101 protein-coding genes, 2 tRNA genes and 1 pseudogene (1 of these 104 running past the window's edge) are annotated in these 115,343 nt (G+C 70.2%); 69 read left to right on the top strand and 35 right to left on the bottom strand.

Going from position 1 to position 115,343, the window contains the following annotated elements; all coding sequences use genetic code 11:
• The first annotated feature begins 433 nt into the window (after positions 1–433).
• Both AB0J91_RS09935 and AB0J91_RS09940 read left to right on the top strand, forming a co-directional pair.
• Entirely contained in the window at positions 434–1,180 is a 747-nt protein-coding gene (locus AB0J91_RS09935; RefSeq protein WP_363866140.1) for an oxidoreductase, read from the top strand.
• A 2-nt stretch (positions 1,181–1,182) separates the two neighbouring features.
• A complete protein-coding gene (locus AB0J91_RS09940; RefSeq protein ID WP_363793555.1) occupies positions 1,183–2,112 on the top strand; it encodes a nucleoside hydrolase in 930 nt (309 codons plus the stop codon).
• 58 nt (positions 2,113–2,170) lie between these two features.
• Here AB0J91_RS09940 and AB0J91_RS09945 read toward each other — a convergent pair whose 3' ends face one another.
• Together AB0J91_RS09945 and AB0J91_RS09950 are read right to left on the bottom strand one after the other, a co-directional pair.
• Positions 2,171–3,082: an N-acetylmuramic acid 6-phosphate etherase gene (locus AB0J91_RS09945; RefSeq protein WP_363866143.1), complete on the bottom strand. Its 912-nt coding sequence runs from the start codon at positions 3,080–3,082 to the stop codon at positions 2,171–2,173.
• A gap of 46 nt (positions 3,083–3,128) precedes the next feature.
• Entirely contained in the window at positions 3,129–4,049 is a 921-nt protein-coding gene (locus AB0J91_RS09950; RefSeq protein ID WP_363866146.1) for a MurR/RpiR family transcriptional regulator, read from the bottom strand.
• Between the two features lie 269 nt (positions 4,050–4,318).
• Here AB0J91_RS09950 and AB0J91_RS09955 point away from each other — a divergent pair, with 269 nt between their 5' ends.
• Entirely contained in the window at positions 4,319–5,941 is a 1,623-nt protein-coding gene (locus AB0J91_RS09955) for an allantoin permease (protein ID WP_363866149.1), read from the top strand.
• Position 5,942: 1 nt separating this feature from the next.
• Here the strand turns inward: AB0J91_RS09955 and AB0J91_RS09960 are convergent, their stop codons facing one another.
• From AB0J91_RS09960 to AB0J91_RS09975, 4 genes are all read right to left on the bottom strand, one after another.
• Positions 5,943–7,679, bottom strand: coding sequence for a serine hydrolase domain-containing protein (locus tag AB0J91_RS09960; RefSeq protein ID WP_363866152.1), 1,737 nt, complete (start codon positions 7,677–7,679; stop codon positions 5,943–5,945).
• 12 nt (positions 7,680–7,691) lie between these two features.
• On the bottom strand, positions 7,692–8,942 hold the full coding sequence (locus AB0J91_RS09965; RefSeq protein WP_363866155.1) for a DUF1343 domain-containing protein: 1,251 nt from the start codon (positions 8,940–8,942) through the stop codon (positions 7,692–7,694).
• A gap of 5 nt (positions 8,943–8,947) precedes the next feature.
• The gene (locus AB0J91_RS09970) at positions 8,948–10,726 is read right to left on the bottom strand and encodes a glycoside hydrolase family 3 protein (RefSeq protein ID WP_363866158.1); all 1,779 of its coding nucleotides are present in this window, start codon (positions 10,724–10,726) and stop codon (positions 8,948–8,950) included.
• Positions 10,727–11,254: 528 nt separating this feature from the next.
• Positions 11,255–12,040, bottom strand: a complete 786-nt coding sequence (locus AB0J91_RS09975; RefSeq protein WP_207918709.1) for an HAD-IB family hydrolase — start codon at positions 12,038–12,040, stop codon at positions 11,255–11,257.
• Between the two features lie 680 nt (positions 12,041–12,720).
• Here AB0J91_RS09975 and ssd point away from each other — a divergent pair.
• The 8 genes from ssd (at position 12,721) to AB0J91_RS10015 (ending at position 18,277) form a co-directional block, all read left to right on the top strand.
• On the top strand, positions 12,721–13,839 hold the full coding sequence (gene ssd / locus AB0J91_RS09980) for a septum site-determining protein Ssd (RefSeq protein ID WP_363866161.1): 1,119 nt from the start codon (positions 12,721–12,723) through the stop codon (positions 13,837–13,839).
• A gap of 87 nt (positions 13,840–13,926) precedes the next feature.
• A complete protein-coding gene (locus tag AB0J91_RS09985; protein ID WP_363866502.1) occupies positions 13,927–15,078 on the top strand; it encodes a TadA family conjugal transfer-associated ATPase in 1,152 nt (383 codons plus the stop codon).
• A complete protein-coding gene (locus tag AB0J91_RS09990) occupies positions 15,072–15,845 on the top strand; it encodes a type II secretion system F family protein (RefSeq protein ID WP_363866164.1) in 774 nt (257 codons plus the stop codon). The genes AB0J91_RS09985 and AB0J91_RS09990 overlap by 7 nt, the downstream gene beginning before the upstream one ends.
• On the top strand, positions 15,842–16,417 hold the full coding sequence (locus AB0J91_RS09995; protein WP_363866167.1) for a type II secretion system F family protein: 576 nt from the start codon (positions 15,842–15,844) through the stop codon (positions 16,415–16,417). The genes AB0J91_RS09990 and AB0J91_RS09995 overlap by 4 nt, the downstream gene beginning before the upstream one ends.
• Positions 16,418–16,433: 16 nt before the next feature.
• Positions 16,434–16,625 carry a DUF4244 domain-containing protein gene (locus tag AB0J91_RS10000; protein ID WP_132626413.1) on the top strand — a complete coding sequence of 64 codons (192 nt, stop codon included), beginning with the start codon at positions 16,434–16,436 and terminating at the stop codon, positions 16,623–16,625.
• Complete coding sequence (locus AB0J91_RS10005) at positions 16,622–16,933, top strand: TadE family type IV pilus minor pilin (RefSeq protein WP_363866170.1); 312 nt, start codon at positions 16,622–16,624, stop codon at positions 16,931–16,933. The genes AB0J91_RS10000 and AB0J91_RS10005 overlap by 4 nt, the downstream gene beginning before the upstream one ends.
• A complete protein-coding gene (locus AB0J91_RS10010; RefSeq protein ID WP_363793532.1) occupies positions 16,930–17,274 on the top strand; it encodes an Rv3654c family TadE-like protein in 345 nt (114 codons plus the stop codon). Before AB0J91_RS10005 ends, AB0J91_RS10010 begins: the two co-directional genes overlap by 4 nt.
• A 337-nt stretch (positions 17,275–17,611) precedes the next feature.
• Positions 17,612–18,277, top strand: coding sequence for a bifunctional DNA primase/polymerase (locus AB0J91_RS10015; protein ID WP_363793530.1), 666 nt, complete (start codon positions 17,612–17,614; stop codon positions 18,275–18,277).
• Between the two features lie 145 nt (positions 18,278–18,422).
• Here the strand turns inward: AB0J91_RS10015 and AB0J91_RS10020 are convergent, their stop codons facing one another.
• Positions 18,423–20,816 (bottom strand): DEAD/DEAH box helicase, encoded by a 2,394-nt coding sequence (locus tag AB0J91_RS10020; protein WP_363866173.1) that lies wholly within the window; start codon positions 20,814–20,816, stop codon positions 18,423–18,425.
• Positions 20,817–21,248: 432 nt separating this feature from the next.
• On the opposite strand from AB0J91_RS10020, the gene AB0J91_RS10025 reads away from it, so the two are divergent.
• From AB0J91_RS10025 to AB0J91_RS10045, 5 genes are all read left to right on the top strand, one after another.
• Positions 21,249–23,555 carry a sodium-translocating pyrophosphatase gene (locus AB0J91_RS10025; RefSeq protein WP_363866505.1) on the top strand — a complete coding sequence of 769 codons (2,307 nt, stop codon included), beginning with the start codon at positions 21,249–21,251 and terminating at the stop codon, positions 23,553–23,555.
• 161 nt (positions 23,556–23,716) lie between these two features.
• Positions 23,717–24,346, top strand: a complete 630-nt coding sequence (locus AB0J91_RS10030; protein ID WP_363866176.1) for a hypothetical protein — start codon at positions 23,717–23,719, stop codon at positions 24,344–24,346.
• Positions 24,347–24,514: 168 nt separating this feature from the next.
• Positions 24,515–25,099, top strand: a complete 585-nt coding sequence (locus tag AB0J91_RS10035; RefSeq protein WP_363793522.1) for a hypothetical protein — start codon at positions 24,515–24,517, stop codon at positions 25,097–25,099.
• A 306-nt stretch (positions 25,100–25,405) separates the two neighbouring features.
• On the top strand, positions 25,406–28,210 hold the full coding sequence (gene topA, locus AB0J91_RS10040; protein WP_363866179.1) for a type I DNA topoisomerase: 2,805 nt from the start codon (positions 25,406–25,408) through the stop codon (positions 28,208–28,210).
• A gap of 64 nt (positions 28,211–28,274) precedes the next feature.
• Positions 28,275–29,498, top strand: coding sequence for a DNA polymerase III subunit delta' (locus AB0J91_RS10045; protein WP_363866182.1), 1,224 nt, complete (start codon positions 28,275–28,277; stop codon positions 29,496–29,498).
• 9 nt (positions 29,499–29,507) lie between these two features.
• Here AB0J91_RS10045 and AB0J91_RS10050 read toward each other — a convergent pair whose 3' ends face one another.
• The 6 genes from AB0J91_RS10050 to AB0J91_RS10075 all read right to left on the bottom strand — a co-directional run bounded on the left by AB0J91_RS10050 (position 29,508) and on the right by AB0J91_RS10075 (position 36,269).
• Positions 29,508–30,872, bottom strand: a complete 1,365-nt coding sequence (locus AB0J91_RS10050) for a hypothetical protein (RefSeq protein WP_363866185.1) — start codon at positions 30,870–30,872, stop codon at positions 29,508–29,510.
• A gap of 76 nt (positions 30,873–30,948) precedes the next feature.
• A complete protein-coding gene (locus AB0J91_RS10055) occupies positions 30,949–31,974 on the bottom strand; it encodes a LacI family DNA-binding transcriptional regulator (RefSeq protein WP_363793515.1) in 1,026 nt (341 codons plus the stop codon).
• Positions 31,923–32,510 carry an AAA family ATPase gene (locus tag AB0J91_RS10060; RefSeq protein ID WP_363866189.1) on the bottom strand — a complete coding sequence of 196 codons (588 nt, stop codon included), beginning with the start codon at positions 32,508–32,510 and terminating at the stop codon, positions 31,923–31,925. The genes AB0J91_RS10055 and AB0J91_RS10060 overlap by 52 nt, the downstream gene beginning before the upstream one ends.
• Entirely contained in the window at positions 32,507–33,883 is a 1,377-nt protein-coding gene (locus tag AB0J91_RS10065) for a sugar porter family MFS transporter (RefSeq protein ID WP_363793510.1), read from the bottom strand. Before AB0J91_RS10065 ends, AB0J91_RS10060 begins: the two co-directional genes overlap by 4 nt.
• Positions 33,884–33,951: 68 nt before the next feature.
• Positions 33,952–34,848: a hypothetical protein gene (locus tag AB0J91_RS10070; protein ID WP_363866192.1), complete on the bottom strand. Its 897-nt coding sequence runs from the start codon at positions 34,846–34,848 to the stop codon at positions 33,952–33,954.
• Positions 34,845–36,269: an FGGY family carbohydrate kinase gene (locus tag AB0J91_RS10075; RefSeq protein ID WP_363866195.1), complete on the bottom strand. Its 1,425-nt coding sequence runs from the start codon at positions 36,267–36,269 to the stop codon at positions 34,845–34,847. Before AB0J91_RS10075 ends, AB0J91_RS10070 begins: the two co-directional genes overlap by 4 nt.
• A 173-nt stretch (positions 36,270–36,442) precedes the next feature.
• Between AB0J91_RS10075 and AB0J91_RS10080 the strand changes: the two genes are divergently transcribed.
• From AB0J91_RS10080 to AB0J91_RS10100, 5 genes and pseudogenes are all read left to right on the top strand, one after another.
• Positions 36,443–36,519: transfer RNA gene (locus AB0J91_RS10080), tRNA-Thr, on the top strand.
• 71 nt (positions 36,520–36,590) lie between these two features.
• A complete protein-coding gene (locus tag AB0J91_RS10085) occupies positions 36,591–37,229 on the top strand; it encodes a LysE family translocator (RefSeq protein WP_363793504.1) in 639 nt (212 codons plus the stop codon).
• Positions 37,230–37,601: 372 nt separating this feature from the next.
• The gene (locus AB0J91_RS10090) at positions 37,602–38,558 is read left to right on the top strand and encodes a threo-3-hydroxy-L-aspartate ammonia-lyase (protein ID WP_363866508.1); all 957 of its coding nucleotides are present in this window, start codon (positions 37,602–37,604) and stop codon (positions 38,556–38,558) included.
• A 30-nt stretch (positions 38,559–38,588) separates the two neighbouring features.
• On the top strand, positions 38,589–39,215 hold the full coding sequence (locus tag AB0J91_RS10095; RefSeq protein WP_363866198.1) for a helix-turn-helix domain-containing protein: 627 nt from the start codon (positions 38,589–38,591) through the stop codon (positions 39,213–39,215).
• A 20-nt stretch (positions 39,216–39,235) separates the two neighbouring features.
• A pseudogene (locus tag AB0J91_RS10100) lies at positions 39,236–40,401 on the top strand (FAD-dependent oxidoreductase).
• Between the two features lie 9 nt (positions 40,402–40,410).
• Here the strand turns inward: AB0J91_RS10100 and AB0J91_RS10105 are convergent.
• From AB0J91_RS10105 to AB0J91_RS10115, 3 genes are all read right to left on the bottom strand, one after another.
• Positions 40,411–41,505: a DUF2637 domain-containing protein gene (locus AB0J91_RS10105; protein ID WP_363866201.1), complete on the bottom strand. Its 1,095-nt coding sequence runs from the start codon at positions 41,503–41,505 to the stop codon at positions 40,411–40,413.
• 182 nt (positions 41,506–41,687) lie between these two features.
• The gene (locus AB0J91_RS10110; RefSeq protein ID WP_363866203.1) at positions 41,688–42,980 is read right to left on the bottom strand and encodes a DUF1266 domain-containing protein; all 1,293 of its coding nucleotides are present in this window, start codon (positions 42,978–42,980) and stop codon (positions 41,688–41,690) included.
• Between the two features lie 78 nt (positions 42,981–43,058).
• A complete protein-coding gene (locus AB0J91_RS10115) occupies positions 43,059–44,213 on the bottom strand; it encodes a PLP-dependent transferase (RefSeq protein ID WP_363866206.1) in 1,155 nt (384 codons plus the stop codon).
• A 229-nt stretch (positions 44,214–44,442) separates the two neighbouring features.
• Here AB0J91_RS10115 and AB0J91_RS10120 point away from each other — a divergent pair, with 229 nt between their 5' ends.
• The 3 genes from AB0J91_RS10120 to AB0J91_RS10130 all read left to right on the top strand — a co-directional run bounded on the left by AB0J91_RS10120 (position 44,443) and on the right by AB0J91_RS10130 (position 47,594).
• Entirely contained in the window at positions 44,443–45,264 is an 822-nt protein-coding gene (locus AB0J91_RS10120; RefSeq protein WP_363866209.1) for a M23 family metallopeptidase, read from the top strand.
• 330 nt (positions 45,265–45,594) lie between these two features.
• On the top strand, positions 45,595–46,407 hold the full coding sequence (locus AB0J91_RS10125) for an SLATT domain-containing protein (RefSeq protein WP_363866212.1): 813 nt from the start codon (positions 45,595–45,597) through the stop codon (positions 46,405–46,407).
• A gap of 164 nt (positions 46,408–46,571) precedes the next feature.
• Complete coding sequence (locus tag AB0J91_RS10130; RefSeq protein WP_363866216.1) at positions 46,572–47,594, top strand: hypothetical protein; 1,023 nt, start codon at positions 46,572–46,574, stop codon at positions 47,592–47,594.
• Between the two features lie 193 nt (positions 47,595–47,787).
• Here AB0J91_RS10130 and AB0J91_RS10135 read toward each other — a convergent pair whose 3' ends face one another.
• Entirely contained in the window at positions 47,788–50,322 is a 2,535-nt protein-coding gene (locus AB0J91_RS10135) for a PEP/pyruvate-binding domain-containing protein (protein WP_363866219.1), read from the bottom strand.
• A 15-nt stretch (positions 50,323–50,337) separates the two neighbouring features.
• Between AB0J91_RS10135 and AB0J91_RS10140 the strand changes: the two genes are divergently transcribed.
• A complete protein-coding gene (locus AB0J91_RS10140; protein WP_363866222.1) occupies positions 50,338–50,733 on the top strand; it encodes a hypothetical protein in 396 nt (131 codons plus the stop codon).
• 137 nt (positions 50,734–50,870) lie between these two features.
• Here the strand turns inward: AB0J91_RS10140 and AB0J91_RS10145 are convergent, their stop codons facing one another.
• The gene (locus AB0J91_RS10145; protein WP_363793487.1) at positions 50,871–51,359 is read right to left on the bottom strand and encodes an inorganic diphosphatase; all 489 of its coding nucleotides are present in this window, start codon (positions 51,357–51,359) and stop codon (positions 50,871–50,873) included.
• Between the two features lie 147 nt (positions 51,360–51,506).
• Between AB0J91_RS10145 and dacB the strand changes: the two genes are divergently transcribed.
• The 22 genes from dacB to AB0J91_RS10255 all read left to right on the top strand — a co-directional run bounded on the left by dacB (position 51,507) and on the right by AB0J91_RS10255 (position 77,113).
• A complete protein-coding gene (gene dacB / locus AB0J91_RS10150) occupies positions 51,507–54,476 on the top strand; it encodes a D-alanyl-D-alanine carboxypeptidase/D-alanyl-D-alanine-endopeptidase (protein WP_363866225.1) in 2,970 nt (989 codons plus the stop codon).
• 107 nt (positions 54,477–54,583) lie between these two features.
• Entirely contained in the window at positions 54,584–55,690 is a 1,107-nt protein-coding gene (locus AB0J91_RS10155; RefSeq protein ID WP_363866228.1) for a zinc-dependent metalloprotease, read from the top strand.
• A 44-nt stretch (positions 55,691–55,734) separates the two neighbouring features.
• A complete protein-coding gene (gene tilS / locus AB0J91_RS10160) occupies positions 55,735–56,721 on the top strand; it encodes a tRNA lysidine(34) synthetase TilS (protein ID WP_363866231.1) in 987 nt (328 codons plus the stop codon).
• A 76-nt stretch (positions 56,722–56,797) separates the two neighbouring features.
• Positions 56,798–57,349, top strand: coding sequence for a hypoxanthine phosphoribosyltransferase (gene hpt / locus AB0J91_RS10165; RefSeq protein WP_132684056.1), 552 nt, complete (start codon positions 56,798–56,800; stop codon positions 57,347–57,349).
• A 202-nt stretch (positions 57,350–57,551) separates the two neighbouring features.
• Entirely contained in the window at positions 57,552–59,825 is a 2,274-nt protein-coding gene (gene ftsH / locus AB0J91_RS10170) for an ATP-dependent zinc metalloprotease FtsH (protein WP_363866234.1), read from the top strand.
• A gap of 80 nt (positions 59,826–59,905) precedes the next feature.
• Entirely contained in the window at positions 59,906–60,517 is a 612-nt protein-coding gene (folE, locus tag AB0J91_RS10175; protein WP_235876739.1) for a GTP cyclohydrolase I FolE, read from the top strand.
• On the top strand, positions 60,517–61,362 hold the full coding sequence (folP, locus tag AB0J91_RS10180) for a dihydropteroate synthase (protein WP_363866237.1): 846 nt from the start codon (positions 60,517–60,519) through the stop codon (positions 61,360–61,362). Before folE ends, folP begins: the two co-directional genes overlap by 1 nt.
• Positions 61,355–61,744 (top strand): dihydroneopterin aldolase, encoded by a 390-nt coding sequence (gene folB / locus AB0J91_RS10185; protein WP_363866240.1) that lies wholly within the window; start codon positions 61,355–61,357, stop codon positions 61,742–61,744. The genes folP and folB overlap by 8 nt, the downstream gene beginning before the upstream one ends.
• A complete protein-coding gene (gene folK / locus AB0J91_RS10190; RefSeq protein ID WP_363866243.1) occupies positions 61,741–62,235 on the top strand; it encodes a 2-amino-4-hydroxy-6-hydroxymethyldihydropteridine diphosphokinase in 495 nt (164 codons plus the stop codon). The genes folB and folK overlap by 4 nt, the downstream gene beginning before the upstream one ends.
• A gap of 323 nt (positions 62,236–62,558) precedes the next feature.
• Positions 62,559–63,020: a DUF3180 domain-containing protein gene (locus AB0J91_RS10195; RefSeq protein WP_363866246.1), complete on the top strand. Its 462-nt coding sequence runs from the start codon at positions 62,559–62,561 to the stop codon at positions 63,018–63,020.
• 118 nt (positions 63,021–63,138) lie between these two features.
• On the top strand, positions 63,139–63,972 hold the full coding sequence (locus AB0J91_RS10200) for a DUF6779 domain-containing protein (RefSeq protein WP_363866249.1): 834 nt from the start codon (positions 63,139–63,141) through the stop codon (positions 63,970–63,972).
• A gap of 80 nt (positions 63,973–64,052) precedes the next feature.
• Positions 64,053–65,285, top strand: coding sequence for a PrsW family intramembrane metalloprotease (locus AB0J91_RS10205; protein ID WP_363866252.1), 1,233 nt, complete (start codon positions 64,053–64,055; stop codon positions 65,283–65,285).
• Between the two features lie 198 nt (positions 65,286–65,483).
• Entirely contained in the window at positions 65,484–66,377 is an 894-nt protein-coding gene (locus tag AB0J91_RS10210) for a DUF2520 domain-containing protein (RefSeq protein WP_363866255.1), read from the top strand.
• 35 nt (positions 66,378–66,412) lie between these two features.
• Entirely contained in the window at positions 66,413–67,285 is an 873-nt protein-coding gene (gene panC / locus AB0J91_RS10215; protein WP_363866258.1) for a pantoate--beta-alanine ligase, read from the top strand.
• A 22-nt stretch (positions 67,286–67,307) separates the two neighbouring features.
• Positions 67,308–67,772: an aspartate 1-decarboxylase gene (panD, locus tag AB0J91_RS10220; protein WP_363866261.1), complete on the top strand. Its 465-nt coding sequence runs from the start codon at positions 67,308–67,310 to the stop codon at positions 67,770–67,772.
• 142 nt (positions 67,773–67,914) lie between these two features.
• Positions 67,915–68,712, top strand: coding sequence for a type III pantothenate kinase (locus tag AB0J91_RS10225; protein ID WP_363866264.1), 798 nt, complete (start codon positions 67,915–67,917; stop codon positions 68,710–68,712).
• A gap of 247 nt (positions 68,713–68,959) precedes the next feature.
• Positions 68,960–70,414 (top strand): lysine--tRNA ligase, encoded by a 1,455-nt coding sequence (gene lysS / locus AB0J91_RS10230; RefSeq protein WP_363866511.1) that lies wholly within the window; start codon positions 68,960–68,962, stop codon positions 70,412–70,414.
• A 229-nt stretch (positions 70,415–70,643) separates the two neighbouring features.
• Positions 70,644–70,997: an Lsr2 family protein gene (locus AB0J91_RS10235; RefSeq protein WP_132623387.1), complete on the top strand. Its 354-nt coding sequence runs from the start codon at positions 70,644–70,646 to the stop codon at positions 70,995–70,997.
• 293 nt (positions 70,998–71,290) lie between these two features.
• Positions 71,291–72,364 carry an iron ABC transporter permease gene (locus AB0J91_RS10240; RefSeq protein WP_363866267.1) on the top strand — a complete coding sequence of 358 codons (1,074 nt, stop codon included), beginning with the start codon at positions 71,291–71,293 and terminating at the stop codon, positions 72,362–72,364.
• The gene (locus AB0J91_RS10245; protein ID WP_363866269.1) at positions 72,361–73,455 is read left to right on the top strand and encodes an iron ABC transporter permease; all 1,095 of its coding nucleotides are present in this window, start codon (positions 72,361–72,363) and stop codon (positions 73,453–73,455) included. The genes AB0J91_RS10240 and AB0J91_RS10245 overlap by 4 nt, the downstream gene beginning before the upstream one ends.
• Entirely contained in the window at positions 73,452–74,315 is an 864-nt protein-coding gene (locus AB0J91_RS10250; RefSeq protein WP_363866272.1) for an ABC transporter ATP-binding protein, read from the top strand. The genes AB0J91_RS10245 and AB0J91_RS10250 overlap by 4 nt, the downstream gene beginning before the upstream one ends.
• Before the next feature lie 248 nt (positions 74,316–74,563).
• Positions 74,564–77,113 carry an ATP-dependent Clp protease ATP-binding subunit gene (locus AB0J91_RS10255; RefSeq protein WP_363793451.1) on the top strand — a complete coding sequence of 850 codons (2,550 nt, stop codon included), beginning with the start codon at positions 74,564–74,566 and terminating at the stop codon, positions 77,111–77,113.
• 80 nt (positions 77,114–77,193) lie between these two features.
• On the opposite strand, the gene AB0J91_RS10260 is transcribed toward AB0J91_RS10255, so the two are convergent.
• On the bottom strand, positions 77,194–77,919 hold the full coding sequence (locus tag AB0J91_RS10260; protein ID WP_363866275.1) for a DedA family protein: 726 nt from the start codon (positions 77,917–77,919) through the stop codon (positions 77,194–77,196).
• A 191-nt stretch (positions 77,920–78,110) separates the two neighbouring features.
• Here AB0J91_RS10260 and AB0J91_RS10265 point away from each other — a divergent pair, with 191 nt between their 5' ends.
• Positions 78,111–79,112, top strand: coding sequence for an endonuclease/exonuclease/phosphatase family protein (locus AB0J91_RS10265; RefSeq protein WP_363866278.1), 1,002 nt, complete (start codon positions 78,111–78,113; stop codon positions 79,110–79,112).
• A gap of 1 nt (position 79,113) precedes the next feature.
• On the opposite strand, the gene AB0J91_RS10270 is transcribed toward AB0J91_RS10265, so the two are convergent.
• The 5 genes from AB0J91_RS10270 to AB0J91_RS10290 all read right to left on the bottom strand — a co-directional run bounded on the left by AB0J91_RS10270 (position 79,114) and on the right by AB0J91_RS10290 (position 83,667).
• Complete coding sequence (locus AB0J91_RS10270) at positions 79,114–79,422, bottom strand: antibiotic biosynthesis monooxygenase (RefSeq protein WP_132674481.1); 309 nt, start codon at positions 79,420–79,422, stop codon at positions 79,114–79,116.
• A gap of 61 nt (positions 79,423–79,483) precedes the next feature.
• Positions 79,484–81,424, bottom strand: a complete 1,941-nt coding sequence (locus AB0J91_RS10275; RefSeq protein WP_363866281.1) for a YhgE/Pip domain-containing protein — start codon at positions 81,422–81,424, stop codon at positions 79,484–79,486.
• Positions 81,421–82,101, bottom strand: coding sequence for an ATP-binding cassette domain-containing protein (locus AB0J91_RS10280; protein ID WP_363866284.1), 681 nt, complete (start codon positions 82,099–82,101; stop codon positions 81,421–81,423). Before AB0J91_RS10280 ends, AB0J91_RS10275 begins: the two co-directional genes overlap by 4 nt.
• Before the next feature lie 151 nt (positions 82,102–82,252).
• Positions 82,253–82,765 (bottom strand): 2'-5' RNA ligase family protein, encoded by a 513-nt coding sequence (locus AB0J91_RS10285; protein WP_363866287.1) that lies wholly within the window; start codon positions 82,763–82,765, stop codon positions 82,253–82,255.
• Positions 82,765–83,667 carry an A/G-specific adenine glycosylase gene (locus AB0J91_RS10290; protein ID WP_363866290.1) on the bottom strand — a complete coding sequence of 301 codons (903 nt, stop codon included), beginning with the start codon at positions 83,665–83,667 and terminating at the stop codon, positions 82,765–82,767. Before AB0J91_RS10290 ends, AB0J91_RS10285 begins: the two co-directional genes overlap by 1 nt.
• Before the next feature lie 137 nt (positions 83,668–83,804).
• Between AB0J91_RS10290 and AB0J91_RS10295 the strand changes: the two genes are divergently transcribed.
• A complete protein-coding gene (locus AB0J91_RS10295) occupies positions 83,805–84,404 on the top strand; it encodes a hypothetical protein (protein ID WP_363866293.1) in 600 nt (199 codons plus the stop codon).
• Here the strand turns inward: AB0J91_RS10295 and radA are convergent.
• Together radA and AB0J91_RS10305 are read right to left on the bottom strand one after the other, a co-directional pair.
• Positions 84,401–85,789, bottom strand: coding sequence for a DNA repair protein RadA (radA, locus tag AB0J91_RS10300; RefSeq protein ID WP_363866296.1), 1,389 nt, complete (start codon positions 85,787–85,789; stop codon positions 84,401–84,403). The two genes, AB0J91_RS10295 and radA, sit on opposite strands and share 4 nt — an antisense overlap.
• 213 nt (positions 85,790–86,002) lie before the next feature.
• Positions 86,003–86,584 (bottom strand): hypothetical protein, encoded by a 582-nt coding sequence (locus AB0J91_RS10305; RefSeq protein WP_363793436.1) that lies wholly within the window; start codon positions 86,582–86,584, stop codon positions 86,003–86,005.
• Between the two features lie 299 nt (positions 86,585–86,883).
• Between AB0J91_RS10305 and AB0J91_RS10310 the strand changes: the two genes are divergently transcribed.
• The 9 genes from AB0J91_RS10310 to AB0J91_RS10350 all read left to right on the top strand — a co-directional run bounded on the left by AB0J91_RS10310 (position 86,884) and on the right by AB0J91_RS10350 (position 95,003).
• Positions 86,884–87,372: a CarD family transcriptional regulator gene (locus AB0J91_RS10310; RefSeq protein WP_132623361.1), complete on the top strand. Its 489-nt coding sequence runs from the start codon at positions 86,884–86,886 to the stop codon at positions 87,370–87,372.
• A 19-nt stretch (positions 87,373–87,391) separates the two neighbouring features.
• Positions 87,392–88,084: a 2-C-methyl-D-erythritol 4-phosphate cytidylyltransferase gene (gene ispD / locus AB0J91_RS10315; RefSeq protein ID WP_363866299.1), complete on the top strand. Its 693-nt coding sequence runs from the start codon at positions 87,392–87,394 to the stop codon at positions 88,082–88,084.
• Positions 88,081–88,557, top strand: a complete 477-nt coding sequence (ispF, locus tag AB0J91_RS10320) for a 2-C-methyl-D-erythritol 2,4-cyclodiphosphate synthase (protein ID WP_363866302.1) — start codon at positions 88,081–88,083, stop codon at positions 88,555–88,557. The genes ispD and ispF overlap by 4 nt, the downstream gene beginning before the upstream one ends.
• 100 nt (positions 88,558–88,657) lie before the next feature.
• Positions 88,658–88,894 (top strand): hypothetical protein, encoded by a 237-nt coding sequence (locus tag AB0J91_RS10325; protein ID WP_363793431.1) that lies wholly within the window; start codon positions 88,658–88,660, stop codon positions 88,892–88,894.
• A gap of 141 nt (positions 88,895–89,035) precedes the next feature.
• Entirely contained in the window at positions 89,036–89,716 is a 681-nt protein-coding gene (locus AB0J91_RS10330) for an HAD-IA family hydrolase (RefSeq protein WP_363866305.1), read from the top strand.
• A gap of 82 nt (positions 89,717–89,798) precedes the next feature.
• Positions 89,799–91,187 (top strand): cysteine--tRNA ligase, encoded by a 1,389-nt coding sequence (gene cysS / locus AB0J91_RS10335; protein WP_363866308.1) that lies wholly within the window; start codon positions 89,799–89,801, stop codon positions 91,185–91,187.
• 3 nt (positions 91,188–91,190) lie between these two features.
• Complete coding sequence (gene rlmB / locus AB0J91_RS10340; RefSeq protein ID WP_363866311.1) at positions 91,191–92,147, top strand: 23S rRNA (guanosine(2251)-2'-O)-methyltransferase RlmB; 957 nt, start codon at positions 91,191–91,193, stop codon at positions 92,145–92,147.
• A gap of 107 nt (positions 92,148–92,254) precedes the next feature.
• A complete protein-coding gene (locus AB0J91_RS10345) occupies positions 92,255–93,691 on the top strand; it encodes an MBOAT family protein (RefSeq protein WP_363793422.1) in 1,437 nt (478 codons plus the stop codon).
• 31 nt (positions 93,692–93,722) lie between these two features.
• The gene (locus tag AB0J91_RS10350) at positions 93,723–95,003 is read left to right on the top strand and encodes a hypothetical protein (protein WP_363866314.1); all 1,281 of its coding nucleotides are present in this window, start codon (positions 93,723–93,725) and stop codon (positions 95,001–95,003) included.
• Between the two features lie 98 nt (positions 95,004–95,101).
• Here AB0J91_RS10350 and thpD read toward each other — a convergent pair whose 3' ends face one another.
• From thpD to AB0J91_RS10390, 8 genes are all read right to left on the bottom strand, one after another.
• On the bottom strand, positions 95,102–96,001 hold the full coding sequence (gene thpD / locus AB0J91_RS10355) for an ectoine hydroxylase (RefSeq protein WP_363866316.1): 900 nt from the start codon (positions 95,999–96,001) through the stop codon (positions 95,102–95,104).
• 205 nt (positions 96,002–96,206) lie between these two features.
• Positions 96,207–96,608 carry an ectoine synthase gene (locus tag AB0J91_RS10360; RefSeq protein WP_363866319.1) on the bottom strand — a complete coding sequence of 134 codons (402 nt, stop codon included), beginning with the start codon at positions 96,606–96,608 and terminating at the stop codon, positions 96,207–96,209.
• Positions 96,609–96,754: 146 nt separating this feature from the next.
• A complete protein-coding gene (gene ectB / locus AB0J91_RS10365) occupies positions 96,755–98,002 on the bottom strand; it encodes a diaminobutyrate--2-oxoglutarate transaminase (RefSeq protein WP_363866322.1) in 1,248 nt (415 codons plus the stop codon).
• A 70-nt stretch (positions 98,003–98,072) separates the two neighbouring features.
• On the bottom strand, positions 98,073–98,552 hold the full coding sequence (gene ectA / locus AB0J91_RS10370) for a diaminobutyrate acetyltransferase (RefSeq protein ID WP_363793390.1): 480 nt from the start codon (positions 98,550–98,552) through the stop codon (positions 98,073–98,075).
• Between the two features lie 433 nt (positions 98,553–98,985).
• Positions 98,986–99,726 carry a trypsin-like serine protease gene (locus tag AB0J91_RS10375; RefSeq protein ID WP_363866324.1) on the bottom strand — a complete coding sequence of 247 codons (741 nt, stop codon included), beginning with the start codon at positions 99,724–99,726 and terminating at the stop codon, positions 98,986–98,988.
• A gap of 193 nt (positions 99,727–99,919) precedes the next feature.
• Complete coding sequence (locus AB0J91_RS10380; RefSeq protein WP_363866327.1) at positions 99,920–100,396, bottom strand: DUF2127 domain-containing protein; 477 nt, start codon at positions 100,394–100,396, stop codon at positions 99,920–99,922.
• A gap of 165 nt (positions 100,397–100,561) precedes the next feature.
• Complete coding sequence (locus tag AB0J91_RS10385; RefSeq protein WP_363866330.1) at positions 100,562–101,017, bottom strand: GNAT family N-acetyltransferase; 456 nt, start codon at positions 101,015–101,017, stop codon at positions 100,562–100,564.
• A gap of 241 nt (positions 101,018–101,258) precedes the next feature.
• A tRNA-Thr gene (locus AB0J91_RS10390) sits at positions 101,259–101,331 on the bottom strand.
• Between the two features lie 200 nt (positions 101,332–101,531).
• Here AB0J91_RS10390 and AB0J91_RS10395 point away from each other — a divergent pair.
• From AB0J91_RS10395 to AB0J91_RS10425, 7 genes are all read left to right on the top strand, one after another.
• Positions 101,532–102,980 (top strand): threonine/serine exporter family protein, encoded by a 1,449-nt coding sequence (locus AB0J91_RS10395; RefSeq protein WP_363866333.1) that lies wholly within the window; start codon positions 101,532–101,534, stop codon positions 102,978–102,980.
• A 153-nt stretch (positions 102,981–103,133) separates the two neighbouring features.
• Positions 103,134–104,585: a trehalose-6-phosphate synthase gene (locus AB0J91_RS10400; protein ID WP_363866336.1), complete on the top strand. Its 1,452-nt coding sequence runs from the start codon at positions 103,134–103,136 to the stop codon at positions 104,583–104,585.
• A 130-nt stretch (positions 104,586–104,715) separates the two neighbouring features.
• On the top strand, positions 104,716–107,265 hold the full coding sequence (otsB, locus tag AB0J91_RS10405) for a trehalose-phosphatase (protein ID WP_363866339.1): 2,550 nt from the start codon (positions 104,716–104,718) through the stop codon (positions 107,263–107,265).
• A gap of 149 nt (positions 107,266–107,414) precedes the next feature.
• Complete coding sequence (locus AB0J91_RS10410) at positions 107,415–108,026, top strand: DUF4178 domain-containing protein (protein ID WP_363866342.1); 612 nt, start codon at positions 107,415–107,417, stop codon at positions 108,024–108,026.
• Between the two features lie 3 nt (positions 108,027–108,029).
• Positions 108,030–108,467 carry a DUF4247 domain-containing protein gene (locus tag AB0J91_RS10415; RefSeq protein ID WP_363866345.1) on the top strand — a complete coding sequence of 146 codons (438 nt, stop codon included), beginning with the start codon at positions 108,030–108,032 and terminating at the stop codon, positions 108,465–108,467.
• Positions 108,468–108,559: 92 nt separating this feature from the next.
• Positions 108,560–108,985: a DUF350 domain-containing protein gene (locus AB0J91_RS10420; protein WP_363793371.1), complete on the top strand. Its 426-nt coding sequence runs from the start codon at positions 108,560–108,562 to the stop codon at positions 108,983–108,985.
• The gene (locus AB0J91_RS10425; RefSeq protein WP_363866348.1) at positions 108,982–110,571 is read left to right on the top strand and encodes a polyamine aminopropyltransferase; all 1,590 of its coding nucleotides are present in this window, start codon (positions 108,982–108,984) and stop codon (positions 110,569–110,571) included. The genes AB0J91_RS10420 and AB0J91_RS10425 overlap by 4 nt, the downstream gene beginning before the upstream one ends.
• Before the next feature lie 129 nt (positions 110,572–110,700).
• Here AB0J91_RS10425 and AB0J91_RS10430 read toward each other — a convergent pair whose 3' ends face one another.
• Positions 110,701–111,801, bottom strand: coding sequence for a LacI family DNA-binding transcriptional regulator (locus tag AB0J91_RS10430; RefSeq protein ID WP_363866351.1), 1,101 nt, complete (start codon positions 111,799–111,801; stop codon positions 110,701–110,703).
• Between the two features lie 187 nt (positions 111,802–111,988).
• Here AB0J91_RS10430 and ugpC point away from each other — a divergent pair, with 187 nt between their 5' ends.
• The 4 genes from ugpC to AB0J91_RS10450 all read left to right on the top strand — a co-directional run.
• Entirely contained in the window at positions 111,989–113,086 is a 1,098-nt protein-coding gene (ugpC, locus tag AB0J91_RS10435) for a sn-glycerol-3-phosphate ABC transporter ATP-binding protein UgpC (RefSeq protein ID WP_363866354.1), read from the top strand.
• 242 nt (positions 113,087–113,328) lie between these two features.
• Positions 113,329–114,417 (top strand): zinc ABC transporter substrate-binding protein, encoded by a 1,089-nt coding sequence (locus tag AB0J91_RS10440; protein ID WP_363866357.1) that lies wholly within the window; start codon positions 113,329–113,331, stop codon positions 114,415–114,417.
• On the top strand, positions 114,414–115,274 hold the full coding sequence (locus tag AB0J91_RS10445; protein WP_363866360.1) for an ATP-binding cassette domain-containing protein: 861 nt from the start codon (positions 114,414–114,416) through the stop codon (positions 115,272–115,274). Before AB0J91_RS10440 ends, AB0J91_RS10445 begins: the two co-directional genes overlap by 4 nt.
• 8 nt (positions 115,275–115,282) lie before the next feature.
• Positions 115,283–115,343: the start of a metal ABC transporter permease gene (locus AB0J91_RS10450; RefSeq protein ID WP_363866513.1), read on the top strand. It continues 806 nt past the right edge of the window; only the first 61 of its 867 coding nucleotides appear in the window; its start codon is at positions 115,283–115,285; its stop codon lies beyond the right edge, outside the window.

The following is a 115,343-nucleotide window of genomic DNA, read 5'->3' on the forward strand; positions in this document are numbered from 1 at the left end:
GATGCCTGCTCGGCCCAGAACGCCTCGCGGTCCGCATCGGCCTGGCCGTAGAGCGCCGACGTGGCGTTGGCCTGCGCCGCGAAATCCTCGGACGGCGGGAACGTCCTGCTTTCCGTCAGCAGGTTGTCGAGCGTGTTGCTCTGCCCGTCGGGCTGACTCATTGCCCAGAACCTCCCTGGAGATGTGAATGCAGTGCTAGGGGAACCGTAGTGCGATCTGGTTCACTGCAACAGAGGTTTCGCTTGATTGGTTCAGACCATTCGGTCGCAACGGACCGAATTCCTACCGTCACTCTCCGGTTCCGAAATGCTTCCGCTGCGTTGTCCTGCGGTAACGCAGAGTCGAACACGTGCAACGTGGCTGCAACTGTGGCACAACTCGCACACGGGCCGCTCACCGGGGTTTCCGGTACCGGCCGGTAGCGTCTTGACCCGTGAACGACAAGCCATCGCTGGCACCGCTGCTGGAACTCGACGGGGTCACAGACGCGGTGGCCGCCGCACGCGCCGCCATCGACGAGGTGCACCGGCACCCGGCCAACCGGCGCGGCTGGCCCGCCACCGCCGCCGAAGCCTCCGTGCGCGCGGCCCGCGCGTCGGCCGCGGTCGCGGGCGGTGCCACCGAGATCCCCGAGTCCGGAGAGGTCAGCGACCCGCTGCTGGCCGGATCGCTGCGCGTCGCCGAGGCCATGGGCACCCTGCTGCCCACCTGGCAGCGCGCGCCCCGGCAGGCCCTGGCACGGATGCACGTGCTCGCCGCGAGCGACCTCGTCGACGACCCCGACCAGCTCGGCCGGCCGCACGCCGACCCGGTGATCGCCCAACGGCTCGACCTGCTCAGCGAGATCATCACCGAACCCAAGGCCCACGGCGCCGGGCCGGTGCTGGCCGCGGTGGTGCACGGGGAGCTGCTCGCGCTGACCCCGTTCGGTCACGCCGACGGCGTCATCGCGCGCGCCGCGGCCCGGCTCGCCGTCATCGGCAGCGGTCTGGACCCCAAGGGCCTCGTCGTCCCCGAGGTCGCCTACTTCCGCAGGCAGGAGGACTACACCGAGCGCGCGCTGGGCTTCGCCACCGGTGACCCCGACGCGGTCGCGTCCTGGATCGTCCACTGCTGCTCCGCGCTGGAAGCGGGTGCCCGCGAGGCCGCCTCCATCGCCGACGCCGTTCAGGAGGGCTGACGGTGAAGAAGGTCCTGATCGACTGCGATCCCGGCATCGACGACGCGCTGGCGCTCGCGCTCGCGCACGGCGATCCGCGGCTGGACGTCGTGGGCATCACCGCCGTCGGCGGGAACGTGCCGCTGGAGTTCACCACCGAGAACTCGCTTCGACTGCGCGACTTCTACGGCATGACCGCGCCGGTCGCGCGCGGTGCCGGTCGGCCCCTGGTGCGCGAGGGCATCAACGCCGGGAACGTGCACGGCGTGATGGGTCTCGGCGAGGTCGTGCTGCCGGAGACCGCGACCGAGCTGGACCCGCGCCACGCGGTGGACCTGATCATCGAGACGCTGGCCGCCGCTCCTGGCGAGATCAGCCTGGTCGCGACGGGTCCGCTGACCAACATCGCGCTCGCGGTGCGCAAGGAGCCGCGGATCGTCGAGTGGGCCGCCGAGTTCGTGATCATGGGCGGTGCCTACACGCGCGGGAACCGGACTCCGGCGGCCGAGTTCAACGTCATGGCCGATCCCGAAGCCGCCGCCGTGGTCTTCGAAGCGGGCTGGACGACGGTCATGGTCGGGCTCGACCTGACCCACCAGGCCCGCGCGAACGCCGAGGTCCGCACCCGCTTCGCCGGTCTCGGACGACTCGAATCCGAGCTGCTCACGCCGTGCCTGGACTTCTACGGCCGGTTCCCGGACTACCAGGAGCTCGGCCCGGCGATCCACGACGCCTGCGCGATCGCCTACCTGATCGACCCGACCCTGATGGACGCCGTGCCCGCGCGGGTCGATGTCGAGACGCAGGGCCGGTTCACCTCGGGGATGACCGTCACCGACTTCAAGGCCCCGCCGGAGTTCAGGAACGCCCTGGTCCCGACCACGCTGGACCAGGGGCGCTTCTGGGGTCTGATGACCGAGGCGTTCGAAGTCGTCGCCAAGTCGATGGCCTGACGGGCGGCGCGGGCGCCGAGGTCTGGAACCTCGCGGCTCGCACCGCCTGCGGGCGTCTTCAGCCCTCCAGGCTCCGGAGGGCGTCTCGGACCTGGCCGTCGGCCACGGCGAGGGCCGCCGCCGAGCGTTCGACGTCGGCGCCGGAGAGCAGGTGGACCAGGGCCGTCTTGAGGTCGTCGCCCGCCGCGGTGAGCGCGTCGGCGCACGCCTGCTCGGACTCGCCGGTCGACTCCTGCAGGATGTTGATCGTGCGTCCGCGCAGCTTGGCGTTGGTCGCGAGCATGCTGACCATGAAATTCGAGTAGACCCGGCCCAGCTTGATCATCACCGCGGTCGAGAACGAGGTGAGCACCAGCTTCTGCGCGGTTCCGGCCTTCATCCGGGTCGAGCCGCTGATCGGCTCCGGGCCGGTGTCGGCGGCGATGACCACGTCGGCCGGGACCTCGCCGGGGTCCGGGTTCGAGGTCAGCAACGCGGTGGTGGCGCCGATCTCCTTCGCGGCGGTCAGCGCCGAGAGCACGTACGGGGTGCGGCCGGAGGCCGCCAGGCCGAACACGAAGTCCTTGTCGGAGCCCTGCGCGCGGATCTCGCGGGCGCCCGCGTCCTCGTCGTCCTCGGCGTTCTCCACCGCCTGCTGGTAGGCCTCCGGGCCGCCTGCCTGGTGCGCGATGAACCAGTCCGGTGGGGCGTTGAAGGTCGGGATCAGCTCGGCGGCGTCGAGCACGGCCAGCCGCCCCGACGTTCCCGCGCCCACGTAGTGCACCCGGCCACCCGACCGCAGCGCCGCCACCGCGAGGTCGACCGCCTCCGCCAGCTCCGGCAGCACGCGGCCGACGGCCTCCGGCACCGTGCGGTCCTCGCTGTTGAACAGCTGCAGGACGTCCAGCGTGGGCAGCAGGTCGATGTCGCGGGTGTTGGGGTTGGTCTGCTCGGTCGGCGATGCGACGCGGATCGCGTGATCCCGGCTCATTCATGCCTCCTGTTCGGTTGTTCGAGGCCGGCCGTGGCGCGATGCATCACGCCTCTTTGTGCCGACGCCGATCGGGGCGACTGCCGAGGCGGTGTCCGGAGACGGCCTCGCGCGTCGCTTCCAGCGCCGTTTTGGTCTGCTCCAGATGCCGCTGGGCGACGCCGATGAACAAGCAGTCGATCACGGTCAGCTGCCCGATCCGGCTGGCCATCGCGCCGGACCGGTACGTCGTCTCGCGCACCGCCGTGGTCAGCACGTGGTCGGTGATCTCGGTGATCGGGGAGCGCGCGAAGTTGGTGATCGCTCCGGTCGTGGCGCCGTGCCGCTTGGCCTCGCGCAGCGCCTCGACCGTCTCGGTGGTCGCGCCGGTGTGCGAGATGCCGATCGCGACGTCGCCGGGTTCGAGCACGGCGGCCGAGGTCAGCGCGTTGTGCGTGTCCGACCAGGCGAAGCTGACCAGTCCGATGCGGTGCAGCTTCTGCTGGAGGTCGAGTGCGACGAAAGCGCTGGCCCCGACGCCGTAGACGTCGATGCGGCGCGCGGTGGCGACCGCGTCGACCAGCGCGTTCAGCGATGCGGCGTCGAGCTGGCCCGCGGTCTCCTCGACGGCCTTGGCGTCGGCGTAGCCGATCTTGGAGATGATGTCGCCGAGGCCGTCGTCCGGGCCGATGTCGCCGCCCAGCTCCCGATCGCGCGTCGAGGTGCGCGCGGTGTCGGCGGCCAGGGCGATCCGCAGGTCCGGGTATCCTCCGACGCCGATCGCCTTGCAGAACCGGGTGACGGTCGTTTCACTGGTCCCGGCCGCCTCGGCGACCTCGGTGATGCTGCGGCGCGAGATCGAGGCGGGGTCGGCGAGCACGATGTTGGCCACGCGCTGCTCGGCCCGCGCTAGTCCGGGCAGCAGCGAGCGAATCTTGACGAGGGGGCTGCCCTCGCTCGATTCAGCGGAGATTTCCGAAATGGCCATGTGGGAAACTTACTAACCGTTTCTTGTGCAGGTCAATGCATATCTCACGTATCCGTCGGGAAGACGGTTCACGCACGGGTCCAGGTTGCATCTCCGCCGCGCAATTCGATGAGGGCTAAGTACCCGGTCCCCGAGATCGACTTGTACACCTGCCCGGCCGCTGCCCGCCGCGCGATCTCGTCATCTGACCGGAACCCGCCTCGCGACCGCCTGAAACATCCGGCGCGAACACTCCCGGCTGCACGCGCGCTCGGCAGAGGAGGGGTTCGATGGTCGTCGGTTCACCACGCGAGGACGTGGCGCGAGATCAGGCGGTGCGCGAAACGCTGGAGGACTACACGCTCCGCTTCGCGCCGCGCAGCTACCGGCGCTGGAAGCCCGGCGTGGTGGCCACGACCGCGCTGGGCGGCATCGCCTACCTCGCGGACTTCTCGATCGGCGCGGGCATCGGCCTGAGCTACGGCACGCTCAACGCGCTGGTGGCGATCCTGGTCGCCGCGCTGATCATCTTCGTGACCGGTGTGCCGCTGGCCTACTACGGCGCCCGCTACAACATCGACCTCGACCTGATCACCCGAGGCGCCGGGTTCGGCTACTACGGATCCGTGCTGACCAGCGTGATCTTCGGCAGCTTCACGTTCATCTTCTTCGCCACCGAAGGCGCGATCATGGCCCAGGGGCTGCACGTCGGGCTGGGCGTTCCGCTGTGGCTCGGCTACCTGATCACCACGCTGATCGTCGTGCCGCTGGTCATCTACGGCATGAAGGCGCTCAGCAAGCTCCAGGTGTGGACGACGCCGCTGTGGTTGCTGCTGATGGTCGGACCGATCGGCTACCTGGTGGTCGTCGACCCGAGCTCGGTGAGCGACTGGCTGGCCTTCGCAGGCGAGGAGGGCGGTGGGCTCAACGCGGCGTCGGTCATGCTCGGCGCGGGCGTGGCGCTGTCGCTGATGGCCCAGATCGGCGAGCAGATCGACTACCTGCGGTTCATGCCGCCGCGCACGGAGGCCAACAAGCGCTCCTGGTGGCTGTCGACGCTGGTCGCGGGCCCGGGATGGGTCGTGTTCGGCGCCATCAAGCAGGCCACGGGGGCGTTCCTGGCGTTCTTCATCATGGGTGTCGCCGGGGCCGCGGCGACCGAGCCGGTGCAGCAGTTCCTGGGCGTCTACGAGCTGTTCCTGCCCGCGTGGCTGGCGATCCCGCTGGCCGTCGTGCTGGTGGTGCTCAGCCAGGTCAAGATCAACGTCACCAACGCGTACTCGGGCTCCCTGACCTGGACGAACTCCTTCACCCGGATCACCAAGCACTACCCGGGCCGGATCGTGTTCGTGCTGGCGAACCTGGCGGTCGCGCTGATCCTGATGGAGGCGGACATGTTCGCCTTCCTGAACTCGGTGCTGAGCTTCTACGCCAACTGCGCGATCGCGTGGGTGTGCACGGTCGCCGCCGACATCATGATCAACAAGTTCGTGCTGAAGCTGTCGCCGAAGGAACCGGAGTTCCGGCGCGGCATGCTCCACGCCGTCAACCCCGTGGGCGTCACGGCCTTCCTGACCTCGGCGATCGTCTCGATCGCGATGTACTTCGGCGCCTTCGGCGAGGCGGTCGCGCCGTACTCGCCGATCGCGGCGGTGGTGATCGCGGTCGTGCTCACTCCGGTGATGGCGATCGCGACCCGCGGCCGGTTCGCCTTGCGCCGCACCGATGACGGCATTCCCGAACCCCGCTTCGACGTCGACGGCACACCCGTCGCGACGATCTACACCTGCGACTACTGCTCGCAGGAGTTCGAGCGGCCGGACGTGCTGGCCAGCGCGGAGCCCGGCAAGATCATCTGCTCGTTGTGCGTGACGACGGACAAGACCGGAGCTCTGGTGCTACCGGCGTCCTGAGTCAGCGCGCAGCGGGGTTCCAGCCGTCGAGGTGCAGCTCGGTGGAGTCTCGCTCGGAGTCCAGCAGGGTGCGGTCGCCGTCGGCGGCCTTGAGGCCGTCGACGTTGACCCCGCGGCCCTCGTACTGGGCGTCGACGGTGTAGCGCCAGCGCAGCTGGACCTTCTTGCCCGGTTCTGCGGGAACCTCGCCGTTGACCTTCCACCAGGCGCGGTGCCCCGAACCCGCCAGCGCCGGCTGCGGGCCCTCCGGCGCGCCGGGACCGGACGCGGTCAGCGGCACCGGCCGCCAGTTCACCCCGTCCGAGCTCGACTCGACGGTGAGGGCGTCCGTGCCGTCGGCGTCCTGCTGGGTGTCGACGAAGGCGTCGAAGGACACCTCCAGCGGCCCGTCCGCCGGGCCCAGCGGCGCGCTGGTCAGCGTCGCCGCCCGGGGCGCGTGGAACGACGCGCGGCCGTGGCGGGGGAAGACCGCCAGCGCGCGGGCCATGCCCTGCGCGAGGGTCTGGCGCGCGCGGTTGTTGGAGCCCCACTCGCGCGACGGGTGCACGCGGTTGGTCAGCAGCACCGCCACCGACCGCGACGCAGGGTCGATGACCAGCGACGTCCCGGTGTAGCCGGTGTGCCCGGCGGTGCGCGGAGCGCTGAGCCCGGCCATGTACCAGCGCTGGTCGAGCTCGAACCCGAGACCGTGCGAGTTCCCGGGGAACTCGGTGTTGAAGTCGGTCAGCATCTTCTCGACGGTGCGCTCGGAGAGGATCCGGGTGCCGCCGTAGGTCCCGCCGTTGAGCAGCGTCTGCCCGAGCTTCGCGAGGTCGTCGGCGGTCGAGAAGACACCGGCTTGACCGGCCACGCCGCCCAGCGACCAGGCGTTCTCGTCGTGCACCTGGCCGCGCACCATGCCGCGCGGCGGGTCGGTCTGGAACTCGGTGGCCGCGATGCGGTGCAGCTGGGACTCCGGCGGGTTGTAGCCGGTGTCGCGCATGCCCAGCGGCTTGGTGATCCACTCCTGGACGACCTGGTCGAGCGGGTGCCCGGTGACCCGCTCGACCAGCACGCCGAGGGTGATCATGTTCGGGTCGGAGTACTCGTAGTTCGTGCCCGGCGGGTGCTCCGGGGTCAGCGCCATGACCGACGGGATGCGCTGCTCCGGCGGCAGCTTCCACAGCTGCACCTCGGCCTGCAGCCCGGAGGTGTGGGTGAGCAGCTGCTCGACGGTGATGCCCTGCTTGCCGTTGACGGCGAACTCCGGCAGGTGCTCGGCGACCGGATCGTCCAGCGAGATCGTGCCGTCGTCCACGAGCTGCAGCGCGGTGATCGAGGTGAACAGCTTGCTGATCGAGGCGACGTCGAAGATCGTGTCGGCGCGCATCGGTTCCTGGTCCTGCGCGGGGAGCTCGGTGCCCTTGTCGTCGGCGTAGCGCAGCTGCTCACCGGCGGCGGTGCGGCTGACCACCACGCCGTCGTGCGCGAGCAGGCCCACGGCACCGGCGTACATCGGGTGTTCGAGCTCGGGCGTCTTCTCGGTCCACGCCGCGAGCTGCCGCCACGCGTCGTCGATCGGCTTCGGGTCGAGTCCGATGCCCGAGGGCGTGCCGTCCTGCAGCAGCGTTTCGGCGGGCGCGAAGCCGTCCTGGGGACGGTCGAAGTGCCCTGCCGCCCGTCCCTGCGCGGCCACGGCCGAGCCGCCCAGCGCGGTCAGCGACAGCAGCGCCACGGCCGCCAGCGCGGTCTTGCCCATCCAAGGCCCCCCTCAGCGGTACAGCAGGTAGGGATCGCGATGCCGGCGGAAGTCGACGACGTCCTGCCGCCAGGAATCGGTGATCTCGCCGACGTCGGCGCCCGCATCCACCATGCCGCGCAGCCGGTCCGAGCCGGACAACTTGTCGACCATCCCATCCTCTCGCCAGGCGAAGAGCTGAGGATAGAGCCGTCGGGCTGTGACCAACATCGCAACGGTGAGGTGGATCGGGTCGAGATCACCCGTGCGGTGCAGCTGCACGCCACCGCACGGCTGCTCGGCGTGCTTGGAGAACGTCGGGACGAAGTAGGTCTCGCGGCACCGGACGCCCTCGATGCCCAGCTCGTTGAGCTCCTCGGCCCACTTCCAATCGATCCCGGGCGCCCCGATGATCTCGAACGGACGCGTCGTGCCGCGCCCCTCGGACCACGTCGTGCCCTCGAACAACCCGGTTCCCGGGTACACCGCCGCGGTGTCCGGGGTCGGCATGTTGGGACTCGGCGGAACCCACGGCAGGCCGGTGTCGGCGGTGCGTCCCTGCCAGCCCTCGACCCGGATCACGTTGAGCTGCGGCAGCGGCGAGGGCAGGTGGACGCGGTCGAACATCCGCGCCAGCTCGCCGACGGTCATGCCGTGCTGCTGCACGATCGGCAGCTCACCGACGCCGGAGGCGAACCGCGGGTCCAGCTGCGGCCCGGCGACCAGCGGACCGACCGGGTTCGGACGGTCCAGGACGGTGAAGCCCAGGCCGAGCTGCTGCGCGGCCTGCATCGCCGTGTACATCGTCCAGATGTAGGTGTAGAAGCGCGCACCGACGTCGGCGATGTCGAAGACGACCTGCTCGACACCGGCCTTGCGGAACAGCTCGGCGAGCTTGGCCGCGTCGGCGCCGTAGGCGTCGTAGACCGGCAACCCGGTGCGCGGATCTCGGTAGTCGCCCTCGGACCCGCCGGCCTGCGACGTGCCGCGGAACCCGTGCTCGGGACCGAACACCGCCGCGATGTCGACCTTGCCGCCCGCGTGCATCACGTCCACCAGGTGATCCAGCGAGGACAGCACGCCCGTCGGGTTGGTGACGATGCCGAGGCGGTGACCGGCGAGGTCCGAGAAGTCCCTGCTCGCCAGCACGTCCGCGCCGGTGCGCACCGCTCCGGGCGCGATCTGCGCCGGCTTGGCCGCGCAGGCCGAACTGGACGCCACGCCGACGGTCGGGACCGCCAGGGCCGAGGCGGCGAGGAAGCGCCGCCTGCCGATTCCGCTCATGCTGTTCACCAGGCCAAACCGAAGCCGAAGGGATACCTGTCGGTTCCAGGCTTACCAGGCTCGGGCACCGGGACCGGCAGCTTGCCCGCGGGCGTGGCCTCGCCGAAGAGGACCTTGGCGACCGATTCCATGGCGACCGGCTTGTCGGAGTAGCTGGCGATCCAGGCGGGCACGTCGACGTGGGCGGCGTCGTAGGGGTCGCGCACGGCCACGGCCACGACCGGCTTCCCGGTCGCCTGCAGCGCGCGCACGAGGTCCAGCTGCCCCGCGTTGTCGGGGTTCCAGGCGGCGCTGGTCAGCACCACCGCGACGTCGTGGGCCTTGGCCTGCTCGACGGCCTGGCCGATCTGCTCCTGCGTCGGCTTGGTGCCGGTGGCCAGCGCGGAGCTCCGCGGCCCGCGCGCCCGCACCGAGTCGGACAGCGCCTTCGCGCCCCGCTCGCTCGCGCCGGTCACGAACACCTTGCCCGGCGACCTCAGCGGCAGCGCGGCGTCGTTGCGCAGCAGCGTCGTGCTGCGGTCGGTGATCCGCTGGGCGTCGGCGAGGTGCTGCTGGTTGCCGACGACCGAGTCCACCTTGGACACGTCGACGAACGGGTTGGCCAGCACGCCCCGGCCTTCCTTGAGCTTGAGCACCCGCGAGACGCTCTCGTCGATGCGCTGCTCGGTGAGCCGGCCGTCGCGAACGGCCGCGATCACGCCGTCGATGGCGACCTGCAGGTTCTGCGGCATCAGCATCACGTCGGCGCCGGCCTGCAGCGCCAGCACCGGGATCTCGGAATCCGGGTGCTGCTGGCGGACGCCCTCCATCTGCAGCGAGTCGGTGAACACCACGCCCTGGTAGCCGAGCTCCTGGCGCAGCATCCCGGTGAGCACCTTCGGAGCCAGAGTGGACGGCTGCCCGGAGTCGTCGAGCTTGGGGACCATGATGTGCCCGCTCATCACCGAGTCGGTGTTGGCCGCGATCGCTTCCTTGAACGGCGGCGCGTCCAGCTGCTCCCACTGCTGCCGGTCGTGCTCGATGACGGGCAGCGCGGTGTGGCTGTCGGTGTTGGTGTCGCCGTGCCCCGGGAAGTGCTTCACCGAGGCCGAAACGCCTTCACCGGCGGCTTGGGCGTCTTCGTAGCCGCGCACCTGGGCCGCGGTGAACTGCGCGGCCAGCGCCGGGTCGGAGGAGAACGAGCGGACGCCGATCACCGGGTTGGCCGGGTTGACGTTGACGTCACCGCTGGGCGCGAAGTTCATGTTCAGGCCCATGGCGCGCAGTTCCTGGCCGGTGATGGCCGCCGCGCGCTCGGCGTCCTGCGGGCTGCGGCCGGCGCCGAGCGCCATGTTGCCGGGCAGCTGCGTGACGGGCTCGGTGATCCGGGTGACCTGGCCCTGCTCCTGGTCGGTCGAGATCAGCAGCGGCACCTGGGCGCCCGAACTCGTGGCCGCGGTCTGCAGCCCGTTGGACAGCTCGGCGATCTGCTTCGGGTCGTAGAGGCTGTTGGACCAGGTGAAGTGGATGATCCCGCCCAGGTGGTACTTCTGCACCACCTGCGCCGGGGTGTCGACGCCGAACTCCTCCCGGTTGACCGGGTCGGGCGTGTCCGCGGTGCGGCCGTAGGCGTAGGTGACGAACAGCTGCCCGACCTTCTCCTCCAGGGTCATCTCGCTGAGCAGCTCGTCGGCGGTCTGAGCCCGAGGTTCCAAAGCGCTCCCGGTGGTGGTCAGGGCGGCAGCTCCCACGGCCAACGCGCTCAACGCGACGACGGCGCGTCGGGTTCGGCTCTTCAGGGCCACGTCGGCCTCCCTGCACCAGGCGGAAACTGTTCACCACAAACGCGGACAAATGAGGAAATTACTCACAGGAAATGGGGAGGTCAACGATGAGGACTGATCCAATCGTTGATTCTTGGTTCCTGGATTGCGCATGGGGCTGCGGCGATCCCCGGTGAGATGCGGCGAGCGGAAAGCGATTTCGTCGCTCACCCGGCCTGGGTCGGCGGCCTGGAGCGCACAAAAGAGCGGCGCCCGTGCTGGGCGCCGCCCTCTCTGCGCGAGCTCTTGGGTTACCAAGCGTGCTGTTCGTCGTAACTTTCGGGCTAGGCGTCCGGCGTCCCGTGACGCAACCCTGTGCACGACAGCCTTATGTGCGGCGACGCGTGGGTGCTCCAAGTCTCGCGCGCGGAGCCTGAGAGGGGTGGACGCTGTTTCTCCTCCACAACGTCCCTGGCCAAACAGGGTCCGCACTTCCCTTTGTAGACCGTGATGCCCGTCACTGCAAGGGTCCTTCAGGGCGAACCGGGGAGCGATCTACCTGCGTTTCGGTCACCGTCGGCGACGCCAGGCGCGCACGCCCCACCAGGTCGCACCGGCGGCCGCCACGGCGCTGAGCCCGACGCCCGCGGCCGTGACGGCGGCGCGGGACGGGGTGGGGATGCGGGCGCGCAGCGAGACGGGGTGCTCGAAGGCCAGCGAGGGCCAGCCGCGCTGAACCGCTTCCTTGCGCAGGCCCCGGTCGGGGTTGACGACGGTCGGGTGTCCGACGGCTTCGAGCAGCGGCATGTCGGTGACCGAGTCTGAGTAGGCGTAGCACTCGCCGAGGTCGTAGTCGTACTTGTCGGCGAGTTCGCGGGCGGCGACCGCCTTGTTCTCGGCCGAGCAGTAGAAGTCGACCTCGCCGGTGTAGCGGCCCTCGGAGACGACCATGCGCGTGCCGGACCAGTGGTCGGCGCCGAGGAGCTTGGCGATGGGGGCGACGACCTCCTGGCCGGAGGCCGACAGCACGACGATCTCGTGGCCCTGGTCCTGGTGGTCGGTGATGAGCTGGGTGGCTTCCTTGTAGACGAGCGGGTCGACGATGTCGTGGAGGGTCTCCTCGACGATCGCGTTGACCTGGTCTATGTCCCAGCCGGTGCACAGCGACGTGATGTGCGCGCGCATCCGGTCCATCTGGTCGGCGTCGGCGCCGGCGAGCATGAAGACGAACTGCGCGTAGGCGCTCTTGAGCACCGCTCGGCGGTTGATCAGCCCTTCCTGGAAGAACGGGCGGCTGAAGGCGAGCGTGCTCGACTTGGCGATGATGGTCTTGTCCAGGTCGAAGAACGCGGCCACCCGGCGTCCGGTAGCGGCGGGGTTCGCGGGCTCAGTCACGCCGACAGCATACGAGTCGCGTCGACGCGTCATTTCCAGGCTGGTTCCGGTCATGTGCGCACGATCCTGGGCTGTTTGTCCGGTGGGGTGCTTTGAGAGAGCGATTTTTCACACACCGTGTGGTTGTCGGAGGGTTGGTCGCCGTCCGGGTTGGTTTTTCTGCCACGAATGAATGGGTCTGGCCAGTTTGTCGGGCACTGAGAGCAAAGACGTTCCCTCAAATGGACGGGAGGCATTACTAGGGATCTGCGGGATACAGTGTGGGGAGTCCGGCAAGACCGGACCAGTTCAGCTCGACCCCCCGGAGCTGAACTACGACGACCCCCGCCCCTCCCCCCTGGCGGGGGTCGTCTCGTATTCGGATGCTCCCACCTGCGCGGAGTTCGTGCTCGCGCAACAGTCTTCGGGCGAGCGAAATGTGAATTCACTTCATTTCTTATGCGGCCCTGATGCAACTCTTTCAGGGAAGACGAGTTATCCACAGCGAACGGGTTCATCCACAGATTTCCGAAATCGCTTGGCAGCCGACAGGAGCTCCGGTCACTTTGGATAAGGAGCGGCCATTCGCGGCACAACGCTCCTTCTTCCGGCCCATGCGGAAGTGGTTTTCCTCCGAAAAGTCCTGATCCAGGGAGCTCGTCATGCCCGCGGCAGCCCAATCGCCCACCCCGGAGACCGCGCGCCCGCTGCTGGTGGTGCGCGACGCCGAGCTGGCGGAGGAGGTCTCGCGGCTGGCCGCGGCCTCCACCGGAACGATCGAACGCGTGCCACGGCTGCTGCCCGCCGCGTGGCGCGCGGCGCCGCTGGTGCTGCTCGACGAGCCGACCGCCGCCGCGTGCGCCACCCACGGCCTGCCGCGCAGACGCGGCGTCGCGCTGCTCTGCCGGACGACCGGTGAGCGGCTGTGGCGGACCGCGTTCGACATCGGTGCCGAGCGGGTGCTGACCCTGCCCTCTGACGAGCACGAGCTGATCGAGCTGCTGGCCGACGCCGCGGACGCACCCGTCGGCGAGGGGCGCGTCCTGGCCGTGCTCGGCGGATGTGGTGGCGCGGGCGCTTCGGCGCTGGCCACCGCCGCCTCGGTGGTCGCCGCCCGCTCCGGCGGCCGGTCGCTGCTGGTCGACTGCGACCCGTTCGGCGGCGGCCTGGACCTCGCCGCGGGCATGGAGCGCGACGAAGGCGTGCGCTGGTCGGGCCTGTCGGTCGGCACCGGGCGGCTCGGTGCCGGAGCGCTGCGCGAGGCGCTGCCGAAGAAGCGGGTCGGACGCGGAGAACTGGCCGTGCTCGCCTGCGACCGGGATCGGACGCCGAGCGGACTGACACCGGAAGGCGTGCGCGCGGTGCTCGGAGCCGGTCGCCGCTCCGGCGCGACCGTGGTGTGCGACCTGCCGCGCTGCCCGGCGCCGGGCGACTCCGACGAGTCGGTGCTCGGCGACGCCGAGCTCGTGGTCGTCGTGGTGCCCGCGGAGGTGCGCGCGTGCGCGGCGGCGGCGCGGGTCGTCGCCTCGGTGACCGAACGCGCGGGACACCGGGTGCGACTGGTGGTGCGCGGACCGTCCCCGGGCGGCTTGCGACCGCGCGACGTCGCACGCGCCGCCGGTGCGCCGGTGCTCGCCACGATGCGACCACAGCCGCGCCTGCCCGCCGTCGTCGACCGCGGTGATCTCGTCACCGCGCTGCACCGCCGCAGTCCGCTGGCCGCGGCGGCCGGTGCGGTGCTGGCCGAGCTCGCCTCGGCGGAGTCGCCGGTACCGCGCTGAACCCCCGTTGAACCCAGGCCGATCTCGCTCGATCGGCCATGCCGTCCTGCCGTTCTTCGGCCGGTGAAGGGAAGGTCCGTGATGTCCGTGGATCGGGAACTGCTCGCGCGGGTGCGAAATCGACTGGTGGGCAACGGCTCGCCGCTGAGCCCTGCGGCCGTCGCCGAGGCGGTCCGCGCCGAATCCGGCGGGCTGGTCGCCGATGCCGACGTGCTCGCCGCTCTGCGCGTCGTCCAGCAGGAGTTCTCCGGTGCGGGAGTGCTGGACCCGCTGCTGGACGATCCGGCGACCTGCGACGTGCTGGTCACCGCGCCGGAGAAGGTGTGGGTCGATCGGGGCGACGGGCTGCGGCCCGCGCCGGTGCGCTTCGCCGACGAGGACTCCGTGCGCCGTCTCGCGCAGCGCCTGGCGATGTCCACCGGGCGTCGGCTCGACGACGCCCAGCCGTGGGTCGACGCCTGGATGCCGCAGCGCGGCACCCGCGCGGTCCGGTTGCACGCGGTGCTGCCACCGGTCGCCGGGGACGGGACCTGCATCTCGATGCGGGTGCTGCGCCCGGCCGCGCACGACCTCGCCGCGTTGCAGCGCGCGGGGACCTTCGACGAGCGCAGCGCCGCCGTGCTGCGCGAGATCGTGGCGCGCAAGCTCGCGTTCCTGATCACCGGCGGAACCGGCAGCGGCAAGACGACGCTGCTCGCGGCGATGCTCGGCGAGGTCGGGGACCGCGAGCGGATCGTCTGCGTCGAGGAGGCGGCCGAGCTGCGTCCCCGGCACCCGCACGTGGTGCGACTGCTGACCAGGCCGCCGAACGTGGAAGGCGCGGGTGAGATCGGCGTCCGCGAACTGGTGCGGCAGGCGCTCCGGATGCGGCCGGACCGCCTGGTCGTCGGCGAGGTGCGCGGTGCGGAGGTGCGCGAGCTGCTCGCCGCGCTCAACACCGGGCACGACGGAGGCGGCGGCACGCTGCACGCCAACTCGCCGCGCGAGGTGCCCGCCCGGATGGAGGCGCTGGCCGCGCTCGGCGGGCTGTCCCGCGATGCCCTGCACAGCCAGCTCGCCGCCGCCGTGCAGGTCGTGCTGCAGGTGCGCCGCAGACGCCTCGCCGCGATCGGAGTGCTCCACCGGTCGGGTGATCAGGTGACCGTGCGACCGGCCTGGGAGCGCGAAACCGGTTGGGACGTGGGCCGCGCGGAGCTGGCGGCGTTGCTGGAGTCCAGGGGAGGTGCGCTGCCGTGCTGATCACGAGCGCCCTGCTCGCCGCGACCGGACTGCTGTGCTGGCCCGCGCTCACCACTCGCCACCGGCTCCCCGGACTCGGGCGCGCACCGCTGAGGCCGCCGAGGCCGAAACGCCTGCTGCCGCTGGCGACCGGTGTCGCCGGATTCGCCGTCGCGGGCCCGGCGGGCTCGTGCGCGGCGATCGCGCTGGCACTGCTCGCGGGCAGGTACTTCCGCGAAAGCCGCGACGAGCGGCGGGAACTCGCGCTCGACGACGAGTTCGCCGAGGCGATGCGGCTGCTGGTCGCACAGCTGCGCGCGGGCGCGCACCCGACGAACGCGGCGGAGGGCGCGGCGGCCGAAGCCGGTCCCGGCGTCGCCGCGCTCTTCCGGGACCTGGCGGCGACCGCTCGACTCGGCGGCGACGTGTCCGCGCTGGACGGACGACCACGGGCGCCGGTGCGACGGCTGACCCGGGCCTGGGACCTGGCCGAACGGCACGGTGTGGCGCTGGCAGAACTGCTGGACTGCCTGCGCCGCGACGTCGAGCGGCGCACCGGCTTCCGCCGCGAGGTGGCCGCGAAGATGGCCGGTCCGCGTGCCACGGCGGGAGTGCTCACCGGGTTGCCGGTGCTGGGCCTGGGCTTCGGGCAGGCCGCCGGTGCCGCGCCGCTCGCGGTGTTCGGCAGCGGTCCCGCCGGGCAGCTGCTCCTGCTCGTCGGGGTCGCCCTGCTGATCGCCGGGGTGCTGTGGAGCTCCCGGCTGACGAGGTCGGTGGTGCGGACATGAGCCAGGTGTTCGCGCTGCTCACCGCCGCTGTGGCCGTGCTGCTGGTCCCCGTCGACACGACCCGCCACCGGCTGGGTCGGCGTCGGAGCCCACCGGCGGCACCGCGTCCCCGGCGCGAGGAACGGGCCGATCCGCTGGTGCTCGCCGGCGGATGGGACCTGCTGGCGGCGGGAATGCGGGCGGGGCTGCCGGTGCCGGTGATCGTGCGCGCCGTGGCGGTCGAGGTCGGCGGCACCGCTCGGCGGACGCTGAACGAGGTCGCCGACCACCTCGCTCTCGGTTCGGACGCCGCTGCCGGGTGGGAACCGGCGCTGCGCGACCCGGACACGGCCGAGCTCGCCCGCGCGGCGCGGAGAACCGCGCGCACCGGCAGCGCGCTCGCCGACGTGGCGGCCGAGCTCGCGGACCGCGCGCGGGCGCGCAGCTCCGAGCTGGCGGAGGTGCGCGCTCAGCGCGGTGCCGTGTGGATCTCGGCGCCGCTGGGGCTGTGCTTCCTGCCCGCGTTCCTGTGCTTGGGGGTGCTCCCGGTCGTGCTCGGCATGTTCGACCGGATCCCGATCAATCCACTGTAGACACGAGGAGAAGACGATGCGAAATCTCATCCGGCGGCTGCGGGCCGCGCTGACCGGTGACGACGGCATGTCCACGGCGGAGTACGCGGTCGGCACGCTCGCGGCCGTGGCCTTCGCGACCACGCTCTACGCCGTGGTGACCAGCGGTTCGGTCGAAGAGGCGCTGACCGGCCTCATCCAGCGGGGACTGCAGGGAGCGGGGACGTGAACGACCGGGGTTCGGTGACCGTGGAGGCGGCCCTGGGCATCTGCTCCCTGGTCGCCGTGTTCGGGTTGCTGCTGCTCGGCGGGATGGCGGTCCTGGGCCAGCTGCGCTGCCAGGACGCCGCCGTCGAGGCCGCCCGCCTGCTCGCCCGGGGAGACGCGCCCCGGGCGGAGCAGGCGGTGCGCGCCATCGCGCCCGTCGGCGCCCACTACGCCCACGTGGTCCGCGGTGACCAGGTCGAGGTGCTCGTCAGCGCGCACTGGCTGCGCGCCGACGCCGTCGCGATCCTCGAACCGGGGGAGGCCGGATGAACGATCGCGGTTCGGCGACGGTGCTCGCGGCGGTCCTGTCGCTGGTCGTGCTGGTGCTGCTGGGGTGGCTCGTGCAGCTCGGCACCGCCATCGCCGCCCGGCAGCGGGCTGAAGGCGCCGCCGACCTCGCCGCGCTGGCGGCGGCGGTTCACGTGATCGGTGGACCCGAACTCGCCTGCGCGCAGGCCCGACGGGTGACCGGCGGGATGCGGACGCGCCTGCTCACGTGCACCCTGACCGGTCGAGAGGTTCGCGTCGAGGTGGCCGGGGAGCTGCCCGGACCGCTGGCCGGACGGCAACCGCCGAGCGCACGGGCTCGCGCCGGACCGGTCCCCGGTTGAGCCGCGTGTATTACGCGGGCAGTACGACGAGCGGTCGGCGAGCGGTCCGGCCGGCAGTGGAGCGGTCGGCGAAGCGTCACCGTCACTGCCATGGATCTTTCAGCGCGTGTGTTAGATCTTTCACGTTCGTCGTCGCCGAACGACCGGTCGTCGCACCGGGTCTGTACGCCCCGGGGCTGGATGACGTTTCTTTGAATGTGTGAGCGGCGAGCCCAGGTTCGCCACGAACCGAGGTCCACCCGACAAGGAGGTCGGGGGATCGGCCGGAACCCCGAAATCCGGCCGGTCGACCTCAGGGCGCGAGGTCGTTCACCGCTGAACGAGGAGGCGGAGACACATGCAATGGTCTGCGGAGAGGTGGCAGAGCTCCTTCCGCGGCGTCCCGGCCCACCCGGCCGGGCTGACCAGCAGCCGGATCGACCTGCGAGTGCAGGCAATCGACTTCGCGTCGCGTGGTTGGTCGGTGTTGCCCGGAACCTTCCCCCGAGATGGTGAGTGGCTCGGTCGCCGAGGCCGCCGGCTGCACGGCCCGACCCCCGTGCGGGCCGACTGGCAGGACGGCCTGGGGGCGGACCTGCACGAGGTCCTGGCCTGGTGGGACGAGCACCCCTACAACCTGCTGCTCGCCACCGGTTTCCAGGCCGAGGCCATCGAGGTCGACATCGCGATCGGCAGGCGGGCGGCGAAGGCGCTGCGCGCAGGCGGATTCCCGGTGCCGATCGTGGCGACCCCGACCGGAAGCTGGTTCTTCCTGATGTCCCCTGGGGGTCGGCTCAACGGCGAGCTGGCCGAGCAGAGCGGCATCCGCTTGCACAGCAAGGGGAGTTGGGTTCCGCTGCCACCGTCGGTCTACCCCGGCGGTGCGGTGCACTGGAGGGTCAAGCCCGATGTGTGCGCCTGGCAGCTGCCCAGCCCGGAGTTCGTCCAGGACGCGCTCCGGACCGCAATCGAGATCGATGACCAACCGGAGAACGTGGCGGAGGTTCTCGCAGCGAGCAGGTGATCCTGCGGCCGTGATGCACCGACCCGGTCCGGTTTTCCGCGCCCAGGGCCCCCGGCCCGACCGGTCACGAGATTCCCGCGAGCACGCACCAGCCAGCCCAAGTGCTCATCGTGCCCGGTCGGGCGGCCCACCCGGACCGCCGGTGCTACCCCCGAAGCACGGCCGAAACCGCATCGAGAACAGCCACCGCCCCTGCCTTGTCCAGCGGTTCGTTGCCATTCCCGCACTTTGGTGACTGAACGCAGGACGGGCATCCGGCCGGGCAGTCGCAGGAAGCGATCGCTTCCCGCGTCGCGGCCAGCCATGGGACCAATGAGGCGAAACCGCGGTCGGCGAATCCGGCTCCACCCGGATGGCCGTCGTGCACGAACACCGTTGCCTCCCCGGTGTCAGCGTGCAGAGCGGTTGAGACCCCGCCGATGTCCCATCGATCGCAGGTCGCGAACAGCGGTAGCAGGCCGATCGCCGCGTGCTCGGCGGCATGCAGCGCGCCGGGGATGCGCGCCGGTTCCAGCCCGGCGCCCCCCGGCGCGCTGCCCATCAACAAGTCCTGACCGACCGTGTACCAGACGGCGCGCGTGCGCAGCGTCTGCGCGGGCAGGTCCAGCGGAACCTGGTCCAGCACCTCGCCGGTCGGTCGTTTCCGCAGGTAACCGATGACCTGCGAGGTCACCTCCACCTCGCCCAAGTGCACCGCGACCCCGGCGCCGGTGTCGTGGCTCTCGACGGTGCGCAGCACGGAGATGTCCACGTCGTTGCGCGGCGAGGTGGTCCAGTCCGGGCTCTCCTCGTGGACCAGCGTGATGGCCGCGTCGAGGTCGAGCTCGTCGACGACGAAGGACTCGCCGCGATGCAGGTACACCGCTCCCGGATGCACCGTCGAGCAGGCGGAATCGGGATCCACCGTGCCGAGCATGCGCCCGGATTCGCCTTCGACGACGGCGATCGGCGGGCCGCCGGAGCCGCGCAGCTCGACGTTGCGGTGCGGGCGTTCCCGGGCGGTCCAGAACCAGCCGTGGGGGCGTCGCCGCAGCACGCCGTCGGTGGTCAGCGCCTCGACCGCTCGTCGCGCGGGTTCGCCGCCGAAGACCTCGAACGACTCCTCGGTCAGCGGCAGCTCGGCTGCGGCGCAGGCCAGGTGCGGTTCCAGCACGTACGGGTTGGCGGGGTCGAGCACGGTCGCCTCGACCGGCCGGGACAGCACGGCGGGCGGGTGGTGCACGAGGTAGGTGTCCAGCGGGTCGTCGCGCGCCACGAAGACCACCAGCGCGCCGTCCCCGTCGCGCCCGGCGCGTCCGGCCTGCTGCCAGAACGAGGCGAGCGTGCCCGGGTATCCGGCGACGACCACGGCGTCGAGGCCGGAGATGTCGACCCCGAGCTCCAGCGCGTTGGTGGTGGCCACGGCTCGCAGTTCCCCGGTCAGCAGCGACCGTTCCAGCTCGCGGCGATCCTCGGGCAGGTATCCGCCGCGGTAGGCGGAGACCCGGTCCGGCAACGAGGAGTCCACTTCGGACAGCGCGCGTCGCGCGGCGAGCGCGGCGAGTTCGACACCGCGCCGGGAGCGGATGAAGGCCAGCGTGCGGGCGTCCTCGATGACCAGCTCGGTCAGGATCCGCGCGGCCTCCGAGCCGGCGTGGCGGCGGACCGGGGCGCCGTTCTCACCGACGAGGTCGTCCAGCAGCGGCGGTTCCCAGAGCGCGACGGTGCGCGCCCCGCGCGGCGAACCGTCCTCGGTGATCGCCCGGCAGCGCGCGCCGGTGAGCCGTTCGACGAGCTCCGCCGGGTCCGACACGGTGGCCGAGGCCAGCACGAACGCCGGGTCCGAGCCGTAGCGGTTGGCGATCCGCCGGAGCCTGCGCAGCAGCAGCGCGACGTGCGAGCCGAACACGCCCCGGTAGGTGTGGCACTCGTCGATCACGACGTGCGTGAGCCGGCGGAAGAAGTGCGCCCAGCGCCCGTGCGACGGCAGCACGCCGAAGTGCAGCATGTCGGGGTTGGTGAAGATCCACCGCCCGTGCTGGCGCACCCAGTCCCGCTCGGCCTGCGGGGTGTCGCCGTCGTAGCTCACCGCGCGGAGCTCGGGGAGCTCCAGCTCGGAGATGCTGCGCAGCTGGTCGGCGGCCAGCGCCTTGGTGGGGGAGAGGTACAGCGCGGTGGCCTTGGGGTCGGCCAGCAGCTGCGAGATCACCGGCAGCTGGTAGACCAGCGACTTCCCGGACGCGGTGCCGGTGGCGACGACGACGTTCTCGCCGTCGCGCACCGCTTCGGCGCCCTCGACCTGGTGGATCCACGGTTGGTCCGCGCCACGCGCCTGGAACGCCTCGACGAGCCGGGGCGGTGCCCACTTCGGCCAGTCGGCGGTCTGGGCGGGCCGGGCCGAGCGGTGCTCGACGTGCGTCACTGGCGACTCGTCGGCCGGGATCCCGGCGAGGACGCGGCGGAGCAGCCGCTGTCCCTTGTCCTCCTCGCGCACGTCGTTCAGCCTTGCACAGCTCTGATCGGCGCCCGCACAGGTGTTCCCCTCCGCGAGTCGGCTCATGTTCCACCTTCGGGGCAACTTCGGAGCGTGTTCCGGGGGACGGGCGCGTCCTCGCGGATCCCGCTGCGACACGCCATACCTCATGTCACCCGATCGGTCCAAATCGAAATATGTCCGAACAGGGGATCAAGTCCCTTCTGGATCGATTATTCGGTAACAGATCTGCACGTCGAGGAGAGTTGCGTATCACACCGTGAGGTAAGCCACTCGGGGTCTGAATAGACTCCCGGTTCACGACGTCGCCACGGACGGCCAGCGAACGATCACGGGCCGTACCGGGCGGGGCCGCCTACCGCGCATCGGGGCCCGGTAAGAGCGTGCGGGGCCGCCGGTGTGAGAACCGAGCACAACCCAGGAGGACGGATGTCCCTGCTCACCCCGGTCCAGCATGGCTGGGCCCAGGGCGCTGCACCACCGAGCTCGCAGTCCCGGATGGACCTCGCCCAGCAAGCCACCGGAATCGAGCTCGCAGGCATCGACTACGCAGTGGTCGGTGCCGTGATGGTCATCGCCCTGGCCGCACTGGCCTTCGGCTACGTCCTGATCAAGGAGGTGCTCGCCGCAGGGCAGGGCACCGCGAAGATGCAGGACATCGCCAAGGGCGTGCAGGAAGGCGCGTCGGCGTACCTGAACCGGCAGTTCCGCACCTTGGCGATCTTCGCGGTCGTGGTGTTCCTCGTGCTGTTCGCGCTGCCCGCCGAGACCATCGGCGAGCGCATCGGCCGATCTGTGTTCTTCCTGTTCGGCGCCGCGTTCTCGGCCGCCATCGGTTACCTCGGCATGTGGCTGTCCACCCGCGCGAACGTGCGCGTGGCCGCCGCCGCCCGCGAGCCCGGTGAGGGCCGCGAGAAGGCGATGCGCGTGGCGTTCCGCACCGGTGGCGTGGTCGGCATGATGACCGTCGGCCTCGGCCTGTTCGGCGCCGCCCTGGTGGTGCTGGTCTACGCGGGCGGCGCTCCGCGCGTGCTGGAGGGCTTCGGCTTCGGCGCCGCGCTGCTGGCGATGTTCATGCGAGTCGGCGGCGGCATCTTCACCAAGGCCGCCGACGTCGGTGCCGACCTGGTCGGCAAGGTCGAGCAGAACATCCCCGAGGACGACCCGCGCAACGCCGCCACCATCGCCGACAACGTCGGCGACAACGTGGGTGACTGCGCAGGCATGGCGGCGGACCTGTTCGAGTCCTACGCGGTCACGCTGGTCGCCTCGCTGATCCTGGGCACCGCCGCGTTCGGCGCGCACGGGCTGCTGTTCCCGCTGATCGTGCCCGCGATCGGTGTGCTCACCGCGGTCGTCGGCGTCTACATCACCAAGGCCCGCACGGGCGAGAGCGCGCTGACCGCGATCAACCGCTCCTTCTACATCTCGGCGGGGATCTCGGCGGTGCTGTGCGCGATCGCCGCGATGCTGTACCTGCCCAGCACCTTCGCGGAGCTCACCGGCGTGTCGGAGGAGGTGCGAGCCACCCCGGGCAGCCCCGCGCTGGTCGCGCTGATGGCCGTGGTCATCGGCATCCTGCTGGCCGTGGTCATCCTGAAGCTGACCGGCTACTTCACCGCCACCGAGCACCGCCCGGTCCAGGACGTCGGCAAGTCGTCGCTGACCGGTGCGGCCACGGTGATCCTGACCGGTCTGTCGGTCGGCTTCGAGTCCGCCGTCTACACCGCGGCGGTCATCGCCGCGGCCGTGTTCGGCGCGTTCCTGCTGTCCGGTTCGCTGCCGGTGGCGCTGTTCGCGATCGCGCTGGCCGGTTGCGGTCTGCTGACCACCGTCGGCGTCATCGTCGCGATGGACACCTTCGGTCCGGTCAGCGACAACGCGCAGGGCATCGCGGAGATGTCCGGTGACGTCGAGGGCGAGGGCGCGAAGATCCTCACCGAGCTGGACGCGGTGGGCAACACCACCAAGGCGATCACCAAGGGCATCGCCATCGCCACGGCGGTGCTGGCGGCGACGGCGCTGTTCGGTTCCTACACCGACGCCATCGGTGCCGCGCTGGCCGACGTGGCCGGCGAGCTGTCGGCATCGGAGTTCCTCGTCTACGCGCCGAACGTCCTGGTGGGCGTGATCATCGGTGCCGCGGTCGTGTTCCTGTTCACCGGTCTGGCGATCAACGCCGTGTCCCGCGCGGCCGGTGCCGTGGTCTACGAGGTGCGGCGCCAGTTCAAGGACAAGCCCGGGATCATGGACGGCTCGGAGCGCCCGGAGTACGGCCGGGTGGTCGACATCTGCACCCGCGACTCGCTGCGCGAGCTGGCCACGCCGGGCCTGCTGGCGGTGCTGGCACCGATCGCGGTCGGGTTCGGCCTGGGCGTCGGTCCGCTGGCGGGGTACCTGGCGGGTGCCATCGCCACCGGCACCCTGATGGCCATCTTCCTGGCCAACTCGGGTGGTGCCTGGGACAACTCCAAGAAGCTGGTGGAGGACGGCTACCACGGCGGCAAGGGATCCGAGGCGCACTCGGCCACGGTCATCGGTGACACCGTCGGCGACCCGTTCAAGGACACCGCCGGTCCGGCGATCAACCCGCTGCTGAAGGTGATGAACCTGGTGTCGGTGCTGATCGCGCCGGCCGTGGTCTACTTCGCCGTCGGCGAAGCGGCCAACCCGGCGGTGCGGATCGGCATCGCGGTGGTGGCGCTCGCGGTGATCGTCGCGGCCGTGGTGATCTCCAAGCGGCGTTCGACCGCGATCGCGGACGAGCCCGCGGACGACAAGACGATCAACGGCGCTCCCGCCTAGATCGGCCTCCACGATGGGCGTCACCCGATCCGGGTGGCGCCCATCGCTGTGAGCAGGACGATCGCTGCGACGGGTGACCCCGGGTTCACCGGGAGGTGTGGCGGTACGAGAGAGTCCGAGCGCACAGCGAGAGCTACTCCGATCCATGTGAGGAGTTCGCAATGAGGTTCCGTGCGACATCCCTCGCGGCGCTCGCGGCCATCCCGCTGGCCCTGAGCGCCTGCGGTGCGGCACCAGCGCCCGAGCCCGCACCGGCTCCGCCGAAGGCGGCAGGCCCGGAAGGCGTCGAGTGGGCAGGCCGGTTGTGCGGGCTGGTCAACGACTTCTCCGCGTCCCAGAAGAACTTGCCCGCGGTGGACAAGAGCAACACCCAGGCGATGAAGAACTCCGTGGTCGCCCGGCTCGACACGGCGAGCAAGACCGCCGATGACACGGTCCGCGGGCTGCAGGAGCTGCCGCCGTCCCCGATCGAGGGCGGTGACCAGGTCAACCAGGGCATCCGCGACGGCTTCGTCCAGATCCGCGACGTCCTGGTGGGCGCCCGCGCCAAGGCCGACCAGGTCGACCCGAACGACAAGCAGAAGTTCACCGAGGGCATGACCGCCCTGCAGACGGAGCTCCAGAAGAGCTCTCAGGTGGACCTCAACAGCAAGTTCGGCGCCTTGGAGAAGAACCAGCAGCTCGCCGGCGCGGCCAAGCAGGCCCCGGGCTGCAAACCGTTCTTCAACCCGGCCCCAGCTCAACCGGCCCCGGGCCAACCCGCCCCGGCCCAACCAGGCCAACCCCAGTAACTCTCCTGACCTGCGTGGACGTCACGATTTCAATGGAAATCAGGAACCGGATCTCAGTGGAATTCCGTGCTCCGATTTCCATTGAAGTCGTGTCCACCAGGCGTCGGGACTCAATCGATCGGGTTACGTTGGTGGATAATCTCGAACTGCTGTTCTAGCATCCCGATCGTGGACCAGCTGTCCTTCTACTCGGCAGAGGCTCGGCGGGCGGACGTCGCCGACCTCGCGGGCATGCTGTGCGGTCCCGGTCAGGCCGTGGGGTTCGGCCGCGGGACCGCGGCGCGGCTGTCGGTGGTCGTCGACGCCGAGTGGCGCGCCCGCTGCCTGCTCGCCGCCTGCTCCGAGCGGGGAGTGCAGGCCGAGCTCGGCCGGTCCGACGAAGGACGGCCACTGGTCCGCACCGCGTTCCGCTCCGACCTCACCGGCTTGGCCGCGCACTGGCTGCGCGGCGCCGTGAAGTCTGTACCGTCGGGATTCGTGCCGGACGGTTGGGCGCTGCGCATCTGGGCGCTCGCGGCGGGCACGGCGGACCACAACGGCTACCGCCTCGGGCTCGACCCGCACGCTCCCGACACGCACGAGCCGCTCGCGGCGGCCCTGCGCGGCTGCGGCCTGCCGACCAAGACCGTCGGCGTCAGGGCGGGCGGACCGGCCCTGCGGGTGACCGGTCGCAGACGCCTGGCCAGGCTCGCCGAGCTGGTAGGACCGCTGCCCGATGGTGCGATCGAGGGAATGATCCCGCTCGTCTCCTGAGCGGGTTGACGCACATCACGCCAGGTCACGAAACGGAACACCTGGGTAACCCGATACGTTCGTACAACAGGACGTCGACGAATATCGACGTGTTATATGCAACCCTGTGCCTTCCCGGTGCGGCACGGCCAACCGTGCGGCGCGCACACTCCAGGGACACGAACGGATGGGCGCCGGGTGCAAGGGATGCTTCCGGAAGAAGAGAGCAGGTAAGCGTTGGCTGGGTCGACACGAACGAAGAAGGCCGGCGGCGGGGCCGGTCGGGCTTCGGGGTCTCCCAACGGGAACGGCTCCGCTACCCGGCGCTTGGTGATCGTCGAGTCACCGGCGAAGGCCAAGAAGATCGCCTCCTACCTCGGCTCTAACTTCATCGTGGAGTCCTCGCGTGGGCACATCCGCGATCTGCCGCGCAACGCCAAGGACGTGCCCGAGAAGTACAAGGGCCAGGCGTGGGCGCGACTGGGTGTCGACGTCGAGAACGACTTCGAGCCGCTGTACCTGGTGAGCGCCGACAAGAAGTCGACGGTCACCGAGCTCAAGGACGCCCTCAAGCAGGTCGACGAGCTCTACCTCGCCACGGATGGTGACCGCGAGGGCGAGGCCATCGCCTGGCACCTGCTGGAGACCCTCAAGCCCAAGGTCCCGGTGCGCCGGATGGTCTTCCACGAGATCACCGAGTCCGCCATCCAGGCCGCCGCCGCCAACCCGCGCGACCTCGACCAGGACCTCGTCGACGCCCAGGAGACCCGCCGCATCCTGGACCGCCTCTACGGCTACGAGGTCAGCCCGGTGCTGTGGAAGAAGGTCATGCCGAAGCTCTCGGCGGGCCGCGTGCAGTCCGTGGCGACCCGCGTGGTCGTCGAGCGGGAGCGGGAGCGCATCCGCTTCGTCTCCGCCGAGTACTGGGACATCGCCGCGACCATGGACGCCGGCCCGGACGCCTCGCCGCGTCGCTTCGGGGCCCGCCTGGTCTCGGTGGACGGCTCCAAGCTCGCCACCGGCCGCGACTTCGGTCCGGACGGACGGCTGAAGAACTCCGACACGAAGGTCCTCACCGAGGCCGAGGCCCGGCAGCTCGCCGGGGCGCTGACCGACGCCCAGCTGCGCGTCTCCAGCGTCGAGGAGAAGCCCTACACGCGTAAGCCGTACGCGCCGTTCATGACCTCCACGCTGCAGCAGGAGGCCAGCCGCAAGCTGCGCTTCTCGGCGGACCGCACGATGCGCACGGCGCAGCGGCTGTACGAGAACGGTTACATCACCTACATGCGTACCGACTCCACGACGCTGTCGGAGACGGCGCTCGCGGCGTCGCGCAACCAGGCCCGCGACCTCTACGGCGAGCAGTACCTCTCGCCGCAGCCGCGGCAGTACAACCGCAAGGTCAAGAACGCGCAGGAGGCGCACGAGGCGATCCGCCCGGCGGGCGAGAGCTTCCGCACCCCCGGCGAGGTGGCCAACGAGCTGTCCAACGATGTCGACGGCTTCAAGCTCTACGAGCTGATCTGGCAGCGCACCATCGCCTCCCAGATGGCCGACGCGAAGGGCACGACGCTGTCGGTGCGCATCAGCGGCACCGCCACCAGCGGTGAGGAGTGCACCTTCGCCGCGTCCGGTCGCACCATCACCTTCCCCGGCTTCCTCAAGGCCTACGTCGAGGCCGTGGACTCCGAGGCGGGTGGGGTCGCCGACGACGCCGAGTCGCGGCTGCCGCAGCTCGCCCAGGACCAGTCGATCACGGCGCCGGAGCTGGAGCCCGACGGGCACACCACGAACCCGCCGCCGCGCTTCACCGAAGCGAGCCTGGTCAAGACGCTCGAAGAGCTGGGCATCGGCCGCCCGTCGACGTACGCGTCGATCATCAGCACCGTGCAGGAGCGCGGCTACGTGTGGAAGAAGGGCTCGGCCCTCGTTCCCTCGTGGATCGCGTTCGCCGTGGTGGGGCTGATGGAGCAGCACTTCGGCAGGTTGGTGGACTACGACTTCACCGCCGCCCTGGAGGACGAGCTGGACGGCATCGCGGAGGGGCGCGAGGAGCGCACCCGCTGGCTGGCCGGCTTCTACTTCGGCGGTGAAGTGGGTCCGGAGGACTCGATCGGCCGTGCCGGTGGGCTGAAGAAGCTGGTCGGTTCGTCGGTGGAGGAGATCGACCCGCGCGCGATCAACTCGATCCCGATGTTCGACGACGAGGACGGGCGCACCATCTACGTCCGCGTCGGCCGTTACGGGCCCTACCTGGAGCGGACGCTGGAGGACGAGACGGCGCAGCGGGCGAACCTGCCCGACGACCTGCCGCCGGACGAGCTGACGGTGCAGATCGCCGAGAAGCTGTTCGCCACTCCGATGGAGGGCCGCAGCCTGGGCACCGACCCGGAGAGCGGTCACGAGGTCGTCGCCAAGGAAGGCCGCTTCGGTCCGTACGTGACCGAGGTGCTGCCGGAGGGCGACAAGTCCAAGCCGCGCACGGGCAGCCTGCTCAAGTCGATGTCGCTGGACACCGTGACGCTCGACGACGCGCTGAAGCTGCTGTCGCTGCCGCGCGTGGTGGGCACCGACCCGGAGTCGGGCAACGAGATCACCGCGCAGAACGGCCGCTACGGCCCGTACCTGAAGAAGGGCACGGACTCGCGGTCGCTGGAGACCGAGGACCAGATCTTCTCGATCACCCTCGACGAGGCGCTCAAGATCTACGCGCAGCCCAAGCAGCGGGGCCGTCGGGCCGCCGCCGCGCCGCTGCGCGAGCTGGGCGAGGCTCCGGACACCGGCAAGGCCCTGGTGATCAAGGACGGCCGGTTCGGCCCGTACGTCACCGACGGCGAGACCAACGCGTCGCTGCGCAAGGGCGACGCGGTGGAGGAGCTGTCGATGGACCGCGCCGTGGAGCTGCTGGCGGAGCGCCGGGCCAAGGCTCCGGCGAAGAAGAAGGCACCGGCGAAGAAGTCCACGGCGTCCAAGTCGACCGCCTCCAAGTCGACCGCGTCCAAGAGCACGGCGGCGAAGAAGACCACCGCGTCGAAGTCCACCGGCACCAAGACCGCGGCGTCGAAGTCGACGGGCACCAAGACGGCGGCCAAGAAGTCGACGTCGTCGAAGTCGACCACCTCGAAGTCCTGACCGCGGAGTCGGTGCGGCATCGTAGAGTCGTGACCCGATAGCTCGGCACGAGGGAGTTGACGCGATGCGCACCGGCGCTCCGGAGGTACCCGCGACCGGGGTGTGGGCGGAGGTCGTCGGCCAGCCCGACGCCGTCGGCACCTTGCACGCGGCGGCCGACGCGGCGCGTCGGCAGGTCCGGGGTGAGCCGGTGCCGCCGGGTGCGATGACGCACGCGTGGTTGTTCACGGGCCCGCCGGGTTCCGGTCGTTCGATCGCCGCTCGTGCCTTCGCCGCCGCCCTGGAGTGCGAGGATCCCGAGACTCCCGGATGCGGGAAGTGCACCGCCTGCCGAACGGTCCTGCACGGCACCCACGCGGACGTGAAGCTGGTGGTGCCGGAGGGCCTGTCGATCTCCGTGGCCGAGATGCGCGCCCTGGTGCAGGCCGCCGCGCGGCGCCCGAGCACCGGGCAGTGGCGCGTGGTGCTCATCGAGGACTCCGACCGGCTCACCGAGGGCGCGGCGAACGCGCTGCTCAAGGCGGTCGAGGAGCCGCCGCCGCGCACGGTGTTCCTGCTTTGCGCGCCGTCCGACCACCCCGAGGACGTCTCGGTGACGATCCGTTCGCGGTGTCGCGTCCTGCAGCTGCGCACGCCCCTGTCCGGCGCGATCGCCGAGGTGCTGCGCGAGCGCGACGACATCGACCCGCAGCTGGCGGAGTGGGCGGCGGAGGTCTGCGGCGGGCACATCGGCCGCGCCCGTCGGCTGGCCACCGACGAGCTGGCCCGCGAGCGCCGCGAGTCGGTGCTGCGCATCCCGCTGGGCCTGCAGCGCTTCGCCGACGTGTTCACGGCGGCGTCCGGGCTGGTCAAGCTGGCCGAGACCGAGGCGGTCACGGCGAACGAGGATCGCAACGAGTCCGAGCGCGAGGAGCTCAAGACCGCGATGGGCGCGGGCGGGACCGGCAAGGGCACGGCGTCGGCGACCCGGGGCGCCAACGCGGCGTTGAAGGAGCTGGAGAAGCGCCAGAAGTCCCGCACCACCCGCTCCCAGCGGGACGCCCTGGACCTTGCCCTGGTGGACCTGGCCGGTTTCTACCGGGACGTCCTGGTGACCCGCACCGGTTCGCAAGCGGTCCTCAACCACCCGGATTTCGCCCGCGCGTCGGCGAAGGCGGCTGCGGAGTGGACGTCGGAGTCCACCTTGCGCCGGCTGGAGGCGGTCCTGGAATGCCGCACGGCCCTGACCCAGAACGTCAAACCGCTGATCGCGATCGAGGCCATGCTCGCCACCCTGTTCACCGGGTGATCCGTCCGGTCAGTGCTTGGCGTTCCGGCGGGGCAGTGCTGCGACGAGGATCGAGCCGAGGAGCAGCAGTCCCGCGCCGGTCCAGAAGATCGGGACCGCGAAGTAGCTGCCGCTGGTCAGCGCGAGCGGTTCGGTGCGCGCCTGGTGGTAGGCGGCCGGTGTGGCCTCCGCTCCGCCCGCGGCGCCGGCGACGGGGGGATCGCAGTTGACCCCGCCCGCGGGAGCCGCGGCCCGCGCGACCTGCTCGCCGAAGGAGATCTGGGCCAGAGCGGTGGGCAGTCCCAGCTTCGTGCCGTCGATCAGCTTGAGGTCGAAGAGCCTGGCGGTGCCGCGGATCTCGTTGCCCATCGCTTCCCGCTTGAGCTCGCCGAGGCTCAGCCGCAGCACGCCGAGGTCCAGAACCCGCTGGTCCAGGCCGGGGATCGCGGGGATCGGCACGTCCTCGGTCGGGTTCGCCGCGTCGAGCACGGCGATCTCCCGGCCGCCCTGGCTGATGCGCAGCACCGGGGCGGAGTAGTCGACGCGGGTGGTGGCGGGATCACCGGTCGCGGTGGCGACCACCACCGGCCGTCCCACGACGTCGACCGAGATCTCCTGCGGCGAACCGCTGAACAGCTTCACCTGCGAGATCTGCAGCTCCGACGTCGAGGTCACGGCCTTGCCGATCTGCCCGGGGACGTCGGCGAGCCGCACGCTGGAGCGCGCCTCGGCGATCGACGGGACCTCCAGCACGGAACCGCCCAGCCCGGGGACCTGGTCGAGCGCCGAACCGGAGGCCATCGAGTAGCGCGCCTCGGACAGCGGAGCCACCCCGCACGGCCCGGTCTCCTGGTTCCACCGCGCGTGCACGGTGCCGTTCAACCCGCTGAGCCTGACCAGCTGGTCGGCGGGGGACGACGGCGGAGTCAGGGCGCTGGTGGTCGGCGCATCGTGGTCGGACAGCGCGTTCTGCGAGAGACCGCCCGGGACCTGCGGGACGTAGCCCATGATGCCGACGCCGAACGGCGAGGCCTCGGCGACGGAGTGCTCGTGGGCGAGGTAGGCCTCGGAGTTCACCTGCGCCACGGCGCGGCCCATGCCGGCTTCGAGCACGGCCTGCTTGGGCAGCTTGCGCTCGAACTCGGGGTCGTTGAAGAACGCGTCGCCGGGCGCGGTCGCGGGCAGCAGGCGCACGATCCCGAGCATCGTCCCGGCATCGCCGATGACCGGCCGCGGGATGTCCTCCTGAACGCGCCCGGGAGGTTGGTTCGGATCCTGCGGCTGCGGCGTCGGCGTCGTGGGGTACGCGCTCTGCGCGACTGCCGCGGGCATCGACATCCCGGCGATCGCCATGGTGATCGCCGCGCAGGCGCACAGCCGACGAAAGGCGCGCATCCGACATCCTCCGTGATAGGCGTCACTGCCTCGGTGGATGTATCAACGATCACAGCAGCGTTCGGTGACGCCTGAGTCACACCCGGCTGACGGCGGCGAGCGGGATCTCGCCGGAACCCCGCGGGACCAGCCGCAACGGCAGGGACAGCGGTGCCTCGGTGGCCGCCGATCCGTCGATCTGCTTGAACAGCTCCTCGGTCGCGGTCCTGGCGACCGCGGCCGGGTCCTGGTCGACGACCGTGACCGCCGGGTAGAGCGAGTCGGCCATCGGGAAGTCGCCGAAGCTGACGAACGCGATGTCGGTCCGCCCGCGAGCGTGCAGCGCGGGCACGACGCCGAGGGAACAGCGAGCGTTGGAGGAGAACACCGCGGTCGGCGGGTGTTCCGAGCGCAGCAGCTCGTCCAGCGCGCTGCGCGCTTCCGTCGCGCTGGAAATGCCGGTCTTGACGAGGTCTTCGCGCACTCCGACGCGGGATTCCTCCATGGCGCTGCGATATCCGCGAACCCGCTCGGCGGTGGTGTAGACGTCGGGCCGGTCGCCGATCAGCGCGATCTCGGTGTGACCCGAGTGCAGCAGGTGCTTGGTCGCGGCCTGCGCGGCGCCGAAGTCGTCGCCCAGCACGGTGGCGCCGAGCCCGTCGGCGGATCTGGCGGGGCGATCGACGAACACCACCGGGGTCTGCCCCGCCGCCGCCCGCAGGTAGCTCTGGTCCCCGCTGACCGGAACCATGATCAGGCCGGAGACCTGGCGCTGGAGCAGGCTCTGCACGAGCTTGTGCTCGCGCTCCGGGTCGCCACCGACGCTGGAGGCCAGCACGACGTGGCCGCGCTGCAGGGCGTGCTCCTCGATGACGCTGGCCATGGTGGCGAAGAACGGGTCGGACAGCGATTCGAGCACCACGCCGATGGCTTCGTCGCGTCCGACGCGCAGCGAGCGGGCGTGGAAGTTCGGCCGGTAGTTGAGCTCGTCGATGGCGGTCTGCACCTGTTGGCGGGTGGCCTCGGAGACCCCGGCGGCTCCGTTGATCACGCGGGAGACGGTCTTCGGGCTCACTCCGGCCGCAGCGGCCACGTCGTAGAGCGTGGCGTTGCCTGTGCGCACGCCTGCTCCCTTCCGCTCGGGCAGTGCCGGTCGAGCTCGGCGAGTTGTTCGGCCATCGGAGTTGTCGCATCGACTCTAACGTGCTGCGCGACCGGCTCGATCGGCCGCGTGGCCAGCAGTTTCGCCGGATCGTCCAGCTTGGCGGAATCGCGCGAGGCGGCCCGCTCGCGCATCCTGGTCAAGATCAGTTCCGGCGGGCAGTCCACCCACACCAGCAGCGGTTCGGCACCTGTCGCGCGGAGCCGCCCGGCGACGGCGGACCACCGGCGCGGGTCGGTGCGCTCGGCGGTGAACGGGGCGACGAGCACCGCCGAGGTGCCGACCCGCAGCGTGTCCACCGCGGTGTCGAGGAGCGCCGCGTAGCGGGCTTCCCGCACCTCCGGGTCGTCCAGGCGGGTGCCGAACCGCTCGGTGAGCGGGCCGGTGATCACGTCGAGGTCGAGCAGGGCGGCCGAGTACCGCTCGGCCGCCGCTGCGCCCAACGTGGTCTTGCCGCTGGCCGGCTCGCCGGAGATCAGGAGCGCGACCGGTGTCACTTCCGCGCCCTCGCCCGCAGGATCTCCTCGACCTCTTCCAGCGTGCGGTTGCGGGTCTCCGGCAGGTACTTCTTCAGGTAGAAGAAGCCGATCAGGCCGAAGGCCGCGTAGAGCCAGAACAGGCCGCTGGGGGTGAACGCCTCGAACGCGCTCAGCACCGTCAGCGAGATGATCAGGTTCAGGCCCCAGTGCGTGAACATCCCGAAGCTGCCCGCCTTGCCGCGCAGCGCGGTCGGGAAGATCTCGCTGTTGATCAGCCACATCGCCAGACCGATGCTGGCGGAGAACATCGCCTCGTAGATGATCAGGAAGGCCACCAGCGCCACGGCCCAGATGCCGCTGAGGTCGGTGACGGCGTAGAGCAGTCCGATGACGACCAGCGACACCACCACGCCGCCGAGTCCGACCAGCAGCAGCGGGCGCCGCCCGACCCGGTCGATCAGCAGCAGGCCGACCAGCGTGAACGCGACGTTGGCGACGCCGATGCCCACCGACGACAGGATCGCCGCGGATTCACCGAAACCGGCCTTGGTCAGCAGCGTCGGCGCGTAGTAGGTGATCGCGTTGACGCCGACCAGCTGGTTCACCGCGGCCACCCCGATGCCGAGGTAGATCGCGGGTCGCAGCGAGGGCCGGAGCACGTCGCGGTAGGTCACGTTCCGCTCGGCGGTCACCGCTGAGGACAGCGCGGTCAGCTCCGACTCGACGCGGTCGGCGCCGACCACCTTGCGGAGCACGGCTCTCGCGTCGTCCAGGCGGCCTCGGGAGACCAGCCAGCGCGGGCTCTCCGGCAGCCTCAGCAGACCGACGAACATCAGCAGCGACGGCACGGCCGCCAGCCCCAGCATCCACCGCCAGGCCGCGGCCTCCGCGAGCAGGAAACCGGCCAGGTAGGAGAACAGGATGCCGGAGCTGATCATGATCTGGTTGATCGAGACCAGCCGGCCGCGGCTCTCCGGTGGTGCGATCTCCGCGATGTAGGCGGGTACCGACAGCGAGGCGGTGCCGATCGCGAAGCCGAGCAGCAATCGAGAACCCAGCAGCGTCGGCAGGTTCGGCGCCACCGCCGAGATCACCGCGCCGACGGTGAAGACCAGGCTGGTGATCGACAGCGTCCGGCGGCGGCCGAGGTTGTCCGCGACGATGCCGCCGACCGCGACGCCGACGATCGCACCGACGAGCAGCGACGCCACGACGATCTGCTGCCACATCTCGGAGAGCTGGAACGCCGGGGCGATGTAGAGCAGCGCTGCGGAGATGACACCGGTGTCGTAGCCGAACAGCAGGCCGCCGAGCGCGGCGACCGCGGTCGCGCCGACGACGGCTCGTCTCGCGGGGGCGGGGGTGGGTGGGGTGACCGGTGTGGAGACCACGGTCGGACCTCATCTCTCCGGCTTCGTTGCCGGTGAAGTTCCTGTTCCTGAGGGTTTTCGGGAGCGGGTCAGTCGTCGGCGATCGCGGTCCAGGGCGTGGCCCTGCCGTCGATGGCGGACGCGCAGGCGTCCAGCCGGCGCCTTGCGGTGTCGGAGAGGAAGGGGCGCCGCTCGGACGGCTCCAACGCCACCGCGTCCTTCCAGAACGCGCGGCCCGCGATGAATCCCGAGGCACCGCCCTCGTCGCACGAGATGCGCAGCACCTCCTGGAACTCCTCGAACCCGACACCGGCGGAGAGCACGACCCACGGCACGGTGACCGCTTCGGCGATCCGGCGGCAGGCCTCGGCCGAGCCCGGGTACTCCAGCTTCAGCAGGTCGGGCTTGAGGTCGTTGAGCGCGCGGGCGGCCTCGATGATCGCGTCGGCGCGGGCCTCGGGGGTGAGCTCGGTCTCGCCGGGCAACCGGTAGATCAGGTTCTCCACCACGGAGGGCACCCCGTCCGCGCGGCAGTCGGCGACGACCTGCGCGGTGGCGTCCAGCGCCTCGGCGGACACGTCCCGCCCACCGAGCGAGCGGTCCCGGTCGGCGCGCAGCTGGACGAGGAACTTCACCGCGTGGCCGCCCATGTCGCGCACCCACGCGGCGTTCTGGGCGGGTTCCCGGCGGGTGAGAGGTTCGTCGCCGAACTTGCCGCGCTCGGACGGTTCCGCGGCGACGGCCAGCCCGGCGCCGGGGGCGAGGTTGCCGTCCGCGATCGCAGCGGGAACGCCGAAGTCGGGGTCGACGAGCAGGCCGCTGGCGCTCGGGGAGAGCCCGGCGATGACGTCTCCCTTGAAGGTGCGCAGCACGTCGTCGTCGACCGGCTGGTCGGCGGCGGTGAACATGCGGCGCAGGGTGTTGCGCTGGTCGAGGGCCACGATGGCGAAGGTGCCGTCGGATCGCGCGATGTCGGCGAGGGTCACAGCTGAACTCCTGCGGTTGTGAGGGTGTTTCCGGTGAATTCGCGGGCGATGTCCACTGCGGACACCCCGGTCTCGCCTGCGGCGAGCCGGGCGGCCTGCGCGGCGAAGAGGGCGGCGCCGTAGGCGCTGGGCTGGTCGACTCGCGCGTACTCGACGGCGGGCAGGCTGCGCTGCTTGGCCGCGCGGAAGCTGCGCATCCGGGTCCACCCGCCTGCGGCGGTGACGTGCTCGTGCGGCCCGGCCTCGGCTGACATCAGCTCGATCACCGCGTCCGTCTCGGCCATCGCGTGGTCCAGGGCGGCCGACCAGGTCGTCAGGGGCGTGACGTCGGATCCGACGAGCTGGACCGAGACGTGCTCGCTGCGCGCGTGCGCACCGCTGATCAGGACCGAGCCCGTCGAGCCGGGGCTCGCGACGGCCTGCTCGTCGAGCTCCGCCCGCGACCGCTGGCCTTGGCGTCCCAGCAGCGCGAGGACCCGGTCCAGCAGCAGCCCGCCGCGGGTGCCGCCGAGCAGGATCCAGCGGTCCGGCAGCACGTGCGCGCCCTGCGCGACGCCGTTCGCCGTGAGCCGTCGGCGCTGGTCGTCGCGCAGCGGAGCGGACACGACGCGCAGCAGCGCCTCGGAGGTGCCGCAGGAGTCGAAGAGGTGCTCCCCGTGCCAGACGCCGCTGGCGACCGAGGCGACCGGGTGGTCGTGCCCGGCGACGGTGAGCACCGCTCCCCGGACCGCGTCCGGGACGCCCGGGTGGTCGACCCGGCCGATCGGGGTGCCCGCGGTGGTCAGCGGCGGGAGCGCGGAGGTCCGCAGGCCGAGCTGCTGGAACGCCGGCTCCCACGGTCCGCGCGCGCCCTGGTCGAGCAGCCCGGTCCGGGAGGCCAGCGAGGGTTCGGTGACGGCCTCGCCGCCCAGCGCCGAGGCGACGAGTTCCGGCACGTTGAGCCACTTCTCGGCGAGGCGTGGCGAAATCCCGCGCGCGGAGAGCCAGTTCAGCTTCGCGAACGAGCACAGCGGGCTCAGCGGCAGACCGGTGCGCCCGCTGAAGGTGTCGACGAGCTCGTCGGGGAGCAGCGCCAGCTCCTCGGCGCCGCGCTGGTCGAACCACGCGATGACGGGGTGCAGCGGGTCTCCGCCGCGGTCGAGCAGCACGCCGGACTCGGCCATGCCGGTGACGGCGACTCCGACGACGGTCAGCCGCCGCGCGGATTCCTCGGCCACCCGCACGGCTCCTGACAGCGCGGACAGCACGCGATCGAGGAGCACGTCGACGGGCAGTTCGCTGCCGCCACCCGCGCATCGGTGCCAGTCGGTGGCCGTTCGTTGGACGCTCAGCGTCACACCGCTCAGATCGGCGACGAGCGCCTTGATCTCGGTGCTTCCCACGTCGACGCCCACGACCGCCTCGGTCGTCGCGAAGCCCACCCCGGCACCTCCTCGCTGGTCGCGCGGCCGCTCCGCCGCTCTCGGAGGCCACTGAACAGGTGCTGGACATCGATGTCAAAGCTTTTTCGATACAGTTCGGACATCGATGTCAAACTGAGTCCGGGGGGTCCCGCTGAGCTCCGGATCAGGCCAGCTACACTTGTCCGCGCACTGCCGCCTTAGCTCAGTCGGCCAGAGCGACGCACTCGTAATGCGTAGGTCGGGGGTTCGATTCCCCCAGGCGGCTCCACCGCGACCGGCCACTTTCCGAGAAATCGGGAAGTGGCCGGTTTCGCTTCGCCCCTCCGGTAGGTTCGGCGGGTGGAATTCGTGCCGCTCGCCTCGTTGCTCGGTGTCGTGATCGTGGAGTTGGGCATGGTGCTGACTCCCGGGCCCAACATGGTCTACCTCGCATCGCGTGCGACCTCGCAGGGACGGCGTGCCGGACTCGTGTCGTTGGCCGGGGTGGGGCTGGGGTTCCTCGTCTACCTGGTCGCCGCCGCCGCGGGCCTGTCGGCGCTGTTCGTGGCGGTGCCGGAGGCATACCACGTGGTGAAGCTGCTGGGCGCCGCCTACCTAGCGTGGATGGCGTGGCAGATCCTGCGCCCCGGCGGTGCGTCGCCGTTCGAACTGCGCGATCTGGTGCCGCACTCGCCTGCTCGTCTGTTCGGCACGGGCCTGCTGACGAACCTCCTGAACCCCAAGATCGCGCTGCTGTACACCGCGCTGATCCCGCAGTTCGTCGATCCCGCGCTCGGTGCGACGTGGTGGCAGTTCCTCCAGCTCGGCATGGCGCAGATCGTCGTCGCCGTGACCGTCAACGGCCTCATCGTGCTCACCGCCGCCGCGCTCGCCGGGTACCTGGCCCGACACCCCCGTGTGCTCCGCGCGCAGCGCGTCGCCTCCGGCACCCTGCTGGGCTTCTTCGCCGTCAAGATGGCCACCAGCCGCCCCAGCTGATCCCGAAGCGGCAGAAGACCGCAGGTCATCCCCAGTGACCTGCGGTCTTCGCTGTTGTGGGACCTGCGGCTGCTTGATCCCGAGGTTCTGGACCACCTCGCCGCCGCCTTCGCCGAGCGGGCCTCGACGGCCTGCGGCGTGGTCGTGCCGGCGCCGTCGAAACAACCGCCGGTGAAAGCCGGGGCCTGCGACGGTCTTCGTCCGTACGACGCAGCGGCCACGCCGAAGGTTGTTCGCACGGAACGAGATTTCTCCTCCGGTGCGCGCATCGCGGGTGCGGTGCGGCTGACGGATCCGCATCTGGTGGACGAACGGCTATCGTGTGACGCCCGGTGCCCGGGAGGGTTCGGGGTGACAACCGTGGAGGTCGGGATGGTCGTGGGGTTCGAGGACGTCGTCGCCGCCGCGGAGCGGTTGGAGGGGGTCGCCCACCGGACTCCCGTGCTGCGGTCCCGGTTGATCGATGAGCAGCTCGGGGCCGAGGTCTTCTTCAAGGCCGAGAACTTCCAGCGGATGGGGGCTTTCAAGTTCCGCGGGGCCTTCAACGCCGTGTCGAAGCTGTCGGAGGAGCAGCGGCGGGCAGGCGTGGTGACCTACTCGTCCGGGAACCACGCACAGGCGATCTCGTTGGCCGCTCAGCTGCTGGGGGTGCCCGCGACGATCGTGATGCCGCATGACGCTCCGGCCTCGAAGGTGGCCGCCACCAGCGGCTATGGCGGCAAGATCGTGCGCTACGACCGCTACTCCGAGGACCGCGAGGAGATCGGGGACGCCCTGGCCCGGGAGCAGGGGTTGACGCTCATCCCGCCCTACGACCACCCGGACGTGATCGCCGGGCAGGGGACCGCGGCCAAGGAGCTCTTCGAGGACGTCGGGGACCTCGACGCGTTGTTCGTGCCGCTCGGCGGAGGTGGGCTGCTGTCCGGGACGGCCTTGGCCACCAGGGCTGCGTCTCCCGGGTGCCGGTTGCACGGGGTCGAGCCGGAGGCCGGCGACGACGGGCTCCGGTCGTTGCGCAGCGGGGAGATCGTGCACATCGACACGCCCCGGACCATCGCCGACGGGGCGCAGACGCAGCACCTCGGCGCGCACACCTTCGAGATCATCCGGCGGGACGTCGACGACATCCTGACCGCGAGGGATGACCAGCTCGTCGAGGCGATGAAGCTGTTCGCGACCTACCTGAAGATCGTCGTCGAGCCCACCGGGTGCCTCGGGTTCGCCGCCGTCCGAGCCGCCGCGCCGGAGTTCGAGGGCAAGCGGATCGGTGTGATCATCAGTGGCGGCAACGTCGACCTGGAGCGCTATGCGAATCTGCTGGGTAGCTAAGAATCAGTCACGTGACTTAAGCTGGCGCGCATGAGCGCCGCGACCTCCCGGGCAAGTGCCACCAAGGAGCGCATCCTCGACGTCGCTGAACGGCTCTTCGCCGAGCAGGGCGTCTTCGCCGTGTCCAACAGGCAGATCAGCGAAGCCGCAGGTCAGGGTAACAACGCCGCCGTGGGCTACCACTTCGGGACCAAGGCCGATCTGCTGCGCGCCATCGTGCGCAGGCACGCCGAACCCGTCGAGGCCAACCGCGAGCGGCTGCTCGGTGAGATCGGCGACTCCCGCGACGTGCGCGACTGGCTGACCTGCCTGGTGCTGCCCTCGGTCGAGCACCACGCCTCGCTGCGCGGCTCGACGCTCGCGCGCTTCTCGGCCCAGCTGATGAGCGACCCGGCGCTGCGCGAACTCGTCGTCGCCGAGGCGTTGTCCGGGCCGACGCTCATGCGCGTGATGGACGGTCTCAACAACTGCCAGCCGGACCTCCCGCTGCGCGCCAAGATCGTGCGCAACGACATGACCCGGCACGTGCTGGTGCACATGATGGCCGAGCAGGAACGCGCCCTCGCCGAGGGTGCGGCCCGGCTGACCTGGGAAGAAACCGCCCAGAACGTGATCGACGCGCTCACCGGCCTCTGGCTGGCGCCCGTCACCGAGTGAGCCGGAAGAGGACACCGAACGTGAGCGAAGTTCTGGTCGTGGGTGCTGCGGCAGCCGGGTTGACCACCGCGGACGCCTTGCGGCGCAAGGGTTTCGACGGATCGATGACGGTGCTGGGCGCCGAATCCCACCCGCCCTACGACCGGCCGCCGCTGTCCAAGCAGGTGCTGGCAGGGCAGTGGGAGGCCGAGCGGACCAGCCTGCGCAGCCCCGAGGCGCTGGACAAGCTCGACGCGGAGTTCGTGCTGGGTGATCCGGCCGTGGCGCTGGACGTCGCCGCGCGCACCGTGCGCACCGAGTCCGGACGCGAGCTGCGAGCGGATTCGGTCGTGGTCGCCACCGGAGTCCGCCCGCGCAGGCTGCCCGGTCAGGACGGGTTCGCCGGGGTGCACGTGCTGCGCACGCTGGACGACGGCGTCGCGTTGCGCGCCGACCTGCTGGCCGCGAAGCGGCTGGTCGTGGTCGGGGAGGGCGTGCTCGGCAGTGAGATCGCCGCGACCGCGAGCGGGATGGGCTGGACGTGACGCTGACCGGCCCGCTCGCCGCGCCGATGGCGGCCCAGCTCGGCCCGGAAGCCGCCGCCGCGCTGGGAGCGCTGCACACCGATCAGGGCGTCCGGCTGCGGCTGGGTGCCGCCGTCGACGGCCTGGTCGGCGACGGCGGTCAGGTCAGCGGGGTCCGGTTGGTCGGCGGCGAGGTGCTGCCCGCGGACGTCGTGGTGGTGGCCATCGGCGCTGATCCGGTGACCGGCTGGCTGGAGGGCAGCGGGCTGATCGTCGACCGCGGGGTGGTCTGCGACTCCCGGTGCCGCGCGGCCGACGGGATCTACGCCGTCGGTGACGTGGCCCGGTGGGAGCACCCGGAGTTCGGGGTCATCCGGTTGGAGAACCGGACCAACGCGAGCGAGCAGGCGATGGCCGTCGCCGACAACATCCTCGGCGGGGACCGCGCGTACCGGCCGGTCCCGTACTTCTGGACCGACCAGTTCGACGCGAAGATCCACGTCCACGGGGTGCTCTCGCCCGATGACGAGGTGACCGTGGTGGAAGGCGACCGCGCCGAGCGGCGTTTCGTCGAGCTGCACCACCGCGGTGGCCGGGCCGTCGGCGTTCTGGGCTGGAACATGCCCAAGCAGACCCGGCAGCACCGCAAGGCGCTGGTGGAGGCGCTCACCGCGGGGGCGTGAGCGCCGCCGTCAGTGGACCGCGACGAGGTCGCGGGCCTCCTCGTCCTGCTCCATCTCGACCCGGACCGCGGCGATCTGACGGCGTCCCCAGCGTTCGGAGAAGCCGTAGCGGTTGCCGAGCTGGGCGCCGGTGATCGGCTCGCCGATCTCCAGCGAGAGCCGGTAGTCGCGGCGCGCGAAGGTCCGCTTGTCCTCGTCGCTGAGCGGGTCCGCGGGAACCGGTGGCAGCGTGAGGGTCTGCTCCGAGAGGTGCGGGCGCTCGTGCGACCCGGTGGAAGTGGTTTCCTCCGAGCGATTTTCGTCGAAATCGTCGTCGCGCTCGGTCGTCTCCGTTTCCGCTGCGGTGGTTTCGCGCTCCTCGGGCGGGGGCCCGACGTCGCGGACGACGGACTCGCGCACGACGGGTTCGCGCGCGGCGGGTTCCGGGCGGATCTCGGCGGCCTGCGGCGGGAGCTCCTGGGTCGGTCGAGGCGGAGCGGGCGTGCGCTCGGCCGGAACCGGTGCGGGTTCCGGGGAGGTGGAGGCGATCGCCGCGGGCCGCATGGCCTCGTCCTGCTTGCCGAGACCGGCGATCTCCGAGACCGGGATGTCGGTGACCTGGCGGCGGAAGGCGCCGGAGGTGCCGTCGCGGTCGACCAGCCAGCGCAGCACGAGCAGTCCCGGGCGCAGCCGCAGGCGGCGCTTGCCGTGGCGTTCCTCGAAGTCCGCGCGCAGCTCGGCGAGCACGACGTCGAAGACCGCGACGGCGGCGACCGGCAGACCGGCGGCGACGATGCGCGCTTCCGGGGTGAGCTGGTGGATCCAGTTGATCCACGACGAGATCGCCGTGAAGGTCCACATCAGGAGCCGGCCGCGCACGGCGCTGCGTCCGTAGATCGAGGCGCGGTAGGTGATCAGCGTGGCACCGAAGGCGGCGCCGTCGAAGGTCGCCGGGATCAGCCAGGCGGTCCAGTAGCTGAAGCCGACCATCTGGTCTTGGCCGTAGGCGTGCAGGCCGACGAAGCTCGCACCCCAGCCCATGAGCGCGGCGAGGGCGACGAACCCCAGGGCGGCGCGGGAAAGCCAGAGCCCGTGGCCGGATCTCGTACTCGGTTGCTCGCTCAACGTCGGTCCAATGCAGCCGGGTCATCGCGGGACCCGCTGATGGTAGACAAACACCACCCGATCAGGTGACAACACCAGAGCGCTCGGCATGCATTGTTATTGGCGACTTCTCGCCAAGACCACGAACACCCCAGTTCAGAGCGATCAGATCGCAGTTGCGAAGAACTGGAGTGATCCGGAGCTCACCTCTCCGTCCGGAACGGGACCGTGAGCCACGGGCTGCCGTGCTCGGTCAGCAACGCGCGGTGCGCCTCCAGCACATCGGTGTAGGTGGCGCCGAACGCCTCGTCGTCGAAGTGCAGGCAGCGGCCCAGGACGTAGCCGACCGAGAACTCCGCCCACGACGAGTAGCGGGACCGCACCTCCTGCCCGACCAGGTCCAGCGCCTCGTACATCTCCGCCTGCGTGGCGTACCGGGCACCGCGCCCCCAGCGGGCCATCTTCGACGCCCTGCCCAGGTCCCAGGCGGCGACCGTGCGCACGTAGCCGCTCGGCGGCAGCAGCTCGTCGGCCCGGAACCGCGCCTCGTACCGGATGATCTTGCCGACCAGCCCGCACAGGAAGTCCGCGTAGGAGTCGACCTCCGGGCTCCCGCCGCGCTCGGCCGACGCGCCCGGGACGTTGGCCGCGATGTTGTTGCGGATCGTGGCGTCCACGCACTCCCGCCACCGCTGCGGATCCACCTGCGGGCCCTCGGTGCTGACCAGGAAGTTCCGCGCGCCCAGCACGAAATCCCAGTCCGAGGTGCTGACATCGCAGTTGAGCAGCCGGTTCTGCAGGTTGATCCAGTCCTGGCGGACCTTCACGCCCCAGCCCTCGGACAGCCGTTCCACCTCGCCGCTGTAGCCGAGCCCGTGCCAGTCCAGGTTGTTCCACGCCTCGCCGTTGAGGAAGCACAGGTGCGCACCGCAGGCCAGGCCGTGCAGCAGCTCGGTCGGCTCCGCGCCCCCGCTCAACCGGGTCACCAGCCGGTTGCCGCTGAAACCCGGTGCGCCGAAGCGCTCGTAGGCGGCCTGCCAGCGCTCCCGCTCCTCGTCGGTGACGTCCAGGTACAGCTCGCACGGCGTGTTCGCGTTGACCACCAGCACGTCGACCTCGTCCGGGATGATCTCCGACAGCGCGCGCAGCGAGACGAACTCGTACACCAGGTAGGGATGCGGCCGCGGCAGCATGTCCTGGGTGTAGACGAAGGTCGCGATGCGCCCGTCCCCCAGCGTCGAGGTCACCATCTGCCGCTTCGCCGGGTTGCTGTGCGCGTGCACCAGCGCCACCGGGTGGTACACGCCGGTCGCGGCCACCACGCACAGGTAGGACCAGGGGTCTTCGTCGAGGATGGCTGAGCAGAGCTCTCTTTCGACTGCGGTCGGCGGAACGAACGGTTGGTCCCTGGGGATGATCGGGACGATCTCGTCGTGATCGTCGACCTCACCCACGGTGTAGTACGGGCCAGAAGCCCCGCCGAGCGGAGGAGTCACGGGCACGAACTTACTCAGCGCCATCGGGCGAAGCCGCCATCTGCGACAACTTGCCAACGGGGCTGATCAAGCGATCTTTCACGACGCTGCGAGGGCTCGCTCGAAGTCGTCGATGAGGTCTTCGGGGGCCTCCACGCCGACGCTGATGCGGATCAGGTCGTCGGTGACTCCCAGGGCGAGGCGGTCCTGCGGGCTCATGCCCGCGTGGGAGGTGGCGGCCGGTCGCGTGATCAGCGACTCCACCCCGCCGAGGCTGGGCGCGTCGAACGGCAGCCGAAGGGCGTCGATGAGCTTCTGCGCCGCCGCGACCCCGCCCGCCGGGCGGATGCTGAGCATTCCGCCGAAGCCGTCGAACAGCTCCGAGGCGCGGGCGTGGTCGGGGTGGGAGTCCAGACCTGGGTGGTTGACCTGCTCGATCTCGGGCCGCGCTGCGAGGAACTCGGCCAGCCGCAGCGCGTTCTCGTTCTGCGCGCGCACGCGCAGCGCCAGCGTCTTCAAACCCCGCGCCAGCAGGAACCCCGCGTGCGGGTCGAGGCTGCCGCCGAAGTGGTTGGCGGTGGTGCGGGCGCGCTCGACGTGCTCGGTGCCTCCGACGATCGCGCCGGCAACGATGTCGGAGTGCCCGTTGAGGTACTTCGTCGCGCTGTGCAGCACCAGGTCGAAACCGACGGTCAGCGGGCGGAAGTTCACCGGTGTGGCGAAGGTGTTGTCGATCAGGCTGATCAGCCCGTTCGCCCGCGCGAACGCCGCGATCTCGGGCAGCCTGCCGACCCGGACCAGCGGGTTCGTGATGCTCTCGACCAGCACCGCCTTGGTCCGCGGGGCGCGCGCGGCCTCCCAGGTGTCGGGGCGGTGCGGGTCGATGAAGGTGTAGCTCCAGCCGAAGTCGGCTGCGTGGTGGGTGAGGAAGTCGTGCGTGCCGCCGTAGAGGCAGTCGCCGACGAGCAGGTGGTCGCCGCTGCGCAGGACGCTGTGCAGCGCGGTGGAGATCGCGGCCATCCCGGACGCGGTGGCCAGCCCCGCTTCGGCGCCCTCCAGGGCGGCGAGCTTGTCGTGCAGGTAGGACTGCGACGGGGTCGAGTTCAACCGGATGTAGCGCAGGTCGTGGTAGTCGGTTCCGCTCGGCACCGAGTACACCGTGCCCTGGTAGATCGGGTACACCACCGATCCTTCGGGGCCTGGCCGGCGTTCTCCGCCGTGCACCGCCAGCGTCTCGATGCGGTCCTCGTCCATGCTCGACCCCTCCCGTGCGCGACCTGCTCGTCAGCCTAGGAACGCGTCGACGCGCCGGAAAGCCCACCGGGTTTGACCTGATCGGGTGACTCTCGGTTGGGTGGTAAGGCGTTCCGGGCGCTGAACCGGAAATTCCTTCACCGCCGTGCACCCTGCGTGGCCCCTCCCCGAACCGAGCGGGGCGGGTGTCGCACCGTTCACCGGTAATCGCGACCACAGTGGACCCTGGGTGCTCGAATCGATTCTTGTGGTGGATGCGCGGACCGGTCCACTCATTGTCGATGAACACAAGTCGGGCGCCGGAGAACGGTTATTCGGGAATGCGCTGAATGCCTCGCTCCGCTCCAATCTTTTCCGGGCTGCCCCGACGCCGGATGAATTCGTCCGGCGTATGCCAACAGGATTCACCGAGCCGGAGGCGCAGGGCGCCGATGGCGCCAGGAGTGAAAACACAATGGCATTGCGAAGAAGACCCGTACTCAATGATGTTCTTGGTTTCCTGATCACCGCCGGACTCTGCGCCGGTGGAATAACCGCAGCGACGGTCGCTGTGCAGGATGCCCACCCCGAGCGGAATATCCCGGCCGTGCGCGAGGTCGCGCACACCGCGGCCGTCCCCCCGATCGAATCCGGACCACCAGCTCCCCGGCCCGACCCCTGGCTCGCCCCGACGCGCGGCGTGATCAGCAGCGGGTTCGAGATGCGGTGGGGCGAGATGCACAAGGGCGTCGACATCGCCAACAACGTCGGCACGCCCATCAGGGCCGCCTCCGCGGGCACGGTCATCGATTCCGGCCCTGCCAGCGGCTACGGGCTGTGGATCCGGATCGCGCATCCCAACGACACCGTTTCCACCTACGGCCACATCGATTCGGCCTACGTGCCGGTGGGCCGAAAGGTTCAATCCGGTGATCTCATCGCCGCGATGGGCAACCGCGGTCAATCCACCGGACCGCACCTGCACTTCCAGATCGAGATCAAAGGGCAAGCGGTCGACCCTGTCTCGTTCTACGGGGAGCCGCGGTTGCTGACCCATTGGCCCGCGGAATAGGAACGCGAGCGTCCAGCGCGTTAACCCTGGTGAAGTAGCTCCAGCGCATCGGCGCGCCGCCGGATCACCGTTCTGCCACCCGGTTGAACGGTGATCCGGCGGCGCTGCCACAGTGTCCTGACCCGGAACCGCCCAGCACTCTCCGGCATCGCGCCACTCACTGTTATCACTGCCGGGTATTGCGAGGTTCGCGGCGTTCGAGGCCAGCGGTGATCACTCGGCGCAATCGATGATGGACCCAAAGAACCAGTCGAGAGTCACCCTCCTGGCCGATTGTCGTGGAACTCCGGGAGCTACTTCGATCGCACTAACGCGCTGGAAGGACATGTGATGGAGCGAGTGGATACGGCCGGGATCGTCGGCGGTGGGGTGCTCGCCGAGGACCGCCGGCAGGGGGACTGGGAGCGTCGAATCGCCCAGCGCTCCGAGGAGCTCTACCGGGAGCGCATCGTGCAGCGGTTGCTGCTCGTGTGGGCCGTCCCGGGAAACCTGCTGCTCGCCGCGGTGGGGGCAACGCTGCTGGCGTTATCGACCTCGGTGGTGCCCGCCGCGGTGACGTTCGTGATCGCCACCGCGTCCGCGGGCGTGGCGGCGGTCTACGTCTACCGGCAGCACTTTAAGGTTCGCGCGGTGGACACCGACCTGCGCGCGCTCGAAGGCGCGCACCGCGACATGCTGTTGGACGAACTGGGGACCGGCGACCTGCTCGACGCGCACCGGCGCTACCGGGCGCAGCTGCCGGAGCTGATCGAGCGCTACCGGCACGAGGCGCGCAGCGACCGCTGGAAGGACAGCGCGCTGCAGGCCGTCGTCATCGGCGGATCGATCGTCGCCGCCACGGCGACGGCGATCGCAGCCGCGGTTCCGGAGATCCGCTGGTTCGCCATCGGGCTGAGCCTGCTGGTGGCGGTCTCCGCGGCGTACGCGGGCTACACCAAGCACCGCGACCGCGCCGCCTCCTGGCAGGAGACGGCCGACGCGCTGGAGCGCGAGTACGAGTCCGTGGAACTGCGAGTGGGGCGCTACCGCCGATTCGGTTCCGAGCGCGAGGCGTACGCCGAATTCGCCGAAGCCGTCGAGGCTTTGCGCGCCGAACGGGCTCGGCGGTTGCCGTCGGGAGTCAACGACGGGCTCATGCAGTAATCAAGATCGGTGGGCCATCCCTCGATCGTGAAAAGAATGCCGCGCAAGGCGATCACCGGTTGTTGATATTTCCTCCTGGCGTGATCGCTGAATAGTGTCAGGTGGTTCTTCCGTAATCTCCGCCGGGCGCACAGGACTCGGCCTGTGCAGAGAGGAGCATTGCGATGAAGCGCACCTTTACCGCGGCGGCCGCCGTACTGGTCGGTGGCGCCGGCGCCGTCGGCTTCGCAGCCACGGCCACAGCTGCCGAGACCCCGCAGCTGCCGGCATCGCTGCCCACCGACAACGGCGCGGCGAACACCGCGTTCCACGCCGCCGGAACCCTCGCCTCGGCGCAGAAGACCGTCGGTGACGTGGTTCCGCTCGAAGAGCACCTCACCGGCCGCTCCGGCGACCCGGTCAGCCAGGTCGTCGGCGGTACCCCCGCCGCGGGCCTGCTCAAGCCGGTCGTCGACACGGTGCAGAACGCCAGCACCGGCCACACCCACAACCTCAACCCGGCCTCCGCGCTCGACGAGGCCCCGCTTCCGGTCGGTTCCACGCTGCCCGCGGGCAAGAGCGGACTGCCCGGTCTCGACGCCCTCGGCCCGGTGAGCGACGTCGTCGGTGGCCTGCCGGTCGCCGACGCGCTGCCCGTCGGCAAGAGCGGACTGCCCGGTCTCGACGCCCTCGGCCCGGTGAGCCAGGTCGTTGGCGGCCTGCCGGTCGCCGACGCGCTGCCCGTCGGCAAGAGCGGTGCGACCGGTGCCCTGCCCACCACCCTGACCGGCACGCTGCAGCAGGTCACCCAGTCCCCGCAGACCAAGCCCGGCCAGCTCCCCACCAACGTCGTCGGTGACACGGTCAGCAACGTGGCGCAGGGCAACACCGAGCTCGGTGGCGCTCCGCTGCCGACGGGCAAGACCGACCCGGTCAGCGGCCTGGCCGGTGGCCTTCCCGTCGTCAGCGACGTTCAGGGCATGACCGGTAAGAGCGACCCGGTCGGCGGCTTGGCCGGTGGCCTTCCCGTCGTCAGCGACGTTCAGGGCATGACGGGCAAGAGCGACCCGGTCGGCGGTCTGGCCGGTGGCCTTCCCGTCGTCAGCGATGTCCAGGGTCTGACCGGCGAGACCGGTGCTCCGCTGGACAAGGTCAACGACGTCGTCTCCCACGGCCCGCTCGGCTCCACCACTCAGCTCGGCAACTGACATCCCCGATCCTGCCCGCCCGTCGACGCGCCGGCGCGCCTCCTACCCGCCGGTCGAACCGGGCGAACGGCCCCCGAAGCAACGAGTTTCACGCCTCGCCACACCCCTCCCGGCGAGGGCGTGACCTAAAGGGCGGTGCGCGCTTCCCGGCGCGCGCCGCCCTTTTCGCGCTCGTGCCCGCTCGGCGACGGTTTCACAGCTCCACGACGCCCGCCGAGCCGTTGACGGTGATGGTCTGGCCGTCGGTGATGCGCGCGGTGGCGTCGGGAACCCCGACCACCGCTGGGATTCCGTACTCGCGGGCGACGGTGGCGCCGTGGGAGTTGGGTCCGCCCATCTCCATCACCAGCCCGGAGGCGGTCAGGAACAGCGGGGTCCAGCCCGGGTCGGTGGACGGGGCGACGAGGACGTCGCCCGGGGTGAGCCGGGCGTTCGCGGGGTCGCGGACGACCCTGGCGATTCCGGTCACGGTGCCCGCCGAGGCGGACGTTCCGCGCAGCGCGTTCCCGCTTTCCGCCGTGGCCAGCAGGGTTTCGGGCTCGGTGCCGTCGGAGAGCAGCAACCTGGGCAGGTGCTTGCGGCGCAGCTCGCGCTCGTGGGTCGCCCGCCGGGCGGCGATCAGCGCGCGGTGGTCGACGCCATCGATCAGCTCCGAGAGTTCCTCGTAATCCAGGAAGAACACGTCCGACGGATCTGAGATCCGGTCGGCCGAAGCGAGTTCGTCGCCGATGTTCCGAAGGTGTCTCCGCGCGGCGGCGATTCCGAGGACGGCGCAGTACTTCGGCAGTTCGCGCATCCCCGCCAGCTGCCGAACCCGGTCGAGCAGGAAGTTCGCGAGCCCGGCGTGCACGCGGTTGTGCAGCCGGGACACGATCTCGCTCGCCTTCACCGCGGCCTCTTCGGCGCGCTGCCGGAAGCGCTCCGCTGCGTCGTGCCCGGCTTCGCCGGTGCGCGCGTAGTTCTCGACCAGCGCCAGCACCTGGCCGGGTTCCTCCGACCAGCGCGGCAGTCCCGCGTCGATCTCACCCGCCGTGCGATGTCCGTGCGTGGCCAGGAAGTCGTCGAGCGCGCGGAGGACGTCGGCGGGGAGGGCTCGATCCCTGTAGCGGTCGGGTAGGTCGGCGACGTCGGGTCCGATGTGCTGCGCGATGGCCCACAGCTCCAGGTCCATCTCGGTGGTCACGTTGTGCGGGATACCCGACAGGACCTCGTGGATCTCCGCCTCGGTCGCGCGGACCAGCCTCGGCAGCAGCCGGCTGAGCAGCAGGATCGGCATCATCCGGGGAGCCACCCACGCCATGCGCGGGGCGGTGCTCCGCAGCAGCGCGTGCCTGGCCGTGTCCAGTCGTTCTCGCGCGGTCCTCGGTTCGGGCGAGAAGAGTTCGGCGCGGAGCTCGTCGACCCGGCGGAACGCCTCGGCGCGTGCGCGTGCGGGATCGCGCAGGACCCCGGCGAACAGCAGCGGAATCCGGTTGCGCGCGAGCAGGAGGCCGAACGCGCGCAGCGTTCGCGCGGTCGCGCCGGGCTTGCGCGGCAGCCGGGGATCGTTCAGCAGGGACTCGTAGACGCGACCGGTGCGCGCCTCCGCGGCCGCCATCAACCGGGGCAGCAGCGCGCGGCCGACCCGGTTCCCGGTGGTGCCGGTGATGTCCAGGAGCAGCCACCCGTCGACGGGGCGGAACGGCGCCGGCCGCGCAGCCGGTGCGGACAGGCCGAGTTCGCGCAGCACACCGGTGGCCAGCAGGCCCAGCGTCGCCACGCCCATCGGCGTCAGCGGCCGGTAGACGCCCTGCGCGACGTTGACCGACAGGTACATCCGCAGCCCGTCCTCGGTCTCGGCGGGCAGCGGGAACAGCGTGGTGATCGGCCGCGACTGGGTCAGCCACACGCCGTCGGCGCCGATCGCCCACTCCAGGTCCTGCGGCGTGCCGTAGTGCCGCGCCACGTCCTGGCCGAGCTCGGCGAGTTCGCGGGCCTGCTCGTCGCTGATCGACGCGGTCCCGGAATCCTGGGCGACGGTCTCCACCCCGCCGCTCGCGACCGAGCGGACGCTGGTGGGTTTGTCGCCGAGCCGCTTGGTCACCCGGTCGCCGGACACCACGAAGTGGTCCGGGGTGACCGCGCCGGAGACCACCGATTCGCCGAGCCCGGTGTTGGCGTCGATCACGCAGGACGCCCGGTTCCCGGTGACGGGGTCGGCGGTGAACAGCACCCCGGCGGCGCTCGCGTCGACCATCTCCTGCACGACGACCGCGAGCCGCACCGAGGAGTGGTCGATCCCGTTCGCCTCGCGGTAGGAGACAGCGCGGTCGGTCCACAGCGAGGCCCAGCAGCGGCGGACCGCGTCCAGCAGCGCTTCGGCGCCGACGACGTTGAGGTAGGTGTCCTGCTGGCCCGCGAAGCTCGCGTCGGGCAGGTCCTCGGCGGTCGCCGAGGAGCGCACCGCGACCGGGCCCGCGCCGAGCTCGGCGTAGGCGTCGGTGATCGCGGTGGTCAGTCCCGGCGGGAGAGCGGTGGCGGTGATCCGGTCGCGGATCTCGGCCGCTGATCCCGGCAGCCCGTCGAGCAGGTCCGCGACGCGGCAGACCTCCTCGTAGGCGGCGGTGGTGATCACGAATCCCGGCGGCACCCGGAACCCCGCCCCGATCAGTTCGCCGAGGTTGGCGGCCTTGCCGCCGACCACCTCGCCCGTTCCCGCGCGGACCTCGTCGAGTCGCAGCACCGGCACGGCGACCACCCCCTCGTGCGTCAGCTCGAAGATAACTCCGCCACGCCCATGAAATCAACACCCGTTGAATTTGGGGCCATCAGGGTGATCTTCGGCCGGGACGCCATCATGATCTCGCCGCGCGGGCATCCCTTCCCCGGAGGAAGGAGTGCGATGACGTGGCTGATGGTGGCCGTGGCGGGAGTCGCGACCGTGGGAGTGGCGCGGTGGCTGCGGCGGTACCTGGCGCGCCGGCGTGCGGTGGCGCGCGCGAAGGTCGAGATGAACTGGTTCTACCAACCGCAGGAGCGGCGGCCCTACGTCCGGGGCTGTGGAAAACACGCGTCGGCGGACCCCGTGGTGTTGCTGCGGCGGATCGACGGCTCACCCTTGGGGAGCGTGCCGCGACCTGCGAAAACACGGCATCGATGAGCGGTCTTCCACAGGTTGTCCCCAGTTGTCCACAGGGGTGGGGAGAACTGTCCACAGACTGTGGAGAACTCTTCGGGCACGAAAAGACCCTCCACGCGTCCGCGAGGAGGGTCTTCCGGTGTTGCCCAGGAGTGGCGTCAGTGGCCGGTCTCCTTGGCGCGCTCGTAGGACTTCTTGATCTCGGCCTCCGCCTCCGTACGGCCGACCCACGTGGCGCCCTCCACGCTCTTGCCCGGCTCCAGGTCCTTGTACACCTCGAAGAAGTGCTGGATCTCCAGCCTGTAGAACTCGGAGAGGTGGTGGATGTCCCGCAGGTGCTCCTGACGCGGGTCGTCCGAAGGAACGCAGATGACCTTGTCGTCGCCGCCCTTCTCGTCGCGCATGCGGAACATGCCGATGGCGCGCGACTTGATCAGGCAACCCGGGAAGGTCGGTTCCTGGACCAGCACCAGCGCGTCCAACGGGTCGCCGTCCTCACCCAGGGTGTCGTCGACGAACCCGTAGTCGGCCGGGTACTGCGTGGCGGTGAACAACGTCCGGTCGAGACGGATACGGCCCGTCTCGTGGTCCACCTCGTACTTGTTCCGGTTCCCCTTGGGGATCTCGATCGTGACGTCGAAGTCCACGCGGTTCCTCACTCGTCTTGCGTCGGATGCAGTCCGCACGCTCGCGCGCGCGACCACGTCTAGTGTGGACCACGCTCGGCGCCCTGGCCCCACCGCAGTGCGAGAGCTCGCAATCTGGCAGTCTGACCTCCAGTCGAGGAGGAGCACGTGCCCGAACCCCAGAACACCCGGGGTGAGGTGTCCGAAACCGACGTCCAAGCGGCCTCGCCGGGCGAGGATGACCGGCCGCGCACCGCTGCGCCGTCCCCGGATCGAGCTGCTGAGACGTCGGAGAACACCCCGCCCGCAAGCAACCCGGCGGAGCGCCAGGCGAGCACCGAAGTCGGCGACGCCGCAGGAGCCGGCTCAGCCGAACCCGACGCGGGGAAGACCGGTTCGAGCGCGCCCGATTCTGGGACCAAGACCACATCCGCCGACGCGCCCACCGCCACCGTCCGGGTCGCGGGAAGCCTCTTCGGCGACGACTCCGAGGGCAACGGCGCCGGCAGCACCGTGAAGCTCGCCAAGGCCGACGTGAAGAGCTCCGTCGTCGAGACGCAGAAGCTCACCAAGCCCGCGGCCGAGGATGCCGGAACCGACGAGGAAGCCGCGACCGCAGCGGATTCCGAGGACGAAACCGCTGATCAGGAAGGCCCTGAAGGGTCTTCCGACGAGGTGACCCCGGAGGACGAGCCGGCGGACGAGGCGGAGGCCGCCGAGGAGCCGTCCGCTCAGGGCCGGCCGTCGGACGCGACTGCCCAGGAGCAGCCGTCCGACGAGACCGCCGAGGACCAGCCCTCGGAGACCACCGCCGAGGACACGACCGAGGACGGGACCGCCGAGAAATCGACTGCCGAGGACTCGGGCGAAGACGCGAGTGCCGAGGACCCGGGCGAGGAACCGGCCGCCGAGGATTCCGAGGCCACGACCTCCGAGGACGAGAACTCCCAGGACGAGGCGTCCCAGGACGAGACGGCCGAGGAGCGGACCGAACCGGAGCCGGTGCCCGAGGACGAGCCCGCCGAGGACGCCGCGGAACCGGAAGCGTCGACCGAGCCCTCCGGTTCCCAGCCCGAGGACGAGCCCGAACCCGCTGAAGACGAGGTCGCAGAGGCCGACGACTCGGCGGAGGAGGGGGAAGCAACCTCCCCGGACACCGTCGAGGACGAGACGTCCGAGGTGGCACCGGAACCTGCGCCGTCCGAAGTGGAGCCCGAGTGGCCTGCTGAGCAGACGCAGATGATCGCCGTGGTCCCCGCGGAGGAGCCCGAGGCCGAGGCGAAGCCGGCGGTCGAGCCGGAAGAGCGTCCGGCGGAGAGGACGCAGCAGATCTCGCGGGCTGCGCTCGACGAGGCGCTGGCCGAGCCCGGTGGCAAGCAGGAGCCGCCGGAATCCGCAGCCGAGCAGACCAGCCGCATCGACCTCAAGGACCTGCGGACATCGGCTCCGCCGGAATCCTCGGCCGAGCAGACGCAGTGGATCGACCAGATCGACGTGGATGCCCTGCGCACGGCTTCCGCCTCGGACTTCGCCGGTCTCGCCGCCCCGCAGGCCGAGCCGACGGTCGGGATCGCGCCGCCCGCGCCCGGCCCGCAGGCCCAGCAGCCGCCGCAGGCCCAGCAGTCCTACGCGCGGCCGGAGGACTTCGCCGGGCTCGCGACGCCGCAGGCGCCGTACCAGCCCGACGACACCACCGACCCGTTCGCCCCGCGCGCCGTTCCGCAGCACGTCTCGTCGCAGGAGCAGCCGGTCGGGACGAAGACCGCCCGCAAGGGACGCGGCCCGCTGATCGGCATCGCGATCGCCCTGGTCGTGCTGCTGGGGGCCGGTGTCGCTTTCGGCCCGTCGCTGGTCGACGCGCTGAGCAAGGCGCAGATCGCCGACCCGCCCGCGCCGGTCCGGCTCGACCCCGAGATCAAGCCGCTGGGGCAGAACGCACCCACCCCGGCGCAGTCCGGGATCAGCGCCGCGCTGGCCGCTCCGGCGGCCAACCCGGCGCTGGGCACGCTCGGTGGCGTCGTCATGGACGCCCGCACCGGCAACGTACTGTGGCAGCAGAACCCCGGTCAGCCGCTGATGCCGGCCTCGACCGGGAAGCTGCTGGCGATGAGCGCGGCCCTGCTGACCCTCGACCACGACGCCCGCCTGACGACCGAGGTCGTGCGCGGGAACCAGCCGGGCACGGTGGTGCTCGTCGGCGGCGGCGACCCCACGCTGTCCTCGCTGTCCGGCGACCAGGAGTCGGTGTACCCGGGCGCGGCGAAGCTGGACGACCTGGTCTCGCAGGTCAAGGCCGCTTCCGGCGGGAACGTGAACACGGTGCTGGTCGACACGAGCCGCTACCGGGGGCCGAGCGCGGCTTCCGGGTGGCTGCCGCAGGACGTGGCCGCCGGGTTCTACTCGCCGATGGAGCCGGTGATGCTCGACGGCGGCCGGGCGGATCCGACGAAGGACTACAGCCCGCGCACCTCCACTCCCGCGCTGCAGACCGCTCAGGAACTGGCGAAGCGGCTGGGCGGCGCGACCGCAGCGCAGGGCAACGCCCCGGCCAACGCGCAGGTGCTCGGTCAGGTCCAGTCGGCGCCGGTGAGCGAGCTGGTCGAGAACGTCCTGCTCCACTCCGACAACATCCTGGCCGAGGCGCTGACCCGCGAGGTCGCCATCGCCACCGGCAAGGAGCCGTCGTTCGCCGGTGGGACGAAGGCGGTCCTCGAGGTGTTGCAGCGCAACGGCTTCGACGTCAGCGGAACCTCGATGGCCGACGGCAGCGGCCTGTCCATGGACGACCGGATCACCCCGCAGCTGCTCGGGCAGCTGCTGCACAGGGCGACCGCACCGGCCGGGCCGGACGGCGTGCTGCCGGAGTCCTCGGCGAAGCTGCGCGACCTGCTCCCGGGCATGCCCATCGCGGGCGGCAGCGGCAGCCTCGCCGACCGCTACCAGGGCAGTGCCGGCCAGGGCTGGGTGCGCGCCAAGACCGGCACGCTCGACGGGGCGAACAGCCTGGCCGGATCCGTGGTCACCCAGGACGGTCGACTCCTGGTCTTCGCGATGATGTCCAACGGCACCGGCTCGTCGGTCGCCCGCCCGGCTCTCGACGCGCTCGCGGACGCCCTGCGGGGCTGCGGCTGCCGCTAGGTCACGCCGAGCGGGCGCGCCTGTCCAGGGAGAAGTCTCCGCACGTTCCGGTACCTGACCAGTTCCGCAAGGTGACCACCGGCCATTTTGGAAGTACGGTCGGTGATGTGAACGCCCGACCTGCCACCCTGCCGTCGTCCGCCGAGGTGCCTCGGGCGCTGGACTGGAACGTCGCCGTGGGCACCGCCGTCCGGTTGATGAAGCCGGGGCCGGAGGTCCCGCGAGCCGAGGCCGCGCGGGCGGTCCGCTCGCTGCGGCGTTTCAGCGTCGACGCCGAAACGCACGTCCGCGAGACGACCGGCCTGGGCCTGGACCTGCCGATCGCCGAAGGTGACGTGGTGGACCGGCCGGCCTGGGTGCGCGGTGCGGCCTTCGGCCTGGCCGAGCTGACCGGGGCAGCGCTGTCGGCCGCGGATTCGCTCCCGCCGCGCGGTGGCGAACTGCTGGGCGAGATCAGCGCGCGCAGCGCGGGCGTGCAGGCCGGGGTGGTGCTGGCCTACCTGGGCGGCAAGGTCCTCGGCCAGTTCGACCCCTACGGCGAGTCCCGAGTCGAGGGCCAGCGCGGGCGGTTGTTGCTGGTGGCGCCGAACATCGTGGCCGCGCAGCAGTCGCTGGGCGTGCCGGCGGACGACTTCCTGATGTGGGTGTGCCTGCACGAGTCGACGCACCGGTTGCAGTTCAACGCCGTGCCGTGGCTGCGCGAGCACTTCGCGGCGAGCCTCGGACAGCTCCTCTCGCAGATGGAGGGCGGTTCCGCCGAGCTGCTGACCAGGCTGCCGAACGTGGTGCGCGAGGCCCGCACGGCTCGCCGCTCCGAATCCAGCCCGGGGATGCTCGGCGTCCTGGAACTGCTGCAATCACCGGAGCAGCGCGCCGCGCTGGACCGGATCATCGCGATCTCCACGCTGCTGGAGGGCCACGCCGATCACGTCATGGACGCCGTCGGACCGCAGGTCGTGCCCAGCGTCGGCACCATCCGCCAGCGCTTCACCGACCGCCGCAACGGTGGTGGTCTGCTCGACCGCATCCTGCGCAGCCTGCTCGGCGTCGACGCCAAGATCCGCCAGTACGCCCAGGGCGCGGCCTTCACCGACCACGTCGTGGGCCGGATCGGCATGACCGGCTTCAACGCCGTCTGGGCGCACCCGGACAACCTCCCGACCAGGGCGGAGATCACCGCACCGGACAGCTGGATCCGCCGCGTCCACGGCTGACGGGCCTCCCGCGCGGATCCGGGCCGGGTGGGGAGAATCGGAGGATGCCGCCTGAGCCCGTTGTGAGCGAGACCCGGACCGCCGTGCGGCGGCTGCTGGAATCCGCGGAGGCGGCTCCGTTCAAGGGCGCGCCGCTGGTGGTGGCCTGCTCCGGTGGAGCGGATTCGCTGGCCCTGGCCGCCGCGGTGGCGCACGTGTCGCGCCGGACCGGGGCGAGCGCCCAGGCGATCGTGGTGGATCACGGCTTGCAAATGGGCTCCGACGTCGTCGCCGAGCGGGCCGTGGAGCAGCTGGCCGGGCTCGGCCTTCCCGCGCAGGTCGTGGAGGTCGAAGTGGACGGCATGGGCGGTCTGGAGGCGGCGGCGCGCAAGGCGCGCTACGCGGCGCTGCGGGCCGAGCGCCCGAGCGGCTCGCTGGTGCTGCTCGGCCACACCCTCGACGACCAGGCGGAAACGGTGCTGCTGGGGCTCGGCCGCGGCTCCGGACCGCGCTCGATCGCCGGGATGCGCCCGCTGGACCCGCCGTGGGCCCGACCGTTCCTGAACGTCCGCCGGACCAGCACCGAGGCCGCCTGCCGGGCTCAGGGCCTCGAACCCTGGCAGGACCCGCACAACGCCGACCCCCGCTTCGCCCGTGTGCGGTTGCGCACAGAGGTTCTTCCGCTGCTGGAAGACGCGTTGCAGGGCGGGGTCGCGGAGGCGCTGGCCCGCACCGCCCGCCAGCTGCGCGAGGACTCCGATGCCCTGGAGGCCGTCGCCGCGGCCGAACTCTCCCGCGTCGGCGCCGATCACGGCCTGGATTGCGAGCGGTTGAGGCTCGCCCCGGCGGCGGTCCGGCGGCGCGTGCTGCGGGACTGGCTCCGATCCGAGGGGGTGCCCGAAATGACTGATGCGCACCTGCGCTCGGCCGACGCGCTCATCGCCGAGTGGCGGGGTCAGGGCGGTCCTGCGCTGCCGGGTGACTTTGTGCTGCGCCGGGCGCATGGCAGGCTGCGGGTGGAGACGGCGGACCGCAAGCCGCCGAATGGCTGAGGGTGCACCGGCACGATCGTCGGGGCGGGTCTCCGGCTTGGGGAATTGTTGATCCGACAAGAGGGGAAGCCGAGCCGTGTACGACGGCGATATCGCTTCTGTGCTCATCACCGAGCAGCAGATCAAGGACAAGGTCGCGGAGCTGACCAAGCAGGTCGACGAGGACTACCAGCAGGGCGGTGATCTGCTGCTGGTCGGCGTGCTCAAGGGCGCGGTGATGTTCATGACCGACTTCGCCCGCGCGCTGCCGCAGCCCGCGCAGCTGGAGTTCATGGCGGTCAGCTCGTACGGCTCGTCGACGTCCTCGTCGGGTGTGGTGCGCATTCTCAAGGACCTCGACCGCGACATCGCGGGCAAGCACGTGCTGATCGTCGAGGACATCATCGACTCCGGCCTGACGCTGTCCTGGCTGCTCAAGAACCTGCGGTCGCGCAACCCCGCGTCGCTGGAGGTCTGCACGCTGCTGCGCAAGCCCGACGCCGTCCAGGTGGACGTGCCCGTGCGCTACGTCGGCTTCGACATCCCGAACGAGTTCGTCGTGGGCTACGGTCTCGACTACGCAGAGCGCTATCGTGATTTGCCTTATATCGGCACGCTCGACCCCAAGGTCTACACCTCAGGCGTGTGATGCGGAGATTTCGATCGTCCCGCCCGCTCGGGGCGGGGCGATCCTAGTAGGCTGGGCGCCCTGTGCTGGGCGCGGCATGGTCGTGCCCGCGCATCGGCCGGTACGCTGGTCTGAAGGGGTTGACGGCGGGGTGTCCGCATCGGGTGCCGTCACCCGAAGTAACAGTCAGGGAGGGTCGAGGCCGCCCGTCGGCCGCAAGTGAATGGACCGAAAGCGCCTGCTCCGCAACCCGCTGCTGTGGATCCTGACAGCGTTTCTGTTGATCTACGCGTTCAGCGTGCTCTTCGACGAGACTCGTGCCTACCGCGAAGTCTCCACCTCGCAGGCCCTGGAACAGATCGCCCAGGGCAAGGTCAAAGAAGCGACCATCGAGGACAAGGAGCAGCGGGTCCGGCTGACCCTCAACGACGGCCAGAACTTCCAGGGCAGCAACCAGCTGATCGCGAACTACCCAGCCGGCGCCACCGAGCAGGTGGTCGGCGAGATTCGCAACTCCCAGGTGCCCACCTGGAACACCAAGGTCACCCAGGACTCGTTCTGGGTGCAGATGCTCTTCTACCTCGTCCCCATCGGCCTGCTCGTGCTGCTGCTGATGTGGATGATGAACAACGTGCAGGGCGGCGGGAACCGCGTCCTGAACTTCGGCAAGTCCAAGGCCAAGCAGCTCACCAAGGACATGCCCAAGACGCTGTTCGGCGACGTCGCCGGCGCCGATGAGGCCGTCGAAGAACTGCACGAGATCAAGGACTTCCTGCAGAACCCGGGCCGCTACCAGGCCCTGGGCGCGAAGATCCCCAAGGGCGTGCTGCTCTACGGCCCGCCCGGTACCGGTAAGACGCTGCTGGCCCGCGCGGTCGCAGGTGAGGCCGGGGTGCCGTTCTACTCGATCTCCGGGTCGGACTTCGTCGAGATGTTCGTCGGTGTCGGTGCCTCCCGCGTCCGCGACCTGTTCGAGCAGGCCAAGCAGAACGCGCCGTGCATCATCTTCGTCGACGAGATCGACGCGGTCGGCCGCCAGCGCGGCGCCGGCCTCGGCGGTGGTCACGACGAGCGCGAGCAGACGCTGAACCAGCTGCTCGTCGAGATGGACGGCTTCGACTCGCGCGGCGGCATCATCCTGATCGCCGCCACCAACCGCCCGGACATCCTGGACCCGGCGCTGCTGCGTCCCGGTCGCTTCGACCGGCAGATCCCGGTCTCGGCGCCGGACATGCGGGGCCGCAAGGCGATCCTGGGAGTGCACTCCAAGGGCAAGCCGCTGGCCCAGGACGTCGACATGGACGGACTCGCCAAGCGCACGGTCGGCTTCTCCGGTGCCGACCTGGAGAACGTGGTCAACGAGGCCGCGCTGCTCACCGCCCGCGAGAACGGCCAGCTGATCAACGCTGCCGCGCTGGAAGAGGCGGTGGACCGCGTCGTCGGTGGCCCGCGCCGCAAGAGCAAGATCATCTCGGAGCGGGACAAGAAGATCACCGCCTACCACGAGGGCGGACACGCCCTCGCCGCGTGGGCGATGCCCGACCTGGAGCCGGTCTACAAGCTCACGATCCTGCCGCGCGGCCGCACCGGCGGTCACGCGCTCGTCGTCCCCGAGGACGACAAGGACATGATGACCCGCTCGGAGATGATCGGTCGCCTGGTGTTCGCGCTCGGTGGCCGCTCCGCGGAGGAGCTCGTGTTCCACGAGCCGACCACCGGGGCCTCCAGCGACATCGAGCAGGCGACCAAGATCGCCCGCGCGATGGTCACCGAGTACGGCATGACCGCCCGGCTGGGCGCGGTCAAGTACGGCAAGGAGGAGGGCGACCCGTTCCTGGGTCGCACCGCCGGCCAGCAGCCGAACTACTCGCTGGAGGTCGCGCACGAGATCGACGAGGAGGTGCGCCGGCTGATCGAGGCCGCGCACACCGAGGCGTGGGAGGTGCTCAACACCTACCGCGACGTGCTCGACGACCTCGTGCTGGAGCTCATCGAGAAGGAGACGCTCAACCGCAAGGACCTGGAGCGGGTCTTCTCGCGGGTCGAGAAGCGGCCGCGGATCACCGCGTTCAACGACTTCGGCGGGCGCACCCCGTCGGAGAAGCCGCCGGTCAAGACCCCGGGTGAGCTGGCCAAGGAGCGCGGCGAGCCGTGGCCCCCGGTCGTGGAGGAGCCGACCCCGGCGCCATCGCAGAACGTCCAGAACGGGACCGCTGCTCCGGCTCAGGAGCAGACCCCGGCGGGCGCGGGCGCCAACCAGGGGACGGTGCAGATCCAGCAGCCGCAGTCGGGCCAGCAGGTTCCCTCCGCGGTCCCGCCCAACTACGGTGCACCTCCTGGATGGACCCCGGCGACCAACCCGTCCGGTTCGAACTACAACTGGACGCCTTCTTGGGAGCGCGGTCAGCAGTCGTCCGAGCAGGGTGAATCGCAGTCCGAGCGGCCCGAGGGCCAGGACTCGGGCAGGGATAACGGCAGCGGCAACAACGGCCGCTGATACTGGCGGGCGCAGCGCCCGCCAGGGCGCTGCCAAGCCAGTGGAGGAAAGCAACAGTGACCAGTGCGGTCGACGAGCCGATCGGGGCGGGGGACTCCCGCCCCGACGGCTCTTCCCACCTTCCACAGTTCGACCAGGCGCGCGCTGAGGCCGCGATCCGGGAACTGCTCATCGCAGCCGGTGAGGACCCCGAGCGCGACGGCCTGAGGGAGACGCCGCAGCGCGTCGCCCGCGCGTACCAGGAGCTGTTCGCAGGGCTCTACACCGATCCGGACGAGGTCTTGGACAAGACCTTCGACGAGGCCCACGAAGAGCTCGTCCTGGTGCGCGACATCCCGGTGTACTCGCAGTGCGAGCACCACCTGCTGCCGTTCCACGGCACCGCGCACATCGGCTACATCCCGAACTCGCAGGGCCGGGTGACCGGGCTGTCCAAGCTGGCCCGGCTGGTCGACCTCTACGCCAAGCGCCCGCAGGTGCAGGAGCGGCTGACCTCGCAGGTCGCCGACGCCCTGGTGCGCAGGCTGGAGCCGCGCGGCGTGATCGTGGTGATCGACGCCGAGCACCTGTGCATGGGCATGCGCGGGGTGCGCAAGGCCGGTTCGACGACCACGACCTCGGCGGTGCGCGGCATCTTCCGCAGTTCGGCTTCCTCCCGCTCCGAGGCGTTGTCGCTGATCAGGGGGCGTTGATGCACCCGAAGCTGCCGAACCCGGCGCGCTGCGCGGTGATGGGCATCCTCAACGTCACGCCGGACTCGTTCTCCGACGGCGGGCGCTACCTGGACCGCGCGGCGGCGGTGGCGCACGGCGTCGAGATGCACCGGCTGGGCGCGGACATCATCGACGTGGGCGGTGAGTCCACCCGGCCCGGTTCGGAGCGGGTGGACGCGGCCACCGAGATCGAGCGGGTGCTGCCGGTCGTGCGCGAGCTGGTCGCGGAGGGTGTGCCGGTCAGCGTGGACACCACGCGCGCCAAGGTCGCCGAGGCGACCGCGGGAGCGGGTGCCGCGGTGATCAACGACGTCTCCGGCGGGCTCGCCGACCCGGAGATGGCGCACGTCGCGGCCGACACCGGGCTGCCGTGGGTGCTGATGCACTGGCGGGGCCACAGCAAGGACATGAACTCCCTCGCCGAGTACGGCGACGTGGTCGCCGACGTGCGCGAGGAGCTGCTGCGGCAGGTCGACGTGGCGGTGCGCGCGGGTGTCGCCGAGGAGGCGATCGTGCTGGACCCGGGCTTGGGCTTCGCCAAGACCGGCAGGCACGACTGGCAGCTGCTGCAGAACCTCGACGGCCTCGTCGACGTGGGTTTCCCGGTTCTGGTGGGCGCCTCCCGCAAGCGGTTCCTGGGAGCGCTGCTGGCCGACGAGGGCGCGCCGCGCCCGCCGGAAGGCCGCGAGACGGCCACGGCCGTGGTCTCGGCGCTGTCCGCCGACAGGGGAGCGTGGGGTGTGCGGGTGCACGACGTGCGGCGCTCGCTGGACGCGGTGGCGGTGACGGCCGCCTGGCGGAGCGGAGGCGAGTGCGTTGGCTGACCGGATCACGTTGACCGGCTTGCAGGTGCGCGGCAACCACGGCGTGTTCGACCACGAGAAGCGGGACGGTCAGGACTTCCTGGTCGACATCACCGTCTGGCTCGACCTGGGCGACGCCGCGGCGACCGACGACCTCACCAAGACGCTGCACTACGGCGAGCTCGCCGAGATGGCGGCCGGGATCGTCGGCGGCGAGCCGCGCGACCTCATCGAAACGGTGGCCGCCGAGATCGCCGACGAGGTGATGAAGGACGAGCGGGCCTACGCCGCCGAGGTCACGCTGCACAAACCGCACGCGCCGATCCCGCTGTCCTTCGCCGACGTCGCGGTCACGATCCGCCGCTCGCGACGGGGCGGCCGCGGCAACGTGGTGCCGGCGTGAGCCGAGCGGTCCTGTCCCTCGGCTCGAACCTCGGTGACCGGCTGCGCTACCTGCGGCTGGCCGTCGAGGGTTTCGCCGAGGAGCTGGTGGCGGCCTCGCCGGTCTACGAGACCGCGCCGTGGGGCGTCACCGATCAACCGGACTTCCTCAACGCGGTCCTCATCGTCGAGTCCCCGGACGTCGACGAGTGGGGCTGGCTCCGCCGGGCCCAGGCCCTGGAGCAGCAGGCCGAGCGCATCCGGGAGCAGCGCTGGGGCCCGCGCACCCTCGACGTCGACGTGGTCGCGGTGGACGAGGTCCGCAGCGACCACCCTGACCTCGTGCTCCCGCACCCGGGAACCCCCAACCGAGCCACGGTCCTCATCCCCTGGCTCGCGCTGGACCCCGAAGCCCACCTCCCGGGACACGGCCGCGTGGCCGACCTCCTCGCGGCCCTCCCCGAGTCGGACCGCGACGACGTCCGCCGAAGAGACGACCTCACCCTCCACTAGGGACGCACTCAGGACCCACCTCCCGCAGGGCACCCACGTTCGCTCCACTGAGTCCTGTCCTCACACCATCACTCCCCGCGGTCTCCCAGATTTCAGTGGAACTCCGGTTCCCGATTTCAGTGGAACTCCGGTACCTGGCTTCAGTGGAACTCCGGTTCCCGATTTCAGTGGAACTCCGGTACCTGGCTTCAGTGGAACTCCGGTACCTGATTTCAGTGGAACTCCGGTTCCCGAGTTCCACTGAAATCCGTCTTCTGGGGAGCTGACCGCCGGGTTGGGGGAGGTGGGATGCTGGTGGGGTGTCGCCGCGAAGCACTGAGCAGATGTCGTTCACCAAGCCCGGGCAGTTGGTGGCCGCGGGGTTGGTGGCGGCCGTGGTGGTGTTCCTCCTCTCCCAGCTGATGTACGGCGAGCTGCCGCCGTTGCCGTTGCTGGCGGGAGCGACGTTGTTGCTGATCGCCGTGGTCGACGTGGTGCTGGCGGCGGTGTTGCGGCCCCGCGTGCGGCGCAAGCCCGGGGTGGAGCCGATCGAGGCGCTGACGGCGGCGCGGGCCGTGGCGCTGGCGAAGGCGTCATCGCTGGCCGGGGCGATCATGGCCGGTGTCTGGATCGGACTCCTGGCGCACCTGCTGCCGATGATGAGCTCGGTGCAGGCCGCGCGGTCGGACACCTTCGCCGCCATCGTCGGGTTGATCAGCGCCGGAGCCCTGATCGGCGCGGGACTGTGGCTGGAGCACTGCCTGCGGAATCCCGATGAGCCGGACGATCCTCACGAGGACGAGTGAGACCGCCCACCCCCTGGGCTGTTCGGAGTAGTCGCCGTTCCGCTGCCGCGAGCAATGTCCGAATGGATTGGCGCACCTTCAGATCTCGAACTGGTAAACGCCTTGTACGGTGGGCGCCATGTCCGAGCGCGGCACTACCGAGTCCGACCCCGGCAACGGGCGATCCACCCTCCTCTGGGGCGGTGCGCTCGTGCTCGCGGCGGCTGCCACGTCGCTGCTGGTCCTCAGCGACGACGCTCGGATGCTCCGCCTCGGCCTGATCGCCGCGCTGTGGGCTGCGCTGCTGGGCGCGTTCGCGGTGGCGCGGTTGCGGCACCGGGTCCTGGAGAGCGAGCAGGCCGCCGCCGATCGGCAGCGGATCTACGAGCTGGAGCTGGAGCGCGAGATCGCCGCGCGGCGCGAGTACGAGCTGGAGGCCCAGGCGGAGGCTCGGCGCCGGGCGTCCGAGGAGTCCGACGGTCAGATCCGCGCGTTGCAGGCCGAGCTGGCGAAGTTGCGCACGACGCTGGAGCAGGTGATCGGCGGTGACGTGCTCTTCGAGCGGGTCGCGTTGCGCGCGGAGTCCACTCGGGTGCGTTCGCTGACCGAGCGCCCGCAGGGCGAGACGCAGCTCGTCCAGCACCGCCCGCAGCGGCCGAAGACGATCCAGCAGCCGGTCCAGCAGCCGGTCAAGCAGCAGCCGGCCCCGGCTCCGGCCGCGGCCAAGACGGACGTGATGGCCCGGCTGTCCGGCGAGGTCCCGCTCGACCAGCCGAAGCCGCAGGCTCCGAAACCGCAGATGGCCCAGGCCCTTCCGAGTCGTCCTGCGCCGCAGCGGCCCGACCGCACTGCCTACGAGAAGCCGAGTCCCGAACCGGCGGGCGCGCACACCGCGGGCACGTCGGTCAACGACCTCCTCGCCGCCTACGGCGGCAGCGCCGACGGCCAGCCCCGCCGCCGTCGTCGCTCGTGAGTTCCACGCCGGACAACGGTCAGGGGAACAAAAGCGAACCATTCGGTCAGTCGCGAATCGGGTTCTCTAGGGTCTGGGGCGTGTCGAGTCATGATCACGCGGAGCCGATCGCTGACGTCTCCCGCGCGCGCCGGTTGCAGAGCCGCAAGCACCACGCCGTCGGCTGGCCGATCGCCGGCTTGATCCTGCTCGGGATGATCGGGCTGGTCATGCTGGGGATCACGACGTCCAAGGTCGGCGCGCTGCCCGCCGTGTTCGGAGCGGTCGCCGCGCTGCTGCCGGTCGGTGTCGTGGTGGCCGCGACGGTCTGGATCGACCGCTGGGAACCCGAGCCGCCGATGCTGATGGTCGGCGCGTTCCTGTGGGGCGCCGGCGGTGCGACGGCCTGCTCGCTGCTGCTCAACAACACCTCGCAGTCGGTGGCGCACCTGCTGCTGGGCCAGGCCGATCACCGCTTCTTCCTGACCGCGGTGATCGGGCCGCTGGTGGAGGAGGCCGCCAAGGCCGTGTTCGTGGTGGGCCTGTGGATCCGCCGCCGCGCGGAGTTCAACGGCCTGGTCGACGGCATCGTCTACGCGTCGCTGACCGCGGCCGGCTTCGCCTTCACCGAGAACATCCTGTACTTCGGCAAGGCCTTCGCCGACGGCGGTGTGACCGGGGGAGCGGTCGTGGCGCTGTTCGTGCTGCGCGGCGTGCTGGCGCCGTTCTCGCACCCGCTGTTCACCGCGATGTTCGGCATCGCCGTCGGTTTCGCCTGGGGCGCTCGCACCCGGCTCCAGCAGCTGGGCTGGCTGATCGCCGGCTACCTGGTGGCGGTGCTGCTGCACGCGGTGTGGAACTCGGCGACGTTCCTCGGCGGGGCCGGTTTCATCAACGTCTACTTCTTGATCATGGTGCCGGTGTTCCTCGGCACGTTCGCGCTGATCGTGTGGCAGCGCAAGCGGGAGCAGCGCATCGTCATCGCGCAGCTGCCGAAGCTGGAGCGGGCCGGGCTGGTCGCGCGCAGCGAGATCGACCTGCTGGCGAGCCTGACCGGCAGGCAGGGCTGGCTGCGCAAGGTCAAGCGGCACGCGGGCAGCCAGGCCGCGAAGTCGGTGCGCGACTACCAGATCGCGGTCACCGAGCTGGCGTTCCTGCAGCACCGCTCGGAGGCCGGACGCACCACCAGCGCCGCCCGCCGCGCCCGCCGGGAGAAGCTGATCGCCGACCTCAAGCAGGCCCGCCGTTCGGCGGCCGGGCGCCAGGAGGCCATCCAGACCGCCAGGATCAACATCGGCGAGCTGACCCGCCGAGTCCCGAAGCCGCGCGAGTGAGCATCAGCGAGCGCGCCGGCAGCCGACACCGCTGCCGGCGCCGCTTCGCGAGGTGATCGAACGAAGTATTGAAAGGGTGGTTCTCGCCACCTTTCACGGTCTCGGAGTAGCCCCGGCACCGGGTGTTGGGGCTACTCTCGCGGCGCTGTCTGGTACCCGGTAGCGGGACTGGAACGGTATTGGAGGGAACACGTGGCGATGTCTGCTGAACCCACGGGCCCGCGGCTGCGCGTAGGAGTGATCTCCGCTGGTCGGGTGGGCGCCGTGCTGGGCGCCGCGCTGCAGCGGGTCGGGCACGAGGTCGTCGCGGTCTCCGCCGTCTCGGACGCCTCGCTGCGTCGCGCGGAGGAGCTGCTTCCCGGTGTGCCGGTCGAGCCGCCGGACGCCGTCGCGGGCAAGGCCGAGCTGCTGGTCCTGGCGATCCCGGACGACGCGATCCCGGGCATGGTGCAGGGCCTGGTCACCGCCGACGCGCTGCACGGATCGCAGCTGATCATGCACACCTCGGGCTCGCAGGGCGTGACCGCGCTGGAGCCGGCCGCCGCCATCGGCGCGTTGCCGATGGCCATGCACCCCGCGATGACCTTCACCGGTCGCGCCGAGGACGTTCACCGCCTCTCCGACGCCTGCATGGTCATCACCGCCAACGAGCTCACCGGCTGGAGCGTCGCGGAGAGCATCGCGATCGAGCTGGGCATGGAGCCGGTGCGCCTGCCCGAAGAGGCCCGCCCGCTGTACCACGCGGCCCTCACCCACGGCGCGAACCACCTGATCACGCTGGTCAACGAGTGCCAGCAGCTGCTGCGCGACGCCGGGGTGGAGGTCCCGGGCCGGGTCATGGCGCCACTGCTGTCGGCATCGCTGGACAACGCGCTGCGCCTCGGTGACCGGGCCTACACGGGTCCGGTGGTGCGCGGCGATTCGGGAACCGTGCGCGGTCACCTGCGCGCGCTGTCCGACGCCGATCCGGACGTCGTTCCCGGCTACCGGGAGCTGGCTCGTCGCACGGCGGTCCGGGCCGAGCGCAGCGGCCTGCTGCGCGGTGACGTCGCCGCCCGGGTGCACGAGGCCCTCGACGAGGAACAGGCTTGATCCGCGATCTTCGCGGCGGAGACATGGAGTCGACGATGACCAACAACCCCGGCTACCAGCGCGGTGAGCTGACCGTGCACGCCGATCCGGCGGAGCTCGCACGCGTCACCCGCGCCCTGCGGGCGACCGGCCGCAAGGTGCACCTGGTGCCCACGATGGGCGCGCTGCACCGCGGTCACCTGGAGCTGATCAAGCGGGCGAAGCAGGACATCAACGCCGTCGTGGTGGTGTCGATCTTCGTCAACCCGCTCCAGTTCGGCCCGAACGAGGACTTCGACCGCTACCCGCGCAACTTCGACGCCGACGTCGAGGCGTGCCGCGAGGCCGGCGTGGGCCTGGTCTTCGCGCCGACCGTGGACGCGATGTACGGCGGCGGACGTGAGCTGTCGGTGCACGCCGGGCCGCTGGGCGAGGAGCTGGAGGGCGCGACCCGCAAGGGGCACTTCGACGGGATGCTGACCGTGGTGCTCAAGCTGCTCAACATCGTGCGCCCGGACCTGGCGTTCTTCGGCGAGAAGGACTACCAGCAGCTGGTCCTGATCCGGAAGATGGCGCGGCAGTTCGACCTGGACCCCCAGATCCAGGGCATCCCCACCGTCCGCGAGTCCGACGGCCTGGCGCTGTCCAGCCGCAACGTCTACCTCGACGAGGACCAGCGGCGTGCCGCCCTGGCGATCTCGGCGTCGCTGACCGCGGGTGCGCACGCCGCCGTCGGAGGCCCGGAGGCGGTGCTCAAGGCCGCGCACGAGGTGCTGGCCACCGAGCCCCTGGTGCAGCCCGACTACCTGGAGCTGCGGGATCCCGAGCTGGGTCCGGCTCCGGCCTCGGGTGAGGCACGACTGCTGGTGGCCGCGAAGGTCGGCGCCACCAGGCTGATCGACAACGCGATGGTCCTGCTCGGCGAGTGAACCGGCCCCTAGGAGGTCAGCGATGTTCCGCACGATGTTGAAGTCCAAGATCCACCGGGCCACCGTCACCCAGGCCGACCTGCACTACGTCGGTTCGGTGACGGTCGACAAGGACCTGATGGAGGCCGCGGACCTGCTCGAAGGGGAGCAGGTCGCGATCGTCGACGTCACCAACGGCGCCCGGCTGGAGACCTACGTGATCACCGGCGAGCGGGGTTCCGGGGTGATCGGGATCAACGGCGCCGCCGCGCACCTGATCGAGCCCGGTGACATCGTCATCCTCATCGCCTACGGCGTGATGGACGAGCTCGAAGCCCGCAACTTCAAGCCCAAGGTGATCTTCGTCGACGCCGACAACAAGCCGGTTGATCTCGGGGTCAACCCCGGTCATGCGCCGGAGGGGTCGGGTCTGCTCTCCTCCCAGGCCGACGCTGAGACGGACGACGCCGCGAAGCTGGATGCCCTGCTCCAGCAGCCGGAGAGCTGATCAAGAACTGCAATGCGCGGCGCTACGGCCGTCCTCCCCGGAGAACGTCTGCGAACCCGCGGCGGTGCCGGTTGCTCAGGTGGGCTGAGGAGAAAGCACCTTCGGCGCTCGCCTGACGTCTGTTTTCGTGAAGGGATCGCTCGTGCTGCTGGCCATTGACGTCGGGAACACCAACATCGTCCTCGGGCTGTACGACGACGTCGATGACCCACCGGATCTCGCCGCGACGCTGGTCCGGGACTGGCGGATGCGCACCGAGCCGCGGATGACGGCCGACGAGATGGCGCTGACGATGCGGGGGCTGATCGGGGACTACGCCGAGCGGATCACCGGCATCGCCGCGCTGTCCACGGTTCCGGCGCTGCTGCGCGAGCTGCGGGTGATGCTGGAGCGCTACTGGACCGACGTGCCGCGGGTGGTGGTCGAGCCGGGCGTGCGCACGGGCGTTCCGCTGCTGGTGGACAACCCGAAGGAGGTCGGCGCGGACCGGGTGATCAACACCTTGGCCGCGCACCACCTGCACGCCACGAACTGCGTGGTCGTGGACTTCGGCACCTCGACGAACATCGACGTCATCTCCGCCAAGGGCGAATTCCTCGGCGGTGCCTTCGCCCCGGGTGTGGAGATCTCGCTCGACGCGTTGGCCTCCCGGGCGGCGCAGTTGCGCAAGGTGGAGTTGGTCCGGCCGCGCTCGGTCATCGGAAAGAACACCGTTGAATGCCTTCAATCCGGAATTCTTTTCGGATTCGCGGGTCAGGTCGACGGACTCGTCCGCCGAATCGTGGAGGAGCTCGAAGCCACCCACGGAGGCCCCACCACGGTGCTGGCCACCGGAGGCCTCGCCCCGCTGGTCTTCTCCGAATCCACCACGATCAACCACCACGTCCCGGACCTGACGCTCCTGGGCCTGCGCCTCGTCTACGACCGAAACTTCCGCTGACCAAAAAGCCACGGAGTGGCAAAGCCTCCACCGTCAGGCAAGCGGCGAAGCCGATTTCTCCTTCACCACCCGAGCAACTCGCACCGCCGGGGGTTCTCAGACGACGTCTGAGGTTCCCCCACCCGCACCGCTAAGCAGGCCGCTCGAATCCCGATTAACACCACTACGTACCCTGTTTTGCGTGACTGACCAGGACACTTCCAATCCCCCGGCAAGCGCTGACGGCGTCGAAGACCTGCCGGAACAGATGCGGATCCGGCGGGAGAAGCGGGAGCGCCTGCTCGACGCCGGAGTCGACCCGTACCCGGTGACGCTGCCCATCACGCACGGGCTGGCCGAAATCCGCTCCGCCCACGAGGGCCTGGAGCCGGACACCGCGACCGGCGAGCAGGTCGGCGTGGCAGGCCGCGTGATGTTCCTGCGCAACACCGGCAAGCTCTGCTTCGCCACGCTGCGGGCCGGCGACGGGACCGAGCTGCAGGCGATGCTGAGCCTCAAGCAGGTCGGTGAGGAGTCGCTGACGTCCTGGAAGGGCGAGGTGGACCTCGGCGACCACGTTTTCGTGCACGGTGAGGTCATCACCTCCCGGCGCGGTGAGCTTTCGGTGATGGCCGATGAATGGCGGATGGCGGCGAAGTCGCTGCGCCCGCTTCCGGTCATGCACAAGGAACTCGGCGAGGAAATGCGAGTCCGCCAGCGCTACGTCGACCTGATCGTGCGCAAGCAGGCCGCTGAAACGGTGCGCACCCGGGCCGCGGTGCAGCGCTCGCTGCGTGATTCCTTCGAACAGCGCGGATACATCGAGGTGGAAACCCCGATGCTGCAGACGTTGCAGGGCGGTGCCGCCGCTCGCCCCTTCACCACGCATTCCAACGCCTTCGACATCGACTTGTTCCTGCGCATCGCGCCGGAGTTGTATCTGAAGCGCTGCGTTGTCGGTGGGATCGAGAAGGTTTTCGAGATCAACCGAAACTTCCGGAACGAAGGCAGTGATTCTTCCCACTCGCCCGAGTTCGCAATGCTGGAGTTCTACCAGGCGTACGCCGATTACAACGACATGGCCGATCTGACCAGGTCTCTCATCCAGGAAGCGGCCGAACGGGTCTCCGGTTCTCAGGTCGTCACGTGGTTCGACGGAACCGAGTACGACCTCTCCGGTGAGTGGGCGACGCTGACGATGTACGAGTCGTTGTCGGAAGCGCTGGAATCCGAGGTGACCCCGGAAACTCCGGCTGAAGCGCTGCGCAAGCACGCGGACGCGCTCGGTCTGCAGGTCGATCCGAAGATGGGTCACGGCAAGCTGGTGGAAGAGCTCTGGGAGCACACCGTCGGTGACCATTTGACGGCTCCCACCTTCGTCCGCGACTTCCCGGTGGAGACCTCGCCGTTGACCCGTCAGCACCGCGAGAAGGCGGGCGTTGCGGAAAAGTGGGATCTCTACGTTCGCGGGTTCGAGCTGGCGACCGGTTACTCGGAACTCGTGGATCCGGTTGTGGAACGGCAGCGGCTGGAGGAGCAGGCCGCGCTCGCGGCGGCCGGAGATGTCGAGGCCATGCCGGTCGACGAGGACTTTTTGCGCGCTCTGGAGTACGGAATGCCTCCCAGCGGTGGCGTGGGAATGGGTATCGACCGGTTGTTGATGGCGTTGACCGGTCTCGGTATCCGGGAGACGATCCTGTTCCCGTTGGTCCGCCCGGAATGACCCGATCAGGGCGGCTCAACAGAATTTTGTGGACAGGATGAGTGCATTATCGGAGTCCCTGCGCTAACCTGACCCCAGAATGTGTCGGCGACGGCTATTGGCGCACTTCCAAGTGTCGCTGCCGTACTTGCCCAAGTGCGGCTGGCGTTCTGGCGAGGGGGTTTCCGCTCCCGGCAGATGGTTGCTGTCCCGCCAAAGCACAATTTTTTGCTCGGGGAGGACTTCGAAGATGGCGCAGAAGGTCACTGTCACCCTTGTCGACGATCTGGATGGTGGGCAGGCCGACGAAACCGTTGAGTTCGGATTGGACGGCGTGTCGTACCAGATCGACCTTTCCGCCGACAATGCCGGAGATCTGCGGGAGGCGCTGGCGAACTACGTCTCCAACGCGCGGCGTGCCGGTGGCCGGAAGAAGCCGGGTCCGCGTCCGGGTGCGGCCGCGCGTTCCACTGGTGGTTCCACCAGTGCGGACCGCGAGCAGAACCAGGCCATTCGGGAATGGGCGCGCAAGCGCGGCCTGAAGGTGTCGGACCGCGGCCGTATCCCGGCCGACATCGTGGAGCAGTACCACCAGGCGAACTGAAAGTCGGTTTCAAGAGGCGTTTGCCGGGTCGTCGGGGCCCGGTAAACGCCTTTTGTTGCGTTCGGATAACTCATTTACGCGGTTTCCCCCGATTGATCAACTCTTCCTGCAAAACCGCTGGCATAACGGCCCGGGTGGCGCGACCGCAACAGGTCTTCAACTTTTCGTCCGAGGCGTCGAACAACTCCCTCCGCCGCGGCTGTGATGGCCAACATCCGAACCCACCCTGTTGGTGTGGCTTAGGTTGTCCTAACCTGGGCAACGTCCGGGTGAACACCGAAGGGGAGTGGGACGTGGCTCGAACGGAGGCTCTCGCCGAGCCGCCCACGTCGGAAACCGCGTCCGCCGCACCTGGTGAGCGCTTGAAGCGCAGACGCTCCCGCCGCCTCGCCGGCATCGGGATCCTGCTGCTCGTGCTGCTGGCCAGCGTCGTGCTGAGCATCGCGGTCGGCGCCAAGACGATTCCGCTGGCCGAGGTCTGGAGCGGTCTGGTCGCGCCCGGCGGCAGCGAGAACGACCTGATCATCCGAGAGCTGCGGATCCCGCGCACCGTCGCCGGCGTGCTGGCCGGTGCCGCGCTCGGCCTGGCCGGTGCGCTGATGCAGGGCCACACGCGCAACCCGCTCGCCGACCCCGGGATCCTCGGCATCACCCAGGGCGCGGGGCTCGGCGTCGTGCTCGCCGTCTACACCTTCGGCATCACCACGCTGTTCGGCTTCATCTGGTTCGCCTTCGCCGGTTCGTTGATCGGCGCGCTGGCGGTGTTCGCGATCGGCTCGATGGGCCGCGGCGGCGCCACTCCGGTGACGCTGGCGCTGGCGGGCATGGCGATCAGCTCGCTGCTGCACGCGATCACCTCGGCCCTGGTGCTCACCGATCAGCAGACGTTGGACACCTACCGGTTCTGGAAGGTCGGCTCGATCGCCCTCACCGATGCGTCGGTGCTGCCGCAGGTCGCGCCCTTCCTGGTGGTCGGGCTCGTGCTGGGCCTGGCCAACGCGACCAGCCTCAACGCGCTGTCGCTGGGCGAGGACGTGGCCAGCTCGCTGGGCCACCGGGTGGCCTGGGCGCGCCGCGCCGGGATCGCCGCGGTGAGCGTCCTGGTCGGCGCTGCGGTCGCGGTCTGCGGGCCGATCGGCTTCGTCGGGCTGGTCGTGCCGCACGTCGCCCGCTACTTCACCGGTGCCGACTACCGCTGGCTGCTGCCCTTCGCCGCGCTGCTCGGCTCCTCGATGATGCTGCTGGCCGACGTGCTCGGCCGCATCGTCGCCCGGCCGGCCGAGGTGCAGGTGGGCGTGATGCTGGCGATGGTCGGCGCCCCGTTCTTCATCGCGCTCGTGCGACGCCGGAAGTTGGTGCGGCTATGACGGCGACCGTTCAGGACCGGCCGGTCGAGGAGGTCACCGGGCGGCGGCCGCTGCGCGTCGGCCCGTTCTCCGGCGTGTTCCGGCTCCGGCCGTTGCTGGCGCTGGTCGGCGGGCTCGTGGCGCTGCTGGCGGTGTTCGTCCTCGACGTCGGGATCGGTGAGTACCAGATCAGCCCGACCGAGGTGCTCAGCACGCTGTTCGGCGGTGGCGACCGCGCGCAGTCGATCATCATCTGGGAGCTGCGGATGCCGCGCGGCCTGACCGCGCTGCTCGTGGGTGCCGCGCTGGGCCTGGCGGGCGCGATCATGCAGGCGTTGGCCCGCAACCCGCTGGCCAGCCCGGACATGCTCGGCATCACCTGGGGCGCCGGGTGCGCCGCGGTCGGGGTGATCGTGTTCGCCGGGACGGCGGGCAGCCTGTCCGGTGCGCTGTCCGACTACGGGCTGCCCGTGATGGCGCTGGTCGGCGGCCTGGTCACCGGCGTCGCGGTGTACCTGCTGGCCTATCGGCGAGGGGTGGATTCCTACCGGTTGGTGCTGGTCGGCGTGGGCGTCAGCGCGCTGGCGGGCAACGCCGTCTACTGGCTGCTGACCGTCGGCGACGTCAACGACGCCGGTCGCGCCATGGTGTGGCTGACCGGCAGCCTCAACGCGCGCGGCTGGGAACACGTGGTGCCGACCGGCATCGCGCTGGCCGTGCTGGTCCCGCTGGCCCTCGTCGGCGCCCACGTGCTGGGTGCGCTGCAGTACGACGACGACACGGTGCGCGGACTCGGCGTGCGGATGGACCTGGCGCGCGGCTTCCTGCTGTTCGCCTCGGTGGTGCTGGCCTCCATCGCCACGGCGGCGGCCGGTCCGATCCAGTTCGTCGCGCTGGCCACCCCGCAGATCGCGCTGCGGGTCTCGCGCACCTCGCGTCCACCGCTGCTGACCTCGGCCGTGCTCGGCGCGGCGTTGGTGGTCGGTTCGGACGTGATCGCCCGGACCGCGTTCGGCGACCTGGAGCTGCCGGTCGGCATCGTGACCGCGATCCTGGGCGCCCCGTACCTGATCTACCTGCTCATCCGTCGGTACCGGGAGGTCCGAGCATGACCGCGTCCGCCTCTACCCGCCCCGAGCAGGACCAGGCCCGGGCTGTCACCGACCGCCTCCGGGCTTCGGACCTGAAGCTGGCCTACGGCGAGCGCGTCGTCGTCGACGGCCTCGACTTCGAGGTCGCGAGCGGCACGATCACGGCGGTGATCGGCCCCAACGGCTGCGGCAAGTCGACGCTGCTGCGCGCCCTCGGCCGCCTGCTTCAGCCGCAGCGCGGCGAGGTGCTGCTGGACGGCAAGAAGATCCACAAGATGTCGACCAAGGAGGTCGCCCGGGTCCTCGGCGTGCTGCCGCAGTCGCCTGCCGCCCCGGAGGGCCTGACGGTGGCCGACCTGGTCGCGCGCGGACGTCACCCGCACCAGTCCTGGTACCGGCAGTGGTCCAGCGACGACGAGTCGGCGGTGGCCGAGGCGCTGGCCATGACGGGCATCGGTGACCTGGCCGAACGCACCCTCGACGAGCTCTCCGGCGGTCAGCGGCAGCGCGCCTGGCTGTCCATGGCGCTGGCGCAGGGAACGGACCTGCTGCTGCTCGACGAGCCCACCACCTACCTCGACCTCTCGCACCAGGTGGACGTGCTGGAGCTGGTCGGCAGGCTGCACGACGAGAGCGGCCGGACCGTGGTGATGGTGCTGCACGACCTCAACCTGGCCGCCCGCTACGCCGACCGGCTGGTCGCGATGAAGGACGGCGCCGTCGTCGCGTCGGGCGAGCCGGACCAGGTGCTCACCGAGGAGCTCCTGGCCGACGTCTTCGACCTCCGGGCCCGTGTGATTCCCGATCCCGTGGCGGGTACTCCCATGGTGGTCCCGATCGGGGGAAGGCGGACCGGAGAAGGGTCCGGCGCTCAGGCGTGAACACGGTGCGTCACGATCCGACGCGCGCTGTTCGCGCTCAGCGGAACGGCGCCGAGATCAGGAATCCTGCAGGCCAACGCGCCGTTGGGCATGGTGCCGGACAAGAATGTGGCGTAGCGGGCACGGACCGCGACCGGGGTTGGCTACTACAGTGGTCCCCAAGAGTGCTGAACCCGTCGTGGATCGCGGCGTAGCGCTAAAGCCGTGTCCCGGAACTAGACCGCCGGCGCAGCAGTCAGGGAGTGCGAATGTTCGAGAGGTTCACCGACCGCGCGAGGCGGGTGGTTGTCCTGGCCCAAGAAGAGGCCCGGATGCTCAACCACAACTACATCGGCACCGAGCACATTCTCCTGGGCTTGATCCACGAGGGTGAGGGTGTCGCCGCCAAGGCGCTGGAGTCGCTGGGTATCGCGCTTGAGGGCGTGCGCCAACAGGTCGAGGAGATCATCGGCCAGGGGCAGCAGGCCCCCAGCGGACACATCCCGTTCACCCCACGGGCCAAGAAGGTGCTGGAGCTGTCGCTGCGGGAGGCGCTGCAGCTCGGCCACAACTACATCGGCACCGAGCACATCCTGCTCGGGCTGATCCGCGAGGGCGAGGGCGTCGCCGCCCAGGTGCTCGTCAAGCTCGGTGCGGACCTCAACCGGGTGCGCCAGCAGGTGCTGCAGCTGCTGTCCGGCTACCAGGGCAAGGAGCCGGCGGAGGCCGGCGGCCGCGGCGAGGGAACGCCGTCGTCGTCGCTGGTGCTGGACCAGTTCGGCCGCAACCTGACCCAGGCAGCGCGCGAGGGCAAGCTCGACCCGGTCATCGGCCGGGACAAGGAGATCGAGCGGATCATGCAGGTCCTCTCGCGCCGCACCAAGAACAACCCGGTGCTCATCGGTGAAGCCGGTGTCGGCAAGACCGCGGTCGTGGAGGGCCTCGCGTCGCAGGTCGTCAAGGGCGAGGTGCCCGAGACGCTCAAGGACAAGCAGCTCTACACGCTCGACCTGGGTTCGCTGGTCGCCGGTTCCCGCTACCGCGGTGACTTCGAGGAGCGCCTGAAGAAGGTGCTCAAGGAGATCAAGACCCGCGGCGACATCATCCTGTTCATCGACGAGATCCACACGCTGGTCGGTGCCGGTGCCGCCGAGGGCGCGATCGACGCCGCGAGCATCCTCAAGCCGATGCTGGCCCGTGGTGAGCTGCAGACCATCGGTGCCACCACGCTGGAGGAGTACCGCAAGTACGTCGAGAAGGACCCGGCTCTGGAGCGCCGCTTCCAGCCGATCCAGGTCGGCGAGCCGTCGTTGGAGCACACCGTCGAGATCCTCAAGGGTCTGCGGGACCGCTACGAGGCGCACCACCGCGTGTCGATCACCGATGGCGCCCTGGTGTCGGCGGCCAACCTGGCCGACCGCTACATCAACGACCGGTACCTGCCGGACAAGGCGATCGACCTGATCGACGAGGCCGGCGCCCGGATGCGCATCCGCCGCATGACCGCTCCGCCGGACCTGCGCGAGTTCGACGAGAAGATCGCCGAGGTCCGCCGCGAGAAGGAGTCCGCGATCGACGCGCAGGACTTCGAGCGGGCCGCCCGCCTGCGGGACGAGGAGAAGCAGCTCCTCGGCCAGAAGGAGGAGCGCGAGAAGCAGTGGAAGGCGGGTGACCTGGACGTCGTCGCGGAGGTCGACGACGAGCAGATCGCCGAGGTGCTGGCCAACTGGACCGGCATCCCCGTCTTCAAGCTCACCGAGGAGGAGACCACCCGTCTGCTCCGCATGGAGGACGAGCTCCACAAGCGGATCATCGGCCAGAACGACGCGGTCAAGGCCGTGTCCCAGGCGATCCGCCGCACTCGCGCCGGCCTGAAGGACCCGAAGCGCCCGTCCGGCTCGTTCATCTTCGCCGGTCCGTCCGGTGTCGGTAAGACCGAGCTGTCCAAGGCGCTCGCGGAGTTCCTCTTCGGCGACGACGACGCGCTCGTGCAGATCGACATGGGTGAGTTCCACGACCGCTACACCGCCTCGCGGCTGTTCGGCGCCCCGCCCGGGTACGTCGGCTACGAGGAGGGCGGCCAGCTCACCGAGAAGGTCCGCCGCAAGCCGTTCTCCGTGGTCCTGTTCGACGAGATCGAGAAGGCCCACCAGGAGATCTACAACACCCTGCTGCAGGTGTTGGAGGACGGTCGTCTCACCGACGGCCAGGGCCGCACGGTGGACTTCAAGAACACGGTGCTGATCTTCACCTCCAACCTCGGAACGCAGGACATCTCCAAGGCCGTCGGCCTGGGCTTCTCCAGTGGTCAGGGCGCTGAGTCCAACTACGAGCGGATGAAGTCCAAGGTCAACGAGGAGATGAAGAAGCACTTCCGGCCGGAGTTCCTCAACCGGATCGACGACGTGATCGTCTTCCACCAGCTCACGGAGTCCGAGATCGTCCAGATGGTCGACCTGCTCTCCAACCGCGTGGAGAAGGCGCTCAAGGGCAAGGACATGGCCCTGGAGCTCACCGACACGGCGAAGAAGCTGCTGGCCAAGCGCGGGTTCGACCCGGTGCTGGGTGCGCGGCCGCTGCGCCGGACGATCCAGCGGGAGATCGAGGACAAGCTGTCCGAGAAGATCCTGTTCGGTGAGGTCGAGCCGGGGCAGATCGTCATCGTCGACGTCGAGGGCTGGGAAGGCGAAGGGCCGGACGACAAGGCCCAGTTCACCTTCCGCGGTGAGCCCAAGCCGTCCGCGGTGCCGGACGCTCCGCCGGTCGGCGTCTCCGCTCACGGCGAGGACAAGCAGGACAACGGCAACACCGAGTCCTGATCCCAGGACGCGAAACGGCCCCCGCACCACTCGGTGCGGGGGCCGTTCGCCGTCTCGGGCCGGGTTTCACCGGGCCCGGATCAGCGGATCCGGCGGATCTCCTCGGTGGGGTGGTCGGCCTGCACGCGGGCGAACTGGACCGTGGGAGCCTCCGCGATCGCCTGGTCCCGGCGGTTGTTGCGGATCCGGAGGGCCACGAACACCACGACGGTCAGCACCGAGGTGATCAGCACGGCCCGGGACAGCAGTCCCGCGTACTGCTCGACGAGGTACCAGTGCTGGCCGAGCAGGTAGCCGGCGAACACGAAGATCGTGTTCCAGATCAGGCTGCCCAGCGTCGTGAACAGCGCGAACGTGCTCAGCCGCATCTGCTCGACCCCGGCGGGCAGCGAGATGAAGCTGCGGAACAGCGGGATCATCCGGCCGAAGAACACGGCCTTCACCCCGTGCTTGGCGAACCACGCCTCGGTCTTGTCGACGTCGGAGAGCTTCACCAGCGGCAGCTTCGCCGCGATCGCGCGCGTCCGCTCCCGGCCCAGCTTCGCGCCGAGCCAGTAGAGCGCGAGGGCGCCGACCAGCGAGCCCAGCGTGGTCCACAGGATCGCCCCGAGCAGCGACATGTCGCCGCGGCTCGCGGTGAACCCGGCCAGCGGCAGGATCAGCTCGGACGGGATCGGCGGGAACAGGTTCTCCAGTGCGATGATCATGCCCGCGCCGGGACCGCCGAGGGTTTCCATCACCCCGATGACCCAGGCCGTGAAGCCGGTGGGCTGGGCGGACGTGGCGGCTGTCGTCGTCAGATCCATGCGGGGCGAACTCCGGGGGTCGTTTGTCCGTTTATTCCATGATTCCAGCGGATTTCGGTGTTTCGCCCCGAGCGCGTGTGACCTGTGGCACTCCTCGGCGTGTCCGATGATCTTCGGCGGGCTGGGACGCAACCATTCGGGGGCGTCGGACGTCCGGATGGCCGGGGGCTGGGGAGCAGACGGAGGCAAGGATGACGCGCACGGCGCACGAGGTGGTCGACGAGCCGGTGGACGACGACGTCGCCCGCAAACCCGGCGGTGGCTGCACGACGGCGCTGCTGTCGCTGCTCACGCTGGCCTTCCTGGGCTGGGCGGCGCTGCCGATCGTCGAGCTCGACGTGGAGCGCTACACCGTGGCGCTGACCGCGCTGACCCCGTACGCGGTGGTCGCCGGGGCGGTGCTGGTGCTGCTGGGGCTGCTGCTGCGGCGCTGGCTGAACGTGCTCTTCGCGCTGCTCGCGACGGCCGCGCTGATCTACACCGTCGTCCCGCGCGTGCTGCCGGACCCGGTCGCGGCCGAGGGCGAACCGCTGCGCGTGCTGTCGGTCAACACCTACTTCGGCGGCGCCGACGCGGCTGAGATCGTCGAGGAGGTCCGGGGCAGGCGCGTGGACGTGCTCAGCCTCCAGGAGCTGACCCCGGAGATGGTCGCCGAGCTGGAGCGGGCAGGCCTGTTCGCGGAGCTGCCGAACCGGGTCCTGCAGCCGGGCCCGAAGGCCGACGGCACCGGGATCGTCTCCCGCTACCCGCTCCGCGAGCTCGCGCTGGTGCCTCGGACGACGCTGGCGCAACCGTCAGCGCTGGTGGACGTGCCTGTGGGCCGGGACGTGGAGTTCGTGGCGGTGCACCCGCTCTACCCGATGGGCGCCGACACCGCGACGGTCTGGGCGCACGACCTGGTCGCGCTGCCCGAGCCCTCGCTGACCGGGCAGCCGCGGGTGATGGCGGGCGACTTCAACGCGACCCTCGACCACACCCGGCTCAAGGACCTCATCGGCCGCGGCTACCTCGACGCCGCCTCCACGGTGGGCGCGGGCTTGACGCCGACGTGGCCCGCGAGCTGGACGGCACCACCGGTCGCCATCGACCACGTGCTCTCCTCCGGCGGCGTTCGCGCGGAGGACTACGAGGTCATCGACATCCCAGGCAGCGACCACAGGGCCGTGTTCACGACCCTGCGCGTCGCCGGCTGATTCACTTCTCCGGGTGCGAGCCCAGCACGACCTCGAACTCCAGCAGGCTGGAGCCGGAGGCGACGGGGTTCTTCCGCTCGCCGGCGTGGGCTTCCTTGGCCGGTCCGTTGGCCCAGTTCTGGAAGTCCTCCTCGGTCTCCCACTTCGTGTAGACGAAGTACCGGTCGTCGCCCTTGACCGGGCGCAGCAGCTCGAATCCCAGGAAGCCGGGAGCGTCGTCGACCGAGCCGTGGCGGGAGGCGAAGCGCTTCTCCAGCTCCGGGCCGGCACCTTCGGGGACCTCGATCGCATTGATCTTCACAACAGCCATGGCTCAACCCTACGAGCGTTTCCCGCCGAGCACCGTGTCTCGTCGATCTCACTGCCGTTGCTCACAGCTCGATCTGCGGGTGCAGGCGTCCCAGCGTCCACGTGCGCTGCCGGTGCACCACGAGCGTCGTCAGCAGGACCACCCCCAGCAGCACGCCACCCAGCACGGCCACGTCCCGGTACAGGTGCATCGCCAGGCCGCCGGAGATCGTCACCCGCAACCCGTCGACCAGGTAGGTCATCGGCAGGAACGGGTGGATCGCCTGGAACGGGCCCGGTGTCGTCTCCATCGGGTACAGACCGCCGCACGCGGTGAGCTGCACGATCAGCAGCACCAGCGACAGCAGGTCGCCGATCGCGCCGAGCGCGGTGCGCAGCAGGTGGTCGATGGACACGAAGGTCACCGCCGCCAGCGACAGGATCCCGAGCGTCCAGGGCACGTGCACCGGATCGAGCCCGAGCCCGAAGTTGACCACCGCGAACAGCACCAGGCCGCCGATCACGCCGAGCGCCGCAGCGGGCAGCAACCCGGCGACGGCGATCGAGAACGGGTTGATCCTGTCCGCCAGCGCCCGCAGGTTGACCGGCTTGAGCAGCAGGTACGCGAACAGCCCGAACACCCACAGCGCGATCGCGAAGAAGAACGGGGCCAGACCGCGCCCGTAGACGTGAGCGGGGTTGAGGTTCGCGGTGCTGATCTCGGTCGGCGATCCCATGACGTCGGCCGCCTGCGCGACCTGGGTCGGGTTGGTGGGAGGGATCCGGCGCAGCGTGTCGTTGATCATCTTCTGCAGCTCCTTCGAGCCGCCGTTGAGCTGACCCGCGCCCGTCTGCAGCACGTTGCCGCCCGCCACCAGCGAGTTCAAGCCGCCGGTGATGCCCTGCGACCCCGCCGCCACTTGCGTCGTCCCGGAGTGCAGGGTGTCCACCGGCGCGGTGATCGACCGGACCCGCTCCTGCAGCGGCCCCATGCTGGCCTGCAGCGCCCGCGCCCGGCGGCTGGCCTCCTCCGCGGTCCGCAGCGACTCCCTCGCCCGGGAGTCCGCCGCCGACGCGCCACCGGCGAGTCGGCGGGAGGTGTCCAGGGCCTGCTGGTAGACCGGATCACCGCGCAGCTCGGGGTGCGACGAACCGAGCCGCTGCACCGCGGAGAGCCCGTCGGCGGCCTGCTGCTCCAGCAGCCCCGTCGCGGTGGAGATCGACGTCAGCCCGCTGACCGCGACACCGCTGGCGTTGACCAGCGCGTTGACCGCACCGGGGAGCTGATCGGTGGTGAAGTCCGCGACGCTGTTCAGCTGGCGGTCCAGCTGGCCCGTCGCCGCCGAGATGTCCCGCACGCCGTTGGAGACCAGGCTCGTGCCGTCCCGCACCCCGCCGAGGCCCCGGGTGAGCGCGGCCGTGCCCTGCCTGCTCAGCTCGGTGCCTTCGACGAGCCTCTTCGACGCCTCCGAGGCGGCGTGCAGCTTCTCCCGCATCTGGCCGAGCTCGCCGTAGAGGGCGCGGGCGTAGCTGGCGTGCGCGGCGGCGTTGATCTGGTTCTGCAGCTCGGTCTTGACGGTGTCGGCCATGATCCCGGCGATGTAGCCGTTGGCGTCGTTCTTCGTCAGCCGCACCGCCGCCCGCTTCGGATCACCGTCGGCGGCAGCCGCCAGCTTGGCGCTGAAATCGGACGGGACCTCGATGACGAAGTAGTAGTGCCCCTCGGCGAGTCCGCGCCGAGCCTCGGTGCCGCGCACGAAGCGCCAGTCGAAGACGTCGTTGACCTTGAGCTGCCTGATGAACTGCACGCCGGCGTCGAGGTGCTCCCCGTTGCGGTCCACCGCCCGGTCGTTGTTGACCACCGCCACCGGAACCCGGTTGAGCTTGCCGTAGGGGTCCCAGTTCGACCACAGGTACAGCGCCCCGTACAGCAGCGGCACCAGGATCAGGACCAGCGGGACCAGCCGGAGCAGCGGGCCGCGGAAGCGCCGCAACTCCAGCCAGGCGAGCCGAACGGCCCTCACCTGGCGGCCTTTTCCGCCAGCTCGATCTCCGCGGTCGGCTCGTAGAACCGGCCCGCGGGCAGGCGCACCACGTTGACGTCCCCGGGAGGGCGGTCGGTGGAGCTGGCGATCACCGTCATCCCGATCCGCGTGACCTCGCGCAGCGCCGCCCACACCCGCGCCCGGCCGGACTGGGTGAGGCCCGCGTCGACGTCGTCCACCACGATCCCGGCGGGCGCCGGGGCGGCGGCGAGAGCGACCGCGAGCAGCAGCTGCTCCTCCGCGGGCAGCTCGCCGACCAGCAGCGACCGGTCCACGTCCAGCCCGACGAGCTCCAGCCCCAGTTCGATGGAGGCCTTGTTGGTGCCGCTGATCAGCCTGCGCTCGGTGATCGCCTCCCGGACCCGGTGCCGCTGCTCCAGCTCGCAGCCCGGCCGCAGCCGGGCCGGCCGGATCAGCTTGCGCACCTTGCGGGCCTTGCGCGGCAGCGGGAACCCGTCGACGTCCAGCTCGCCGGTGATGATCCGCAGCCGCCCGCACAGCACCAGCAGCAGCGACGTGCGCCCGGAACCGCTCGGCCCGGTCACCACGGTCAGCGAACCGGGCTCGACGCGAAGATCCAGGTTGGCGAACACGACGCCTTCCGGTCCCTTCGCGGCGATCCCGTGCGCGAGGATTCCCGCGCCGAGGACGTACATGAACCCTCCTCCTGCGGTAGTGGAGGTCCTGCACGTCCAAAGTGGCCGTTCAGCCCAAGGTCGGCAACTTCAGCGGAAAGATCGTGGTCGGCCTGCTGGGCGGCGCGGTTGCTCAGGTGAGGAGAAAGCGACTTCGTCGCTCAACCGACGGCTACCTGGTCGTCAGAAGGGTTTCCGCGTCTCCGGTGCCGGTGTCCACGATGCTGATCTTGCGAACCGCTGCGCGCACCGGCTCGGGCGGGAGCAGGGTGCTGAAGGCGGCGGCCAGCTGGTCGGTGTCGAGGTCCTCGGCGAGCACGCAGCAGGGGATCCAGGCACCCGGGAAGTAGTAGGCCGACGGGTTTTTCACCTTGCCCGCCAGCACGTCGTGCACGGCCGAGTGCACCGCCAGCAGCTCGGTGTCGACGACCGCGCCCAGCAGCAGCATCCGCTCGTCACCGGGCAGAGTGCCCAGCGTGTGCAGCCACAGATCGGGGATCGACAGCAGCTCCAGCTCGCTGCGCAGCGCCTTGCGCGCCGGGGGAGGGATGCTGCCCGCGACGGCGAGCGTCACCCTCGGACGATCGCCGGCGCCGGGGATTCCGGCTTCGCCGAGGCGTTTCCAGAGGTCGCGGATCCGCCCCTCGGTCTCGTCGTCGAAGTGGAACACCAGCGCGTCGGCCATCAGCGCTCTCCGGGGAGCGCGAAGCGGCCGTCGTCGGTCTGCTCGACGAGCCCGTCCACCAGCAGGGAGTCCAGGCAGCGATCGCGCTGACCGGCCTCGTTCCACGCAGCGTCGAGCTGATCGCGGGTGACCGGGCCGGTCGAGCCGCGCAGCACGTCCAGCAGCCTGCCGCGCACCTGCCGGTCGGTGCCCGCGAACTTCTGCACCTTCTTCGGCGGGCCCGCGTAGGCCGGTCGGCCGTTGTGCTGCCAGGCGCAGTCGGCGGCGATCGGGCACCGCTCGCAGCTCGGCGAGCGGACCGTGCACACGACCTGCCCGAGCTCCATCAACGCCGCCGACAGCGTCGCCGCGGGTGCGTCCTCGGCGGGCAGCAGCGCGTCCACGTCGGCGAGATCGCGGTTGGTCGACGGCGGGCCCGCGTCGCCGGCGCCGTGCACCGCGCGGGCCACGACCCGGCGGACGTTGGTGTCGACGACGGGAGCGCGCCTGCCGTAGGCGAAGGCCGCGACGGCGCGAGCCGTGTAGGCGCCGATGCCGGGCAGCGCGAGCAGGGTGTCCACATCGGAGGGCACCACGTCGCCGTGCTCGGCGGCGATCGTCGCGGCGGCCTCGTGCAGGCGCAAGGCGCGACGCGGGTAGCCGAGCTTGCCCCACGCGCGCAGCACTTCGCCCTGCGGTTCGGCGGCGAGGTCGGAGGGACGCGGCCAGCGGCGCATCCACTCCTCCCAGATCGGCTGCACGCGGTTGACCGGCGTCTGCTGCAGCATCGTCTCGCTGACCAGCACACCCCAGCCCGTCACGCCCGCGGCGCGCCAGGGCAGCGGGCGGGCGGTGGCGGTGAACCAGTCGGCCAGGGCGTCGAGGTCGAGCCGGATGTCGGCTCCGGTGGTGGGAGTGTTCATGGCGTCTTCAGATACTGCCAGGCGATCGGTGATCGCCCGAAAGAAGGCCGTTGATCACGTTCAGCAGTAGTGGATACGCCCCATCGGGCGATCATCTAGAGGTCCATTCTGAGTATCCGTCGGGTTACGGTCGGTTCGTGCTTGATCCGAACGGCCCGTTGCCCCCTGCGGTGTACTGGCGCCGCCGCGCCGTGGCGATATCCGTCTCCGTGTTAGTCGTGGCACTGCTCGGGTGGGGCGTGGTCGCCCTGACCACCGGCACCGGTGAACCGTCAGCCACGACGCAGCAGCACACGGCCAGACCGCCGGAACAGCCCGTGGCGGTGGCCGCCGACAGCGGGCCGGAGGCGTGCCCGGACCAGACGCTGCGGGTGGCCTCCGAAGCCGGGCATCCGACGTTCCGGACGGGCGAGCGGATCGGACTCGCCGTCGTCGTCACCAACATCGGCCCCCGCCCCTGCGTGCGCGACCTCAACCGGATGCTCCGCGAGATCGAGGTGACCACCCCGGCCGGACGCCACGTGTGGTCCAGCAACGACTGCTACGCGGAATCGACCAACGAGCGGCCGGTCCTCGAACCCGGCAAACCGGTCCGCAACGACGTGCTCTGGCAGGGCCTGAGCTCGGAGCCGGGCTGCACCGCCCGTCAGGAGCGGGTCCCACCCGGCGACTACCTGGCCGTCGCCCGGCTCACCTCGATCGCCAGCGCGCCGACCCCGTTCCGGGTGATCCCCTAGTCCGAATCCTGCTTGCGGCGGCGGACCAGCTTCAGCGCGTCCTTGATGGTCGCGACCTCGGTGACCTTGATGCCCTTGGGCAGCGGGCCCGGATCCGGTGGCACCAGCGCGCGGTCGAACCCGAGCCTCGCGGCTTCCGCCAACCGCCGACCCACGCCGTTGACCCGGCGGATCTCACCCGCGAGTCCGACCTCGCCGATCACCACCAGGTTCGGCGGCAGAGGCCGTCCCGTCTGGGAGGACGCGACGGCCATCGCGATCGCCAGGTCGGCGGCGGGCTCACCGATCTTGGTGCCCCCGACCGTCGCGGCGAACACGTCGTGCGAGCCGGTCGGGATGTGCCCGTGCTTGCCCAGCACCGCCAGCATCATCGACACCCGCGCCGAGTCCAGCCCGCTCACCGACCGGCGCGGCATGGCCATCTCGGTCTTCATCAGCAGTGCCTGGATCTCCACCAGCAGCGGGCGCTTGCCCTCGACCATGACGGTCACCGCTGTTCCGTCCACTGCGGCTTCCTGCCGGTTGATGAACAGGCCCGACGGGTCCAGCACCTCGGCGATGCCGTCGTCGCGCTGCTCGAAGCAGCCGACCTCGTCGGACGGGCCGAAGCGGTTCTTCACGCCGCGCAGCATCCGCAGCGAGGAGTGCCGGTCGCCCTCGAACTGCAGCACCACGTCCACCAGGTGCTCCAGCACCCGAGGCCCGGCGACCGCGCCGTCCTTGGTGACGTGCCCGACCAGCACGACCGGGAGCCCGCGCTCCTTGGCCAGCGCCACCAGCGCCGTGGTCACCGCGCGCACCTGCGTCACGCCGCCGGGACTGCCGTCGGCGTCGGGCGACTGGACGGTCTGCACGGAGTCGACGATCAGCAGGCCGGGCTTGACCGCGTCGACGTGCCCCAGCACCGCCGACAGGTCGCTCTCGGCGCCCAGGAACAGCTCGGGGTGCACCGAGTCGGTCCGCTCGGCTCGAAGCCGGACCTGACCCGCTGATTCCTCGCCGGTGACGTACAGGGACGCGCCGGGCGAGGACCCGGAGGCCCATCGGTGCGCGACCTCCAGCAGAAGTGTGCTCTTCCCCACACCTGGCTCTCCGGCGAGCAGCACGACGGCTCCGGGCACGATCCCTCCGCCCAGCACCCGGTCCAGCTCGCCGATGCCGGTCGACACCGACCGCGCCGAGTCCAGGTCGACCTCGGCGATCGGCCGCGCGGGGGTGCTCGGCGCCCCGGCCGAGACCTTCGCCAGCGCAGGCCGGGCTGCGGCGGCCTCCTCGATGGTTCCCCACGCCTGACACCCGGGGCACCGGCCGACCCACTTGGCGACCTCATGGCCGCAATCGGCGCAGCGGAACGCAGGACGAGGAGAACGAGTCTTGGGCGGCACGCGCCGAGGCTATCCACCCACCCCGACGATCACCCCACCCGACTCGCGGACACCAACCTCCCGCGAGCGGTGCCCCCGACCGCACCAGCGATCCACCCCGGAAAACGGCCGTAATCCGGGTTGGGGGTTGGGTGGTGTGGGGGAGAAGGGGTGTGAACGCGCTGAAGCCCGGAGTGCTCGTGGAGCGCTCCGGGCTTCAGGTGAGGTGGTGGGTCAGTGACCGCCGCCGGCCTGGTGACCGCCGGGGGTGGGGCTGCCGTGCTCAGGGCGCGGGTTGTGGTCCTCGCCGATCGGCACCTGCACGGTGACCTGACCGGCCTGCGCGAACACGAACGTCACCGGGACGGTCACGCCGGGCGTGATGTCCTGCTTGAGCCCGTTCAGCGTGATCTGCACCGTGCGCTGACCGGCGCTCGCCGGCTGCGCCGACGGTCCGGTCGCGTGCAGAGCGGTGCGGCTCGGGAGGTCGCTGGTGCCGCTGACCTGCGCAGATGCCGCGTACGGGCTCGTGACCTGCACGAGCTTGTCGTTCGGGCCCTGGTTGCTCAGGACGAGCTCCAGCGGTGCCGACGAGCCGGCGCGGTAGAACGCGCCCTCGGTCGGGAAGGAGAGCGTGGCGTTGCGGACGGCGACCTGCTTCGCGTCACCGCTGCCGCCGTTGACTGCGGCGACCTGCGTGTCGGTCTCGGTGATCTGACCGGCACTGCAGCCAGCGAGGGCGACGACGGCGCCGAGTCCGAGTGCGGCCGGGATCAACCGCAGGCGGACGGCCTTGAGGTGCTGAGGGCGGCTCACGGTTGCAGCGTCCCTTCCTGATTGCCGGACAACCACGTGGAGCTTAATCCCCACCCCCCGGGGGTCGTGCAGGGGCTTGCCGAACTACGTATCGCGGAGCTCCGACAGGCCCGGGAGACCACCCGTCTGGACGGTCCATAGTGGATGGTTTCACAGGGCCGAAAGGAGCTGCATTGCACGTCGGAGCAGGTCTTGTCAAGTCCCGTCCATGCTCTGACCTGCGATTACGGATGGCGAGGTGGTCGAAGCCCGGTTGCCTTACGTGGTAAAGTGGGGGCAGCGAAAGGGGCAGAGGACACATGGTTTTCAAGGTCGGAGAGACCGTCGTCTACCCGCACCACGGTGCCGCGCTCATCGAAGCAATCGAGACTCGTGTGATCAAGGGCGAGGAGAAGCAGTACCTCGTCCTCAAGGTCGCGCAGGGCGACCTGACGGTGCGCGTTCCCGCGGACAACGCCGAGATCGTCGGTGTTCGGGACGTCGTCGGTCAAGAGGGTCTGGATCGAGTCTTCGACGTGCTGCGGGCCCCGCACACCGAAGAGCCCACGAACTGGTCTCGTCGGTACAAGGCCAACCTCGAGAAACTCGCCTCCGGCGATGTGAACAAGGTGGCCGAAGTGGTGCGCGACCTCTGGCGACGCGAGAAGGATCGTGGCCTGTCCGCAGGCGAGAAGCGAATGCTGGCGAAAGCCCGTCAGATCCTGGTCAGCGAATTGGCGCTGGCGGAGGGCACTGACGAAGGCAAGGCGGAAACACTGCTGGACGAAGTCCTCGCCGCCGCGGTTTGATCATCGGAACGGCTGAAGCGTGAGCGTTGTCGCGCTGGTCCCCGCAGCTGGTCGCGGGGTGCGTCTGGGGCTGGGCACGCCCAAGGCGCTGGTTCCGGTGAAGGGTGAGTCTTTACTGCTGCGCGCGGTCCGGGGCCTGCTGGGCTCGGGCTGCGTGCAGCACGTCGTGGTGGCATCGCCGCCCGACCAGGTCGAGGTCGTGGCGGCGGAGCTCGCCACGCTGCCGAACGCGCACGTGGTGCCAGGCGGTGCCGAGCGAACCGACTCGGTGCGCCTGGCGCTGAGCGCTGTCGCGGAGGTGGCTCCGGATGCCCGCGTCGTGCTGGTGCACGACGCCGCGCGGTGCTTCACCCCGGCGACCATGATTCGCGATGTCGTGTCCGCGGTGGAGGCCGGTGCGCCCGCCGTGATCCCGGTGCTCCCCGTGACGGACACGATCAAGAAGGTCGACGAGTCGGGAACGGTCGTGGAGACCGTCGACCGCGCACCGCTGCGCGCGGTGCAAACCCCTCAGGGCTTCAACATCGACGTGCTGCGGCAGGCCTACGCCGCCGCGGGCGACATCGCCACCGACGACGCCGGGCTGGTCGAGCGCGTCGGGGGCAAGGTGCGCACCGTCGACGGGCATCCCGACGCACTGAAGATCACGACCGCGTTCGACCTGGCGATCGCCGAGGCCGTGCTGGCCACCGAGGAGAGTTCCCCCAAGTGACTGATCGTCTGCCGTTCGTCGGGCAGGGTGTCGACGTGCATCCGGTCGAGGCCGGGCGCGAGTGCTGGATCGCCGGGCTGCAGTGGCCGGGTGCGGACGGCTGCGCCGGGCACTCCGACGGCGACGTGGCCTCGCACGCGCTGTGCGACGCGCTGCTGTCGGCGTCGGGCCTGGGCGACCTGGGCGCGGTGTTCGGGACCGGCGACGATCGCTGGGCCGGCGCGCACGGCGCGGAGCTGCTGGAGGAGGTCCGCTCCCGGATCGACGCCGCCGGGTACGCGATCGGCAACGCGGCTGTTCAGGTGATCGGCAACGCGCCGCGTATCGGCAAGCGTCGCGAGGAGGCGCAGCAGGTGCTGTCGAAGGCGGTCGGAGCTCCGGTGTCGGTCGCGGGCACGACCTCGGACGGACTGGGCCTGACCGGGCGTGGCGAGGGCATCGCGGCGGTCGCGACCGCGTTGGTTTTCCGCTGAGTAACGGGCAGGTACCCCGGTGTGTCGGGTAGTTGGAGTCCGGGAAAACTCAGGGGCCGCGCTCTTCTGATCAGGGGTCCGGGCGCGCGATGCTCGAATCATGTTGATCGAGCGGAACCGGTGGGTGCGTCGGCTGCTCGTTGTGCAGCCCTTGGTGTTGTGGCCGGTGTCGGTCGTGCTCTGGTCGCTCGGCGACGAGCTCGACCTCGCGCTGGCGGTCGTGCTGCTGTGGCTGAGCGCCTCGGCGAGCGTTGCGGCCATCGTCCTCCCGATGAAGAACGACCAGAGCCGCCACTTCCACAATCCGGAATCTCGGATCCAGTGCGGGCAGTTCTAGCCTGAAGAGGGCGTCGATGTTCGCTCCGGATCGGCCTGCTCCCGGAGCGGGACGCGGCGAACGGGGGAAATCCTCGTTCCTGGTCGTGAGGTTGGCCGCATGTTCATGTCCGCTTCGCCGAACCCGCATACCGTTGCCGGTGTGACTCTGCGAGCGGTGATCTTCGACTTCTCCGGCACCCTGTTCCGCCTGGAGGAGAACGCGTCCTGGTACTCCGACCTCACCGACGCCGACGGCAGCCCCTTCGACCTCTCCGCGCAGGCCGAGATCATGCGCCGGATGACCGCTCCGACCGGTCGGATCACCGAGCTCGGTGACGAGTTCATCGAAGCCTGGGAGAACCGCGACCTCGACCCCGTGCTGCACCGCAAGGTCTACGTCGAGGTGCTGCGCAGCTCCGGAGTCCCGAACGCCCAGGCCGAGAGCCTCTACGCGCGGCTGATCGACCCCGATCAGTGGACCCCGTACCCGGACACCGCCGAGGTGCTGCGCCGGTTGCACGAGCAGGGCGTGAAGGTCGGCGTGATCAGCAACATCGCCTTCGACATCCGCCCGGCCTTCGACCGGCTCGACGTCAGCAAGCACGTCGACGAGTTCCTGCTGTCCTACCTCGAAGAGGTGATCAAGCCGGACCCGAAGATCTTCCTGCGGGCCTGCGAACGCCTCGGCGTCGCCCCGGAGGAGGCGCTGATGGTCGGCGACAGCGTGGAGGCCGACGGCGGCGCGGCCGGTGTCGGGTGCAAGGTCGCGATCGTCGACCCCGCTCCCACCACCGAGCGCCGGACCGGCTTGATCGACGCGGTCGGAGATCTGCTGAGCTGAGGCGTCCCACCTTCCAGATCGCCCTTGACGACAATCGGCCTGTCGTGATTGCCCCGAAGTGCTTCCCCGTACCATCGGGGGCGTGAGCCTGCACCTACATGACACAGCGACCCGCACGACGCGCGAGTTCCACCCGCGCTGCGACGGAGTGGCGTCGATCTATGTCTGTGGTGCCACCGTGCAAGGCGTTCCGCACGTCGGCCACGTCCGCAGCGGGCTGAACTTCGACGTGCTGCGGCGCTGGTTGCAGCACTCGGGCTACGACGTGCGCCTGGTGCGCAACGTCACCGACATCGACGACAAGATCCTCACCAAGGCCGCCGACGCCGGTCGGCCCTGGTGGGAGTGGGCCTCCACGCACGAGCGCGCTTTCGAGTCGGCCTACGACCGGCTGGGATGCCTGCCGCCGTCGGTGCTGCCGCGCGCCACCGGGCACGTCACGCAGATGATCGACCTGATCCAGCGCCTGATCGACAAGGGTCACGCCTACGCCTCCGGCGGTGACGTCTACTTCGACGTCGCCTCCTACGGCGACGAGTACGGCCGGCTGTCCGGGCAGCGCCTCGACGAGGTGCAGCAGGGCGAGTCGCTGGCCTCCGGCAAGCGCGACCCGCGTGACTTCACGCTGTGGAAGGCCGCCAAGCCGGGTGAGCCGAGCTGGCCGACGCCGTGGGGTCACGGGCGTCCGGGCTGGCACCTGGAGTGCTCGGCGATGGCCACCTTCTACCTGGGCGGCGAGTTCGACATCCACGGCGGCGGCCTGGACCTGGTGTTCCCGCACCACGAGAACGAGCTCGCGCAGTCCAACGCGGCGGGTGACGGGTTCGCGCAGTACTGGATGCACAACGCGTGGGTCACCATGAGCGGCGAGAAGATGTCGAAGTCGCTCGGCAACGTGCTGTCCATCCCGGCGGTGCTGGAGCGCGCCCGCGCCGTCGAGCTGCGCTACTACCTGGTGACGCCGCACTACCGGTCGACGATCGAGTTCTCCGAAGCGGGCCTGAAGGAGGCTGCTTCGGCGTTCGGCCGGATCGAGAACTTCGTCCGCAAGGTCGTCGACCGCACCGGTTCGGTCGAGCCGAGCGAGGTCTCCGAGGACTTCGCCAAGGCCCTCGACGACGACCTGGGCACGCCGCAGGCCACCGCAGCCGTGCACGCGGCGGTCCGCGAGGGCAACGCCGCGCTGGACCGCGGTGATGACGAGGCGGCCCGCGCCGCCGCCTCCGCGGTGCGCGCGATGACCGGCGTGCTCGGTCTGGACCCGCTGTCCCCGCAGTGGGCGGAGGGCGGCGGCAACGCCGCGCACGACGCGCTCGGCGAAGCCGTGCGGTTGGTGCTCGAACAGCGCCAGAAGGCGCGTGCGGAGCGCGACTTCGCCACCGCCGACCTGCTGCGGGACCGGTTGCAGGAGGGCGGGATCGCCGTCGAGGACACCCCCGACGGTCCGACGTGGACATTGAAAGACGGGTAACTCGTGGCCGGCAACGACAAACGCCGCGGTGGTGTGCGCAAGACCAACAAGAAGGGCATGGTCGTCGGCTCCGGCGGGCAGCGACGCCGCGGTCTCAAGGGCAAGGGCCCGACGCCGAAGGCGGAGGACCGCGTCACGCACCCGGCCAAGAAGCGCGCCGACCAGCGCGCCAAGGCCGATCAGCAGCGCGCGAAGCGCCAGGCGTCGGCCGAGAACGCGCCTGAACTGGTCGCCGGGCGCAACCCGGTCGTGGAGTGCGTCCGCGCGGGCGTCCCGGCCACCGGCATGTACGTGGCGCAGGGCATCGACGTCGACGACCGCGTCACCGAGGCGGTCCGCGAGGCCAAGAACCGCGGCATCCCGGTGCTCGACGTGCCGCGCGTGGAGCTCGACAGGCTGACCAGCAACGCGATGCACCAGGGCCTGGCCCTGCAGGTGCCGCCGTTCGAGTACGCGCACCCCGGCGAGGTGCTGACCGCCGCGACGGACACCGGTCTGCCGCCGCTGATCGTGGCGCTGGACGGAGTCACCGACCCGCGCAACCTGGGCGCGGTGATCCGCTCGGCGGCCGCGTTCGGCGCGCACGGCGTGGTCGTGCCGCAGCGCCGGAGCGCGGGCATCACGGCGGTGGCGTGGCGGACCAGCGCGGGCACGGCGGCGAAGCTGCCGGTCGCCAAGGCCGTCAACCTGACTCGCACGCTCAAGGACTACAAGGAAGCCGGGCTGATGGTCATCGGCCTGGACGCCGATTCCGACATCACCTCCGACGAGCTGGAGCTGGCCACCGGCCCACTGGTGGTCGTCGTCGGTTCGGAGGGCCGGGGCCTGTCCCGCCTGGTGCGGGAGACCTGCGACCAGACGGTGTCGATCCCGATGTCCGCCGGTGTCGAGTCGCTCAACGCCTCGGTCGCGGCCGGTGTGGTGCTGTCCGAGGTGGCCAGGCGGCGCCGGATCAGGTGAGGGTGAGAGCCCGGTCCATTCCGGGCATGCGGCGTGCGGGCCTCGGTTAGGCTCCTTCTCCGGTAACCGACCGAGGAGGCGTGGGCCTCCCGCAACCGAGGCCCTTCATGTCGTTCGCTTCACCGCTGTTCCTGTGGTTCTTCCTGCCGGCCGTGCTCGCGGTCGTCCTGGTGGCACCTCGAAGCGGGCGCAACGTCGTGGTCGCGGTCGCCAGCCTCGTGTTCTACGCCAGCGGTGCGGGCGGCACGACGTTGTTGCTGCTGGCGTGCATCGCGGTGAACTTCCTGGCCGGTCGTCGCCTGGAACCGGGTGCCGAATGGCCGGGCCAGCGGGAACGCCGCAGGTGGCTGCTGGTCGGCGTGGTCGCGTTCAACCTGACGATCCTGCTGGTCTGGAAGTACGCGGGATTCGCCACCGAGCAGCTGGCGGTGCTGGCGCGCTGGTTCGGCGGCGACTACCCGGTGCTGCAGCTGGCGCTGCCGATCGGGATCTCGTTCTACACGTTCCACCACATCTCCTACGTGGTGGACATCTACCGGGGCGAGCGGCCCGCGCTGCGCGACCCGGTCTCGTTCATCACCTACATCGCGATGTTCCCGCAGCTGGTGGCGGGTCCGATCGTGCGCTACCGGGAGATCGCCGATCAGCTCCCGCAGCGCCGCACGCACCGGCTCGACGACATCGCGGCCGGTTTCCCGCGCTTCGCGTGGGGTCTGACGAAGAAGGTCGTCATCGCCGACACGCTGGCGCCGATGGTCGACGCCTGCTTCGCGACTCCCGCTCACGACATGACGTTCGCGATCGCCTGGCTGGGCGCGATCGGCTACACGATGCAGCTGTACTTCGACTTCTCCGGCTACTCGGACATGGCGATCGGGCTGGGTCGGATGCTGGGGTTCCGGCTGCCGGAGAACTTCGCGCGGCCCTACTCGTCGGTGACGATCACCGAGTTCTGGCGGCGCTGGCACATGTCGCTGTCGCGCTGGTTCCGCGACTACGTCTACATCCCGCTCGGCGGCAACCGGCTGGGCACCGCGAAGACCTACCGGAACCTGACGATCATCTTCGTGCTCACCGGTTTCTGGCACGGCGCGGCGTGGACGTACCTGGTGTGGGGGCTCTTCCACGGTTCGCTGCTGGTGCTGGAACGCCGTTTCGGCTGGTCGACGGCACCCTCGGACTGGCGCTTCCGGCTTGGCCGGCGGGCGTTGACGATGCTGCTCGTGGTGATCGGCTGGGTGTTCTTCCGCGCCCCGGACCTGGGCAGCGCGCTGGGAATGCTGGGGCACATGCTGGTGCCGGACCTGGCGGGGCTGACCGACATCGTCTCGGCGTCGGTGACCCACCAGCGGCTGTTCTTCCTGCTGGTCGCGCTGATCGTGGTGCTGCTGCCCGCGGGCTCGGGCACCGGCCCGTTCCTGGAGGCCGTCCGCACCCGCGAGGCGTACGCGGTGCGCGCGACGGTCCTCACGGCGGGCCTGGGCTACTCGGGTCTGCTGGTGGCCACCGGCACGTTCAGCCCGTTCCTGTACTACCAGTTCTAGGAGCTGTTCATGGATCAGGTTCCAAGAGGGCGTGAGCGACGTGAGGATTCCTGAGCTGCCGCCGGTGCACGAGGCGTGGTTGCCGCGGGAACACCCGCTGCACCGGCCTCGGCACGGCAGGCGCCAGCTGGTGGCGTTGATCTGCGCGTTGGCGTTCTTCAGCGCCCCGTTGAGCAGCTGGTTGTTCGGCGCGCGGCCGGAGCAGCTGGAGAACCGGCCGCTGGCCGAGTTCCCCAGCGTCACCGAGGGTTTCGGATTCTTCACCGGTCTGAACGGGTGGGCCACCGATCACCTGCCGTTCCGCAAGGGCGCGGTGCAGGCGGTCAACGCCATCAGCAGGGGGGTGTTCGGCGAACCGGCTCCGCTGGCGGGCGGCTCGCACAGCTCGCCGGTGGGCGCGGGGCAGGTGGACGCGAAGCCGCCGATCGACGAGAGCGTGTTCCCGCCGGTCATCGAGGGCGAGAACGGTTGGCTGTACCTGGGCCACGACGTGTCCTACCGCTGCGTTCCGTCCCGCTCGACCCAGGAGGTGATCGCCGGGCTGCGCGCCTGGCGGAAGGCCGTGGAGTCGTCGGGGCGGAGGTTCCAGCTGGTCATCGCCCCGGACAAGTCCACTGTGTACCCGGAGCACCTGCCGGAGACCTACCCGGGCGAGGACTGCTCCGTCGCCGAGCGGGAGGCGTTCTGGCGCGAGGTCCCGAAGGCGACCGGGGCGATCGATCTGCGCGCCCCGCTGCGGCAGGCAGCCGAGCGCAACGGGCGCCCGATCTACCACGACATCGACACGCACTGGACCCACGAGGGCGGCGCGACGATGGTCTACCAGCTCGCGGAGAGGCTGTCCCCGGGGATCACCGGCACGTGGAAGATGGCGCCGTCGCGGCAGTACCCGCACACCGCGGACATCCCTGACCTGCTGGGGCAGGACCGCACGGTGCCGATCCAGGCCTATTCGCTGGCGCCGGACGGGGGCGAGGACAACACGCAGTTCAAGCCCAGCGACTTCCACCAGCCGCTGCACCTGAAGTCCGCGCCCAAGCCGGGCATGATCACCAAGCCGGTGCGCGTGGTGGGCGATTCGTTCAGCCAGTTCGCCAGCCCGTACCTCGCCGCGACCCACACCGACATCGCGATCACGCACCCCGACAACGTCACGACGAACGCCCAGGCCACGGCGAACTTCCTGGCGGAGGGCGAGACGATCACCTTCGAGCTCTCGGAGCGCTTCGTGGCCGGAGGCAGGTACCCGCTCCTGGACCCGGCTGCGGCGGCGGAGGTCGGCAGGGTCCTCGCCGCTCACCCCGTGAGGTGAGGGCAGCGGGCGGTCCTGGTCCGAACCGACCGGACGAAACGGACGTCGATCATGGCCGGTTCGGACCAAAACCGCCCCTTGGTGACCAACCCTCCGGATCAGCGCCTCATGGGGGTGAAGTCCCTGGACGCGACGTGGTTCGGTCGCGGGGACTTGGCCGCGAAGGGCTCGACCAGGGCGTTGTCCACGCTGTTGAACACGATGAAGATGTTCGAGCGCGGGTAGGGCGTGATGTTGTTGCCCGAGCCGTGCATGCAGTTGGAGTCGAACCACAGCGCCGAGCCCGCCTGGCCGGTGAACTGCTCGATCCCGTGCTCGTAGGCCAGCTTGGTGATGTTGTCCTCGGACGGGACACCGACCTTCTGCTGCTTGAGCGAGGACTTGTAGTTGTCCTCCGGGGTTTCACCGGCGCAGGACACGAACGTGCGGTGCGCGCCCGGCATGATCATCAGTCCGCCGTTGAACGGGTAGTTGTCGGTCAGCGCGATCGAGATGCTGACCGCGCGCATGGCCGGCATGCCGTCCTCGGCGTGCCACGTCTCGAAGTCCGAGTGCCAGTAGAAACCCGTACCGCGATACCCGGGCATGAAGTTGATCCGGCTCTGGTGCACGTACACGTCCGAACCCAGGATCTGCCGGGCGCGGTCCAGCACTCGCGGATCGCGGGCGAGCGCCCCGATCCGGTCGCTGATCTTGTGGACCTCGAAGATGGAGCGGACTTCGTTCGACGAACGTTCGACGACGGTGCGTTCGTCGTTGCGGACCCTCTCATCGCGCATCAGCCTCTCCAACTCCTGCCAGTGCGCCTGCACTTCGGCGGGGGACAGCAGTCCCTCCACCACGTGGAAGCCCTTGGCGTCGTGAGCGGCCAGTTCGTCGCGCGCGGCCGGGCCGGTGCGAACACCGGACCAGACGGTCGGATCGGTTCGATCGAGCAGCGTCGAATCGGAGCCCCGGGTGGGGTAGCGGTCCGTGGTGCTCAGATCAGCGAGGGTCATGGGTTGCGCCTCCTTCGCGAATTCCCGCCGGAGCGGGCCGATGCCCTGGTGGACACCGCCCGCCGTTCTCGGTTCCTCGGTAAGAAGCGGCACACGTCAAGTGCCCGCGTTCCCCCACGTCAACGCGTGGGGAAAACCCTGGTGGTCAAAGACAGCGCGGCGGGTCCCCCTATTGTCGGGGTACCCGCCGCGCGCGTCGCTTAACTCAGCTGGCGACGTCGTCCTCGACGATCAGCGGGTAGACGCCGTTCTCGTCGTGGACCTCACGACCGGTGACCGGCGGGTTGAACACGCACACGGTCTTCATGGTCGTCCTCGGGCGGACCTGGTGCTTGTCCGCGTCGTTGAGCACGTAGATCGAGCCCGGCTTGAGCTGGTGGACCTCGCCGGTCGCCTTGTTCTCGACTTCGCCCTCACCCTCGGTGATGAACACGGCCTCGATGTGGTTGGCGTACCAGAAGTCGTTCACCGTGCCGGCGTAGAGCGTGGTCTCGTGCACCGAGAAGCCCAGCTTGTCCTTGGCCAGGAGAATGCGCTTGCTGCGCCAGTTCTCGGTCTTGATGTCGGCGTCGGTGTCCTCGATATCCGAGAGGTGCCGGACGATCACGTTTCCTCCTGCGAATCTTTGTTCAGTGGTGCACTGCGCGGGTACTCGCCCACACGCAGCTTGCCGCACGACGTGCCGGGGCCGGGAGAGGTGAAAGCCGATCGACGGCCTTTTCACCCTCCCGACCCCGTGAGCTCAACGTCGAATCAGGCGAGAACGGACTTGACGGAGTCGCGAACGATCGCCAAGCCCTTCTCCAGCTCCTCGTCGGAGATGGTCAGCGGCGGCATGATCTTCAGGACCTCGCTGGACGGACCGGAGGTCTCCATCAGGAGCTTCCGGTCGAACGCGGCCTTGGAGATCTTGCCCGCCACGTTGGTGTCCTCGAAGCCCAGACCGCGGGCCAGACCGCGGCCCTTGGCCATCGCGCCACCGTGCTCGGCGGCGATCTCCTCCAGCACCTGGCCGACGCGCTCGCCCTTGGCGATGGTGGCCTTCTCCAGCGTGTCGTCGGACCAGTACAGGCGGAACGCCTCGCTGGCGGTCACGAAGGCCGGGTTGTTGCCGCGGAAGGTGCCGTTGTGCTCGCCGGGCTCCCACACGTCGTGCTCCGGCTTGATCAGCGTCAGCGCGAGGGGCATGCCGTAGCCGCCGATGGACTTGGACAGGCAGACGATGTCGGGCTTGATGCCGGCCTCCTCGAAGGAGAAGAACGGACCGGTCCGGCCGCAACCCATCTGCACGTCATCGACGATCATCAGGATCCCGTGCTTCTGGCACAGGTCGTAGAGACCGCGCAGCCACTCGGGACGGGACGAGTTGATGCCGCCCTCGCCCTGCAGCGTCTCGACGATGACCGCCGCCGGCTCGTTGAGGCCCGAACCGCTGTCCTCGAGCATGCGCTCGAAGTACAGGAAGTCGGGCACCTGGCCGTCGAAGTAGTCGTCGTAGGGCATCGGGGTGGCGTGCACCAGCGGGATGCCCGCGCCGCCGCGCTTCATCGAGTTACCGGTGACCGACAGCGAGCCCAGCGTCATGCCGTGGAAGGCGTTGGTGAAGCTGATGATCGACTCGCGGCCGGTGATCTTGCGGGCCAGTTTCAGCGCCGACTCGACCGAGTTGGTGCCCGTCGGGCCGGGGAACTGGACCTTGTAGTTGAGGCCGCGCGGCTGGAGCACGTTGGAGCTGAAGCTCTCCAGGAACTCGGCCTTGGCCTTGGTGGCCTGGTCGAGTCCGTGGGTCACGCCGTCGCGCTCGATGTAGTCCAGCAGCTTCTGCTTCAGGGCCGGGTTGTTGTGGCCGTAGTTGAGGGCTCCGGCGCCCGCGAAGAAGTCGAGGTAGCCGGTGCCGTCCACGTCGTAGAGGTAGCTGCCGACCGCGCGGTCGAACGTGGTCGGCCACGTTCGGCTGTAGCTGCGGACTTCCGATTCAAGGGTGGCGAAGATGTCGTTCACGGATCCTCCGTTCGGCCGACGGCGCGCGGGCGCCCGGCGCTTCAGGGACGAACAAGATTGGGTGCTTGAGTCAGGCGGCGTCGAGCGGCCCGATGCGGTACAGGTCTTCCCCCAGATGCGAGTCGGGGAACAGGTCAGCGGTGAACAACTCGCTGCTGTTGATCTCTGCGGCTCGGTCGCGCGCCAGTGCGCTGAATAGCTTGATCGACGCGGCGTTGTCCGGGGTGATCGTGGTCTCCAGGAACCGCACGCCGCGCCCCTGCACGCGGTCGAGCAGGTGGTTCAGCAGCTTGCCTGCCACGCCACCCCCGCGCTGGGAGGCGTCGACGGCGATCTGCCACACCACGATGGTGTCCGGGGCGTCGGGCCGGATGAATCCGGTCACGAAGCCCACGACCGCACCGTCGACACGCGCCACCGCGGAGGTCTGCGAGAAGTCCCGGCACCACAGCAAATATGCGTAGGACGAGTTCACGTCGAGCACTGCCGAATCTTGGGTGATCCGGTAGAGCTCTGGGCCGTCCGCGACGACCGGAGCGTCGATCTCCAACCGTCCGGCTGAACCGCTTCCGCCATTTCGATCTTCGTGCTTATGGCTCGGTTTATCGCCGGTCATGTTTTGCCAACTTAACAGAACATCCGTCTTGGGTCAGGTTCTGGCGCCTTTCTTCCGGCATCTACCAGGCGATTCGCAATTTTACACGTGAGAAGCACTACAGAAACGTTGATCCGTCGTCTCGGCCGGTGCTAGCCCCTATCTTCGGGGATTTGCAGGACAATTTCCGGCAAGCTCTGACCTGCGCAAACGGTGAGTTGAAGAGTGAGCGATCAGCGTCGGGCAGGAAATCTTCCGGTGTTGCGAATACCGTCAGATCCGGTGGAAATGGCAGCGGGCGCACTCTCCGGGGCCGGCACGCCCCGGGCGAGTGCGCCCGCGTGTGGGAACCCGTGCCTGCGTCCGGGTCCCCGTGGAGGGAGGTCGATCAGACTCCGGCCAGCGACGAGATCCAGTCGCGGTACTCGGTGATGTTGACGTAGGCGGTCGAGGTCGCGCGGTCGCTCGTGGAGGCCACGCCCACCTGCTTGTCACCTGCGAACATCGGGCCGCCCGAGTCGCCGCCTGCCGGGATGCCGTCACCGCGCGAGGCGCAGATGGCCTGGCCGCCGCGGTAGTCGGTGCAGTCGCCGTTGACGCCGGTCACGTTGACGTCGGCGACCTTGAGGATCGGCGCCTGGCACTCGATCTCGGGCTTGTCGGTGCAGGTCGCGCCCCAGCCGTAGGTCTGGACCGTGTCGCCGGTGTTGACGGTGCCCGCGTCGCCCAGCGGCGCGTAGTCGGTCTGCACCGCGTGGTCGATCTTGACCAGCGCGATGTCGGCGGTGTCGTGGATGTGCACCTCGCCCGGGATGGCGTTGGCGTGCTCACCCTTGGTCTGGTCGACGTCGCCGATGTTGAAGCTCAGGCCGTTGCCGTCGGCCGCGTCGGCGACGCAGTGCTGAGCGGTGAGGACCCACTCGGGGGCGATGATGGAAGCGGTGCAGGTCTCCTGGTCGTTGACGAACAGGCGGGCCGCCCAAGGCGCGCTGTCCACCTCGCGGCCATCGATGATGTACGGCTGGACGTCCTGCGGAGTGGTATCAGCTGCTGCCTGGGCGGGCACCGCCAGCAGGCCGCCGGCGATCACGGCACCGGCGAGTCCGGCGAGATTGCGGACGAGCGACACGTTGGTCTCCTTCGGTTCGCGGATTGGGCGAGGACCGAAATCGACCTTCACTCGACCGAGTGGCGCTGTCCATTGCTTGAGCACAACTCGCCAATTACCGGGAAATACCCGCGTGGCAATTCCACGTATTTCCCAACGGAATTCGGACTCCGCCGATCTCGACCGGCTACCGGGAGTCGTGGAGATCGTTCCGTCAGGCGGGGTTTCGGCGCAACTCCCGGTATTCCTTGATCACCAGCACGATGATGACGATGTCCAGCACGGTCAGCACCGGCAGCACCCACGAGTGCGTCTGCACACCGCGGACGAGCTCGAAGAGCACGAACAGCCCGAGCGCGGTGATCGCGGCCGGGTACCAGCGGACGGCCTTGCGGAGCAGCGCGATGACCAGGACGAGCTTGATCAGGCCGTGGACCAGCAGGTAGCCGATCACGAAAGCGCGGGCGCCACCGGTGAAGTGGCGCACGGCCTCCTCGAAGTGCCCGGCCAGCGGACCGGTCGGCGGGCCGAGGAGGTCGCGGGTCACCGCCCCGTGCGCGATCCGCGTCAGCGCGCGCGGCGGGAAGAAGATCAGCAGCACGCCGCCGGCCAGCTGGCTCACGGCGTCCAGCCCCTTGAGCCACACGGCCGCGCGGAACAGCCGATCGGTCATCGTCGCCTCAGCGCCCACGCCCCCATGATGCGCCGCATCGCCGAGGCGGACGCGCGGAGCCGCCGGGGCTCTGAGTTCGCGCGAGGGGAGTCGGGCAGTTCTGGTCCGAACCGTCCCGAGATCATGTCCGCTTCGTCCGGTCGGTTCGGACCAAGACCGCCCGGGGAGCCCCTGCCCGGTGGGTCAGAGGACTTTGGTCATGAAGACGCTGTTGGGGTCCTTGCGGTATTCGGCGAACGGCTCGCAGTAGGCGAAGCCGTGTTTGAGGTAGAGCTTGCGCGCCGGTTCGAAGAATTCGGCGGAACCCGTTTCGAGGCTCAGCCGGGTGTAGCCCATGAGTTTCGATTCGCCGATGATGTGCTTCAGCAGGTGAGATGCGATTCCGCGATTCTTGTGCCCGGGGTCGGTTCGCATTGATTTGACCTCGGCATGCTCAAGATCGATTTCTTTGATCGCTCCGCAGCCCAGCACCGCGCTCCCCTCGCGCGCCGACCAGAACGTCACCCCAGGTCGGCGCAGGGAACTGAGCTCCAGCGCGTGCGTGCTCCCGGGAGGGGAGATCGCCCGCATCTCGCTGAGATGGCCGTGCAGGAAAGCCTCGATCTCCGGACCTGTCAGATCGTCAACGATAATGCGCACGAGCAAACCCCACCAGAATTCACGATCGACATCCGCTGGGACGGTATAGGTCGAGGTCGTCCGATGTCCAGCGCCCCTGTGGAAGTGATCTTCGGTCGTCGAAAAACCAGGTCGTAATCGCAGGTTGGGGGCAGTTCGTTACATTTTTGCTGGTCTCGGGACCAAATTTCACCCCGACGGCTGTGGCGGAACGGACACAGCCGTACCCGGTCAGTTAAAAGCCCTGGTCAGGTACGCTCGGAGCCGCTGAGGGGACTCGAACCCCTGACCATCCGCTTACAAGGCGGGCGCTCTACCAGCTGAGCTACAGCGGCGACGCACGAACGATGTGTGCGCGAACATCGTAAGCGCCGCCGCACCCGTGCTGGGAAGCGGCCGCGCTTGCCTCGACGACCAGGTGATGGAAGCCACAGATGCCGAGTGCAACGGTCCGCTCATGACAGGCGATGCCCGAGGGGAAGATCAGCCACGGCGGCGCCCCGTTCGCGGGGTGCGGCAGGAAGGAAAGACCGCGGTGGGAATCACGCAGCGCGCGCGTGGTGTGCTGCGGCGGCGCGACCCCGAGCAGACGATCGTCCCGGGCTCTCGCAACGTCGTCTTCGGGCCCTCGCTGCCCGACGAGTCAACCGTCCACCTGGTCCTGGACCTCGGCCTGCGCATCGGTGAGGTGCAGATGGCCAGCGGTGCCGGTGCCTCGGACGTCACCGCGACCATCATCGGCGTGGTCAGCGCCTACGGTCTGCCGCACTGCGAGGTCGACGTGATCTACACGTCGATCACCGTCTCCTGCTACCGGGGCACCGAGCAGCCGCCGATCACCTCGCTGCGCGTGGTCCGCAACCGCTCCATCGACTACACCCGGCTCGCCGACGTCGAGAAGCTGCTGCGGCGGATCACCGCGGGCGAGATCAGCGCCAGCGACGCCTACGCCGAGCTGGACCGGATCACCACCGCCCCGCACCCGTTCCCGCGCTGGGTGGCGACCCTGGCCTGGGCGGGCATGGCCGCGTCGCTGGCCGTGCTGCTCGGCGGCGGCGAGGACCCGTTCCTGCCGCTGGTCGCCGCGGGCACCACCGCGCTGGTCGACCGGATCGGGCGGTTGCTCAACAAGCGGGCCCTGCCGTTCTTCTTCCAGCAGGCCGTCGGCGGCGCGATCGCCACCAGCCTCGCGCTGGGCGCCTACGCCGCCGGGATGCTGCACGACCCGCCCTTGGCGATCGCCGCGAGCATCATCGTTCTGCTGTCCGGAATGACCGTCGTCGGTTCCATGCAGGACGCCATCACCGGCTACAACGTCACGGCGGCGGGCCGGATGGCCGAACTGGCGATGATGACCGCCGGGCTGATCGCGGGTGTGGTCCTGGCGCTGTACGTGGGACTGCGCATAGGCGGCGACAACGTGGCCGGGCTGGACGCCCAGTCGCTGGGCAGAGCCCAGGTGAGCACGCCGGCGCTGCTGCTGTCGGTGCAGATCCTCGCCGGTGCCTCCACCTCGGCGTGCTTCGCGCTGGCCAGTTACGCGCCGCCGCGCCCGCTGCTGATCGCGGGCATCGGCGGCGGGGTGGCGGCCGGGGTGCACGCGACGCTGATCGTGCCGGGCGGCGTGGAGCTGAACCCGGTGCTGGCCGGGGCCGTGGCGACGACCGTCGTCGGTTTCGCGGGCGGCATCGTCGCCCGTCGGCTGGAGATCCCGGCGCTGGTCGTCGCGGTCTCCGCCGTGTCGCCGCTGCTGCCCGGTCTGGCGACCTACCGGGGTCTGTTCGAGCTGTCGGTGCTCCGCAGCCCGACCGGTGTGGCGACGCTGATGCTGGCGGTGGCCACCGGGCTCGCCCTCGGTGCGGGCGTGGTGCTCGGTGAGTACCTGGCGCAGCCGGTGCGCAGCAGGCTCGGCCGGCTGGAGCGGCGGATCTCCGGGCCGAGGCTGTCCGGCCCGCTGCGCCCCAGCAGGCGGCGCCTGGACTGAACGCCGACTTGCCGCGTTCCGCAACGGGAACGAAGTTAAGGCCCCATCCGGACCGAAACACGCGGGTGTGTTTGGTCCACACGAAGCACGCGGCGGCGGTGCGGGTTAAGTAGCCTCACAACTACAGGTGGATACACGGCAGGAGGGTTTCCGGTGAGCGAGGGCGACGGGCCCAACAGGAGTTCCAACCGGGCGGACTTCGTAGTGGTCGCCAACCGACTTCCCGTCGACCTGGAGAAGCTGGAGGACGGCACCGAGCGCTGGAAGCACAGCCCGGGTGGTCTGGTCACCGCGTTGGAGCCGTTCCTGCGCGCTCGTCGCGGAGCCTGGGTCGGCTGGCCGGGTGTCGCCGACGTCGACGTCGAGCCCTTCGACGACGACGAGATGCAGCTGTACCCGGTCCGGCTGTCGGCCGACGAGTTCGCCGAGTACTACGAGGGCTTCTCCAACGCCACGCTGTGGCCGCTCTACCACGACGTGGTCGTGCCGCCGGTGTTCGACCGCTCCTGGTGGCACGCCTACCAGCGGGTGAACCGCCGCTTCGCCGAAGCCGCCGCGGAGGTCAGCGCCGAAGGCGCCACCGTGTGGGTGCAGGACTACCAGCTCCAGCTGGTGCCCGCGATGCTGCGCGAACTGCGGCCGGACCTGCGGATCGGCTTCTTCCTGCACATCCCGTTCCCGCCGGTCGAGCTGTTCATGCAGCTGCCGTGGCGGACGGAGATCGTGCGCGGCCTGCTCGGCGCCGACCTGGTCGGGTTCCACCGGCCCGGCGGCGCGCAGAACTTCCTCTGGCTGGCCCGCAGGCTCGCCGGCTTCGAGCCGAGCCGCGGCCAGGTCGGCGTGCGCAACCGGCCGGGTGTCGTGCAGGTCGGTGACCGGACCGTGCGGGTGGGCGCGTTCCCGATCTCCATCGCCTCCACCGAGCTGGACAAGCTGGCGCGCAGCAAGGACGTTCAGCAGCGCGTCAAGAAGCTGCGCGCCGATCTGGGCAACCCCCGCAAGATCATGCTCGGCGTGGACCGGTTGGACTACACCAAGGGCATCGACGTGCGGCTGCACGCGATGCACGAGCTGCTGGCCGAGGGCCACATCAAGGCCGAGGACGTGACGATGATCCAGGTCGCCACGCCCAGCCGGGAACGCGTCGAGCACTACAAGCAGATGCGCGAGGACATCGAAGGTCAGGTCGGCCGGATCAACGGACTCTTCGGGCGAGTCGGTCACCCGGCCGTGCATTATTTGCACACGTCGGTGAACAAGAAGGACCTCGTCGCGCTCTACGCCGCCGCCGACGTCATGGTCGTCACCCCGGTGCGCGATGGGATGAACCTCGTCTGCAAGGAGTACGTCGCCTGCCGCTACGACCTGGGCGGCGCACTGGTCCTCAGCGAATTCGCCGGAGCCGCCGCGGAACTCACCAGCGCGTTCTTGGTCAACCCCCACAACCTCGACGGCGTGAAGGACGCGCTGCTCGCCGCCCTGGAGATCGACCAGGCGGAGGGTCGCCGTAGGATGCGCGCTCTGCGTAGGCAAGTGCTCACGCACGACGTCGACCGCTGGGCGCGGTCGTTCCTCGAAGCGTTGGGCGCACCCCTCGTGGAGTAGCCGGCGGTAACCGGTCCGGAACACGGATCGCACCTCGTCGGCGATACTGAGCAGAACCGGTCGCCAGCAGTCGGTCATCGCCGCGGCGAACCGGATCGATCCATCCAGACTTGACCCGCCCCCAAGGAGTATGGCGTTGACCGCCGAAGCCCTGCCTGCGGAGCTGCGACGCGTGATCGTGCAGCTCGCGCGGACGCCTCGACTTCTGGTCGCTTGTGACTACGACGGCACGCTCGCACCGATCGTGGCCGATCCGACTCAGGCCAAACCGCTACCCGAATCGGTGCACGCGCTGCGGTCGCTCGCCGCGCTGCCCGCCACCACCACGGCGGTGATCTCCGGTCGCGCGCTGCGCGACCTGGCCACCCTGTCCAGGCTGCCCGCCGAGGTCCACCTCGTCGGCAGCCACGGATCCGAGTTCGACGTCGGCTTCGTGCACGGCCTCGAACCCGAGGCCACCCAGTTGCGCACCGAGCTCCAGGTGGCCGTCCAGGACATCGTGCGCGGCCAGACCGGCGTGACTCTGGAGGCCAAGCCCGCCAGCGTCGCGGTGCACGTCCGCCGCGCCGAGCACGACGTCTCGGAGTCCGTCCTCGACGCCGTCCGCAACGGTCCCGCGCAGTGGGACGGCGTGCAGGTCACCGAGGGCAAGGCCGTCATCGAGCTGGCCGTGGTGCAGACCGACAAGGGCAACGCCCTCGACGCGCTGCGCCACCAGGTAGGCGCCACCGCCGCGATCTTCCTCGGCGACGACGTCACCGACGAGAAGGCGTTCGCCCGGCTCCAGGGGCCTGACCTGGGCATCAAGGTCGGCGAGGGCGACTCGCTGGCCGCGCACCGGATCAGCAGCACCACCGACGTGGCCACCGTGCTGGCGTTCCTCATGGAGGAGCGGCGCACCTGGCTCTACGGCGAGCAGGCGCCGCCCATCGAGCGGCTGACCATGCTGTCCAACGAGCGCAACATCGCCCTGGTCACCCCGGACGCCCGGGTGACCTGGATGTGCCACCCGGGTCCCGACTCGGCAGCCGTGTTCGCCGACCTGCTCGGCGGGCCCGCCGCCGGTCACTTCAGCATCCGCCCGCACGTCGGCGGCAACGGCGGGCAGCGCAGCCCGCTCCCGCTGGGCCAGCGCTACGTGCCCAACACCATGACGGTCGAGACGCGCTGGTCGCGGCTGCTGGTCACCGACTACCTCGCGCACTGCACCGACAGCCACCGCACCGACCTGGTGCGGGTCCTCAGCGGCAGCACCACGGTGTCGGTGGAGTTCGCGCCACGTCCCGAGTTCGGCCAGGTGCCGGTGCGCATCACCCCGGAGGCCGGGGGCCTGCGCGTGCAGGGCACCTCCGAGCCGATGGTGGTGTACTCGCCGGGCGTGCAGTGGGAGATCGCCTCCGACGGCGTGCACCAGTCGGCGAAGGCCGTCATCGAGCTCACCGAGGGCGAGCCGGTCGTGCTGGAGATGCGCGGCGGCACCGAAGACCTCACTCCCACCGACGAGCCCGCCCGCCGGGCCGAGTCCGAGGCGTACTGGTCGGAGTGGATGAAGACCCTGTCGCTGCCGGAGGTCGAGCGCGAACTGGTGGCCCGCTCGGCGCTGACGCTGCGCGGCCTGGTGCACTCCGACACCGGCGCGATCATGGCGGCCGCGACCACCTCGCTGCCGGAGGAGATCGGCGGCGTCCGCAACTGGGACTACCGCTACTGCTGGCTGCGGGACGGCGCGATGACCGCTCAGGCGCTGGTCACGTTGGGTTCCAACGCCGAGGCGGAGGGGTTCCTGGACTGGCTGCACCGGGTGCTGGAGTCCGTTCCCGGCCCGGAGCGGCTGCACCCCCTGTACTCGCTGCAGGGCACCGGTCTGGGCCCGGAGGCCGTCATCGACAGCCTGCCCGGCTACGCCGGATCCCGTCCGGTGCGCGTCGGCAACCTCGCCGACCAGCAGGTCCAGCTCGACGTGTTCGGTCCGGTCGTGGAGCTCATCGCGCACCTGGCGCAGGCCACCGGCACGGTCCGGGAGAACGACTGGGAACTGGTCACGGCGATGGCCGACGCGGTCAGCAAGCGCTGGTTCGAGCCCGACCACGGCATCTGGGAGGAGCGCGACGCGCCCCGGCACCACGTCTACTCCAAGGTGATGTGCTGGGTGACCCTGGACCGCGCGGTCAAGATCGCCGAGGCCTACGGCCGCGAGGTCGAGGACGGCTGGGTCTCGCTGCGCGACCAGATCTCCGAGGACGTGGTGAAGAACGGCTGGCACCCGGACGTGCAGGCGTTCACCACCGCCTACGAGGGTTCCGACCTCGACGCGGCATCGCTCTACGTCGGGCTGTCGGGGCTGATCGACCCGTCCGACGAGCGGTTCCGCGCCACCGTCACCGCGATCGAGGCGGAGCTGCGCAGCGGCTCCACCGTGTACCGCTACCGGCGGGACGACGGTCTGCCAGGTGACGAGGGCGGTTTCCACCTCTGCGCGGCGTGGCTGATCGAGTCCTACCTGCTCACCGGTCGCCGCACCGAGGCGGAGGAGCTCTTCCAGCAGATCGTGGACACCGCGGGGCCGACGGGCCTGCTGTCCGAGGAGTACGACCCGATCGCGGAGCGCTCCCTGGGCAACCACCCGCAGGCGTACTCGCACCTGGGCCTGATCCGCTGCGCCCAGCTGCTGTCCGCCTGAACAACCCCCGGAACGGGCCGCTCACCGCTTCGGTGAGCGGCCCGTTCGCTTTTTCCGCCGTCGTTGGTCACGTTTCGGGGTTTTGGGCCACTCGGGTGATCTCCGGGCGATAGCCTCGGCGCGAAAACGTGCGGAAGGGGCGTACCGGAATGACCGTGCTGCTGGTCGTCTTGGTGTTGCTGCTGGTCGTGGTCGCGGTCGTCGCCGTGGTGCTCGGGATGCGAGCGCGGCGGGCGGCCCGGCAGGGGGAGTCCCGGGCGGGAGTGCCGCAGGACCCCTTCGGGACCGGCGACCAGGACTCGTTGCGAGGTGATCCCCGTGCGCTCAAGGCCGGGGACATCGTGGAGATCCGCTCGACCACCTACACCGTGCGCGGGAGCCTCCGCCTCGACGAGGGCGGCTGGGGCTGGTCGGAGCACCTGCTCGACGACGCCAAGGGCACGCAGGTGTGGCTGGCGGTCGAGGAGGACCCGGACCTGATCCTCACGCTGTGGACGCCGGTCACCGGCGTCGGCGCCCCGGGTGAGCCGACCGTCGAGCACGACGGCCGCACCTACCGCTCGGGCGAGTCGGGTTCGGCGAACTTCCGCAGCGAGGCCACGACGGGTCTCGATGCGGAGGGAACCGTGCGCTACCACGACTACGAGACCTCCGACGGCGCGCTGCTGGGCTTCGAGTCCTACGGCGGCGCCGCGTGGGAGGCCACCGCGGGCGAGAAGCTCGGCCGCTACGACGTGCTCATCTACCCGACGGCGGATTGATCGATGAAACCCAGGTACTGGATCGTCATCGCGGCGGTGGCCGTGGTGATCGCCCTGATCGTCGGGCTCGTGATGATCTTCGCCGGTGGCGGCGGGGCGCGCGGTTACGTCGCGAACAACTACACGCGCGCCTCGCACCTCGACATCGCCGGTGACGACGACAACGAGGCCTACACCAGCCCGAAGCCGCCGAAGACCGTCGCCGCCGAGATCACCGCCAAGTGGCGTCCGCAGGCGCAGTCCTCGGACGCCTCGGGCACCTACCTGCGCTACTCCGACGACGCCGTGATCATCCAGCCGCACCAGGCCGGCTCGGTCATCCACCTGATGGACGCCGACCGCGCCTACCACCGCTACCACAGCCACGTCGGGCACGTGTGGGGCTGGACGTCCACGCGCGGCGAGAGCTTCCGCGGCGGCGGACCGGGAGTCGGCAAATGATGAGCGGACTCGCGCACCGACCACGACCTCCGCGGGCGGCTCCTGCCGGGCTCCCGCGCTGACGCACCACGACACGGGAAGGGCACACCACCTTGCTCAACGAACTGCTCGCCGGCCTGTTCGCCGCGGTCGCCTACGGGGTGATCGGCGTGGCGATGATGGCCCTCGGCTACGTGCTCGTCGACCTCGCCACCCCCGGCAAGCTGCGCGACCTGATCTGGGTCAACCGGAACCCGAACGCCGCGCTGCTGCTGGTCTCCGGACTGCTCGGCGTCGGGGTCATCCTCACCACCGCGATCATGGCCAGCGCCGACGACCTGCTGCTCGGCCTGGTCGGCACGGTCGCCTACGGCCTGCTCGGACTGGTGCTGATGAGCCTGTCGTTCCTGCTCATCGATGCCATCACGCCGGGCAAGCTCGGTGACGAACTGGCCTCGCCGAACATGCACCCGGCCACCTGGGTGTCGGCTGCTGCGCACGTCGTGCTCGCGGTCCTCATGGCCGCAGCGATCTATTGACGACCACCGAAGCCGCTCCGGCGCAGGACGAGACCGCCGAAGCACCGCGAGGCCGCACCGCGCGGTTCGCGGTGCTGGTGGCGGTGTTCGTCTGCGCCGCGTGCGGACTGGTCTACGAGCTCGCGCTGGTCGCGCTCGGCAGCTACCTGATAGGCGACACCATCGGCCAGGCGTCGATCGTGCTGTCGCTGATGGTCTTCGCGATGGGCATCGGCGCGCTGGCCGCGAAACCCCTGCAACCGTGGGCCGCCGCCGCCTTCGCCGGCATCGAGCTGCTGCTGGCGCTGCTCGGCGGGCTCAGCGTCCTCGGGCTGTACGCGGCGTTCGCGTGGCTGAGCCTGTACCTCCCGGCGCTGATCGCGACGGCGCTGGTGCTGGGACTGCTGATCGGCGCCGAGATCCCGCTGCTGATGGTGCTGCTGCAGCGCATCCGCAGGCAGGACGCGGGTTCGGCGGTGGCCGACCTGTTCGCCGCCGACTACGTCGGCGGGCTCGTGGGCGGCTTGGCCTTCCCGTTCCTGCTGCTGCCGCTGTTCGGGCAGGTGCAGGGCGCCCTGCTGGTCGGGATGCTCAACGCCGCCGCCGGCCTGGGACTGGTGCTCACGGTGTTCCGCCGCGAGCTGACCAAGCGCGCCCGGCTGCTGCTGATCGGCGCCTCGATGCTGGTCGGCGGTCTGCTGCTGGGGGCGTACGCGTACGCCGACGACTTCGAGGTCACCGCGCGGCAGGCGCTCTACGCCCACCCCGTGGTGCACGCCGAGCGCTCGCCCTACCAGGACGTGGTGCTCACCGAGTCGGTGTCGCTGAGCGGGGCGAAGGACACCCGGATGTACCTCAACGGCGATCTCCAGTTCAGCTCGGTCGACGAGTACCGCTACCACGAGGCGCTGGTCCACCCGGCGATGAACGGCCCGCGCGGGCGGGTCCTGGTGCTCGGCGGCGGAGACGGCCTGGCACTGCGGGAGATCCTGCGCTACCCCGACGTCCGGGACGTGACGCTGGTCGACCTCGACCCGGCGGTGCTGGAGCTGGCCCGCACGGACCCGCGCGTGTCCTCGTTGAACCGCAACGCCTTCGACGACCCGCGGGTGCGCGCGGTGGCGGGCGACGCCTTCAGCTGGCTGCGGGAGAATCGCGAGCGCTACGACGTCGTCCTGGTCGACATGCCCGACGCGGACTCGACCGCGACGGCCAAGCTGTACTCGGCGGAGTTCTACGGCCTGGTCTCCCAGGCCATGTCCGATCACGCCCGCGCGGTCGTGCAGGCGGGGTCGCCGTACTTCGCGCCGAAGGCGTACTGGTGCGTCGAGGCCACGCTGCGCTCGCTGGGCCTGCGCACCACGCCCTACGAGGTGTCGGTTCCCGCGTTCGGGGAGTGGGGGTTCCACCTGTTCACGCAGGGGGAGGAACCGCCGGAACCGCGTCTGCCGCAGGACGTTCCGCCGCTGCGCTCGCTCGACGCCGAGACCCTGCGCGCCGCCCAGACCTTCCCGCCGGACCGCGCCCGGCTCCCGGATCTCACGCCCTCGACGCTGATGCACCCCACGATCCTCGACTACGCCCAGGGCGAGTGGGCCAACTACTGACCCGCGCAGCTGGCCGGGTTCACACGGGCAGTCACCCCGCCGGGTGGGGAATTCGAATTTCGCGCGAAATTCGAGTCCGAACTTTGGCGTTCAAATTTCGCGCGAAATTCGAATAGGGCTGGTCAGGGACTACGGTCCGAACCAGAACTCCTCGCCGGAGCGGGGCGGACCCGACGTCGAGCCGGTGATCAGCTGCGTTTCGAGCTGGATGTGCCGGGGACGGCTCGGTTCGGCGGTCTCCAGCAGGAGTCGGCCCGCCGCGCGGCCCTTCTCCAGCCAGGGCTGGCGGACCGTGGTGAGCCCGGCGCGCTCGGCGTCCGGGATGCCGTCGAAACCGGTGATGGTCAGGTCTTCCGGCACGCGCAGACCGCGGTTCCCGGCCTCGCGCAGCGCGCCGAGCGCCAGGATGTCGGAGGTGCACACCAGCGCGGTGATCTCCGGGTCGATCTCCAGCGCCTGAGCGGCGGCGGAGGCGCCAGAGTCGAGGGTGTGGTCGAAGCGCTCCACCACGGGCACCGTCGTCCAGTCCACGCCGGCTTCGCTGAACTCCTCGGCGAGCGCTGTCAAGCGGGCCTTCTGCACGTGGAAGCTGGCGTTGGCCTGCCGCTGCACGGTGGCCGGGCCGTCGTTGCGGCCGCGCGCCAGGCGCATGCACAGCACGCCGATGCGCCGGTGCCCGAGTCCGATCAGGTGGTCGGCGACGGCTTTGATGGCCTTGCGGTCGTCCGGTCCGACCCAGTCCAGGTTGTCCAGGCGCGGCTGGTCGCAGACCACCACGGGCACAGGGCGTTCCAGCACGGCGGCCAGGTGCGGATCGTCTTCGGGAACGGAGTAGACGACGAACCCGTCGACACCGGCGCGGTGCACCGCCGCGACGTCCTCGCGCTCCGGGCTGGCCGGTATGAGGGTGAGGCCCTGGCCGGCGTCCTCGCAGGCGAGAGCGAGTCCTTCCAGGAATCCGACGGCGCCGGGGTCGCGGAAGGCGTAGGAGAGGTTCTCGGTGAGCAGCAGGCCGACGGCACCCGCCTTGCGGGTGCGCAGCGAGCGTGCGACGGGGTCCGGCCCCGGGTAGCCGAGCCGCCGCGCCGTCTCCAAGACGCGCTTGCGCAGCTCAGGGGACAGCTGATCCGGACGGTTGTAGGCGTTCGACACCGTCGTCCGGGAAACCCCGAGTTCCGCAGCGAGCGACGCGAGGGTCGCAGGCCGCCGGGCATTCGTTGACCGCGCCATGGAGGAACCGTAACGGTTCAGAACCCGAGCGTGAAGCGAGCATGACCTACGTCCCACTGATGTTCGAATGATGAACACGGAGCGACGCGGAGTGATCACGCTCCGGAATTGGGACAGTCGGTGGGGTGACGTTCGGTCAAAACGACGCTACTTTCTCGGGGACCGATTGTAGTGAAGGGTGTCACAAATGGCTGAGGTCGCGTACGTCAACGCCTCCCGCGTCTACCCCGGCAGCCCGCCGGTCAAGGCGGTTGACCAGCTGGAACTGGACGTCGCTGATGGCGAGTTCCTCGTTCTGGTGGGGCCCTCCGGTTCCGGAAAGTCCACGGCGCTGCGCATGCTGGCCGGACTTGAGGACATCGACGAGGGTGGTATTTCCATCGGTGGCAACGATGTCACCAACACTCCGCCCAAGGCTCGGGACATCGCGATGGTGTTCCAGTCCTACGCGCTCTACCCGCACATGACGGTCGCCGAGAACATGGGTTTCGCGCTCAAGCTCCGCAAGACGCCCAAGGCGGTCATCAACGAGAAGGTGACCGAGGCGGCGCGGATGCTCGACCTCGAGAAGTACCTGGACCGCAAGCCCAAGGCGCTCTCCGGCGGTCAGCGCCAGCGGGTCGCGATGGGACGTGCGATCGTCCGCGAACCCAGCGTCTTCCTGATGGACGAGCCGCTGTCCAACCTGGACGCGAAGCTGCGAGTGGAAACCCGCGCCAACATCGCCGCGCTGCAGAAGCGGCTGGGCACCACGACCATCTACGTCACCCACGACCAGGTCGAGGCGATGACGATGGGCCACCGCGTGGCGGTGCTCAAGGACGGGCTGCTGCAGCAGGTGGCGACTCCGCGCGAGCTCTACGAGAACCCGGCCAACGCGTTCGTCGCGGGCTTCATCGGCTCCCCGGCGATGAACCTCAAGACGGTCCAGCTGACCAGCGAGGGCGCGGTGCTCGACGGCACCACGGTTCCGCTGTCCCGCGAGGCGCTGGCCGCTGCCGGCGACCTCAAGGAGGTCACCTTCGGCGTCCGCCCGGAGGCCCTGGAGCTGACCTCCAGCGAGGCCGACGGTTTGGACATGACCGTCGAGCTGGTCGAGGAGCTCGGTGCGGACGCGCTGATCCACGGCTCGATCTCGGTCGGCGGCTCCTCGGAGCGCTTCGTGGTCCGCGCCGACGGCCGCACGCCTCCGGCCCTGGGCCAGCAGGTCAAGGTCGCCCTGCGCGACGCGGGCGAAGTGCACCTGTTCCACCCCGAAACGGGTGAACGCCTGGCCGCCGCCTGATATCCGAAAGCAGCTCGATCACCGCCGTCTCCTGCGGGGTCGGTGATCGCGCCAACGCCCTCGCCCGGTTTCCGGGCGGGGGCGTTGTTGCTGCATGTGGTCGATGTCGCGTTCGGGAATGCATCTGGGGCTGGAGCGTTCGGCTGAAGGGTGCTTAGACTGTAGTTGACAACGGTTTCCGTTACCGTTCGCATCTGGAGTCGCTCGAAAGCGTCCTGACCTGATCACCCGGGAGTGCATCCATGACCGTCCGCAGCCGCACCGCTGTGACCGCTTTAGCCGGACTGACCGCCGGCGCCATCGCGCTGACCGGCTGTTCCTCCGGTGAGACAGCAGCTCCCGGGCCCAACGACAAGATCAAGGTGGTCGCGTCGACGAGCGTGTGGGGCAGCGTCGCGCAGGCCGTCGGCGGTGACGCCGTGGAGGTCGAGTCGATCATCAGCGACGCCGGAGCCGACCCGCACTCCTACGAGAGCAGCCCGCAGGACGCCGCGAAGATCAGCGACGCGAACCTGGTGGTGCTCAACGGCGGCGGCTACGACGAGTTCATGACCCAGGTGCTGGGCGACAACCCCAAGCCGACCGTGCAGGCGGTCGAATCCGAGCAGCCCGCGCCGCCGCAGGGCGAACACGCCGGTGAGCCGCACGCTGGTGAGCCCCACGCTGGCGAGCGGCCCGCGCCGCCGCAGGGCGAGCACGCCGGTGAGCCCCACGCCGGTGAACCCCACGCTGACGAGCACGCAGGTGAGCAGCCCGCGCCGCCGCAGGGCGAGCCGCACGCCGGCGAGCACGCCGGGCACGACCACTCCGTGAACGAGCACGTCTGGTACGACCTGCACGCCGTGCACGAGGTCGCCCACAAGGTCGCCGCCGAGCTCGGCAAGATCCAGCCCGCCAAGGCCCAGGAGTTCGAGGCCAACGCGGCGGCGTTCGAGCAGCAGGTCGCCGGGCTGGAGAGCCGCGTCGGCGAGATCGCCGCAGCTCACCAGGGCAAGCCGGTGATCGTCACCGAGCCGGTCGCGCACTACATGGTCGAGGCCGCCAAGCTCAACGACGTGACCCCGCCCTCGTTCGTCAACGCCATCGAGGCCGAGACCGACCCGTCGGCCGCCGCCGTCGCCGACATCCAGAACGCGATCAACGCCCGCCAGGCCGTTGCCGTGATCTACAACCCGCAGACCGAATCGCCGGTCACCCGCAACGTGCGCGCCGCCGCCGACGCGCAGCGCATCCCGGTCGTCGAGCTGACCGAGACGCTGCCGCAGGGCCAGAGCTACGTGCAGTGGATGGACGCGCAGATCACCGCCTTGCAAGGTGCGCTCAACCGATGACCTCGGAACAAGTCGCGGAAACCACCCCGGACCCGGTGGCGGCTGAGGCCGCCGCCGGGTCTCCGGCCGTCTCGCTGCGCGGCGCGACGCTGGCCTACGGCGAGCGGACCCTGTGGTCCGGGCTGGACCTGGACGTCGCGCCGGGCGAGTTCGTGGCCGTGCTCGGCCCGAACGGGTCCGGCAAGACCAGCCTGCTGCGCGTGCTGCTCGGCCTGCAGGAGCTCAACTCCGGGACCGTCCACATCGGAGGGGAACCGGCCCGGCGCGGCAGCGACCGGATCGGCTACATCCCGCAGCAGCGCGCGCTGGAAGCCAACGTGACCGTGCGCGGCAGCGACCTCGTCGGCCTCGGTCTCGACGGGCACCACTGGGGCCTGGGCTTCGGCGGTCGCCGCGAGCGCAAGCGCCGGGTCGCCGACGCGCTGCGCGCGGTCGAGGCCACCGACTACGCGAAGATGCCGGTCGGGTTGCTCTCCGGCGGTGAGCAGCAGCGGCTGCGGGTGGCGCAGGCGCTGGTCAGCGACCCGTCGGTGCTGCTGTGCGACGAACCTCTGCTGTCGCTGGACCTCTCGCACCAGCGCAAGGTCTCCCGGCTGATCGCCGAGCAGGCCCGCCGCACCGACGCGGGCGTGCTGTTCGTGACGCACGAGATCAACCCGGTGCTGCCGCTGGTGGACCGGGTGCTGTACCTGGTCGACGGCCGGTTCCGGATCGGCACTCCCGACGAGGTGATGAACTCCGGAACGCTCTCGGAGCTCTACCGCACCGACGTCGAGGTCGCGCGCGTCGGCGGGCGGCTGGTCGTGGCCGGAGCCGAGAACGACGATCACCACGTGGTGGGGGCGGAAGAAGCGTGAACGACGTGATGGAGTCGCTGAGCAAGGTGTTCGACTTCGACACCATGATCGACCTGCTCGGCTACCCGT

The sequence above is a fragment of the Saccharopolyspora sp. NPDC049357 genome, from assembly GCF_040677225.1.
Lineage (GTDB): Bacteria > Actinomycetota > Actinomycetes > Mycobacteriales > Pseudonocardiaceae > Saccharopolyspora.

What these genes read in the sequence shown, in the direction of transcription:
- AB0J91_RS10325 (WP_363793431.1), top strand. Translation starts at nt 88,658, where the DNA reads ATGTTGATCGAGCGGAACCGGTGGGTGCGTCGGCTGCTCGTTGTGCAG.
- AB0J91_RS09950 (WP_363866146.1), bottom strand. Translation starts at nt 4,049, where the DNA reads ATGGCCATTTCGGAAATCTCCGCTGAATCGAGCGAGGGCAGCCCCCTC.
- folP (WP_363866237.1), top strand. Translation starts at nt 60,517, where the DNA reads ATGCACCCGAAGCTGCCGAACCCGGCGCGCTGCGCGGTGATGGGCATC.
- AB0J91_RS10255 (WP_363793451.1), top strand. Translation starts at nt 74,564, where the DNA reads ATGTTCGAGAGGTTCACCGACCGCGCGAGGCGGGTGGTTGTCCTGGCC.
- thpD (WP_363866316.1), bottom strand. Translation starts at nt 96,001, where the DNA reads ATGACCCTCGCTGATCTGAGCACCACGGACCGCTACCCCACCCGGGGC.
- AB0J91_RS09945 (WP_363866143.1), bottom strand. Translation starts at nt 3,082, where the DNA reads ATGAGCCGGGATCACGCGATCCGCGTCGCATCGCCGACCGAGCAGACC.
- AB0J91_RS10290 (WP_363866290.1), bottom strand. Translation starts at nt 83,667, where the DNA reads ATGAACACTCCCACCACCGGAGCCGACATCCGGCTCGACCTCGACGCC.
- AB0J91_RS10280 (WP_363866284.1), bottom strand. Translation starts at nt 82,101, where the DNA reads ATGTACGTCCTCGGCGCGGGAATCCTCGCGCACGGGATCGCCGCGAAG.
- tilS (WP_363866231.1), top strand. Translation starts at nt 55,735, where the DNA reads ATGCCGCCTGAGCCCGTTGTGAGCGAGACCCGGACCGCCGTGCGGCGG.
- AB0J91_RS09965 (WP_363866155.1), bottom strand. Translation starts at nt 8,942, where the DNA reads ATGAGCGGAATCGGCAGGCGGCGCTTCCTCGCCGCCTCGGCCCTGGCG.
- AB0J91_RS10130 (WP_363866216.1), top strand. Translation starts at nt 46,572, where the DNA reads ATGAAGCGCACCTTTACCGCGGCGGCCGCCGTACTGGTCGGTGGCGCC.
- lysS (WP_363866511.1), top strand. Translation starts at nt 68,960, where the DNA reads ATGCGGATCCGGCGGGAGAAGCGGGAGCGCCTGCTCGACGCCGGAGTC.
- AB0J91_RS10415 (WP_363866345.1), top strand. Translation starts at nt 108,030, where the DNA reads ATGAAACCCAGGTACTGGATCGTCATCGCGGCGGTGGCCGTGGTGATC.
- AB0J91_RS10210 (WP_363866255.1), top strand. Translation starts at nt 65,484, where the DNA reads ATGTCTGCTGAACCCACGGGCCCGCGGCTGCGCGTAGGAGTGATCTCC.
- AB0J91_RS10265 (WP_363866278.1), top strand. Translation starts at nt 78,111, where the DNA reads ATGACGCGCACGGCGCACGAGGTGGTCGACGAGCCGGTGGACGACGAC.
- AB0J91_RS10250 (WP_363866272.1), top strand. Translation starts at nt 73,452, where the DNA reads ATGACCGCGTCCGCCTCTACCCGCCCCGAGCAGGACCAGGCCCGGGCT.
- AB0J91_RS10200 (WP_363866249.1), top strand. Translation starts at nt 63,139, where the DNA reads ATGTCCGAGCGCGGCACTACCGAGTCCGACCCCGGCAACGGGCGATCC.
- ssd (WP_363866161.1), top strand. Translation starts at nt 12,721, where the DNA reads ATGCCCGCGGCAGCCCAATCGCCCACCCCGGAGACCGCGCGCCCGCTG.
- AB0J91_RS10115 (WP_363866206.1), bottom strand. Translation starts at nt 44,213, where the DNA reads ATGGACGAGGACCGCATCGAGACGCTGGCGGTGCACGGCGGAGAACGC.
- otsB (WP_363866339.1), top strand. Translation starts at nt 104,716, where the DNA reads ATGGCGTTGACCGCCGAAGCCCTGCCTGCGGAGCTGCGACGCGTGATC.
- ugpC (WP_363866354.1), top strand. Translation starts at nt 111,989, where the DNA reads ATGGCTGAGGTCGCGTACGTCAACGCCTCCCGCGTCTACCCCGGCAGC.
- AB0J91_RS10260 (WP_363866275.1), bottom strand. Translation starts at nt 77,919, where the DNA reads ATGGATCTGACGACGACAGCCGCCACGTCCGCCCAGCCCACCGGCTTC.
- AB0J91_RS10310 (WP_132623361.1), top strand. Translation starts at nt 86,884, where the DNA reads ATGGTTTTCAAGGTCGGAGAGACCGTCGTCTACCCGCACCACGGTGCC.
- AB0J91_RS09955 (WP_363866149.1), top strand. Translation starts at nt 4,319, where the DNA reads ATGGTCGTCGGTTCACCACGCGAGGACGTGGCGCGAGATCAGGCGGTG.
- panD (WP_363866261.1), top strand. Translation starts at nt 67,308, where the DNA reads ATGTTCCGCACGATGTTGAAGTCCAAGATCCACCGGGCCACCGTCACC.
- AB0J91_RS10345 (WP_363793422.1), top strand. Translation starts at nt 92,255, where the DNA reads ATGTCGTTCGCTTCACCGCTGTTCCTGTGGTTCTTCCTGCCGGCCGTG.
- AB0J91_RS10245 (WP_363866269.1), top strand. Translation starts at nt 72,361, where the DNA reads ATGACGGCGACCGTTCAGGACCGGCCGGTCGAGGAGGTCACCGGGCGG.
- AB0J91_RS10020 (WP_363866173.1), bottom strand. Translation starts at nt 20,816, where the DNA reads ATGAGCCGACTCGCGGAGGGGAACACCTGTGCGGGCGCCGATCAGAGC.
- AB0J91_RS09995 (WP_363866167.1), top strand. Translation starts at nt 15,842, where the DNA reads ATGAGCCAGGTGTTCGCGCTGCTCACCGCCGCTGTGGCCGTGCTGCTG.
- AB0J91_RS10050 (WP_363866185.1), bottom strand. Translation starts at nt 30,872, where the DNA reads ATGCGCGCCTTTCGTCGGCTGTGCGCCTGCGCGGCGATCACCATGGCG.
- AB0J91_RS10440 (WP_363866357.1), top strand. Translation starts at nt 113,329, where the DNA reads ATGACCGTCCGCAGCCGCACCGCTGTGACCGCTTTAGCCGGACTGACC.
- AB0J91_RS10445 (WP_363866360.1), top strand. Translation starts at nt 114,414, where the DNA reads ATGACCTCGGAACAAGTCGCGGAAACCACCCCGGACCCGGTGGCGGCT.
- AB0J91_RS10095 (WP_363866198.1), top strand. Translation starts at nt 38,589, where the DNA reads ATGAGCGCCGCGACCTCCCGGGCAAGTGCCACCAAGGAGCGCATCCTC.
- AB0J91_RS10025 (WP_363866505.1), top strand. Translation starts at nt 21,249, where the DNA reads ATGGACCTCGCCCAGCAAGCCACCGGAATCGAGCTCGCAGGCATCGAC.
- AB0J91_RS10000 (WP_132626413.1), top strand. Translation starts at nt 16,434, where the DNA reads ATGCGAAATCTCATCCGGCGGCTGCGGGCCGCGCTGACCGGTGACGAC.
- AB0J91_RS09960 (WP_363866152.1), bottom strand. Translation starts at nt 7,679, where the DNA reads ATGGGCAAGACCGCGCTGGCGGCCGTGGCGCTGCTGTCGCTGACCGCG.
- AB0J91_RS10285 (WP_363866287.1), bottom strand. Translation starts at nt 82,765, where the DNA reads ATGGCCGACGCGCTGGTGTTCCACTTCGACGACGAGACCGAGGGGCGG.
- AB0J91_RS10235 (WP_132623387.1), top strand. Translation starts at nt 70,644, where the DNA reads ATGGCGCAGAAGGTCACTGTCACCCTTGTCGACGATCTGGATGGTGGG.
- AB0J91_RS10010 (WP_363793532.1), top strand. Translation starts at nt 16,930, where the DNA reads ATGAACGATCGCGGTTCGGCGACGGTGCTCGCGGCGGTCCTGTCGCTG.
- AB0J91_RS10125 (WP_363866212.1), top strand. Translation starts at nt 45,595, where the DNA reads ATGGAGCGAGTGGATACGGCCGGGATCGTCGGCGGTGGGGTGCTCGCC.
- ftsH (WP_363866234.1), top strand. Translation starts at nt 57,552, where the DNA reads ATGGACCGAAAGCGCCTGCTCCGCAACCCGCTGCTGTGGATCCTGACA.
- AB0J91_RS10195 (WP_363866246.1), top strand. Translation starts at nt 62,559, where the DNA reads ATGTCGTTCACCAAGCCCGGGCAGTTGGTGGCCGCGGGGTTGGTGGCG.
- AB0J91_RS10045 (WP_363866182.1), top strand. Translation starts at nt 28,275, where the DNA reads ATGCGCACCGGCGCTCCGGAGGTACCCGCGACCGGGGTGTGGGCGGAG.
- AB0J91_RS10430 (WP_363866351.1), bottom strand. Translation starts at nt 111,801, where the DNA reads ATGGCGCGGTCAACGAATGCCCGGCGGCCTGCGACCCTCGCGTCGCTC.
- panC (WP_363866258.1), top strand. Translation starts at nt 66,413, where the DNA reads ATGACCAACAACCCCGGCTACCAGCGCGGTGAGCTGACCGTGCACGCC.
- AB0J91_RS10030 (WP_363866176.1), top strand. Translation starts at nt 23,717, where the DNA reads ATGAGGTTCCGTGCGACATCCCTCGCGGCGCTCGCGGCCATCCCGCTG.
- AB0J91_RS10090 (WP_363866508.1), top strand. Translation starts at nt 37,602, where the DNA reads ATGGTCGTGGGGTTCGAGGACGTCGTCGCCGCCGCGGAGCGGTTGGAG.
- AB0J91_RS10270 (WP_132674481.1), bottom strand. Translation starts at nt 79,422, where the DNA reads ATGGCTGTTGTGAAGATCAATGCGATCGAGGTCCCCGAAGGTGCCGGC.
- AB0J91_RS10015 (WP_363793530.1), top strand. Translation starts at nt 17,612, where the DNA reads ATGCAATGGTCTGCGGAGAGGTGGCAGAGCTCCTTCCGCGGCGTCCCG.
- AB0J91_RS10410 (WP_363866342.1), top strand. Translation starts at nt 107,415, where the DNA reads ATGACCGTGCTGCTGGTCGTCTTGGTGTTGCTGCTGGTCGTGGTCGCG.